General features: G+C 62.0%; 100 protein-coding genes, 5 tRNA genes and 1 pseudogene (1 of these 106 running past the window's edge). 20 read left to right on the top strand and 86 right to left on the bottom strand.

Going from position 1 to position 115,343, the window contains the following annotated elements:
* The 3 genes in view from uvrC to HMPREF3087_RS02790 are tightly spaced (at most 3 nt apart) and all read right to left on the bottom strand, a layout consistent with a single transcriptional unit that may run on beyond the window.
* Positions 1-841, bottom strand: partial view of an excinuclease ABC subunit UvrC gene (gene uvrC / locus HMPREF3087_RS02800; protein WP_070427971.1) — the beginning only. It extends 1,016 nt beyond the left edge of the window; 841 of the gene's 1,857 nt are visible here — the first part of the coding sequence; it begins with the start codon at positions 839-841; its stop codon lies beyond the left edge, outside the window.
* Entirely contained in the window at positions 834-3,731 is a 2,898-nt protein-coding gene (gene uvrA / locus HMPREF3087_RS02795) for an excinuclease ABC subunit UvrA (protein WP_070427970.1), read from the bottom strand. Before uvrA ends, uvrC begins: the two co-directional genes overlap by 8 nt.
* A gap of 3 nt (positions 3,732-3,734) precedes the next feature.
* Complete coding sequence (locus tag HMPREF3087_RS02790) at positions 3,735-6,263, bottom strand: DEAD/DEAH box helicase (protein WP_070427969.1); 2,529 nt, start codon at positions 6,261-6,263, stop codon at positions 3,735-3,737.
* Between the two features lie 52 nt (positions 6,264-6,315).
* On the opposite strand from HMPREF3087_RS02790, the gene HMPREF3087_RS02785 reads away from it, so the two are divergent.
* The gene (locus tag HMPREF3087_RS02785; RefSeq protein ID WP_061942957.1) at positions 6,316-6,609 is read left to right on the top strand and encodes a YciI family protein; all 294 of its coding nucleotides are present in this window, start codon (positions 6,316-6,318) and stop codon (positions 6,607-6,609) included.
* Between the two features lie 68 nt (positions 6,610-6,677).
* On the opposite strand, the gene HMPREF3087_RS02780 is transcribed toward HMPREF3087_RS02785, so the two are convergent.
* Together HMPREF3087_RS02780 and uvrB are read right to left on the bottom strand one after the other, a co-directional pair.
* Positions 6,678-7,664 (bottom strand): TerC/Alx family metal homeostasis membrane protein, encoded by a 987-nt coding sequence (locus HMPREF3087_RS02780; RefSeq protein WP_070427968.1) that lies wholly within the window; start codon positions 7,662-7,664, stop codon positions 6,678-6,680.
* Between the two features lie 180 nt (positions 7,665-7,844).
* Complete coding sequence (gene uvrB / locus HMPREF3087_RS02775) at positions 7,845-9,989, bottom strand: excinuclease ABC subunit UvrB (protein ID WP_062021240.1); 2,145 nt, start codon at positions 9,987-9,989, stop codon at positions 7,845-7,847.
* A gap of 92 nt (positions 9,990-10,081) precedes the next feature.
* On the opposite strand from uvrB, the gene HMPREF3087_RS02770 reads away from it, so the two are divergent.
* On the top strand, positions 10,082-10,510 hold the full coding sequence (locus HMPREF3087_RS02770) for an OsmC family peroxiredoxin (protein WP_019175080.1): 429 nt from the start codon (positions 10,082-10,084) through the stop codon (positions 10,508-10,510).
* Between the two features lie 127 nt (positions 10,511-10,637).
* Here the strand turns inward: HMPREF3087_RS02770 and coaE are convergent, their stop codons facing one another.
* The 3 genes from coaE to rpsA all read right to left on the bottom strand — a co-directional run bounded on the left by coaE (position 10,638) and on the right by rpsA (position 14,501).
* Positions 10,638-11,240: a dephospho-CoA kinase gene (gene coaE, locus HMPREF3087_RS02765; protein ID WP_070427967.1), complete on the bottom strand. Its 603-nt coding sequence runs from the start codon at positions 11,238-11,240 to the stop codon at positions 10,638-10,640.
* A complete protein-coding gene (locus HMPREF3087_RS02760; protein WP_141738852.1) occupies positions 11,234-12,961 on the bottom strand; it encodes a hypothetical protein in 1,728 nt (575 codons plus the stop codon). Before HMPREF3087_RS02760 ends, coaE begins: the two co-directional genes overlap by 7 nt.
* A 61-nt stretch (positions 12,962-13,022) precedes the next feature.
* Positions 13,023-14,501 carry a 30S ribosomal protein S1 gene (rpsA, locus tag HMPREF3087_RS02755; RefSeq protein ID WP_019175083.1) on the bottom strand — a complete coding sequence of 493 codons (1,479 nt, stop codon included), beginning with the start codon at positions 14,499-14,501 and terminating at the stop codon, positions 13,023-13,025.
* 189 nt (positions 14,502-14,690) lie between these two features.
* On the opposite strand from rpsA, the gene HMPREF3087_RS02750 reads away from it, so the two are divergent.
* Positions 14,691-15,527 carry a class I SAM-dependent methyltransferase gene (locus tag HMPREF3087_RS02750; RefSeq protein ID WP_070427965.1) on the top strand — a complete coding sequence of 279 codons (837 nt, stop codon included), beginning with the start codon at positions 14,691-14,693 and terminating at the stop codon, positions 15,525-15,527.
* A 56-nt stretch (positions 15,528-15,583) separates the two neighbouring features.
* Here the strand turns inward: HMPREF3087_RS02750 and polA are convergent, their stop codons facing one another.
* A complete protein-coding gene (polA, locus tag HMPREF3087_RS02745) occupies positions 15,584-18,211 on the bottom strand; it encodes a DNA polymerase I (RefSeq protein ID WP_070427964.1) in 2,628 nt (875 codons plus the stop codon).
* A gap of 75 nt (positions 18,212-18,286) precedes the next feature.
* On the opposite strand from polA, the gene HMPREF3087_RS02740 reads away from it, so the two are divergent.
* Positions 18,287-18,733, top strand: coding sequence for a PaaI family thioesterase (locus HMPREF3087_RS02740; RefSeq protein WP_070427963.1), 447 nt, complete (start codon positions 18,287-18,289; stop codon positions 18,731-18,733).
* 101 nt (positions 18,734-18,834) lie between these two features.
* On the opposite strand, the gene HMPREF3087_RS02735 is transcribed toward HMPREF3087_RS02740, so the two are convergent.
* Positions 18,835-19,440: an ANTAR domain-containing response regulator gene (locus HMPREF3087_RS02735; RefSeq protein ID WP_026022758.1), complete on the bottom strand. Its 606-nt coding sequence runs from the start codon at positions 19,438-19,440 to the stop codon at positions 18,835-18,837.
* Between the two features lie 119 nt (positions 19,441-19,559).
* Here HMPREF3087_RS02735 and HMPREF3087_RS02730 point away from each other — a divergent pair.
* Positions 19,560-19,641, top strand: a tRNA-Leu gene (locus HMPREF3087_RS02730).
* A gap of 135 nt (positions 19,642-19,776) precedes the next feature.
* On the opposite strand, the gene pyk is transcribed toward HMPREF3087_RS02730, so the two are convergent.
* The 46 genes from pyk to HMPREF3087_RS02500 form a co-directional block, all read right to left on the bottom strand.
* Entirely contained in the window at positions 19,777-21,282 is a 1,506-nt protein-coding gene (pyk, locus tag HMPREF3087_RS02725; protein ID WP_070427962.1) for a pyruvate kinase, read from the bottom strand.
* Positions 21,283-21,334: 52 nt separating this feature from the next.
* Positions 21,335-22,435, bottom strand: a complete 1,101-nt coding sequence (gene lgt / locus HMPREF3087_RS02720) for a prolipoprotein diacylglyceryl transferase (RefSeq protein ID WP_070427961.1) — start codon at positions 22,433-22,435, stop codon at positions 21,335-21,337.
* Positions 22,432-23,211, bottom strand: coding sequence for a tryptophan synthase subunit alpha (trpA, locus tag HMPREF3087_RS02715; RefSeq protein WP_070427960.1), 780 nt, complete (start codon positions 23,209-23,211; stop codon positions 22,432-22,434). The genes lgt and trpA overlap by 4 nt, the downstream gene beginning before the upstream one ends.
* The gene (trpB, locus tag HMPREF3087_RS02710) at positions 23,208-24,425 is read right to left on the bottom strand and encodes a tryptophan synthase subunit beta (protein ID WP_062021193.1); all 1,218 of its coding nucleotides are present in this window, start codon (positions 24,423-24,425) and stop codon (positions 23,208-23,210) included. Before trpB ends, trpA begins: the two co-directional genes overlap by 4 nt.
* A 94-nt stretch (positions 24,426-24,519) precedes the next feature.
* Entirely contained in the window at positions 24,520-25,302 is a 783-nt protein-coding gene (trpC, locus tag HMPREF3087_RS02705) for an indole-3-glycerol phosphate synthase TrpC (protein WP_061942994.1), read from the bottom strand.
* Entirely contained in the window at positions 25,299-25,589 is a 291-nt protein-coding gene (locus tag HMPREF3087_RS02700) for an HGxxPAAW family protein (protein ID WP_061942996.1), read from the bottom strand. The genes trpC and HMPREF3087_RS02700 overlap by 4 nt, the downstream gene beginning before the upstream one ends.
* Before the next feature lie 78 nt (positions 25,590-25,667).
* A complete protein-coding gene (locus HMPREF3087_RS02695; protein WP_061942998.1) occupies positions 25,668-26,183 on the bottom strand; it encodes a Trp biosynthesis-associated membrane protein in 516 nt (171 codons plus the stop codon).
* Entirely contained in the window at positions 26,180-27,718 is a 1,539-nt protein-coding gene (locus tag HMPREF3087_RS02690) for an anthranilate synthase component I (RefSeq protein ID WP_070427959.1), read from the bottom strand. Before HMPREF3087_RS02690 ends, HMPREF3087_RS02695 begins: the two co-directional genes overlap by 4 nt.
* Positions 27,699-28,046 carry a phosphoribosyl-AMP cyclohydrolase gene (gene hisI / locus HMPREF3087_RS02685; RefSeq protein ID WP_061943002.1) on the bottom strand — a complete coding sequence of 116 codons (348 nt, stop codon included), beginning with the start codon at positions 28,044-28,046 and terminating at the stop codon, positions 27,699-27,701. Before hisI ends, HMPREF3087_RS02690 begins: the two co-directional genes overlap by 20 nt.
* Positions 28,043-28,798, bottom strand: a complete 756-nt coding sequence (hisF, locus tag HMPREF3087_RS02680; RefSeq protein ID WP_061943004.1) for an imidazole glycerol phosphate synthase subunit HisF — start codon at positions 28,796-28,798, stop codon at positions 28,043-28,045. Before hisF ends, hisI begins: the two co-directional genes overlap by 4 nt.
* Positions 28,798-30,303 (bottom strand): carboxyl transferase domain-containing protein, encoded by a 1,506-nt coding sequence (locus HMPREF3087_RS02675; RefSeq protein WP_070427958.1) that lies wholly within the window; start codon positions 30,301-30,303, stop codon positions 28,798-28,800. Before HMPREF3087_RS02675 ends, hisF begins: the two co-directional genes overlap by 1 nt.
* Entirely contained in the window at positions 30,300-31,493 is a 1,194-nt protein-coding gene (locus HMPREF3087_RS02670; protein WP_070427957.1) for a CaiB/BaiF CoA transferase family protein, read from the bottom strand. Before HMPREF3087_RS02670 ends, HMPREF3087_RS02675 begins: the two co-directional genes overlap by 4 nt.
* A 51-nt stretch (positions 31,494-31,544) precedes the next feature.
* Positions 31,545-32,414 carry an ATP phosphoribosyltransferase gene (hisG, locus tag HMPREF3087_RS02665; protein ID WP_070427956.1) on the bottom strand — a complete coding sequence of 290 codons (870 nt, stop codon included), beginning with the start codon at positions 32,412-32,414 and terminating at the stop codon, positions 31,545-31,547.
* Positions 32,415-32,425: 11 nt separating this feature from the next.
* Entirely contained in the window at positions 32,426-32,689 is a 264-nt protein-coding gene (locus tag HMPREF3087_RS02660; RefSeq protein WP_019175105.1) for a phosphoribosyl-ATP diphosphatase, read from the bottom strand.
* An 88-nt stretch (positions 32,690-32,777) separates the two neighbouring features.
* Positions 32,778-33,449, bottom strand: coding sequence for a nicotinamide riboside transporter PnuC (gene pnuC, locus HMPREF3087_RS02655; protein ID WP_062021172.1), 672 nt, complete (start codon positions 33,447-33,449; stop codon positions 32,778-32,780).
* Positions 33,443-34,105 carry a ribulose-phosphate 3-epimerase gene (gene rpe, locus HMPREF3087_RS02650; protein ID WP_070423507.1) on the bottom strand — a complete coding sequence of 221 codons (663 nt, stop codon included), beginning with the start codon at positions 34,103-34,105 and terminating at the stop codon, positions 33,443-33,445. The genes pnuC and rpe overlap by 7 nt, the downstream gene beginning before the upstream one ends.
* Positions 34,106-34,115: 10 nt before the next feature.
* The gene (locus tag HMPREF3087_RS02645) at positions 34,116-35,525 is read right to left on the bottom strand and encodes an RsmB/NOP family class I SAM-dependent RNA methyltransferase (RefSeq protein ID WP_070427955.1); all 1,410 of its coding nucleotides are present in this window, start codon (positions 35,523-35,525) and stop codon (positions 34,116-34,118) included.
* Positions 35,522-36,436: a methionyl-tRNA formyltransferase gene (locus HMPREF3087_RS02640; RefSeq protein ID WP_070427954.1), complete on the bottom strand. Its 915-nt coding sequence runs from the start codon at positions 36,434-36,436 to the stop codon at positions 35,522-35,524. Before HMPREF3087_RS02640 ends, HMPREF3087_RS02645 begins: the two co-directional genes overlap by 4 nt.
* Before the next feature lie 27 nt (positions 36,437-36,463).
* Positions 36,464-38,569: a primosomal protein N' family DNA-binding protein gene (locus HMPREF3087_RS02635; RefSeq protein WP_083271995.1), complete on the bottom strand. Its 2,106-nt coding sequence runs from the start codon at positions 38,567-38,569 to the stop codon at positions 36,464-36,466.
* A 5-nt stretch (positions 38,570-38,574) separates the two neighbouring features.
* Positions 38,575-39,762 carry a methionine adenosyltransferase gene (gene metK / locus HMPREF3087_RS02630; RefSeq protein ID WP_061943020.1) on the bottom strand — a complete coding sequence of 396 codons (1,188 nt, stop codon included), beginning with the start codon at positions 39,760-39,762 and terminating at the stop codon, positions 38,575-38,577.
* Between the two features lie 9 nt (positions 39,763-39,771).
* Positions 39,772-41,013 carry a bifunctional phosphopantothenoylcysteine decarboxylase/phosphopantothenate--cysteine ligase CoaBC gene (gene coaBC / locus HMPREF3087_RS02625; protein WP_070427953.1) on the bottom strand — a complete coding sequence of 414 codons (1,242 nt, stop codon included), beginning with the start codon at positions 41,011-41,013 and terminating at the stop codon, positions 39,772-39,774.
* Positions 41,010-41,330: a DNA-directed RNA polymerase subunit omega gene (gene rpoZ, locus HMPREF3087_RS02620; RefSeq protein WP_082784754.1), complete on the bottom strand. Its 321-nt coding sequence runs from the start codon at positions 41,328-41,330 to the stop codon at positions 41,010-41,012. Before rpoZ ends, coaBC begins: the two co-directional genes overlap by 4 nt.
* 15 nt (positions 41,331-41,345) lie before the next feature.
* Entirely contained in the window at positions 41,346-41,918 is a 573-nt protein-coding gene (gene gmk, locus HMPREF3087_RS02615) for a guanylate kinase (protein ID WP_061943026.1), read from the bottom strand.
* Positions 41,911-42,222 carry an integration host factor, actinobacterial type gene (mihF, locus tag HMPREF3087_RS02610; protein ID WP_061943028.1) on the bottom strand — a complete coding sequence of 104 codons (312 nt, stop codon included), beginning with the start codon at positions 42,220-42,222 and terminating at the stop codon, positions 41,911-41,913. Before mihF ends, gmk begins: the two co-directional genes overlap by 8 nt.
* Positions 42,223-42,269: 47 nt before the next feature.
* Positions 42,270-43,106 (bottom strand): orotidine-5'-phosphate decarboxylase, encoded by an 837-nt coding sequence (pyrF, locus tag HMPREF3087_RS02605; protein ID WP_070427952.1) that lies wholly within the window; start codon positions 43,104-43,106, stop codon positions 42,270-42,272.
* Positions 43,103-46,375, bottom strand: a complete 3,273-nt coding sequence (gene carB / locus HMPREF3087_RS02600; RefSeq protein ID WP_070427951.1) for a carbamoyl-phosphate synthase large subunit — start codon at positions 46,373-46,375, stop codon at positions 43,103-43,105. The genes pyrF and carB overlap by 4 nt, the downstream gene beginning before the upstream one ends.
* Entirely contained in the window at positions 46,375-47,520 is a 1,146-nt protein-coding gene (carA, locus tag HMPREF3087_RS02595) for a glutamine-hydrolyzing carbamoyl-phosphate synthase small subunit (RefSeq protein ID WP_061943035.1), read from the bottom strand. Before carA ends, carB begins: the two co-directional genes overlap by 1 nt.
* Positions 47,517-47,999 carry a PH-like domain-containing protein gene (locus HMPREF3087_RS02590; protein ID WP_061943037.1) on the bottom strand — a complete coding sequence of 161 codons (483 nt, stop codon included), beginning with the start codon at positions 47,997-47,999 and terminating at the stop codon, positions 47,517-47,519. The genes carA and HMPREF3087_RS02590 overlap by 4 nt, the downstream gene beginning before the upstream one ends.
* Positions 47,987-49,291, bottom strand: a complete 1,305-nt coding sequence (locus tag HMPREF3087_RS02585) for a dihydroorotase (protein ID WP_070427950.1) — start codon at positions 49,289-49,291, stop codon at positions 47,987-47,989. Before HMPREF3087_RS02585 ends, HMPREF3087_RS02590 begins: the two co-directional genes overlap by 13 nt.
* Positions 49,288-50,268: an aspartate carbamoyltransferase catalytic subunit gene (locus tag HMPREF3087_RS02580; protein WP_070427949.1), complete on the bottom strand. Its 981-nt coding sequence runs from the start codon at positions 50,266-50,268 to the stop codon at positions 49,288-49,290. Before HMPREF3087_RS02580 ends, HMPREF3087_RS02585 begins: the two co-directional genes overlap by 4 nt.
* Positions 50,268-50,828: a bifunctional pyr operon transcriptional regulator/uracil phosphoribosyltransferase PyrR gene (gene pyrR, locus HMPREF3087_RS02575; protein WP_070427948.1), complete on the bottom strand. Its 561-nt coding sequence runs from the start codon at positions 50,826-50,828 to the stop codon at positions 50,268-50,270. The genes HMPREF3087_RS02580 and pyrR overlap by 1 nt, the downstream gene beginning before the upstream one ends.
* 70 nt (positions 50,829-50,898) lie before the next feature.
* Positions 50,899-51,378, bottom strand: coding sequence for a transcription antitermination factor NusB (gene nusB / locus HMPREF3087_RS02570; RefSeq protein ID WP_070427947.1), 480 nt, complete (start codon positions 51,376-51,378; stop codon positions 50,899-50,901).
* Positions 51,375-51,938: an elongation factor P gene (gene efp, locus HMPREF3087_RS02565; RefSeq protein ID WP_019175124.1), complete on the bottom strand. Its 564-nt coding sequence runs from the start codon at positions 51,936-51,938 to the stop codon at positions 51,375-51,377. The genes nusB and efp overlap by 4 nt, the downstream gene beginning before the upstream one ends.
* Positions 51,939-51,990: 52 nt before the next feature.
* On the bottom strand, positions 51,991-53,094 hold the full coding sequence (aroB, locus tag HMPREF3087_RS02560) for a 3-dehydroquinate synthase (protein WP_070427946.1): 1,104 nt from the start codon (positions 53,092-53,094) through the stop codon (positions 51,991-51,993).
* The gene (locus HMPREF3087_RS02555) at positions 53,091-53,723 is read right to left on the bottom strand and encodes a shikimate kinase (protein WP_061943049.1); all 633 of its coding nucleotides are present in this window, start codon (positions 53,721-53,723) and stop codon (positions 53,091-53,093) included. The genes aroB and HMPREF3087_RS02555 overlap by 4 nt, the downstream gene beginning before the upstream one ends.
* Positions 53,720-54,904, bottom strand: a complete 1,185-nt coding sequence (gene aroC / locus HMPREF3087_RS02550) for a chorismate synthase (RefSeq protein ID WP_070423519.1) — start codon at positions 54,902-54,904, stop codon at positions 53,720-53,722. Before aroC ends, HMPREF3087_RS02555 begins: the two co-directional genes overlap by 4 nt.
* 10 nt (positions 54,905-54,914) lie before the next feature.
* A complete protein-coding gene (locus HMPREF3087_RS02545; RefSeq protein ID WP_070423520.1) occupies positions 54,915-55,664 on the bottom strand; it encodes an A24 family peptidase in 750 nt (249 codons plus the stop codon).
* The gene (locus HMPREF3087_RS02540; RefSeq protein ID WP_070427945.1) at positions 55,661-56,506 is read right to left on the bottom strand and encodes a shikimate dehydrogenase family protein; all 846 of its coding nucleotides are present in this window, start codon (positions 56,504-56,506) and stop codon (positions 55,661-55,663) included. Before HMPREF3087_RS02540 ends, HMPREF3087_RS02545 begins: the two co-directional genes overlap by 4 nt.
* Positions 56,499-57,632: an endolytic transglycosylase MltG gene (mltG, locus tag HMPREF3087_RS02535; RefSeq protein ID WP_070427944.1), complete on the bottom strand. Its 1,134-nt coding sequence runs from the start codon at positions 57,630-57,632 to the stop codon at positions 56,499-56,501. The genes HMPREF3087_RS02540 and mltG overlap by 8 nt, the downstream gene beginning before the upstream one ends.
* Positions 57,629-58,105 (bottom strand): Holliday junction resolvase RuvX, encoded by a 477-nt coding sequence (ruvX, locus tag HMPREF3087_RS02530; RefSeq protein ID WP_070427943.1) that lies wholly within the window; start codon positions 58,103-58,105, stop codon positions 57,629-57,631. Before ruvX ends, mltG begins: the two co-directional genes overlap by 4 nt.
* Positions 58,102-60,759 carry an alanine--tRNA ligase gene (gene alaS, locus HMPREF3087_RS02525; protein WP_070427942.1) on the bottom strand — a complete coding sequence of 886 codons (2,658 nt, stop codon included), beginning with the start codon at positions 60,757-60,759 and terminating at the stop codon, positions 58,102-58,104. The genes ruvX and alaS overlap by 4 nt, the downstream gene beginning before the upstream one ends.
* Positions 60,760-60,882: 123 nt before the next feature.
* Entirely contained in the window at positions 60,883-61,506 is a 624-nt protein-coding gene (rpsD, locus tag HMPREF3087_RS02520) for a 30S ribosomal protein S4 (RefSeq protein WP_019175133.1), read from the bottom strand.
* A gap of 225 nt (positions 61,507-61,731) precedes the next feature.
* On the bottom strand, positions 61,732-63,156 hold the full coding sequence (locus tag HMPREF3087_RS02515; protein ID WP_070427941.1) for a replication-associated recombination protein A: 1,425 nt from the start codon (positions 63,154-63,156) through the stop codon (positions 61,732-61,734).
* A complete protein-coding gene (aspS, locus tag HMPREF3087_RS02510; protein WP_070427940.1) occupies positions 63,157-64,938 on the bottom strand; it encodes an aspartate--tRNA ligase in 1,782 nt (593 codons plus the stop codon).
* 64 nt (positions 64,939-65,002) lie between these two features.
* A complete protein-coding gene (gene hisS, locus HMPREF3087_RS02505; protein ID WP_070427939.1) occupies positions 65,003-66,346 on the bottom strand; it encodes a histidine--tRNA ligase in 1,344 nt (447 codons plus the stop codon).
* Between the two features lie 47 nt (positions 66,347-66,393).
* Complete coding sequence (locus HMPREF3087_RS02500) at positions 66,394-67,044, bottom strand: MBL fold metallo-hydrolase (RefSeq protein ID WP_070427938.1); 651 nt, start codon at positions 67,042-67,044, stop codon at positions 66,394-66,396.
* A 221-nt stretch (positions 67,045-67,265) separates the two neighbouring features.
* On the opposite strand from HMPREF3087_RS02500, the gene HMPREF3087_RS02495 reads away from it, so the two are divergent.
* Positions 67,266-68,612, top strand: a complete 1,347-nt coding sequence (locus HMPREF3087_RS02495) for a DUF349 domain-containing protein (protein ID WP_070427937.1) — start codon at positions 67,266-67,268, stop codon at positions 68,610-68,612.
* A 101-nt stretch (positions 68,613-68,713) separates the two neighbouring features.
* A complete protein-coding gene (locus HMPREF3087_RS02490) occupies positions 68,714-69,283 on the top strand; it encodes a hypothetical protein (protein WP_070427936.1) in 570 nt (189 codons plus the stop codon).
* Between the two features lie 38 nt (positions 69,284-69,321).
* Here HMPREF3087_RS02490 and HMPREF3087_RS02485 read toward each other — a convergent pair whose 3' ends face one another.
* The 25 genes from HMPREF3087_RS02485 to hrcA all read right to left on the bottom strand — a co-directional run bounded on the left by HMPREF3087_RS02485 (position 69,322) and on the right by hrcA (position 91,937).
* Positions 69,322-71,628, bottom strand: coding sequence for a RelA/SpoT family protein (locus tag HMPREF3087_RS02485; protein WP_062021095.1), 2,307 nt, complete (start codon positions 71,626-71,628; stop codon positions 69,322-69,324).
* An 89-nt stretch (positions 71,629-71,717) separates the two neighbouring features.
* The gene (gene secF / locus HMPREF3087_RS02480; protein ID WP_062021092.1) at positions 71,718-72,737 is read right to left on the bottom strand and encodes a protein translocase subunit SecF; all 1,020 of its coding nucleotides are present in this window, start codon (positions 72,735-72,737) and stop codon (positions 71,718-71,720) included.
* The gene (gene secD / locus HMPREF3087_RS02475; protein ID WP_070427935.1) at positions 72,737-74,659 is read right to left on the bottom strand and encodes a protein translocase subunit SecD; all 1,923 of its coding nucleotides are present in this window, start codon (positions 74,657-74,659) and stop codon (positions 72,737-72,739) included. Before secD ends, secF begins: the two co-directional genes overlap by 1 nt.
* A 20-nt stretch (positions 74,660-74,679) precedes the next feature.
* Positions 74,680-75,123 carry a preprotein translocase subunit YajC gene (gene yajC / locus HMPREF3087_RS02470; RefSeq protein WP_070427934.1) on the bottom strand — a complete coding sequence of 148 codons (444 nt, stop codon included), beginning with the start codon at positions 75,121-75,123 and terminating at the stop codon, positions 74,680-74,682.
* Between the two features lie 105 nt (positions 75,124-75,228).
* The gene (gene ruvB, locus HMPREF3087_RS02465; protein WP_070427933.1) at positions 75,229-76,299 is read right to left on the bottom strand and encodes a Holliday junction branch migration DNA helicase RuvB; all 1,071 of its coding nucleotides are present in this window, start codon (positions 76,297-76,299) and stop codon (positions 75,229-75,231) included.
* Positions 76,296-76,895: a Holliday junction branch migration protein RuvA gene (ruvA, locus tag HMPREF3087_RS02460; protein WP_070427932.1), complete on the bottom strand. Its 600-nt coding sequence runs from the start codon at positions 76,893-76,895 to the stop codon at positions 76,296-76,298. The genes ruvB and ruvA overlap by 4 nt, the downstream gene beginning before the upstream one ends.
* Before the next feature lie 52 nt (positions 76,896-76,947).
* Positions 76,948-77,550, bottom strand: coding sequence for a crossover junction endodeoxyribonuclease RuvC (gene ruvC / locus HMPREF3087_RS02455; protein WP_019175146.1), 603 nt, complete (start codon positions 77,548-77,550; stop codon positions 76,948-76,950).
* 1 nt (position 77,551) lies between these two features.
* The gene (locus HMPREF3087_RS02450; RefSeq protein ID WP_070427931.1) at positions 77,552-78,307 is read right to left on the bottom strand and encodes a YebC/PmpR family DNA-binding transcriptional regulator; all 756 of its coding nucleotides are present in this window, start codon (positions 78,305-78,307) and stop codon (positions 77,552-77,554) included.
* A 74-nt stretch (positions 78,308-78,381) separates the two neighbouring features.
* Positions 78,382-78,879, bottom strand: a complete 498-nt coding sequence (locus HMPREF3087_RS02445) for an NUDIX hydrolase (protein WP_070427930.1) — start codon at positions 78,877-78,879, stop codon at positions 78,382-78,384.
* Positions 78,876-79,490, bottom strand: a complete 615-nt coding sequence (gene pgsA, locus HMPREF3087_RS02440; protein ID WP_070428031.1) for a phosphatidylinositol phosphate synthase — start codon at positions 79,488-79,490, stop codon at positions 78,876-78,878. Before pgsA ends, HMPREF3087_RS02445 begins: the two co-directional genes overlap by 4 nt.
* Complete coding sequence (locus tag HMPREF3087_RS02435; protein ID WP_070427929.1) at positions 79,477-80,058, bottom strand: HIT family protein; 582 nt, start codon at positions 80,056-80,058, stop codon at positions 79,477-79,479. The genes pgsA and HMPREF3087_RS02435 overlap by 14 nt, the downstream gene beginning before the upstream one ends.
* Positions 80,058-82,010 carry a threonine--tRNA ligase gene (gene thrS, locus HMPREF3087_RS02430; RefSeq protein ID WP_370919314.1) on the bottom strand — a complete coding sequence of 651 codons (1,953 nt, stop codon included), beginning with the start codon at positions 82,008-82,010 and terminating at the stop codon, positions 80,058-80,060. Before thrS ends, HMPREF3087_RS02435 begins: the two co-directional genes overlap by 1 nt.
* A 249-nt stretch (positions 82,011-82,259) precedes the next feature.
* Complete coding sequence (locus HMPREF3087_RS02425) at positions 82,260-83,486, bottom strand: DUF4190 domain-containing protein (RefSeq protein WP_070427927.1); 1,227 nt, start codon at positions 83,484-83,486, stop codon at positions 82,260-82,262.
* A 199-nt stretch (positions 83,487-83,685) separates the two neighbouring features.
* A tRNA-Val gene (locus HMPREF3087_RS02420) sits at positions 83,686-83,757 on the bottom strand.
* Between the two features lie 34 nt (positions 83,758-83,791).
* Positions 83,792-83,863: transfer RNA gene (locus HMPREF3087_RS02415), tRNA-Val, on the bottom strand.
* Between the two features lie 12 nt (positions 83,864-83,875).
* Positions 83,876-83,946, bottom strand: a tRNA-Cys gene (locus HMPREF3087_RS02410).
* A 29-nt stretch (positions 83,947-83,975) separates the two neighbouring features.
* Positions 83,976-84,048 (bottom strand) — tRNA-Gly (locus HMPREF3087_RS02405).
* Between the two features lie 138 nt (positions 84,049-84,186).
* Complete coding sequence (gene zapE, locus HMPREF3087_RS02400) at positions 84,187-85,233, bottom strand: cell division protein ZapE (protein WP_070427926.1); 1,047 nt, start codon at positions 85,231-85,233, stop codon at positions 84,187-84,189.
* A gap of 56 nt (positions 85,234-85,289) precedes the next feature.
* Positions 85,290-86,225: a GTPase Era gene (era, locus tag HMPREF3087_RS02395; RefSeq protein WP_019175155.1), complete on the bottom strand. Its 936-nt coding sequence runs from the start codon at positions 86,223-86,225 to the stop codon at positions 85,290-85,292.
* On the bottom strand, positions 86,222-87,481 hold the full coding sequence (locus HMPREF3087_RS02390; protein ID WP_019175156.1) for a hemolysin family protein: 1,260 nt from the start codon (positions 87,479-87,481) through the stop codon (positions 86,222-86,224). Before HMPREF3087_RS02390 ends, era begins: the two co-directional genes overlap by 4 nt.
* The gene (ybeY, locus tag HMPREF3087_RS02385) at positions 87,482-87,958 is read right to left on the bottom strand and encodes an rRNA maturation RNase YbeY (protein WP_070427925.1); all 477 of its coding nucleotides are present in this window, start codon (positions 87,956-87,958) and stop codon (positions 87,482-87,484) included.
* 15 nt (positions 87,959-87,973) lie between these two features.
* Positions 87,974-88,924, bottom strand: coding sequence for a PhoH family protein (locus tag HMPREF3087_RS02380; RefSeq protein WP_040377231.1), 951 nt, complete (start codon positions 88,922-88,924; stop codon positions 87,974-87,976).
* A gap of 34 nt (positions 88,925-88,958) precedes the next feature.
* The gene (locus HMPREF3087_RS02375; RefSeq protein ID WP_070427924.1) at positions 88,959-89,732 is read right to left on the bottom strand and encodes a 16S rRNA (uracil(1498)-N(3))-methyltransferase; all 774 of its coding nucleotides are present in this window, start codon (positions 89,730-89,732) and stop codon (positions 88,959-88,961) included.
* Positions 89,729-90,835: a molecular chaperone DnaJ gene (dnaJ, locus tag HMPREF3087_RS02370; protein WP_070427923.1), complete on the bottom strand. Its 1,107-nt coding sequence runs from the start codon at positions 90,833-90,835 to the stop codon at positions 89,729-89,731. Before dnaJ ends, HMPREF3087_RS02375 begins: the two co-directional genes overlap by 4 nt.
* A gap of 97 nt (positions 90,836-90,932) precedes the next feature.
* Complete coding sequence (gene hrcA / locus HMPREF3087_RS02365) at positions 90,933-91,937, bottom strand: heat-inducible transcriptional repressor HrcA (RefSeq protein ID WP_070427922.1); 1,005 nt, start codon at positions 91,935-91,937, stop codon at positions 90,933-90,935.
* A gap of 198 nt (positions 91,938-92,135) precedes the next feature.
* Here hrcA and HMPREF3087_RS02360 point away from each other — a divergent pair, with 198 nt between their 5' ends.
* The 3 genes from HMPREF3087_RS02360 to HMPREF3087_RS02350 all read left to right on the top strand — a co-directional run bounded on the left by HMPREF3087_RS02360 (position 92,136) and on the right by HMPREF3087_RS02350 (position 96,442).
* Positions 92,136-92,984 carry a DUF3097 domain-containing protein gene (locus tag HMPREF3087_RS02360; RefSeq protein WP_070428030.1) on the top strand — a complete coding sequence of 283 codons (849 nt, stop codon included), beginning with the start codon at positions 92,136-92,138 and terminating at the stop codon, positions 92,982-92,984.
* A gap of 200 nt (positions 92,985-93,184) precedes the next feature.
* Positions 93,185-95,782, top strand: a complete 2,598-nt coding sequence (locus HMPREF3087_RS02355; RefSeq protein ID WP_070427921.1) for a hypothetical protein — start codon at positions 93,185-93,187, stop codon at positions 95,780-95,782.
* Between the two features lie 120 nt (positions 95,783-95,902).
* The gene (locus HMPREF3087_RS02350) at positions 95,903-96,442 is read left to right on the top strand and encodes a GNAT family N-acetyltransferase (protein WP_070427920.1); all 540 of its coding nucleotides are present in this window, start codon (positions 95,903-95,905) and stop codon (positions 96,440-96,442) included.
* 79 nt (positions 96,443-96,521) lie between these two features.
* Here the strand turns inward: HMPREF3087_RS02350 and HMPREF3087_RS02345 are convergent, their stop codons facing one another.
* Positions 96,522-100,316, bottom strand: a complete 3,795-nt coding sequence (locus tag HMPREF3087_RS02345; RefSeq protein WP_070427919.1) for a phosphodiester glycosidase family protein — start codon at positions 100,314-100,316, stop codon at positions 96,522-96,524.
* A gap of 299 nt (positions 100,317-100,615) precedes the next feature.
* On the opposite strand from HMPREF3087_RS02345, the gene HMPREF3087_RS02340 reads away from it, so the two are divergent.
* The 3 genes from HMPREF3087_RS02340 (at position 100,616) to HMPREF3087_RS02330 (ending at position 103,699) form a co-directional block, all read left to right on the top strand.
* Positions 100,616-101,095: a hypothetical protein gene (locus tag HMPREF3087_RS02340; RefSeq protein WP_070427918.1), complete on the top strand. Its 480-nt coding sequence runs from the start codon at positions 100,616-100,618 to the stop codon at positions 101,093-101,095.
* A 188-nt stretch (positions 101,096-101,283) separates the two neighbouring features.
* Positions 101,284-102,288, top strand: coding sequence for an isopenicillin N synthase family dioxygenase (locus HMPREF3087_RS02335; RefSeq protein WP_070427917.1), 1,005 nt, complete (start codon positions 101,284-101,286; stop codon positions 102,286-102,288).
* A gap of 139 nt (positions 102,289-102,427) precedes the next feature.
* Positions 102,428-103,699 carry an ATP-binding protein gene (locus HMPREF3087_RS02330; RefSeq protein ID WP_061943109.1) on the top strand — a complete coding sequence of 424 codons (1,272 nt, stop codon included), beginning with the start codon at positions 102,428-102,430 and terminating at the stop codon, positions 103,697-103,699.
* A gap of 22 nt (positions 103,700-103,721) precedes the next feature.
* Here HMPREF3087_RS02330 and HMPREF3087_RS02325 read toward each other — a convergent pair whose 3' ends face one another.
* Complete coding sequence (locus HMPREF3087_RS02325) at positions 103,722-104,249, bottom strand: GNAT family N-acetyltransferase (protein WP_070427916.1); 528 nt, start codon at positions 104,247-104,249, stop codon at positions 103,722-103,724.
* Between the two features lie 117 nt (positions 104,250-104,366).
* On the opposite strand from HMPREF3087_RS02325, the gene HMPREF3087_RS10470 reads away from it, so the two are divergent.
* Positions 104,367-104,645, top strand: coding sequence for a hypothetical protein (locus tag HMPREF3087_RS10470; RefSeq protein ID WP_070427915.1), 279 nt, complete (start codon positions 104,367-104,369; stop codon positions 104,643-104,645).
* Here HMPREF3087_RS10470 and HMPREF3087_RS10695 read toward each other — a convergent pair.
* Positions 104,642-105,283: pseudogene (locus HMPREF3087_RS10695) on the bottom strand (LysE family translocator). The gene HMPREF3087_RS10470 and the pseudogene HMPREF3087_RS10695 sit on opposite strands and share 4 nt — an antisense overlap.
* A gap of 263 nt (positions 105,284-105,546) precedes the next feature.
* Here HMPREF3087_RS10695 and HMPREF3087_RS02305 point away from each other — a divergent pair.
* Positions 105,547-107,172 carry an ABC-F family ATP-binding cassette domain-containing protein gene (locus HMPREF3087_RS02305; RefSeq protein ID WP_070427912.1) on the top strand — a complete coding sequence of 542 codons (1,626 nt, stop codon included), beginning with the start codon at positions 105,547-105,549 and terminating at the stop codon, positions 107,170-107,172.
* 239 nt (positions 107,173-107,411) lie between these two features.
* On the opposite strand, the gene HMPREF3087_RS02300 is transcribed toward HMPREF3087_RS02305, so the two are convergent.
* Complete coding sequence (locus HMPREF3087_RS02300) at positions 107,412-108,008, bottom strand: TetR family transcriptional regulator (RefSeq protein ID WP_256173018.1); 597 nt, start codon at positions 108,006-108,008, stop codon at positions 107,412-107,414.
* 59 nt (positions 108,009-108,067) lie between these two features.
* Here HMPREF3087_RS02300 and HMPREF3087_RS02295 point away from each other — a divergent pair, with 59 nt between their 5' ends.
* The 3 genes from HMPREF3087_RS02295 (at position 108,068) to erm (ending at position 112,776) form a co-directional block, all read left to right on the top strand.
* The gene (locus HMPREF3087_RS02295; RefSeq protein ID WP_070427911.1) at positions 108,068-109,147 is read left to right on the top strand and encodes a GNAT family N-acetyltransferase; all 1,080 of its coding nucleotides are present in this window, start codon (positions 108,068-108,070) and stop codon (positions 109,145-109,147) included.
* 922 nt (positions 109,148-110,069) lie between these two features.
* On the top strand, positions 110,070-110,687 hold the full coding sequence (locus HMPREF3087_RS10465) for a hypothetical protein (RefSeq protein WP_141738849.1): 618 nt from the start codon (positions 110,070-110,072) through the stop codon (positions 110,685-110,687).
* A gap of 1,234 nt (positions 110,688-111,921) precedes the next feature.
* Positions 111,922-112,776, top strand: a complete 855-nt coding sequence (gene erm, locus HMPREF3087_RS02285) for a 23S ribosomal RNA methyltransferase Erm (RefSeq protein WP_016456425.1) — start codon at positions 111,922-111,924, stop codon at positions 112,774-112,776.
* 70 nt (positions 112,777-112,846) lie between these two features.
* Here the strand turns inward: erm and HMPREF3087_RS10785 are convergent, their stop codons facing one another.
* On the bottom strand, positions 112,847-113,200 hold the full coding sequence (locus tag HMPREF3087_RS10785) for a type IIL restriction-modification enzyme MmeI (protein WP_016423158.1): 354 nt from the start codon (positions 113,198-113,200) through the stop codon (positions 112,847-112,849).
* Positions 113,201-113,691: 491 nt separating this feature from the next.
* Here HMPREF3087_RS10785 and HMPREF3087_RS02275 point away from each other — a divergent pair, with 491 nt between their 5' ends.
* Entirely contained in the window at positions 113,692-114,150 is a 459-nt protein-coding gene (locus HMPREF3087_RS02275; protein ID WP_141738848.1) for a DUF6414 family protein, read from the top strand.
* Positions 114,151-114,530: 380 nt separating this feature from the next.
* Positions 114,531-115,343: IS110 family transposase (locus HMPREF3087_RS02270; protein WP_070427908.1), on the top strand; the 813-nt coding region annotated here is incomplete at its 3' end.

Below are 115,343 nucleotides of genomic sequence, written 5' to 3'. Positions count from 1 at the left end.
TTCGGCCGCCGCGGACGTGGAACACCTGGACTGATGCTTCGAGTTCTTCGACCGTCAGTCCGAAGATGTCGGTGTCGACGTTCTGCGACAGCATGACGGAGGATTTGTCGACGATTTTTTCTAAAGCCTCGATTTCGTCACGCAGCTGCGCGGCTCTTTCGAAGTCGAGTTCGCCGGCGGCCTCTTTCATTGCCCGCTTGCGCGTCGAAATGATCTTCCCGGTGCTGCCGGACATGAACTCTGTAACACCGTCGACAAGCTCCCGATGCGCCTCTGGGGTAATCCGGTCAACACACGGAGCGGAGCACTTGTCGATGTAGCCCAACAGGCACGGTCTGCCCGAGCGCGCGGCACGGTCAAAAACTGTTTTTGCGCACGTGCGAACGGGGAATGCCTTCAGCAGCAGATCCAGCGATTCGCGGATCGCCCACACGGCAGTGAACGGGCCGAAGTACTTGACACCCTTGCGGCGTTTGCCGCGAGTGACGAAAACCCGCGGGTACCGGTCCTTCACAGTGACCGCCAGGTAAGGGTAAGACTTGTCGTCGCGGAACATTACGTTGAACCGCGGCTTGAATTCGTTGATCCACGTCCATTCCAGGCGCAGCGCCTCGACTTCGCTTTCCACGATCGTCCACTCAACGGACGAAGCCGTGTGGACCATAGTGAAAGTCCGCGGGTGCAGGCCCGCGGGATTGGCGAAATAGGAGTTCAGCCGATTGCGCAGATTCTTCGCCTTGCCGACGTAGATGATCCGCCGTTCGTCATCGCGAAATCGGTAGACCCCCGGAAGCGTGGGGATCTCACCCGGTTTCGGCCGATACTGACTCGGATCAGCCAATGCGGCTCGCGATCTCCGGCATGGCAGCCAGGTAGCGCCCGGTGTGGCTTGCCTCAACCTGAGCCACTTCCTCAGGTGTGCCGGCAGCGACAACCGTGCCGCCACCTCGGCCGCCTTCGGGGCCCATGTCGATGATGTAGTCGCTCGCGGCGATCACGTCGAGATTGTGCTCGATGACGATGACCGTGTTGCCCTTGTCGACCAGCCCCTGCAGCACCAGCAGCAGCTTGCGGATGTCCTCAAAGTGCAGGCCCGTGGTCGGTTCATCGAGCACATAGACGGCGCGACCGCGCGTGCGCTTCTGCAGTTCAGCTGCGAGCTTGACGCGCTGGGCCTCACCGCCGGACAGCGTGGTTGCCGGCTGGCCCAGGCGCACATAGCCCAAGCCCACCTTGACGAGCGTGTTGAGGTGACGCGAAATTGCCGGAACCGCTTCGAAGAATTCGGCCGCCTCTTCGATCGGCATGTCGAGTACCTCGGCAATCGACTTGCCCTTGAACTTCACTTCGAGCGTTTCGCGGTTGTACCGCGCTCCCCCGCACACTTCACAGGGCACGTAGACGTCCGGCAGGAAGTTCATTTCGATCTTGATGGTGCCGTCACCGGAGCAGTTCTCGCAGCGACCGCCCTTGACGTTGAAGGAGAAGCGGCCCGGCTGATAGCCGCGCATGCGTGCCGTCTCAGTCTCTGCGAACAGCCGGCGCACGTGGTCGAAAACACCCGTGTAGGTGGCCGGATTCGACCTGGGTGTGCGGCCAATGGGCGACTGGTCGACGTGGATGACCTTGTCGAGCTCTTCAACACCCGTCACCCGCTTATGCAGGCCGGGTACGCGCTTGGCGTTGTTGAGCTTGTTGGCCAGCTCGCTGTACAGGATGTCGTTGACCAGCGTCGACTTGCCGGAACCGGACACACCCGTGACGGCGGTGAGAACTGACAGCGGGAACTTGACCGAAATGTCCTTGAGGTTGTTCGCCCGAGCCCGCTCGACACCGAGCATCCGCTTGCGGTCGACCGGCCTGCGCACATCAGGCACGCCGATCTTCTTACGTCCGGCAAGGTAATCACCGGTTGCCGAACCGTCTGCCTCTGGCAGACCCTTAACGGGCCCGGAGTAGACAACCTGACCACCGTGTTCACCAGCGCCCGGGCCGATATCGACAATCCAGTCCGCCGCATCGATCGTCTCTTCGTCGTGTTCGACGACGATGAGGGTGTTGCCGAGGTCCCGCAGCTTGATGAGGGTGTCGATGAGCCGACGGTTGTCCCGCTGGTGCAGGCCGATGGACGGTTCGTCGAGAACGTACAGAACGCCGACCAGACCGGAGCCGATCTGCGTGGCAAGCCGGATCCGCTGTGCCTCACCGCCGGAGAGCGTCCCAGCGGCCCGGTCGAGTGACAGGTATTCCAGGCCAACGTCCAGCAAGAACTGCAGACGGGCCCGGATCTCCTTCATCACCTGGTCGGCAATACGTGCGTCACGTGCGCTCAGTTCGAGGCCGCCGAGGAACTCTGCCGCCTGGTCAATCGCCATCCGGCTGACATCCGCAATCGAGGTGCCCGCCACCGTGACGGCAAGCGCCTCCGGCTTCAGGCGGGTTCCGTCACAGGACGCGCAGGGGACTTCGCGCATGTACGCCTCGTAGCGGTCACGGGCAGTGTCTGATTCGGTTTCGCCGTGCTTGCGCAGGATGTAGTTGAAAACGCCCTCGAAGCCCGTCGAGTAGGTGCGCTCGCGGCCGAAGCGGTTGCGGTACTTGACGTGGACCTTGTAGTCCTTGCCCTTAAGAATCGCGGTGCGGACCTTCTTCGGCAGATCTTTCCACGGGGTCTTCAGATCGAAGCCGATTTCGTCGCCCAGGCCTTTGAGCAGGCGGTTGAAGTACTTCATGGTCGACTTGCCGTGCGACCACGCGGCGATCGCGCCCTCGGCGAGCGTCAGTTCGTCATCCGGGACGACGAGGTGCTCGTCAACCTGCAGGCGCACACCGATTCCGTCGCACACGGGGCAGGCGCCGAAGGGCGAGTTGAACGAAAAGGTGCGCGGCTCGATCGTATCGGTGGTCAGCGGGTGGTCGTTGGGGCACGACATGTGTTCGGAGAACGTGCGGATCTCGTCTGAGTCGACAAGCAGAACGTCGAGGCGACCGTCAGCTGTGCGCAGCGCTGTTTCGACCGAGTCCGTGAGCCGCTGGCGGATGCCGTCCTTGGCAATGAGGCGGTCGACGACCACCGAAATGTCGTGCTTGTACTGTTTCTTCAGCGTGGGCGGCTCACTCAGGCTGATCTGTTCCCCGTCTACCCAGGCGCGCGAAAAGCCCCGACTCTGCAGCTGTTGGAACAGCTCGGCGAACTCGCCCTTGCGCTGCCTGACTACCGGTGCCATGACGATGAACTTGGTGCGCTCCGGCAGGGTCAGCAGCTGATCAACGATCTGCTGGGGTGTTTGGCTGGAGATCTCCTCACCGCACTGCGGGCAGTGGGGAATGCCGATGCGCGCCCACAGAAGGCGCATGAAGTCATAGACCTCGGTGATGGTGCCGACTGTCGAACGCGGGTTGCGCGAGGTGGACTTCTGGTCGATCGACACCGCCGGGGAGAGCCCCTCGATCATGTCAACGTCGGGTTTGTCCATCTGGCCGAGGAACATGCGGGCATAAGACGACAGCGATTCGACATAGCGACGCTGACCCTCGGCGAAGATCGTGTCGAAGGCGAGTGAGGATTTGCCGGAGCCAGAAAGACCGGAGAACACAACGAGACTGTCCCGCGGCACCTCGACATCGATGTTTTTGAGGTTGTGTGCCCGGGCGCCCTGCACGATGATCGTGTCGAGGTGAGACACTCCCCCGCCGGCGGGCCGGTGAATCTGGGATTCGTATGCGGTCATGTATCAGCTCTCCATTTCTGAACGCGGGGCAACGTCGATGATCGTCACCGCGGGTTCTCCAAGATCATCCGAGGCATCAAGGTCAACTCGAGCGCGAATGGCCCAATCCCTGTCGCCTTCAGGGTCGTCGAGTATCTGGTCGACCATCCAGGTTCTGCCGTCACGGCGGATGTGCACGAAAGCAGCCGAACGCGCATCGGCGCCGACTCCGAGGTCACCGTACTCGTCGTAGAAGGCTTCGATTGCATCCTCCCACTGCCGGTGGTCCCATCCGTCCTCGCCGTCGAGCTCACCCAGGGCCCGGTAAGCGGCGCGCTCGGCCAGAAGCACACGGTGGAACAGGGCGTTGCGGACAAATATCGTGAAAGCGCGCTCATCGTCGGTGAGCTTACGGGCTGCGTGCTCCAGGGGAAGGGTATCGGTCTCTTCAGCACCGGCCCTGCGCAGAGCCTCCCATTCCTGCACGAGGGAGGAATCAACGCGCAGCACGAGATCACCCAGCCAGTCGATGATGTTCTGCAGCGGTTCCGTCACAAGGTCTTCCGGCACTGTCTGGACGAGCGCGCGATAGACATCCGTCAGATAGCGCAGCAGTCCGCCCTCAACGCGAGCCAGCTTGTAGTACATGACGAACTGCGAGAAGTTCATGGCCTGGCTGATCATGTCGGCCACAACGGCTTTTGGCTCAATGCCGATCTCGCGCAACCACGGAGCGTGCTCCGTGAACGCCTCATAGGCCTCATCCAGCACATCCCCGTTGGGGCGGGGCAACTCCATTTCGTCGATGATCGCCATGCGCTCGTCATAGGGCACACCCTCAGACTTGAGCGCCTGGATCTCTTCACCCTTGAGCCGATCCAGTTGTCCGCGCAGAACGTGGTACGGAACTTCTGTCGTCGCCTCGATGACGCTGAGGACGTTGTCCGCCCAGTCGTCTGCTTCGGGGTCAAAAAGCTCCAAGGCAGCCAAAGCGAAAGGTGACAGCGGCTGGTTGAGTGCGAACTGCGGACCGAAGTCCTCGGCGAGTTCAAAGCGCACCCTGCCGTCCTCTTCTGTGCGCACGAGGACGTCCGCATTGAGCAATGCGCGGCCGATGCGCAGCGCGCGCAGCTGCATGTCGAGTTTGCGCGACGGAGTTTCGTGAGTCGAGGCAATGAAGTCGCGCACGGTCTTCACGACATCTCCCCCGCGGGCGGCGAGGTTGATGACAGTCGAGTGCGTGATCTTCATGCGCGAGCGGAGCTCTTCGACTTCGCTGTCGCGCAGGTTCTCGAAAGTATCCTGTGACCAGCCCACGAAGCCCGCCGGCGGCTGCTTCTTAGCCGGTTTGCGCTTCTTATTGCTGTTGGCGGCCTTATCCGCCGCCTTCTTGTTTTCGATTTCGTGTTCGGGTGCCTGCGCGACCACAAAACCGACGGTGTCGAAGCCCGCACGGCCGGCGCGGCCGGCGATCTGCTGGAATTCGCGGACTGTGAGCCGGCGCATCTTCGAACCGTCGAACTTCGTCAGCGCTGTCAGCAGGACTGTTCGGATGGGCACGTTGATGCCGATGCCGAGCGTGTCCGTGCCCGAAATGACTTTGAGCAGCCCCTTGCCGGCGAGATGCTCAACAAGGCGTCGGTATTTGGGCAGCATGCCGGCGTGGTGGACGCCGATGCCGTGCAGCAGAAGCCGCTTGAGCGTCGTTCCGAAGCCCTTCTGAAAGCCGAAGCCGCGAATCTCATCGGCGATCGCCTCGCGCTCCTCGCGGGTGGCGAGATTGGCGCTCACAATCGACCCGGCCAGCTCTGCTGCCTGCCGCTGGGAAAACGACACAACGTAGACGGGAGCCTGATCGTGGCGGACGAGGGCGTGAAGGGTTTCCTGCAGCGGTTCTTCCGAGTAGCTGAATTCCAGCGGCACCGGTCTCTGCGCACCCGTCACATAGGACGTGGACCGTCCGGTGAGCTCCTCCATGCCCTTGGCGATAGCGGTAGTGTCGCCGAGGGTTGCGGACATGAGGACGAACTGCGACTGCGGCAGCGTCAGCAGCGGCACCTGCCACGCCCAGCCGCGCTGGGGATCGCCGAAGTAGTGGAATTCGTCCATGATGACGATTCCCACGTCCAGCATTGGGCCTTCACGCAGCGCCTGGTTGGCGAGGATCTCCGCCGTGGCGCAGATGACGGGAGCGTCCGCGTTGACCGAACTGTCACCGGTGACCATGCCGACGTTGTCGGCACCCAAGCGCTCGCTTAAGTCAAAGAACTTTTCCGATACGAGAGCCTTGATCGGAGCGGTGTAGTAGACCCGCACCCCGGTGCTGACACCCCAGTAGGCGGCGGCGAGGGCCACCATCGACTTTCCGGAGCCGGTGGGTGTTGCGACGATCGTGTTGTCGCCGGCGAGAACTGCGAGTATCGCTTCCTGCTGAGCGTCGTACAGGCTCAGGCCCAAACCGCTCACATAGTCTTCGAATGCTTCGTACACGGTGTCGGCAGAGGCGAATTCTTCCGGTATCTGCTCAAGTGCACTCACGAAGCGATTACCCATTCCTGAACTAGACTGACTGGAACTACCCATTATTCCCCATGAGAGGAACGCCATGGCTTTCTATGCGGTCACCTATCGCTACAGCGACGATGAACAGACGCGAATGGAGGTGCGTCCCACGCACCGGGAGTGGCTGGCCAAACTGGCTGATGCCGGCATGCTCATGGCGTCGGGTCCTCTCGCCAATGTTCAACAGCCGGGTGCCCTCCTGATATTCCAGGCTGACGACAAGGCCAATGTCGAAGACCTCCTGACGAACGATCCCTTCGCAGAAGCTCGGGTCATCACCGAGACCACGATCGACGAATGGGACATCGTCATCGGAGGCTTCGGTCAGGCACGCTGATCTGATCTTCAACGACAAGGGCGGACGCACATGCGTCCGCCCTTTTTGTGCTGTTCGGTCGGCTGACCTCAGCTGCCGAGGTGCTCGCTGCGGAAGTGCCGGTAGTCGCGCCGGCGCTTGACGAGGCTGGCGATGACGGCGACCGTCATCGATACGACGATGACGCCGAGTGAGACTGCCAGAGGGATTTCCGGAAGCTGGTGGGCGAAGGTTTCGCGGGCTGCCGTGTAGATGAGCTTGAAGCCGATGTAGCCGAGGATGACCGCGATACCGTATTTGAGGTACTGCAGTTTGTCGGCCATGTTCTCCAGCAGGAAGTACAGCTGGCGCAGACCCATGAGTGCGAACAGGTTTGCGGTGAAGATGATGAACGCCGAACGGGTGACCGCCATAATCGCAGGGATCGAGTCGAGTGCGAACATGACGTCCGTGGTGCCGATCGCGATGAACACCAGAAGCATCGGTGTGGCAAACCGCTTGCCGTCGATCTTCACGAAGATCTTGTTGTCGTGGTAATCGTCCGTGAACGGAAACCGCTTCTTCACCATGCGGACGAGCAGGTTGTCACCGCCGTCGTCGTCGTCCTTCTCCGTGGCCTGCTTCCACGCGGTCCACAGGAGGAACGCACCGAAGATGAAGAACACCCAGATGAACTTCTCGATGACCCACACGCCCGCGAGGATGAAGATGCCCCGGAAGACCAGCGAAAAGATGATGCCAACCATGAGGACTTCCTGCTGATACCGGGGCGGCACCTTGAAGGCAGACAGCACGATGATGAACACGAAGACGTTGTCGATTGACAGCGAATACTCCATGAGCCATCCGGCGAGAAACTCGCCGCTGGCCTGCTTATTGCCGAAGAGGTACAGCGCGCCCGCGAAGATCAGGGCGAGTGCGACGTAGAAGCCGACCCACAGGCCGGCTTCGCGGTTAGAAGGCCGGTGTGGGCGTTTGAGGATGAGCAGCAGGTCTGCCAGGAGAAGCACACAGAGTGCGCCGAGGACGATGAATTCAAAGGTCAGCGAAAGGCCGCTGGCTGATTCGTGGTGCACGAGAGTTCTTTCTTAGGGGTCGATGACGTCCGTGAAAGTCTTTCCTGCGCCGCTGCTGCGCGCTGCTGACCCGGAACCCGACCCGGCTGGCCGCCGGACGGTTTCGTGTTGACGAATCAGCACATGAGGATACTCCCCTTCACCAGCTATCCAGTCTAGAACACAGCGAGGACCGACTGCTCAGCTTTCGCGCTGGATCTGACGCAGATCACGTTTGAGCTCCTGCAGTTCGTCGCGCAGACGTGCCGCGAGTTCGAACTGGAGGTCGGCTGCCGCCTGGTTCATCTGTTCGGTCAGTTCAGCGATGAGCTCAGGCAGGTCGGTCGTCGGTGGGCGCACCGATGTCGGCTGCCCTGTCTCCTGACCGGCCGAACGGGCGCGCTGCTCATCGGTTTGGGCCGAGTTGTAGCCGCGTTTGCCCTTGCCGTAGTCGAAGTCGTTGAGAAGCTCCGCGGTGTCTTCGTTGTCGCGTTTGAGGCGCTCCGTGATGTCCGCGATCTTCTTGACCAGCGGCTTCGGATCGATTCCGTGCTCTTTGTTGAACGCGATCTGCTTTTCGCGGCGGCGCTCGGTTTCCTCAATGGCCTTCTGCATGGACTCCGTGCGGGTGTCTGCGTACATGTGCACTTCGCCGTTGACGTTTCGGGCAGCACGGCCGATTGTCTGAATGAGCGAGGTGGTGGATCGCAGGAAACCCTCCTTGTCCGCATCGAGGATCGACACGAGCGACACTTCGGGCAGGTCGAGACCCTCACGCAGCAGGTTGATGCCGACCAGCACATCGAAAACACCGGAGCGCAGTTCGCTCAGCAGCTCAACACGGCGGAGGGTGTCAACGTCCGAGTGGAGGTATTCAACCCGTACGTTGTGGTTGAGCAGATAGTCCGTCAGGTCTTCGGCCATCTTCTTCGTCAGCGTCGTCACGAGCACGCGCTCGTTGCGCTCCACCCGCAGGTTGATTTCATCCAGCAGGTCGTCAATCTGACCGCGCGTGGGTTTGACGATGACCTTCGGGTCCACCAGGCCAGTGGGGCGAATGATCTGTTCGACAACGCCGTTGGAGCGCTCAAGCTCATAGTCACCGGGTGTAGCCGACAGGTAGACGGTCTGGCCGATCCGATCCTGGAACTCCGAGAACCGCAGCGGCCTGTTGTCCAGGGCGCTCGGCAGCCGGAAGCCGTGCTCAACGAGTGTCCGCTTGCGCGACATGTCGCCTTCGTACATACCGCCGATCTGTGGGATTGTGACGTGCGATTCGTCGACCACCAGCAGGAAGTCCTCCGGGAAGTAGTCCAACAGACAGTTCGGCGCGGTGCCGGCCGCACGACCGTCAATGTGCCGCGAGTAGTTCTCAATCCCGGACGTGAAGCCCATCGACTGCATCATTTCGAGGTCGTAGGTGGTGCGCATCTTCAGCCGCTGGGCTTCCAGCAGCTTGTTCTGGCCCTCGAGTTCGGCCAGTCGCTCCTGCAGTTCCGCCTCGATATCTGCAATTGCCCGAGCCATGCGGTCTTCACCGGCCACATAGTGCGACGCCGGGAAGATGTGGATGACCTCTTCTTCGCGAATGATTTCGCCGGTCAGCGGGTGCAGGGTGTAGAGAGCTTCGATTTCGTCGCCGAAGAACTCAATGCGGATGGCGAGCTCTTCATACTGCGGGATGATTTCGACCGTGTCACCGCGCACGCGAAACGTACCGCGGGTGAATGCCACGTCGTTGCGGGTGTACTGCATTGTGACGAACTGTTTGAGCAGCGCATCACGGTCGACCTCTTCACCCACTTCGAGTGACACCATGCGGTCCACGTACTCTTCCGGGGTTCCCAGACCGTAAATGCAGGACACCGTTGACACGACGACGACATCCCTGCGGGTCAGCAGTGCGTTCGTTGCGGAGTGGCGCAGACGCTCAACCTCGTCATTGATCGACGAGTCCTTTTCGATGAATGTGTCCGTCTGCGGCACATAGGCTTCCGGCTGGTAGTAGTCGTAGTAGGACACAAAGTATTCAACTGCATTGTTCGGCAGCAGCTGCCGGAACTCATTGGCCAGCTGAGCGGCCAGGGTTTTGTTGTGCGCCATGATGAGCGTGGGCCGCTGCACTTCTTCGATCAGCCACGCTGTTGTCGCTGACTTACCCGTACCCGTAGCACCCATCAGCACGACGTCTTTTTCGCCCGCCCGCAGCCGCTCGGCCATTTCGGCAATCGCCGTGGGCTGATCGCCAGACGGCTTGTATTCGCTGACGACCTCGAACGGGGCCACCGAGCGGGTGACTTCCGGCCGGTGACCGATCTTGGGAACGGGAAGAGACTGCTGCGCCATGCTCCCAGGCTACTCTGCACGGCAGCACTCCACGAGCACCGGAGTGGCCAAAGCGCATAGAGTTGGAGTGAACCCCAATCTGAGGAGGCAAAATGAGCCGCGTAACAAAAGCACAGGCCACCTGGAAGGGCCACTTGGCTGACGGCGAAGGTTCCGCTTCGCTGGAAAGCTCAGGTTTAGGCCCGTTCACCGTCAACTGGACGAACCGAGCGGAGTCCCAGGTCGACAAGGTCACCAACCCCGAAGAGCTGATCGGTGCCGGCCTGGCATCGTGTTTCTCGATGGCGCTGGCCAACATCGTCGCAGAAGAGGGAGCCACTCCCGAACAGATCACGACGGGTGCTGACATCACCTTCGACCCGGTCAAGGGAATCCAGGAAATCCACCTCGTGACCGTGGGCCGTGCGGAAGGCATCGAACAGAAGACCTTCCAGACTCTTGCCGAGCGGGCCAAGAAGACCTGCCCAGCTGCAAAGGCTCTCTCAGGTGTGAAGATCACGCTCAGCGCCACAATGGCCTGATCTGCCCGCAGACATGAGAACAGCGCCGTCATTGACGGCGCTGTTTCCTTTTGTCCGTGTGGATCTGCTGGACAGCTGACTCACGAGGCGGAGCCTCCGAAGATCTGTCAGTTTCCAGAGGATGTGCTCAGGCTTTGCGCGCTGCCGGTTCGATCACGTTCTGGAAGGCGTCTGCGAAGCGCTCCTCGAATTCTTCGGGAGTGCCTGAATTGTCGAGTACGACATCCGCAATGGCCTGACGCTGGTCATCAGAGGCCTGGCGGAGGATCCGCTGACGGGCGTCAGCTTCGTCCATACCGCGAAGTTCAACCAGGCGCTGCAGGCGCACTTCCGCGGGGACATCGACAACAACAACCAGGTCGTAGTCGTCCTCCAGGCCGTTTTCGGCCAGCAGCGGAACATCGTGCACGACAATCGGCGCGTCGGCATGTTCGGCAAACAGCTCCCGTGTCCGCTGTGCAATAGCCGGGTGCATGATGTCGTTGAGAGCCCGGGTGGATTCGGCGTCGGCAAAGGCAAGGCGTGCCAGTTCCGCGCGGTCAAGTTCACCGTCCTTGAGAACCGATTCGCCGAAGCGCTCCCGCAGAGTTTCCAGAGCCGGCTGACCGGGCTCGACGATTTCGCGAGCGACGGCATCCGAATCGATAACGGGAATGCCGCGCGCGGTGAAAAGCGCCGCAGCAGTTGATTTGCCGGCTCCGATACCGCCGGTCAGACCGATTTTCAGCATCCTTGCTCCTTGCTCAGTTTGATCATCCACACCCCTCCGGTGTGCTGGGGTGATACACCAGCAGCGGCTCCGACAGCGTGGGCGATGTCCGGGGCCGGCTGCGGCAGGTAGAAGCCGTCATCTGCGATGAGGATGTAGTCCACTCCCCCGCGGCACAGTTCCCGAACTCCGTCCCTGAGCTCTTCAGCGCTCGGCACCGGAGAGTCACGGTGTTCTTCTAGCAGAGTATCGAGCGAATCGGCGGCAGCCGCGTAGGTGACGGGTGCGTCGTCGCGTCCGCCGATGAAATAACCCCCGGTTTCCCGGTAGTGCAAGCCGGACACCGCCTGCCAGAGCATCGCCTCGTCCGCCCGAGGGTAGGCCCAGGCCCGGGGTCTGGGAAGTGTTTTGACGAGTGCACCTGCGGGAATCGCATCCCGTACCTGATCGGTGTAGAACTCCGGGATGTGCAGATCGCGGGCGGGGACAGGAGCCGCAGAGGTCAGAACGAGGACTCCGCTCAGAGCAGTGCCGATAAGCGCGCGTGACGAAACTCGTCTGGCGCTGTTCAGCAAAAGCGCAGACAGGACAGAGCAGGCCAGGACCACGTGGACCATGAGCCGCATCGGGAGGATATTGCTGAGCACCGGGATCAGCTCTACCAGGCGGAACGGCCCGTAGGGCAGCAGCTGCTCACCGCCTAAGAAGATGGGCGAGCCCAGGGACAGCGCCCACATGCCGAAGCCAGTACACGCTGCGGTGCGGGCAGCTGGACTGCGCTTCCACAGGAGTACTACGGCAGCGAGGCACACAACGAGCCACAGGATGCTGAGGTAGCCGCCCAGTTCAGATGGGTCAATCGGTTCGACGCGGGGCAGTTCACGCCCGGTGCCTATCCACGTGTACGGGCCCGGCGTCATGACGTCCAGCACGTCTGTGTTCCAGACCCCGTGCGGCCGAATGGAATCACGCGGGCGGTTCGGCGCAAACCACATAGTGAACAGCAGCGGTGAGGCGATGACAAGGGCGATCCCTACTGCGATAGAACCGCGCAGAACAACCGCGACTAAGAACGGCCGAACGTGTGGCCACGCTGTCAGACACGCACCCGCAGAGAATACGAGAACCGCGAGGAAGGTGCCTGCCAGCAGCTCTGTCGAAATATAGAACTGCCAACCCAGAACAATGCCGAACGGGACAGTCCACCGGCGGTCGTGTGCGACAAGAACCATCATGAGCACGACTAAAGGTGGGAACACCGCCCATGCCAGGTTGAGGTGACCCGATGACTGCGCGATCGTGTAGGTCGAGAAACCGTAGAGAGCACCGCCGAAGAACGCCGGCACTAGACGGGTGAAACGGCGAATGAGCAGCGCTGCCGTCAGAGCAGACATCACCGGGGCGCACACGATCGCAAGGTTGTAGCTGACGACGGGCCCGAATACCCACGTCACCGGAACAAGCGGGAGGCCAATGCCGACCAAGGACGTGTTCCACGCTCCGTTGACTCCCACGGGAGCGTTCATCGCAGTGGTGTAAAGCAATGAACCGTTGCCGGTGGTCCTGCCGAACCATCCCGCGACGACATCGGCCGTATGTGCAATCCACCAGATGAAAAGCGAGGAATCGTCGTTGTCGGCAAACACCCTGCCATCGAAATCAGCCAAGAGCTCAGCGTAGACACAAGCGGACAGGCATAGGAGCGCCGCTGTGTAGATCAGCCAGGGAACAATCTTCTTCATGCCAAAAGAAGAGGCCGTGGCCACTCCGGAGGGAGCGGCCACGGCCTCACTTCAGAGAAGGTCAGCTGCCAGCGAGCTTTTCGCGCAGAGCGGCGAGAGCTTCGTCGGAAGCCAGGGTGCCTTCGTCTTCAGCGGATTCTTCCGTGCTGAACGAAGCGCCCGCACCGGCTGCGTCGTCGCCAGCCTGAGCGGCGGCTTCTGCATCGGCGGCGATTGCGCGAGCAACCTGCTTCTTGTGCTCTTCCCAGCGTTCCTGGGCGGCAGCGTACTGCTGCTCCCATTCTTCGCGCTGTGCTTCGTAGCCTTCCATCCATTCCTGGGTTTCGGGGTCGAAGCCTTCGGGGTACTTGTAGTTGCCGTCTTCGTCGTACTCCTGGAGCATGCCGTAGAGGGCCGGGTCGAGGAATTCCTCGGCGTCCGGGTCTACACCTTCGTTGGCCTGCTTGAGCGACAGCGAGATGCGGCGGCGGTCCAGGTCGATGTCGATGACCTTGACGTAGATGGTTTCGTCGACCGAAACGACCTGTTCGGGCAGGTCGATGTGGCGGACAGCGAGTTCGGAGATGTGCACGAGGCCCTCGATGCCGTCTTCGACGCGAACGAACGCACCGAACGGAACGAGCTTGGTGACCTTACCGGGCACGATCTGGCCGATGACGTGGGTGCGAGCGAAGTGCTGCCACGGGTCTTCCTGGGTTGCCTTGAGCGACAGGGAGACGCGTTCGCGGTCCATGTCGACGTCGAGAACCTCGACCGTGACTTCGTCGCCGACTGCGACGACCTCGGACGGGTGGTCGATGTGCTTCCAGGACAGTTCGGACACGTGGACGAGTCCGTCGACTCCGCCCAGGTCCACGAAGGCACCGAAGTTGACGATCGACGACACGACACCGGGGCGCACCTGGCCCTTCTGCAGGGTCTGCAGGAAGTCGTGGCGGACGGCCGACTGGGTTTCTTCCAGCCATGCGCGGCGCGACAGAACAACGTTGTTGCGGTTCTTGTCGAGCTCGATGATCTTGGCTTCGACTTCCTGGCCGATGTACGGCGTGAGGTCGCGCACGCGGCGCATTTCAACAAGCGAAGCGGGCAGGAAGCCGCGCAGTCCGATGTCGACGATGAGGCCGCCCTTGACAACCTCGATGACCGAACCGGTGACGACGCCGTCGTCTTCCTTGATCTTTTCGATGTCGCCCCAAGCGCGCTCGTACTGTGCGCGCTTCTTCGAGAGCATCAGGCGACCGTCTTTGTCTTCCTTCGTCAGCACGAGGGCTTCGATCGGATCCCCGACTTCGACAACCTCAGAGGGGTCGACGTCGTGCTTGATCGACAGTTCGCGCGAAAGGATGACACCTTCCGTCTTGTATCCGATGTCGACCAGGACTTCGTCGCGGTCGACCTTGACGACTGTGCCCTCAACGATGTCTCCGTCGTTGAAGTACTTGATGGTTTCGTCGACTGCCGCGAGGAAATCTTCCGCAGATCCGATGTCGTCGACAGCGATCTGCTTGGTGTTCGCCGCGTCCGGCGTGCTAGTGGTCATAAAGTTAGGGACTCCGATTTGGATTATCCGGTCCGGGCGGGCTGCTCGGTCCGGAGCTCGTGTTGGTATGGACAGATATTCTGTGTACGCGGGCGCGTTATCAGCGCAAGCATTACACAGTGAATAATCGTAACATCCATTGAGGCGGTTTAGAATAGACAGCCCGCTGTTCAATAGGAATGGAAGTGTATGAGCACGTCTGACGGCTACCCCAGCATCATCTCCGGCGGATACTTTCCGATCGACGAAGAGGCCTCTGTCAGGGCAAATCGCACCTATTGGGACAATTCGGCGGAAGACTATCTGGCCGAACACGGCTCATTCCTCTGCGCTAAAGAATTCATCTGGTGTCCAGAGGGGGTTAACGAAGACGACGTCAACCTGCTCGGCGATGTTGCGCGCCGGCAGGTGCTCGAAATCGGCTGTGGCGCGGGCCAGTGTTCGCGCTGGGTTGCCGAACAGGGCGGTATTGTCACCGGATGCGATGTTTCGTCCGGCATGCTGGAACAGGCTGCGCGTCTGTCCAGGGAGAACCCGCTGAGCGAATCCGCCACTCCGCCCACCTTCCTGCTGGCCGATGCTCGCCAGCTGCCCTTCCCTTCGGGTTCCTTTGACATCGCCTTTTCGTCTTACGGCGCTCTGCCCTTCGTGAAGGACGCTGAAAAGGTCCTGGCCGAAACTGCCCGGGTTCTTCGCCCCGGGGGCCGCTGGGTGTTCTCAGTAACCCACCCGCTGCGGTGGATCTTCCCGGATGTTCCGGGTGAAGACGGCCTGTGCGTCGAATACTCCTACTTCGACCGCACTCCCTACGTCGAACTCGACGAACAGGGCAACCCGGTCTACGCCGAGCACCACCGAACGCTGGGCGACTGGATTTCACTCATCCACGGTGCCGGTTTCGTCCTGGAAAAGCTCACCGAACCTGAATGGCCCCAAGACAACGACACTTCGTGGGGCGGCTGGTCTCCCCTGCGCGGCAAGCTGATGCCGGGCACCGCGATCTTCTCAACGCGACTGGCTGACTAACCACAGATGAGTGCGGCCCCGCCGCCGGGCGGGGCCACACTCATCTGTACGGTCTGTCAGTGAGCCGCTGACTGCCAGTCCGGACCGCGCCCCACATTGACGTCCAGGGGGACACTGAGCTCAGCCGCGCTGCTCATCGTGTCGACCACAATCTTCTCGACGCTGTCGAACTCACCCGCAGCGCACTCGACGATCACTTCATCGTGCACCTGCAGAAGAATGCGGGACTTGAGCTCCGCCTCGGCCAATGCGTCGGCAATCCTGCACATGGCGATCTTCATGATGTCTGCCGCGGTGCCCTGAATAGGGCTGTTGAGAGCTGCGCGTTCGGCCATTTCACGCTGCGGACGGCTATCCGACTGCAGGGCCGGCAGATAGCGGCGACGACCGTACATCGTCTGTGTGTAGCCCATCTTCCGCGCTTCTTCGACCGAACCGTCCAGGTATTCCTTCACCGCACCGAAACGCGAGAAATACTCGGCCATGAGCTCTGAGGCTTCGTTCGGGCTGATGCCCAGCTGATTCGACAGACCGTAGGCAGACAGACCGTAGACCAGGCCGTAGGACATGGCCTTGACCTTTTCGCGCTGCTGCCGGCTGACGTCCTCCACTGGAATCTGGAAGACCTGACCGGCGACGAATGAGTGAAGGTCCTCCCCGTCGCGGAACGCCTCAATGAGCGCTTCGTCCGCGGAAAGGTGCGCCATGATCCGCATTTCGATCTGCGAATAGTCAGCGCTCATCAGATCCGTGAAGCCGGCATCGGCGTCAGCCGTGAACACACCGCGGATGCGCCGTCCCGAGTCCGTGCGGACCGGAATGTTCTGCAGGTTCGGGTCTTTTGAGCTGAGCCTGCCCGTAGCCGTCATCGTCTGTAGGTAGGTGGTGTGAATCCGTCCGTCATCGGCGATTTCCTTCTTCAGACCGACCACCGTCTGTTTGAGCTTGGTGCGCTCACGGTGAGCCAGCAGGTGCTCCAAGAAGGGGTGCTGCGTCTTGCGGAACAGATCATTGAGAGCATCCGCATTCGTGGTGTAGCCCGTTTTCGTCTTCTTGGTCTTCGGCATGTCGAGTTCATCGAACAGCACGGTCTGCAGCTGTTTCGGCGAACCGAGATTGACGGTGTGGCCAATCGCGGAGTAGGCGTCTTCAGCGCTCTGGTCGGCTTCGCGCCCGAACTCGTCAATGAGGTTCTGCAGCTGCGCGGAATCGATGTTGATGCCGACTCGCTCCATCTGTGACAGCACTGCCTGTGTCGGCATTTCAATGTCGTCAAGGACTGCCAGCTGGCTGTACTCGTCAAGCTGCTCGCGCAGCAGAGGCGCCAGTCGCGAGGCGAGGTAGGCTCTCCTGCCCGCTGCCTCGTCATCCGTGTTCTCCAGAAGAGTGCCGGCGTTTTCGTCAGGCTGTGCGGCCGCGATTCCGGCACGGCTCTGGGCGAGTTCTTCGAGTTCGTAGCCGCGTGCATCCGGCATCAGCAGATAGGCGGCAAGCTCCGTGTCAGTCCACACGCGCACGCGCAGACCGTTGTCGGCAAGCGCTTTGATCTGCGGCTTAGCGTCGTGCATGGCGATCTGCGGATGCTCGGCAAGCAGGCTGGCGACCTGTTTTTCAGCTTCCGGGCCAAGCGCGGTCATATCGATAAGCCATGCGCTGTCACCGGCCGCAATGCCGAGAACGTCCGGTGTTTCGAGGTCAACGTCGATACCCAGGACTTCGCCCTCGGAGGCAGCGACAACAGATGCCACATCGTCAGTCTTCTGCGGTACGGGCACTTCGCTTCCCGCGGGCGCCTGGATCTCCGCACCGCCGAGGAACGGGCCGACCTCAGCTGACAGCTGGCGGAACTCGAGGGCGTCGAACAGTTCGCCGATCGCTTCGGCGCTGCCGCGGCCCAGTGCCGCATCACCCAGGTCCAGCGGAATGTCGAGGTCATCGACAAGCCGGTTGAGGCGATAGTTCCGTTCGACATCCCCTATGTGGTCGCGCAGGCTCTGCCCGACTTTGCCGCCGATGTCCTCCGCGTTGTCGATAATGGCGGGCAGATCACCGTACTTCGTCAGCCATTTCGCGGCGGTCTTTTCGCCGACTCCCGGAACACCGGGCAGGTTGTCGGCCTTTTCGCCCACGAGAGCAGCAAGGCCTCGGTAGTTGGCAGGGCTGACGCCGTATTTGTCTTCCACCGCCTGTGGTGTCATGTGCTGCAGATCAGTGAAGCCGCGCTTGGGATACATGATCGTGATGTTCTCATCGGCCAACTGGAAGGAATCTTTGTCACCCGAGGCGATGAGGGTGTCATAGCCCTCCCCCGCACCCCGGCGAGCAAGCGAGGCCAAGAGGTCATCCGCCTCGTACCCCTCCCGGGTGATGACCGGAACGCCGAAGGCGCCGAGCATGTCCTTGATGAGGTCCACCTGACCGTGGAAGTCCTCCGGCGTCTTGGCACGGCCGGCCTTGTACTCCGGGTACTCCTCAAGACGGAACGTCTGCCGGCCCAAATCGAAAGCCACGGCCACATGCGTGGGCTCAAGCGTGTTGACCGCCGTCAACAGCATCCTGGCGAAACCGAAAACAGCGTTCGTGGTCTGCCCGTCAGCCGTCGAGAAGTTCTCCGGCGGCAGAGCGTAGTACGCCCGGTAGGCAAGGGAATGGCCGTCAATCAGAAGAAGTCGCTTCGTGCTCACACCTCAACACTACCGGCAAAGCTGCGGCAAGGCGGGGCGGCTTCAATCGGCTACAGTGACCCCAGAAGGAGGAACATGAAGCAGATCACACCACTTGCAGAGGGATTGAGCGAAGAAGAATACGCGGCAATCCTCGCCGACTATCAGGAGTTTGACGACGACACCCTCATGGCCGCTATGAACATGTCGGTGGACGCCCTAGGCTACGACTTCTTGACGGGCAGCGTGCCGGTTGAGGGCAATAAGCAGCCCGCGGGCCTTTTCCACGGCGGCGCACACGTGGCGCTTGCAGAATCCCTGGCTTCGCTGCACTCTTTCATGCGCGCCGGGACGAACGTCGTCGGCGTTGACCTCAACGCCACCCACCTGAAAGCCGCTCGCAGCGGACGGGTTTGGGGACGCGCTGAAGTCATCCACGCTGGACGCACCATCATCAACCACGAGGTTCGCATGACGGACGACAACGGCAAGCTCCTGTCGATTGTGCGCATCACCAACCTGGTGCTCCAGCCCCAGGCCTGAGGCTAGAGCACCAGCTTTACACCAGGTCCGGCCGTTCACGGCCACCGCACGGCAAAGGCGGTCCTGTCCCAGCGTCGGTCAGGACCGCCTTCAGCGAAAGCTCAGTCTTTCGAATCGAGCTGGTTGAGAACAGTTTCGGCGACTTCGCGCATTGTCAGACGACGGTCCATTGACGTCTTCTGAATCCAGCGGAACGCTTCGGGTTCGGTCAGCCCCATATTGGAGATGAGCAGACCCTTGGCGCGTTCGACCAGCTTCCGCGTTTCGAAGCGGTCGGTCATATCCGCAATCTCAGATTCCAGTGCCTGGATCTCCTGGTAGCGCGACTGTGCGATTTCCAAGGCGGGAACCAGGTCGGCAGCCGTGAACGGCTTGACGACATAGGCCATGGCACCGGCATCGCGGGCGCGCTCAACGAGTTCCTTCTGCGAGAACGCAGTGAGCAGCACGACGGGGGCAATGCTGGCCCGAGCGATCTTCTCGGCTGCGGAAATGCCGTCGAGCTTCGGCATTTTGATGTCCATGACCACAAGGTCGGGACGGAGCTCTTCGGCAAGGCGGACGGCTGATTCGCCGTCGCCCGCTTCGCCTACGACGTCGTAGCCGACTTCCCGGAGCATTTCCACAATGTCGAGTCGGATAACGGATTCGTCTTCGGCGACGATGACTCGGCGTACGGGCTGAAGTTCTTGATCTGGGTTAGACACGCCTCCATCGTAGTCGCCTCAGCGCGCAAACGGTATGGCAGGCCGGGTCTGGGCGTGAAAGACCACGCCGGTGACACCTGTTTTGTGCATCTGAGCGCGTGCACTACGATTGCCCTGATGCCGGATTGGCGGAATTGGTAGACGCGGAGCACTCAAAATGCTCTATCGCAAGATGTGCGGGTTCGAGTCCCGCATCCGGTACGAAACAATCTCGGGACATCGTAGAAACGATGTCCCGAGATTTTCTGTTTGGGGCAGCCTGCGCGGCACCGCTGGTGAAGCACACGAGGCGGCCGGCAGGTTCTGCCGGTTACCTCACGAGGCGCCGGTCACCGGTCAGAAGTTCGGTTCGGTGATCTTTCCGTAGCCTGCTTCCGGGTGGCTGAAGATCTGGTTGTCATCCCGGTATGCCGGCGCCAGGCCCTTGATGGCGTCACCGAGTTTGTGCACGCGCAGGGCGTTGGTCGACCCGGGCAGTCCCGGGGGCGATCCGGCCACGATGACGCAGTAGTCGCCCTCTTCGGCCATTCCCTCGCCCAGCAGGATTTCATCGGTCTGCCGGGCCATCTGGTCGGTGTGGCTGACTTCGTTCACGAGGATCGTTTCAACACCCCAGGTGAGTGCCAGCTGGTGACGCACCTTGACGTCAGGCGTGAATGCAAGAAGTCGACGAGGCGCACGCAGCCGCGACATGCGGCGCACCGAGTCTCCCGTCTGCGTGAACACGCACATGTGGTCGATGTCGAGGTCGTGGGCGACCTGCACGGCAGCCGCGGTGATTGCACCGCCGCGGGTTTTCGGCTCACTGCCCAGTTCGGGAACAAGGTGCAGGCCCTGCTGTTCGGAAGATTCGATGATGCGGGCCATGGTGCGCACCGCATCGATCCAGTGCTGACCAACCGAGGTTTCACCGGAGAGCATGAGCGCATCCGCGCCGTCGAACACTGCGTTGGCGCAGTCGGAGGCTTCAGCGCGGGTGGGCCGTGGCTCTTCGATCATCGATTCGAGCATCTGGGTGGCCACAATGACAGGCTTGGCTTCGCGGCGGCACTTGGCGATGGCGCGCTTCTGCACGAGGGGAACCTGTTCCAGCGGAACTTCGACACCCAGATCGCCGCGGGCAACCATGAGCCCGTCAAAGGCATCGACGATTTCGTCGAGCTTTTCGACAGCCTGCGGCTTCTCCAGTTTCGCGATGACGGGAATGTGAATGCCCTCGTCATCCATGATCGAGCGAATGAGCTCAGCATCTGCGGCATCGCGCACAAAGGACAGCGCCACCCAGTCCACACCCATGCGCAGCCCGAAGCGGAGGTCGGCGATGTCCTTTTCGGTCATCGCCGGCACTGAGACTGCGACACCGGGTAGGTTGACGCCCTTGTGGTCGGACAGGTAGCCCGGAACTTCGACCTCAACCAGAATGTCGGTTTCGTCGACTTCGACTGCCCGCAGGCGTACGCGCCCGTCATCGACCAGCAGCGGGTCGCCGACGCTGACATCGCCGGGCAGACCCGGGTAGGTGGTTGAGATGCGCTCGACCGTTCCTTCGACGTCGTCGGTTGTGATCGTGAACTGCTGACCGCGTTCGAAGTAGTGCTTCTTGCCGTCAGCGAACGTGCCCAGCCGAATCTTGGGCCCCTGCAGGTCCATGAGGACCGCAACGGGACGGCCGGTGTCGTTGGCCGCTTCGCGCGCCCATCCGTACAGGCGCTTGTGATCAGCGTGGGTGCCGTGGGAGAAGTTGAAGCGAAGAACATCGACTCCGGCATCGATGATGGCACGGATGTCTTCGTAGGATTTCTGAGCAGGTCCGAGGGTTGCAACGATCTTGGCTAGCCGCATAGTTCCACCCTAGTCGAATGTTGTCCCCGGTGAGAGACCCGCCGCGGATCAATCAGCCGTCGTGCTTGCCGTCTTCGTGTTTGCTCACCTGCGGAACGATCGAGATCGTCGATGTCACCGCACCGAAATATCCGAATGACCGTCCTGACACCGGAAGTTCCGAAGTTTCGGGATCAGCGATCACGGGCAGCGCCTGTGTGACAGGACCGAAGCCGATCTCCTCTCCCCTGTCCGACTGCCGGGGCAGAGCGGAGGTTTCTGCCGAGGTGCCGCTTGCCTGAGTGCGTTCGTCACCCCGTGATCCGCTCAGTGTGATGTCCGGGTTGAACTTGGGGTACCGGATACGCGATACCGCTAGCAGGACAGCACCGAGGATGAACACCAGGATCGACGTCCACACGTTGAGCCGCAGACCAAGAATGTGCTCCGCCGTGTCGATGCGCAGCGCTTCGATCCACACCCGTCCCAGCGTGTAATAGCAGATGTATGAGAAGAACACCTGGCCGTGATCCAGCCGGAACCGTTTGCCCAGCCAGATGAGCAGCAGTGCCCCCAGGATGTTCCAGATTGATTCATACAGGAACGTTGGATGGAACAGCGTGCCTTCGGGAATCGAGGGGTCGGGCCAGTTGGGGTTGAGGCGGCCGTTGATCACCTGGTCGATGTGCAGACCCCACGGAAGTGTGGTCGGCGCGCCGAACAGCTCCTGATTGAACCAGTTGCCCCAGCGGCCGATCCCCTGCGCCAGCAGCAGACCGGGAGCGGCAGCGTCGAGAAAAGCGCCGAAGCGAATGTCGAGTTTGCGCGCCACGAAGTACGCCACCAGAACACCCAGGGCGACAGCACCCCAAATGCCGAGTCCGCCGTTCCAGATGTAGAAAGCCGCAACCGGGTTTCCTCCCTCCCCAAAGTACGGGGCGGGTGTCGAGAACACGTGGTAGAGCCGACCGCCGATGATGCCAGCGGGGATCGTCCACATGGCGATCGTCCACAGATCATCGGAATCTCCGCCTCGTGCTGTCCACCTGCGATTCGTCAGCCACAGGGCCACAAAGATGCCTGTGATGATGCACAGCGCGTAGGCGTGGATGGTCAGCGGGCCGAGCGAAAAGCCCTGCCAGGTCGGTGAGGGAATCGCCGCCTGGTACGTCACGAGCGAACCGTTCCTTCGCGCAGCTCTTCCGCGAGTCGGCCGACCGCGGCGGGACCGCCCTCGTCAAGAGCCCGCACCAGAGCGGAGCCGACAATGACACCATCGGCGTAGGCGGCGACTTCGCCCGCCTGTTCGCGGTTCGAGACTCCGAGCCCCACGCACACGTGCTCAGCACCAGCGTCGCGCACACGACCTACGAGGTCTTCCGCGTGCGAGTCCACCTGGTCGCGGGTGCCGGTGACACCCATTGTCGAGGCGGCATAGACGAAGCCGCGAGAACGCGAGCTGATGAGAGCGAGGCGCTCGGGCGTTGATGACGGTGCGGCCAGGAAGATCCTGTCGAGTTCGTGAGCGTCCGAGGCTGCATCCCACGCCGCGCAGTCGTCCGGCAGCAGGTCCGGCGTGATGATGCCGTGACCACCGGCGGACGCGAGGTCGCGGGCGTAGGCTTCGACGCCGTACTGGAGGATGAGGTTCCAGTAGCTCATGACAACGGGAACAGCTCCCGCGTTCGCGGCGGCTTCAACAGCGCGCAGCGAATCGGCAACGCGCACGCCGGCCTGCAGAGCAGCATCGGCCGCCCGCTGGATGACGGGACCGTCCATGCCGGGGTCGGTGTACGGGATGCCGACTTCGATGATGTCAGCGCCGCCGCGAGCCAGTTCTGCCATCGCGTCGAGGGAGCCGGGAACATCGGGGAAGCCGACGGGCAGGTAGCCCACGAGGGCGGCACGCCCGTCGTTCTTGGTCTGTGTGAGGACTTCAGCCGTGCTCATACCTGGACCGCTCCTTCGTCGATGTAGTCAAACCACCGGGCGGCGGTCGTCATGTCCTTGTCGCCGCGCCCGGACAGGCTCACGAGGATAACAGCGTCTTCTCCGAGCTCCCTGCCGACCTTCATGGCACCGGCAAGAGCGTGCGAGCTTTCGATAGCCGGGATGATTCCCTCGGTGCGGGCCAGCAGGCGGAAGGCCTCCATGGCCTCGTCGTCGACGATCGGACGGTACTCAGCCCGTCCGGAGTCATTGAGGTAGGAGTGTTCGGGGCCGACCGACGGGTAGTCCAGGCCTGCGGACACCGAGTGCGACGGCAGGGTCTGGCCGTCTTCGTCCTGCAGGATGTAGGTGGCCGAACCGTGGAGAACACCGGGGCGTCCGCCGGAGAATCGTGCAGCGTGACGGCCGGTGTCCACGCCGTCGCCGCCGGCTTCGAAACCGTACAGGCGGACGTTCTCATCGCCGATGAACGCCGCGAAGATTCCCATGGCGTTCGAACCGCCGCCCACGCAGGCGCACACAGCGTCGGGCAGACGGCCGGCCTTCTGCTGGATCTGTTCACGCGCTTCGTCCGACATGACGCGCTGGAAGCTGCGCACCATAGCGGGGAACGGGTGGGGTCCGGCGACCGTGCCGATCATGTAGTGCGTTGTCTCAACGTTCGCCACCCAGTCGCGCATGGCTTCGTTCATGGCGTCTTTCAGAGTGCGAGTGCCGGTGCGCACAGGAACGACCTCGGCGCCCAGCAGGCGCATGCGGGCCACGTTGAGCGACTGCCGCTGAGTGTCTTCTTCGCCCATGTACACGGTGCACTCAAGACCGAACAGAGCTGCGGCAGTCGCTGCTGCAACGCCGTGCTGGCCGGCACCGGTTTCGGCAATGACACGGGTCTTGCCCATGCGCACCGTGAGAAGAGCCTGCCCGAGCACGTTGTTGATCTTGTGCGAGCCCGTGTGGTTGAGGTCTTCGCGCTTGAGGAAGACGCGTGCTCCTCCGCAGTGTTCAGCAAAGCGCGGCGCTTCCGTCAGCAGACTGGGACGGCCCGTATATTCAAGCTGCAGTCGCGTGAGCTCTTCGGCGAATTCGGGGTCGACCATGGCTTTGCGCCACGCTTCCTCGATCTGGTCGAGGGCGGGCACGAGAGCTTCCGGGAAGAACCGGCCGCCGAACTCGCCGAAGTACGGGCCGGCTTCTGCTGCTGGGATTTCGGGCATGTCACTTCCGTTCTGTGTGGGCGGCTCGGGATGTTAGAGCACGAGGCGCCTGTGCGCGGGCGGCTTGCTGTGGGTGTGCGCTGCGATTGAGTCGCTAGGGCCGCTGTGCGCGGCCTGCGCGGGTGAACTCGGCAACCGCGGTCTGCGGGTCGCCGTGCTTCACGAGTGCTTCGCCGACGAGCACGAGGTCTGCGCCGGCCGCCGCGTAGAGTTCGACTTCGGCGCTTGTTGCGACACCGCTTTCAGCGACCAGGTGGGTGTGCCCCGTCGCTTCAGCCGCCAGGGGCGCAAAGCGCGCGGGATCAACCGACAGGTCTTTGAGGTTGCGGGTGTTCACACCGAGGATCTTCGCCCCGAGCTTCGCCGCACGCGCGATCTCTTCGCTGGTGTGAGCTTCGACGAGGACTGCCATGCCGAGTTCGTGGGCAAGCTCGTAGAGGCTGCGCATCTGCTCGTCGTCGAGAGCCGCGACGATCAGCAGGATGATGTCCGCCCCGTAGGCGCGGGCCTCGTACACCTGGTATTCGTCGACCATGAAGTCCTTGCGCAGCAGCGGGACGTCCACGCGGGCACGCACTGCTGCGAAGTCTTCGAGGCTGCCGCCGAAGCGTCGCTCCTCCGTGAGCACCGAAATTGCTGCCGCACCTCCGGCCTCGTAGGCGGCGGCGAGTTCAGCCGGGTCTGCGATGTCGGCCAGCGCGCCCTTGGAAGGTGACGAACGCTTGACTTCGCAGATCAGCCCGAACTGTTCGGGTGCGAAGGAGCGCGCAGGGGCTGCTGCCGCTGCGCGCTCTTTCATCTGCTCGAGGTCGACACGAGCGCGGCGCTGTTCGAGGTCTTCGCGGACCCCGTCAATGATCTCGCCGAGAACTGTCAACGCTGCAGGGTGTTGCGGTGAATCTTCGGGCCCAGGCCTGCCTTGACCAAGATGGGGCCGACGATTGCGCCGAGCACGACGATTCCGCAGCCGACGAAGAACAGCGTCCAGCCGCTGTTGTTGACGATCAGGGTGCCGATGCTGGCAACAGCAACGCCGACGAACACGAGGATGACGCCGATCCACGCACCGACAGAGTGCATGTGGCCGGGGTCCTGGATTGCCTCGTAGTCGATGCTCGACTTGTCGAGGTCAGAGGGTCCGTTGCGGTACTTGGTCTTAGACATTGTGCTCCTTCATTCTGCTGTCAGGATTCTCTCACGAAAGACTGAGTTGCTGGCAATCGGCTCGCCATGAGAGGCGAATCATCTGATGTCGTCGGGGTCTTCACCGCGCGAAAGTGCGTCCCAGGCGGCAGCCGGGTCGTCGTCGGGATCTGCTTCGCCCTCCACGATGTCAGCGCGTTCGAACTTCTGGCTGGTGCGCCACTGAGTACGTCCGAATCCGGCAAGACCAGCGGCAACGGCTGCCACAAGGCCGGCTGCAGCTGCGATCCACGCCCAGGGTGTGGCGTCTTGGCCCAGGGCGATGCCGAGGCCGGTGCCGAAGTAGCCGAACCCCAGGAGAACCATGAGGACGCCGGTGATTCTTCGGCCTGCGGTTCCGAGCATCGCCAGCAGCAGAGCCGTCACGGCAAACGCAGCCGCCTGTGCCGTGAGAACAGGCGAGCCTCCGCCGCCCGATGCTCCGGGGGCGGCGTCAGCAACACCTGCCGGGCCGGTGTTGACCGCACCCGTCATGGTCACGAGTTCACGTGTCGAGACGAACCACAGGATTCCCGCTGCCGCTAGGAGGAGCAGAACGGACCGTCCGCGGGTCATTTGCGCTCACCCGGCTCTTCGAGGTCATCTGCCGACACCGCTGCTCGCAGCGTCTGCGCGGCAGCAGCCGAATTGAGCACCGACGCCGCCTTGGTGCGGGTTTCCTGGTATTCGGATTCGGGCACGGAGTCTGCAACAACACCGGCACCGGCATAGACGGCCACAACACCGTCTTTGAGCACACCCGTGCGAATGGCAATCGCCATGTCGAGATCACCGGCAAACGACAGGTAGCCGACAACACCGCCGTACAGTCCGCGGCCGATTGGTTCGAGTTCGTCGATCAGCTGCAGGGCCCGCGGCTTCGGTGCGCCCGAAAGCGTACCCGCCGGGAACGCAGCGCGGATGACGTCCATGCCGTCGACGTCGTCGCGCAGAGTGCCCGTGACAGTAGATTCAATGTGCATGATGTGGCTGTAGCGGGCGACCTCCATGAACTCAGCGACGTCCACGGTTCCCGGTTGGCACACTTTCGCCAGGTCGTTGCGCGCCAGGTCAACCAACATGATGTGCTCGGAGCGCTCTTTCGCATCGCCGATGAGTTCTTCCGCAAGCCTACGGTCTTCGACCTCGGTCTTGCCGCGTGGCCGCGAACCGGCAATCGGGTGAGTGAGGACCTCGCGGTCTTTCACCGTCACGAGTGCTTCAGGAGACGAGCCGATGATACTGAAGGGCTCGCCTTCGGAGTTTTCCACCTCGAGCAGGTACATGTACGAGCTCGGATTGGTGCGCCGCAGGACACGGTAGATGTCGAGAGCCGAAGCCGAGGTGTCGCTTTCGAACCGCTGTCCCGGAACCACCTGAAACACGTCACCGCGGCGAATGTGCTCTTTTGCCGTTTCGACGGTCGCGAGGAAGTCTTCGTGCTCCGTGTGGGACCGCACCGTCGGTGCCGGCCAATCGAGCGTCGAAATGACGGGTTTACGCTGCTCATTGAGGTCGCGCAGCATGGCGTCGATCCGCTTGCGGCCGTTCTCATAGGCCTGTTCGATGCGCTCTGGTGATCCATCGGCGTTGAGCACGTTTGCGACCAGGGTGAGTTCAGCCGTGTAGTGGTCGAACACTACGACATCGCCGGGGATCGACAGGTGGATCTCCGGGATGTTCGACACAGCGTCGGGGCCAGCGCCGAGCTTCTCAAAGCGGCGAACCGCATCCCAGCCGATGTAGCCCACGAGCGACGACGTCATCGGGGGAAGATCCACCGGCGGAGGGCTCTTGAGCAGGCTGAGAACCTGCGAAACGCCCTCCAGCGGATCGCCGCCGGTCGGCGCACCCGCGGGCACTGTTCCCTGCCACGTGAGTTCTCCACCGCGCTGTGCGCTCAGCGTTGAGAGCGGGTTGCGACCCACAAAGGAGTATCGCTGCCAGGAACCCTGCGAAGCCGACTCCAACAGAAACGCTCCCGGACGACCGTGAGCAATGGCGCGGTAGATCGACATCGGAGTTTCCCCGTCGCCGAGAACCGTGGCCGTGACTGGAACAACCCGGTGGTGTTTGCCGAGTTCGCGGAACTCACTGAGCGGAGTGATCATCCATCCTCCTGTCGGAAAAGCACGACGGCGTGTTCGTGTGGCATGCCGGACCGGTCTGGCGCACCTCGTACAGGACGGTGTCACCGTCACAGTCGTGGCTGACCCGCATGACCTGCTGCGCGTGCCCGGAAGTTTCGCCCTTCACCCAGTACTCACCGCGTGAACGCGACCAGTACGTGGCCTTGCGCGTGTCGAGCGTGCGGCGCACCGCCTCGGCGTCAACCCAGGCGAGCATCAGCACCTCGCGAGTGTCGTACTCCTGGACGACAGCCGGCAGCAGGCCGTCAGCACCGTAGCGCAAGTCCTCGGGGCGAAGAATCTCAGTCATCGAACTTCGATGCCTTCAGAGCGCAGAGCGTCTTTCACATCGGCAATCGTGAACGTCCCATAGTGGAAGACGGAGGCAGCCAGCACAGCATCGGCGCCAGCGCGCACAGCCGGTGCGAAGTGCTCAAGTTTGCCGGCGCCGCCGGATGCGATGAGCGGAACCGTGATGTGCGGGCGAACGTCGCGGATCAGCTCGAGGTCGAATCCCTCCTTGGTGCCGTCAGCGTCCATGGAGTTCAGGAGGACCTCGCCGACGCCCCGTTCCTGAGCTTCACGCACCCATTCGAGAGCGTCCAGGCCGGTGCCCCTCTTGCCGCCGTGCGTGGTCACCTCATAGCCGGAGGCGGTATCTCCGCGACGCACATCGGCGGAGAGCACAAGGACCTGCGAACCGAAGCGGTCGACGATTTCGCCGATGACTTCGGGGCGGGCGATGGCGGCGGTGTTGATCGACGCTTTGTCGGCACCTGCGCGCAGCAGCCGGTCGACGTCGTCAGCGGTGCGGACTCCCCCGCCGACAGTCAGGGGGATGAAAACCTGCTCTGCGGTCTTCTTCACCACGTCGTACAGGGTTTCGCGGTTCCCACTGGAGGCGCCGATGTCGAGGAACGTCAGTTCGTCAGCCCCGCCGGCGCCGTAGCGCTCGGCGAGTTCAACGGGGTCGCCGACGTCTTTCAGCCCCTTGAAGTTCACGCCTTTGACGACGCGCCCGCCGTCAACGTCGAGACATGGGATGATTCGCACGGCGGGCATCAGATACCCAGCTTTCGGTAGCGGTCAATCCGCTGGTAGCGGCGGCGCGACGGGTGGACGCGCATGAGGTCGATGATTTCGTATTCCAGGGTCTGCGCCACACGTTCGGAGAATTCGCGCGGTTCTTGAGCGGCGTTCGGCTTTTCCGCAATGACCCGATCCACGATTCCGTGTTCGACGAGCTTTTCGCAGTGCACCTGCTGCGCCTGCGCCATTTCGGCGGCGCGGTCTTTCGTCCGATGCACGATTGCCGATGCGCCCTCTGGCGGCAGCGGCGACAGCCAGCCGTTTTCGGCACTGAGCACACGGTCGGCGGGAATGAGCGCGAGAGCTCCGCCTCCTGAGCCCTCACCGAGGATGACCGACACCGTCGGTGCCTTCAGCGCAATGAGGTCAGACAGGGAGCGGGCGATTTCACCGGCAAGACCGCCCTCTTCTGCGTCCTTGGAAAGGGCCGCACCCGGGGTGTCGATGACGGTTACCAACGGGATGTGCAGTTCGTCGGCCAGGCGCATACCGCGGCGGGCTTCGCGCAGGGCTGCAGGCCCCATCGGTTCGTACTTGCGCTGTCCGCGGCGGTCTTGGCCGAGCACAATGCACGGCGCAGAGCCGAACGTGGCCAGAGCAAGGATCATGCCGCGGTCTTTTTCACCCTGTCCCGTGCCGTTGAGCGGCAGCACATTGCGGGCCCCGTAGCGCAGCAGTTCGCGCACTCCTGGCCGCTTTTCATCGCGCGAGGCGGTGATGATGTCCCACGCGTTCGTGCCGCTTGGCATGGGGTTCGGCGAGGTGTCGGGATTGTCGACGGGTGCCGGCACCTCGAGTGCGCCCATGAGGACGTCGAGCGCCTTCGCTGCGGTCTCCCCCAGACGTTCGGGGCCCATGACGGCGTCGACGAGACCGCGACGGTGGAGGTTGTCTCCGGTCTGCACATTGGTTGGGAAGGGCTCGCCGTAGAGCTCTTCGTACACGCGCGGACCGAGGAAGCCCACGAGCGCGCCCGGTTCGGCAACGGAGAAGTGGCCGAGCGAACCCCACGAGGCGAACACACCGCCGGTGGTCGGGTGGCGCAGGTAGACGAGGATCGGCAGGCCGGCTTTGCGGTGGTCGTTGACGGCTGCCGTGATCTTGACCATCGACAGGAAGGCGACCGTGCCCTCCTGCATGCGGGTGCCGCCTGATGCTGGGCCGGCCAGCAGCGGCAGCCCTTCCGCGGTTGCGCGTTCAATGGCGGACGTCAGACGCTCTGCCGCGGCAATGCCGATCGAGCCGGCGAGGAAGCGGAACTCGCTGGCCACGATGGCAACACGACGTCCCCGCACTCGGCCTTCGCCCGTAAGAATCGCTTCGTCGGCACCAGACTTTTCGCGGGCTGCCGCAAGTTCTGCAGCGTACTCGTACGAGATTCCCGCCGCCGGTGTGATCGGTTCAGTGTCCCAAGATTCAAACGTGCCCTCATCAACGACGAGGTCGATGAGTTCGCGGGCTGAGTACCGCTTAGTCATGCTTCACCGTCCAACCAGGCGCGGATGGCCTCAGAGTCTGCGTTGAGAACAGGGGGTGCCTTGTGTTCGGAGAATGTCGTTTCTACTTCGCCTTCTTCACCGCCGTCGAAGAAGCGCAGAACCGGGCCGGCGAGGTCCATGTCGCCGACAACGGGGTGGTCCACCGTGATCTTGAGGCCCTGCGAGAGTGCCTGATCCCATTCGTAGACTTCGTCGAGCGTGCGGACAACACCGGCCGGAATGCCGGCTTCGCTGAGCTTGGCCAGCACTTCATCGGAATCGAGGTCGGCAAAAGCACCTTCGACAGCAGCAGTGACTGCTTCGCGGTTCTTCACGCGCGCGTCGTTGTCGGCCATGCCCTCAGCTTCGGGATCGAGGTCGAACGCGGTGCAGAACTTCTGCCACAGCGATTGGTTGCCCACCGACATCTGGACCGCACCGCCCTCGCCGCCCTTGCAGCGGAAGAGACCGTAGGGCGACAGCGCCGGGTGGTGGTTGCCGTTGGGTTTCGGTGTGACACCGCCGACGAGCTGCGAGGTGGCCTGGAAGGCGTGCACGCCGACAATGCCGGCGATGAGCGAGGTGCGAACGATCTTGCCCTTGCCGGTGCGTTCGCGTTCAAGGAGAGCCGCAAGAACACCGAGGGTTCCGTTGATGCCGCCCAGGAGGTCGGCAATCGGCACGCCGACCCGCTGGAAGTCGTCCGGGCCCGAACCCGTGACCGACATGAGCCCCGCCTCGCCCTGGGCGATCTGGTCGTAGCCGGCACGACCGCCCTCGGGACCGTCGTGGCCGAAGCCGGTGATGGACAGGATCACCAGGCGCGGGTTGAGCTCCAGGCAGCGCTGCGTGGAAAAGCCCAGGCGGTCCATAACGCCGGTGCGGAAGTTCTCGATGACCACGTCTGCGCGCTTGATGAGCTCTTCGAGAACGTGCTTGCCGTCCTCGCTCTTGAGATCCAGCGCGATGGATTCCTTGTTGCGGTTGCACGCCAGGAAGTACGTGGCCTGCTTCTGGTCTTCCGGCCCCACGTACTGCGGGCCCCAGCTGCGCGTGTCGTCACCGCTGGTGGGATTTTCTACTTTGATGACCCGCGCACCGAGGTCGCCGAAGATCTGGCCTGCGTGAGGGCCGGCGAGAGCGCGGGAGAGGTCTACGACGGTGTAGCCGTTGAGTGGTCCTTGCGACATGTCAGTCCTTCCTGGTGTGGCGGCCGCCGGCGTCGGTGCTGGCGGCCGGTGTCAGATGCGGCAGGCGTCGATGCGGCTGACGAGGATTGCCCGCGCGCCGACGCTGTAGAGCTTGTCCATGAGTGTGTGCTGGTCGGCTGAGGGCACCATGGCCCGGACGGCAAACCAGCCGCGATCGTGCAGGGTTGACACGGTCGGGCTTTCAAAGCCCGGGGTGATGGCGATCGCCGCTTCGAGGTTCTCTTCGGCAACGTCGTAGTCAATGAGCACGTAGTCGCGGGCGACGATGACGCTTTCCAGGCGGCGCAGCAGGATGTCAGTTCTGAGTTCGATCTGCTCGGGGTCTTCGGCTTCGCGCGGCGGGCCGTCACGGCCGATGAGAACGCCCTCCGAGCGCAGGATCGGCTCGCCGATTGTCTCCAGTCCCGCAGCGCGCAGGGTGGTTCCGGTTTCGACGACGTCCGCGATAGCGTCGGCAACGCCCAGCTGGATGGACACTTCAACAGCCCCGTCCAGCGGCACGATTGATGCGCTCATCCCACGCTGCTGAAGATCCTGCTGGACGAGTTCCGGGTAGGAGGTCGCAATGCTCGTGCCGCTGAGCTCACTCGGGTCGGCAAAAGCGCCGGCGGGACCGGCGTAGTGGAATCGTGAAGCTCCGAAGCCCAGGGACATGATCTCTTCGGCTTCCGCACCGGATTCGAGCAGAAGGTCGCGACCGGTGATCCCGATGTCGAGGATTCCCCGCCCGATGTACACCGCGATGTCGCGCGGGCGCAGGTAGAAGAACTCGATTTCGTTGACGTTGTCGGTGTGGGCCAGCGTCTTCGCGTTGGGCCGCAGCGAGTAGCCTGCGGCGCGGAGCATCTCCGTGGCTTTTTCTGACAGTGATCCCTTGTTGGGAACGGCGACTCTGAGCACAGGGGCCTTTCTTACAGGTACCGGTAGATGTCTTCGGGGGTCAGTCCGCGTGCGAGCATCATGACCTGCAGGTGGTAGATCGCCTGGGAGATCTCTTCGGCCAGTTCGCTGTCCGACTGGTATTCGGCAGCCATCCAGACCTCAGCGGCCTCTTCGACAATCTTCTTTCCGATCTGATGCACTCCGGCGTCAAGTTCGGCGACGGTCGACGACCCTTCCGGGCGGGTCTCCGCTTTGGTCTTCAATTCGGCAAAAAGCTCGTCAAAGGTCTTCACGGTGCCAGATTAGTACACGGCTCAGCCGCGATGTATCGCGGCTCACGTTGTGGGAATCTCAACTGATCACGCACGAGGTGCCGGCTGCTCAGGCTGTTTCCTCACCGTGGATCGTGGCGGCGGCTGAGGACGGTGAGGAAATCGTCTGGCGCGATCTCTTGGCCCAGTCGCGCATACCCATGAGAACCATGATGAGGAAGATGAAGTAGACGATTCCGGAGAACAGCAGGCCGCCCATGACGGCCAGCGGGATGCCCACAAGGTCAACCGCCAGCCACACGAACCAGAATTCGACGATCGCCTTGCCCTGGGCGTACATCGCAACGAGTGAGCCGATGAAGATATACGCGTCCGGGTAGGGGTTCCACGACCAGTCCCCCAGTTTCAGCACAGTGCCGAATACGGCGGTGCCCACAATGAGAGCAGCCAGCAGAACGGCGCGCTCTTTCCAGGTGGCCCAGCGAACCTCGATCGAGCCGGTTTCGCTCTTCGATTTCTGCCACGTGCTCCACCCCCACACGGCGGCGGCGATGATGACCACCTGTCGGCTGGCGTTGCCGCCCAGGTGGGCGGACAGGGATGCGCTCAGCAGCAGGATGGAGCCCAGAATCTGCACGGGCCACGACCACACACTGCGTTTGAGTGCGAGTCCCACCGTCAGCAGGGCGAAGATGTTGCCGATGAGGTCTGACCACGGGACCGGTTTGCCCGCCAGCCAGAAAGCCGGGGTGTTGAGGATTCCGAAGAGGTCGGTCAGCAAGCGTGTTCTCCTGCGAGTTCACGCAGTCGCGCGATCTGCGCGGCAGGATTGTCAGCTCCGTAGACAGCGGAGCCTGCCACAAAGACGTCAGCGCCGGCCTCTGCTGCGCGACCGATCGTGTCCTCGGAGATCCCCCCGTCCACTTGGACGGTCAGCTCGAGATTGGCAGCCGAGATCGCTTCGCGGATCCTGCGGACCTTCGGCAGGCACACGTCGAGGAACTTCTGTCCGCCGAAGCCAGGTTCGACGGTCATGATGAGCACCTGGTCGAATTCGCCGAGCAGGTCAATGAGCGGTTCGACGGGGGTCGCCGGTTTGACCGCAACGGAGGCCTTTGCACCCAGGCGGCGCAGTTCACGCGCTGTGCGAACCGGAGCGGCCGAGGCCTCCAGGTGGAAGGTCACTGACTCGCAGCCCATTTCGGCATAGACCGGTGCGTGCCGGTCGGCTTCAGAGATCATGAGGTGCATGTCCAGCGGAATGGGTGAAACGGCTTTGATTCGCTCAACAACGGGCGGGCCGAACGTGAGGTTGGGCACGAAGTGGTTGTCCATGACGTCGACGTGGGCCATGTCGGCGTCGGCGATTTTTGCCAGTTCGCGGTCGAACTGCGCGAAGTCACAGGACAGGATGCTGGGGTTGATGGAAATCGACACGAGTGTCCTCTCAGGCTGGGCGGCGGATGAGGCAGATGAACATGCCGTCGGTTTCGTGAACGTGGGACCACAGCTGAGCAGCGGCACCGTCACCCACGGCGGACGAGGCGAAGCTTTCGGCTGGCTGTCCCGTTACCCGGGCCAGGTGGTCGGGTGTGTTGAGAATCTGTACCGCTGGGGTGTCTGCTGCGAAGGCGCGGACCACGTCGAGGGTTTCGTGTTTGTGCGGTGAACACGTGGAGTAGGCGATGATGCCGCCGGGCGCACACGCCTGCCATGCGGCCCGAAGAAGGCCGTCCTGCAGCGGGCGCAGTGTGCGCACGTCCTCGGGACTGCGCCGCCAGCGCGCTTCAGGCCTGCGCCGCAGCGCACCCAAACCTGAGCAGGGAACGTCCACGAGCACCCGGGTGAAGTCACCGGGATACGCTTCGGCGAATTCGCGTCCGTCACCTTTGAACACTTCGACGGTGTCGGCAAAAGCGCGCGTGCTGTCGACCACGAGGTCAGCTCGGTGACCTGACGCATCGAGGGCTGTCACGGGCTCACCCCGCTCGGCCGCCGTGGCGGCCAGAATTGCGGTTTTGCCGCCGGGGCCGGCGCACATGTCGAGCCATTCGCCCTCGGGAGCTTCAGCCTCCAGCAGGGTGAGTGCTGTCAGCTGGGAGCCTTCGTCCTGCACCCGCGCACGTCCCGTTCGCACCGCCTCGAGATTCCCCGGGTCACCGCGGTCGAGAATCACACCCAGGGGTGACAGCTCGGTGGGAGTTCCGGGAAGTTCGCTGCGGTCCAGTCCCGGCAGTGCCGTGAGCACGACGGGAGCAGGATCGTTGTGGGACTGCAGCAGCAAATCGATTTCCGCCGAACTGCGCCCGTGAGCTTCGAGGGCCTCCCGCAGGGCGCTGACGATCCAGGCCGGGTGCGAGTACCGCAGGGACTTCGCCTGGTCTTCGGGCAGACCGGCTGTCACGAGTGCCAGCCAGTCGTCATAGCTGCGCTCACCAATCCGGCGCAGGACGGCGTTGACGATCCCGGATGCACGCGGCAGCGACTGCTTGATGACTGCTACCGTTTCGCCGACTGCCGCGTGGTCGGGAATGCGCATGGCCAGCAGCTGGTGCGCTCCCATCCGCATGGCATTAAGCACCGGGATTTCCAGGGTGTCGACTTTGCGGGACGCCGCTTCGGCGATGATCGCGTCGTAGAGACCGCGGGCGCGCAGCGTTCCGTAGGTCAGTTCGGTTGCCAGTGCCGCATCATCAGCGCGCAGGCGCGTGCGCGCAATCTTGCGCGGCAGCAGAAGGTTGGCATAGGCGTCGTCTTCATCAACCGCGACGAGCACCTCCCACGCGAGGATGCGGGCGAGGTTCGCTTTCTGCGGGTTGTTCCGGCCCCGACTGCGACGAGCGTCAGGCCGACTCATGCGCCCTCACCCAGGTCAAAGCTGACGCCGGGGTTGCCGCGCAGGAAGTCCGCGGCGGCCATGCGCTGCTTGCCGAACGGCTGGATTGTCTCGATGAATACCGGATGGCTTCCCGTGCCGATCAGCATTCCGCCATGAGCACTGGCGGTGTGTCCCGGTTCAAGCGAGCCCTCGGCTGGTGCGAGCGGGCCAAGCTTAGTGCGCTTGCCGTCGATTGTGCTCCACGGTCCCGGGGCCGGCGAGGTGCCGCGCGAGCGGGCAATGAGCTGTTCGGCTGACTGCTGGAAGTCCAGGTGCGCATCAGCGGCGGTGATCTTGGGTGCGAGTGTCCCCTCGGTCGGCTGCCGAGTGAACTGTGCTGTGCCGTTTTCTACCGCGGTGAGAGCATCCGCGAGAACAGCTGCGCCCTTGTCGGCGTAGTCGGCAAGGGCCGTTCCGGCGTCGACGTGGTCAAGCGGCAGTTCGAGTGCGCTGACGATGTCGCCGGTGTCCATCCCCTCATCAAGTCGGAACACGGTCACACCAGACGTGGTGTGCCCGTCGATGAGGGCGCGCTGGACAGGAGCGGCACCTCGATAATCGGGAAGAAGCGAGAAGTGGAGGTTGTACCAGCCCAGGCGGGCGGCCGCGAGTGACCGCGGTCCGGCCAGCGCCCCGTAGGCGACGACCGCAACGGCATCGACCTTAAGCTCTTCGATCTGTGTCACGACATCACCGACCAGGCGGCTGGCCTCAATGACGGGAAGATCGAGTTCCTGCGCTGCCGTCTTCACTGGACTGGGCGTCAGAACGCGCTTACGTCCGACCGGCGCATCGGGTCGGGTGAGCACAGCTGCCACGCTGTGCTGCGAGGCGACGGCGCGCAAGGAGGGAACGGCGGGTTCCGGAGTGCCGGCAAACAGGATTCTCACGCAGTTCAGTCTAGTGGGCGGCTGCTGTCACAGGGCGTCGGGATCGTCCATGCGGACGCGAATCTGCACGTCGCCGCGCATTGACCGGCTGGCGGTTTCGGCCGCCAAGTGTTCTGAGAGCGTGCTGCCAGTCGAAGCGGGAATGCCGAGAACCGCCGTGACGACGGATTCATCGACCTCGTCGCCGGGGCGGGTGAAGCGCGACCGGGGCGGGCCGTCGCGCAGTTCGTACAGCCGCGCGTCGAAGTCTTCACAGCAGCCTTCCGCAACGTCTTCGACCGCTTGGCGTGCACCCGTGACCTCGGCTGTTCGCCAAGCCGGCGGGAACCCCGCTTCCGTACGATCCGCGAGTTCTCCCGCGGCGTAGACTTCCGGATCCCAGCGGGTCAGGGTGCGGACGACGTCCGGGTCATCATCCAAGATGAGAACACGGCCGCCGGCACGGGAGGGGCGGACCATGGCTGCCGCCCGCATGCGCCTGGCAATTGCCCTGTCAGTTGCTCTGAGCACGGGGCCAGGCCACAGAGTGTCGAGCAGAACCGCAGCCGCATAGCCGCCGTCCACATAGGGTTCAGCACCCGTTGAGGCAACGACGATGTCCGCTGGATCATCCAGCCTGGAGAAGATCTTGCTGCCGCCGGAGCGCACAACCGTGAAGCCGGGAAACGCGCGCCCCAGCTGTGCGTGAATTCCGTCGAGTCCCGCACTGCGGAAGCTGAAGCGCCTACTTCGGCAGCTGCGGCACGCCAGCTGCTCGATGTGCCATCCGCACCGCGCACACGCAAAGGGGCCTTCCGGCCCGGCGGCGCTCAACGGCGCTTCGCACGACGGGCAGAGCGCAGGATTGCTGCACCCCGAGCAGGTCAGAAACGTCGAATAGCCGGTGCGCGGAACCTGCACGAGAACCGGGCCGACAGCGGCCTCGCTTTTCGCCCGGCCCAGGGCCCCCCGGATCACGCTGAACACAGCCTCGGGCAGCTGTGTCAAATCGCTGATGCTGCGCTCTGTCTGCGGGCGGAACACGACGGGGGCTGACTCGCGCCGCTCCTGGCGGGAGGTGCGCAGCTCCCCCACCCAGCCGGCGCCGATCAGAAACTGCACGTCGACCGTGCGCGTGCGGTCAAGAAACAGAAGAGCCGCACCCGTTCGGCGAACACGTTCCTGCAGAACGAAGCGGGCGTGCGCATACGGTGCTCGGCCGAAGAGATAGGAGTCATTGCCATCATCGAACATCAGAATGAGTCCGAGGCTCTGCATCGGGGCAAAAGCTGCAGCCTGCGTCCCCAACACCAAGCGCGACCGTCCGGTCAGCACACGAACCCACGCGGCCCATCGTGCTTCCGGTCCCTGGTCAGCACTGAGCACGGAGGTGAACTCGCCAAGAGCGCCCAGCTGGCGTTTGACTGCCTCGAGTTCCCGATAGTCGGGCACCAGCCACAGCACGGTCCGCCCCTCGGCGATGACCCGCGCGGCTGCCTCAAGCCCGAAGCGCACCCAGTCGACACCACCGGAATCTCCCGGCAGAACCGTGTAGGCGCCCCTAGGTCCAGCTTCGGGCTCTGACCGTTCAGATGAGTCCGCGTTCTCAGCCCACGACTTCAGGGCCGCGAGGTAATCGGCTTCGGCGGCTGGGACAAGGTCGGCCGCTGGGGCCTCAAGCACAGCGCGGGCAGCCTCAGCTGCCCCGTCGGGATCACCGGGTGCAGACTTCAGAACGTTCTTTTCACCGCGAGCGTGGCGTGCGGGTACACCCAGCCTGGCAACATCCGCCGTCGTCCCGGCAAAGCGCGCAGCAACAGCCTGACAGAGGCCGTACAGTTCCTCACCCAGCACGGGAAGCGGCGAAACGACAGAGGCAAGGGGTGCGAGTTCACCATCGACATCGGTCGTGTCCGTGCGCTCGACGATAAAACCGGAAAGCTTCCGCCCTGAAAAGCGAACCCGGACGCGAGCTCCGATGACCGCATCATCAGCCTGCTCCTGCGTTACGGCGTAGTCGAACAGACGATCCAGGTGCGGAAGCGGGGACTCCAGCAGGACGCGCGCCACGGGACGGTCCTCAGCAGGCTGTGCACCGCCGCGGATCCTCAGGCGAGGCTCCTCAGCGTCTGCGAACAGCTGAGCGTCGTCCACGGTTCTCAGCTGAAATAGGACTTCAGCGCATCGGCGCGGTCAGTGTTCTCCCACGTGAAATCAGAGTCTTCGCGGCCGAAGTGGCCGTAGGTCGAAGTCTTACGGTAAATGGGACGGTTGAGGTCGAGCTCGGCGATGATCGCCGCGGGGCGAAGGTCAAAGACCTCGCGCACCGCTCCGGCCAGCTTCACCGGATCGACTTCGCTGGTGCCGAAGGTTTCGACGTAAAGGCCGACGGGGCTGGCAGCGCCAATCGCATAGGCCACCTGGACTTCTGCACGCTCAGCAAGACCCGCGGCGACGATGTTCTTGGCCACCCAGCGAGTTGCGTAGGCGCCCGAACGGTCAACCTTCGACGGGTCCTTGCCGGAGAAAGCGCCGCCGCCGTGACGGGCAAAACCGCCGTAGGTGTCGACGATGATCTTCCGGCCGGTCAAACCGGCATCGCCCATCGGTCCGCCCGTGATGAACGGACCCGCGGGGTTGATGAAGTAGTTGGTTCGCGAGGTGTCAAGCCCGGACTCTTCCAACACCGGGTCGACCACGTGGGCGCGGATGTCTTGGGCGAGCTCAGCGTGGGTCACGGTCTCGTCGTGCTGCGTGGAAAGCACAACAGCTTCGACCGTCACAGCCTTGTCCCCGTCATAGCCCACCGTCACTTGCGACTTACCGTCAGGGCGCAGGTACGGCAGGGTCCCTGACTTGCGAACTGCGGTGAGCCGTTCAGTCAGCCTGTGCGACCAGTAGATCGGCGTGGGCATGAGGGTCGCAGTCGAATTGTCCGCATACCCGAACATGAGGCCCTGATCGCCAGCACCCAGGGAGCTGTAAAGATCGGTCGTACCAGAGCGGGCCTCCAGCGAACGGGTCACGCCCTCGGAGATGTCGTTCGACTGAGCGCCGATCGACAGCGAAACGCCGCAGGTGTGGCCGTCGAAGCCCTTGGCCGAAGAGTCGTAGCCGATGTCGGTGATGACATCGCGCACCAGCTGGGCGATATCGGCATAGCCGGAGGTCGTCACCTCGCCGGCGACGTGCACAAGACCGGTCGTGACCATCGTTTCGACAGCAACGCGGGCGCGACGATCCTGTTCGAGGAGGGCGTCAAGCACGGCATCGCTGATCTGATCGCAGATCTTGTCCGGGTGGCCCTCGGTTACGGATTCAGAGGTGAATTGACGAAGTTCAGACACGCTTCAATCCTATTCGACCGCGTGTTTCGCGATCGTTTCCATGACAGAAACCGACACATCGGCTTTTTCTCCGGTGAATTCGCCGAGCCCCACGACGCCCGTACCCGTCAGGGCGAGCACTTCGACGTGCGTGGTGTCGTGGCCGAAGGTCTTGCCGTCGGACACGTCGTTGAATACGAGGATGTCGCAGCCCTTGCGCACGATCTTCTGCCTGGCCAGTTCCGCAGCGGGGGTCTCGGGACTTCCCGTTTCAGCGGCGAATCCGACGATCGTCTGGCCCTCACGGCGGTCGGCAACAAGACCGGCGAGGATGTCGGGGTTCTGCACAAGCTCGATTGTCAGTCCGGCGTCGCCGTCCTTCTTCATTTTGTGGCCGGCTGCCTGAGCTGGACGGTAGTCAGAAACAGCGGCAGCCATGATGACGATGTCAGCTTCTGCTGCCTGTTCAAGGCACACGCTTTCCAACTGGGCGGTGGTTTCGACTTCGCGAATGTCAATGCCCGACGGCAGGGTCTCAAGAATCGCAGAATCGACATTCGCCGCAGCCAGAACAACCTCGGCTCCAAAACGGTGAGCGGCCGCAGCAAGAGCCGCACCCTGTTTACCCGATGAGCGGTTGCCGAGGAAGCGAACCGGATCAAGCGGTTCGCGCGTGCCGCCGGCGCTGATGAACACCCGGCGGCCGGCAAGCAGTCCACTGTCAGAGCTGTGTGTACGAGGCGATGCCTCACGGTGAACCGACAGAGCGAAGTCCACGATGTCCTGCGGTTCGGGCAGACGTCCCGGCCCGGAATCAGCACCGGTCAGACGACCCGATGCGGGTTCGAGGACGTGCACACCACGTGCCCGCAGAACCGCGACGTTGTCGACGGTGGCCGGGTTGAACCACATCTCGGTGTGCATGGCGGGAGCAACCACGACAGGCGCCGTCGTGGTCAGCACCGTGGCAGTCAGAAGATCATCGGCCATGCCAGCGCGAATGCGCGCCAGGCTGTCCGCCGTTGCCGGGGCGATCAGCACGAGGTCGGCCTGCTGGCCGATGAGCACGTGTTCGACCTCTTCGACGCGGGTGAAGACGTCAGTCTGCACCGGCTGACCAGAAAGCGCTTCCCACGTGGGTGCGCCGACAAAGCGCAGAGCGCTTTCGGTGGGAACAACGCGGACGCTGTGTCCCGCTTCTTTCAGAAGTCTGACTACGTGAGCCGCTTTGTACGCGGCAATGCCCCCGGTGACGCCGAGAACGATGTTCACAGTGCGTCGGGGTCCAAGCTGAAGTCGAACTCTTCTGCGAGAGCTTCTTCCTGAGCGAGTTCTTCTGCAGTGGCCTCACGGCTGACGAGCTTGCCTTCGTTGATTTCGCGCAGGGCAATCGACAGCGGCTTTTCGCCGGCTTCCGGAGTCACGAGCGGACCGACGTTTTCCAGCAGTCCGTCCTGCAGCTGTGCGTAGTACGAGTTGATCTGGCGGGCGCGGCGTGCGGCCTCGATGACGAGTTCGTACTTCGACGGCGTAACATTGAGCAGATCGTCGATCGGCGGGTTGGTGATGCCTTCGGGGTTAGCAGTCAAGAAATTTCTCCACATTCACCTAGGGGTGTCTGATGACAGTCCCATCAAGTCTACTAGTTCGGCAGCCGCTGCTGAAACATCGGTGTTGACGATCACGTGGTCGAATTCGTCCTGCGCCGCCAGTTCAGTGCGCGCGGTCTCAAGGCGACGGGCAATCTGTTCGGGCGTTTCGGTGCCGCGGCCGGTGAGCCGGCGGACGAGTTCGTCCCAGCTGGGCGGTGCCATGAACACGAAACGCGCGTTCGGTGCGTGCTCACGCACTTGGCGCGCCCCGTCGAGGTCGATTTCCAAAAGCGGCGCCAGGCCATCGGCCAGAGCCTGCTCGACAGGGTCCGACGGCGTTCCGTAGCGGTGATGACCGTGCACGACGGCGTACTCGAGCATCTTGCCCGCTTCTATGAGCTCGTCGAATTCGGCGTCCGTCACAAATCGATAGTGCTCACCGTCGACTTCGCCGGGGCGAGGATCGCGTGTGGTTGCGGACACCGACAGCCACAGGCGGTCGGCGCTGTTCTTGGCGTGCTGGACGACGGTGCCCTTGCCGACCGCGGATGGGCCGGTGAGCACGGTCAGAACTGGTTCACTCAAATTTCTCCAATAGCGCGGCCCGCTGGTGCACGCCCAAGCCTCTGATACGACGTGACATGGCGATGCCGACTTCTTCCATAATGGCCTCTGCACGTCTGTCCCCTACCTTGGGGATTGCGCGCAGGAGGTCATACACCTTCATTTTCTGCAGCGCCTCGCTGTCACCCGCTTCCGCGAGCACCTGGGCGAGCGTCTTCTTGCCTGATTTCAGATCTGCTTTGACTTCCGCCCGTTCGACACGAGCGTCAAAGGCCTTGCGCAGGGCAGCTGATCGCTGCTCCTCAGTCAATGGCGTCAGTACCAATGTGTCCCCCTCCTCAAGATCCGTTTATAGATCGGGACACTCGCAGTCTATCGGCCTTTTGGCCTCAAAGCTTCGATAACCGTGGTTATTTCATCCGCAATGTCGGCACTGTCCGGACCGCGACGCGAAAGGGACCGCGAGGCATTGACGATCACCCTCCCGTCGCTGTAGGCATCCCCGAACACCGCCTCGAGGTCGGCAACCCCGGCCCCCTGCGAACCGAAACCCGGCGACAGCACGGGCCCCGAAAAGCTCGGCAGATCAATTCCAAGATCAGCCGCGGCAGTGCCGATGGTCGCACCCACCACCAGGCCGATCAGAGGCACATCGAGCTGACCGTTGACCTCCTCAGCGTGCCGGACCACCTCGGCGGCTACTGCCCTACCCTCCTGGGTTCGGGCGTGCTGCACTTCCCTGCCTTCCAGATTGGAAGTCAGGGCGAGAACAAACAGGCCTTTGCCGTGTTCTGCCGCAAGCTCCATGGCCGGCCGCAATGACCCAACCCCCAGGTAGGGCGACACGGTCAGCGCGTCAGCTGCCAGCGGTCGTGCAGGGTTGAGGTAGGCGTCGGCGTAGCCGGCCATAGTCGAACCGATGTCGCCGCGTTTGGCGTCGAGGATCGACATGACGCCGGCTTCACGAGCCTGCGCCAACAGATCTTCGAGAACCGCGATCCCGGCTGAGCCGTGCCGTTCAAAGAAAGCTGACTGGGGCTTGATGAACTTCGCCCGCTCTGTGGCCGCGCTCAGCACGTTCTGTGCGAAAGTGCCGAGCGCGTCCGGGGTGTCCGGCAGACCCCACTGCGCGATCTGCTCGGGATGAGGATCAATTCCCACGCACAGGGGGCTTGCCTGTGCGGCGTCGTGCCAGTTCCTGAACGTCATGCCCAGTCCTGGAGCGAACGGACTTCGGCAGTTCCCCGACGGCGTACGTCGATGGCGCCGACAGCCGATGAGAAAGCGGCCGTCGTGGTCATGATCGGCACGTTCGCGGCAATGGCCGCCGCGCGGATCTCGTAGCCGTCGGAGCGCTCCTGGCGGCCAGACGGAACATTGACCACGAGGTCGATTTCCCGCCGGTCGATCTTCTGCAGAATCGTGTCCTCGCCGTCAGCGGCTTCGTAGTGCTTGGCAATCCGCGTGCTGGGCACTCCGTGGCGGGCCAGAACATCTGCCGTGCCGGCGGTGGCGACGATTTCAAAGCCCATGTCGGCAAGGGTCTTGACCGGCAGGACGATCGAGCGCTTGTCGCGGTCGGCAATCGACACGAACACGCGGCCCTCTGTGGGCAACGCGGTCGAGGCGCCCAGCTGAGCTTTCGCGAATGCTTCCGGGAAGTTCGGGGCAATGCCCATGACTTCGCCGGTCGAACGCATTTCCGGGCCGAGGATCGAGTCGACGACTTTGCCCTCCGGGGTGCGGAAACGGCGGAACGGAAGAACAACTTCCTTCACCGTGACCGGGTGGTCCAACGGCAGGTGCGAACCGTCGGACTCTTCGGCGAGGATCGTGCCGCGCAGCTGGCTGACGGTGCTGCCGACGGCAATGAGGGCCGCGGCCTTGGCCAGCTGGCGGTGGGTTGCCTTCGACACGAACGGCACGGTGCGTGAAGCACGCGGGTTGGCCTCGATGACGTACAGAATGTCAGCTGCAACCGCGAACTGGATGTTGAGCAGGCCGCGCACACCCGTGCCGCGGGCAATCGCAAGCGTTGCTTCGCGAACGCGCTGCAGAACGCTCTCACCCAGGCTGATCGAAGGCAGAACAGACGTCGAGTCACCGGAGTGCACACCGGCCTCTTCGATGTGCTCGGAAATTCCGCCGATGTAGAGCTCTTCGCCGTCGTACAGGGCGTCGACGTCGATTTCCACGGCATCGTCGAGGAACTTGTCAACAAGCACCGGCCGGTCGGACGACACCTCTGTTGCGGTCTCCATGTAGGAGCGCAGCTGCTCGGAGTCGTACACGATCTGCATGCCGCGACCGCCCAGCACATAGGAGGGGCGCACGAGCACCGGGTAGCCGATCTCCTCGGCAATGTCGACAGCCTCATCAAAGGTGACGGCGGTGCCGTGCTTGGGTGCCACGAGGTTGGCTTCGGCCATGATCCGGCCGAACTCACCGCGGTCCTCCGCCAAGTCGATCGCTTCGGGCTGGGTGCCGAGAATCGGCACGCCCGCATCCTTGAGAGCGGTTGCCAGACCCAGCGGGGTCTGCCCGCCCAGGGTGCAGATGACACCGGTAACCGGACCGGCCTGCGCTTCGGCGTGGTACACCTCGAGAACGTCCTCAAGCGTCAGCGGCTCGAAGTACAGACGGTCGGCGGTGTCATAGTCCGTCGACACGGTTTCCGGGTTGCAGTTGACCATGACGGTTTCGTATCCGGCAGATTCGAGCGCCATAGCCGCGTGCACACAGGAGTAGTCGAATTCGATGCCCTGGCCGATGCGGTTGGGACCGGAGCCCAAGATGATGACGGCTTCGCGTTCCCGCGGTGCGACTTCGCTCGTCGCGTCGTAGCTCGAGTAGTAATACGGGGTCTTCGCTTCGAATTCCCCGGCGCACGTGTCGACCGACTTGTAGACCGGGCGAACGCCCAGCGCATGGCGAACCCCCATGACAACAGCCGGGTCGAGGTTGCGCAGCTGCGCTATCTGCCGGTCCGAAAACCCGTGCTTCTTGGCGATCGTCAGGACCTCCGGAGTCAGGTCCTCGGCTTCGCGAACGAAGTCGGCAACTTCGTTGATGAGCGCAATCTGGTCGAGGAACCAGCGGTCGATCTTCGTGTGTTCGAAGACGTCGTCAATGCTCATACCCGACATGAGGGCGCGCTGAACCGTGTAGATGCGGTCCTCGGTTGCGTGCGCGAGCTTTGCTTCGACATCAGTGCGCACACTGCTGTCTTCGAGGTTGAACGGAACATCGAAGGAGAACTCGGAGTTCTTCTTCTCGAGGCTGCGCAGCGCCTTCTGCAGCGCGGTCGTGAAGTTGCGGCCGAGCGCCATGACTTCGCCGACGGCCTTCATGGTGGTCGTCAGGGTCGGGTCAGCGGCCGGGAACTTCTCAAAGGCAAAGCGCGGAATCTTCGCCACCACGTAGTCCAGGGCGGGTTCGAACGCCGCCGGGGTTGTTGCCGTGATGTCGTTCGGGATTTCGTCGAGCGTGTAGCCCACGGCGAGCTTCGCCGCGATCTTGGCGATCGGGAAGCCAGTCGCCTTCGAGGCCAGTGCCGAGGAACGCGACACGCGGGGGTTCATTTCGATGACGACGATGCGGCCGGTATCAGGATGGATGGCGAACTGGATGTTGCAGCCGCCGGTTTCCACGCCGACACCCCGGATGATCGCAATGCCGATGTCGCGCAGCTTCTGATACTCGACGTCCGTCAGGGTCAGCGACGGGGCCACCGTGATGGCATCGCCGGTGTGCACGCCGACGGGGTCGAAGTTCTCGATTGCGCACACGACGATGACGTTGTCGTTCTTGTCGCGGATGAGTTCGAGTTCGAACTCCTTCCACCCGAGAATGCTCTCTTCGAGCAGCACCTCGTTTGTCAGCGAGTCGTGCAGGCCGTCACCGGCGATCCGGCGCAGGTCCTCTTCGCAGTAGGCCATGCCCGAGCCCAAGCCGCCCATTGTGAACGACGGACGCACCACGAGCGGGTAGCCGAGCTTTTCAGCGCCGTCGAGGACTTCGTCCATTGTGTTCGCAATGTAGGAGCGGGCGACTTCGGCGCCGCACTGTTCGACGACGTCTTTGAACTGCTGGCGGTCTTCACCGCGCTGGATCGCATCGACGTCAGCGCCGATGAGCTCAACACCGTGCTTGGCAAGAACTCCCGATTCGTGCAGGTTGATGGCCGCATTGAGCGCCGTCTGCCCGCCGAGAGTCGGCAGAAGCGCGTCCGGCTTTTCTTTTTCGATGATCTTCTCGATCACATCGGGGTCGATCGGCTCGACATAGGTGGCGTCGGCCAGCTCGGGGTCGGTCATGATGGTCGCCGGGTTGGAGTTCACGAGCACAACCCGCAGACCTTCGCGGCGCAGAATGCGGCACGCCTGGGTTCCCGAGTAGTCGAATTCGCAGGCCTGGCCGATGACGATCGGACCCGAGCCGATGACCATGACGGTCTTGATGTCTGTACGCAGCGGCATCAGTTCTCCTTGGCGTTGTCAGCCAGCAGCTGGACGAAAGTGTCGAATAGGGTGCGCGAATCATGTGGTCCCGCCGCTGATTCCGGGTGGAACTGCACCGAGAACGCGGGGATGTCGAGGCACTTGAGCCCCTCGACAACCTTGTCGTTCATGCCGATGTGCGAAACCTGCACCCTGCCGTACTCGGAGTTCGGTGCCGTGACCGGCTCGCCCAGCGGCGCATCGACCGCGAAGCCGTGATTCTGCGTGGTGATTTCGACACGGCCCGACGCGACGTCGAGAACCGGCTGGTTCGATCCGCGGTGGCCGAAGGGAAGTTTGTAGGTGTCAAAGCCCAGGGCGCGGCCCAGCAGCTGGTTGCCGAAGCAGATGCCGAAGAACGGGATGCGCTCTTTCAGCACGTGCTGCAGCACTGCGATCGGCTGCTTCATGGCAGAGGGGTCGCCCGGACCATTGGAGAAGAACACGCCGTCGGGGGAAAGCTCGGTGAGTTCCTCAACCGTCGTGTTTGCCGGCACCACGGTCACTTCGAGGCCGCGCTGGGCCAGCTGCTCCAGCGTTGTCTTCTTCACGCCGAGATCGTAGGCCACAACCGAGAAGCGCTTCTCGGTTTGAGCGGGAATCGTGTAGGGGGCATCACAGGTGACTTCCGAGGCGAGGTCCGCGCCCTCCATCTGCGGGGCCTGGCGGACGATCTCAAGCAGCTCATCCACTGGCTTCTGAGCGTCATCACCGGAGAAAATGCCCATCCGCATGGCGCCCTTGTCCCGCAGGTGCAGGGTCAGCGCACGAGTGTCGACGTCGCAGATTCCGACCAGCCCGATGGACTTCAGGTGTTCTTCGTAGTCACCTTCTGCGCGCCAGTTCGATGTGATCCGGGAAGGGTCGCGGACGACGACGCCGGCTGCCCAGCAGCGGCGTGATTCGCTGTCTTCGCTGTTGACCCCGGTGTTGCCGATGTGGGGGAACGCGTGAATCACGATCTGCCGGTGGTACGAAGGGTCGGTCAGGGTCTCCTGGTAGCCGGTCATAGCGGTGGTGAAGACCGCCTCGCCGACCGTTGTGCCCAGGGCCCCGAAACCGGCTCCCGTGTAGTGCGTGCCGTCTTCCAGAACGAGCTGGGCGGGCTGTGTGCGCAGGCTCATCGTCTCCTACCTTTGAGTGTGTCGATTTCCGCGGCGATGGTCTTCTTGGCACTGTGTGCTCGGGGGCGGAAGCCCGTGTCGACTTCGTGGTCTCCGAGGTTCCAGCGGATGATGATGATTCCGTCTTTTTCGGTGAACTTGCCGATCATGCCGGAGCCGAAGAAAACATCCACGATGTCTTCGGCGGGGATCCGGAACGCGTCGCGCCCGTCGAGGCTGAACACGACCCCGTCGTCTTGGACGTCGAGTCCGGCACCTGTTCGCACACCGAGACCGTGGACGTTGATCCTCTCGAGGTGCTGGCCGGCCGGCGTTGTCGCAATGTAGTAGCCGTCGTAGCCGCTGTCCGTCGGTGCGGCCGGCTGCGGGGCGGGAATGTCGGCCTGGCGTTTCTGTCGAGCTTTCCATCCCCAGCGCATGAGCACGAGGATCCCCACTGCGATGGCGGCGAGGACGAGCACCGGGATCAGCCGATCCACGAGCCCTCCCGAAGTTCGTGCTTGCGAACGATGTCGCCGTTTTCAACGATGTGGGTGCCGTACAGGATGGTGTGCACGACCCGCGTGCTGATCTCGAGCCCGCGGAAGGGGTTGTTGCGGCCCTTGGTCGCGTGGGTGTCGGGTTCGACGACACCGGGGGCATTCGGGTCGACCAGAATGATGTTCGCACCCGTTCCGACTTCCAATGAGCCGTGCTCGGTGTGCCCGGCAATCGATGCCGGGTTGGTGCTCATGACGCGTGCGATGTCTGCCCAGCCGAAATCGTAGTCGCGCATAGCTTCGACCACGATCGGCAGAGCCGATTCCATGCCGACCATGCCCATGGCCGCAGCTGACCATTCGCAGCACTTGTGTTCTGCGGGGTGCGGTGCGTGGTCGGTGGCCACAATGTCGATTGTGCCGTCGGCCAGGCCGTCGCGGACCGCTTCGACGTCACGGCGGGTGCGCAGCGGCGGGTTGACCTTGTACACCGGATCGAAGGATTCGACGAGTTCGTCGGTGAGCATGAGGTGGTGCGGGGTGACCTCGGCAGTGACCCGGACGCCGCGCGATTTCGCCCAGCGCACCAGTTCAACCGAACCGGCTGTTGACAGGTGGCACACGTGCAGTCGCGAACCCACGTGTTCGGCCAGCAGGATGTCCCGGGCGATGATCGATTCTTCGGCAACGGCCGGCCAGCCGGGCAGACCGAGCTTGGCCGATACGGTGCCCTCGTTCATCTGCGCTCCCTCGGTCAGCCGAGGGTCCTGCGCGTGCTGGGCGATGATGCCGTCAAAGGTCTTGACGTATTCGAGAGCTCTGCGCATAAGGAGCGGATCGTGCACGCACATGCCGTCATCGGAGAAGATGCGCACCTGTGCTGCGCTGCCGGCCATGGCGCCCAGCTCTGCCAGCTGAGTGCCCTCCTGGCCGACGGTGACCGCACCGATCGGAGCCACCTCGGTCAGCCCCACCTCGCGGCCCAGGCGCCACACCTGCTCAACGACACCCGCGGTGTCAGCCACAGGCTGTGTGTTGGCCATGGCGTTGACGGCGGTGAAGCCGCCGCGGGCGGCTGAGGCCGAACCGGTGGCAACTGTCTCAGCGTCTTCTTTGCCGGGTTCGCGCAGGTGGACGTGCATGTCGACAAGACCGGGCAGGGCCACAAGCCCCGTCGCGTCGATCGTGGTGTCGGGGCTGTCGACGGATTCGACGATCCGGCCGTCGCGAACGGCAATCGAACCTGTGCTGCCGTCGGGCAGCTGGGCGTTGGTGATGAGCAGAGATGTCATTGCATGTCCTCCGAAGTGCGACCGGTCAGAAGGCGATAGAGGGCCGCCATGCGCACGTAGACGCCGTTTTCCACCTGTCCGAGGACGGCGGCGCGGGGCGAATCGGCGGCGGCCGCACAGATTTCAAAACCGCGGTTCATGGGCCCGGGGTGCAGAATCGCGGCTGTTTCGGGCAGACGGCGGTAGCGGTCCTCCGTGAGCCCCCACAGGCGCGTGTATTCGCGCGGTCCGGGGAAGAACGCCTGGTGCATGCGCTCACGCTGCACGCGCAGCATCATGACGGCGTCGAAGGAGAACTCTTCGAGCGCGGCATCGAAGTCATAGCGGATTTCACACGGCCAGCTTTCTGCGCCCCACGGCAGCAGGGTGGGCGGGGCGATGAGGACGACAGACGCGCCGAGGGTTTCCAGCAGGTGCACATTGGACCGTGCCACGCGGGAGTGCAGAACATCGCCGACGATGGCGACCCGCATGCCGGAAAGATCCTTGCCGAAGCTCGCTTCAGCCGGACCGGAAACCGGTTCGTCCGACAGGATGCGGCGCAGCGTGAAAGCGTCGAGCAGCGCCTGCGTGGGATGTTCGTGCATGCCGTCACCGGCGTTGAGGATGTGTGCGTCAGTCCATTCGCTGCCGGCCAGGAAGTGCGGTGTGCCAGAACCGGGGTGGCGGATGACGATTGCATCGATGCCCATGGCCCCGAGCGTCTGCACCGTGTCCTGCAGGCTTTCTCCCTTAGAGACCGACGAACCCTTGGCCGAGAAGTTGATGACGTCCGCGCTCAGCCTCTTGGCTGCTGCCTCAAAGGAAATGCGCGTGCGGGTGGAGTCTTCGAAGAACAGGTTGACGACGGTGCGCCCGCGCAGCGCGGGCAGCTTCTTGACCGCCTGACCGCCGGAGACGGTCATGGCTTCAGCAATGTCGAGCAGATCAACAGCGTCAGCCTTCTCCAGGTCCGAGGTGCCAAGCAGGTGACGCATCACTCCTCACCTCCCACCGGGGAGGTGATGACGACCCGGTCATCCGCATCGTCCGTTTCGGACAGCGAGACCGTAACCCGCTCCTCGGCGGAGGTGGGCAGGTTCTTGCCCACAAAGTCAGCGCGAATCGGCAGCTGGCGGTGACCGCGGTCAACGAGGACAGCAAGGCGCACCGCCTGCGGGCGGCCATAGTCGTGCAGAGCGTCGAGTGCAGCCCGCACCGTACGTCCCGAGTACAGAACGTCATCGACCAGTACGACAGTGCGGCCGTCAATGCCGCTTTCAGGCAGCTGCGTGGGCAGAGCCGGGCGGAGCTTGCCCGTGTTGAGATCGTCCCGGTGCATCGTCGCGTCGATGCTGCCGACAATCTTGTCAGCACTCACATCCGGTTCAATGGCGCAAATGCGCTGCGCCAAACGCTGAGCCAGCGGCACCCCGCGCGTGGGAATGCCCAAGAGCAGAAGCCCTTCGGCACCCTTGTTGGATTCGAGAATTTCGTGGGCAATGCGTGTCAGCGCGCGCGAGATCTCACTCGCGTCGAAAACTTCGGCTGTGCGCATCGGTCCCCCTTCCCCGCCTCACTGGACGGTCATTAAAGGAGTGATTTCCATCAGCATAGCCGAACCCGGATCAGTCCTGTTCGTCTGAGCCTTCGTCGGACTGTGCTGAGTCCGGCTGCGGTTGTGACGCAGCCTGGTCTGAAGTGCCGCGGTCCTTCTTCCCCTGCTTGCTCACACGGTCTAGGAGCGCGTTTATGAAGGCCGGCGAATCGTCGGTCGAATAGGCCGCGGCGAGGCTGACGGTTTCGTCGATCGCAATGGGATCGTCGAGTTCGTCGTTGTAGAGAACTTCCCACAGGCCCATGCGCAACAGGGCCACGTCGACCTTCGGCAGCTGGTCGACGTTCCATTCCGAATACTCACGCAGTGTGGCGTCGATGTCGTCGCGGTGTTCAACAACACCGCGCACGATTTCGACCGCGTACTCCTTCATGGGGTATTCGGGGTCGCCGGAGCGCAGCTGGATGAGTTCGTTTTCATCCAGCTTGCGCTCCCCGGCTTCAAAAAGAAGTTCAAGCGCCCTGCGGCGGGCGCGGCTGCGGGCGCTCAATCGCGAACGCGCCCGAGGTACTCACCGGAGCGGGTGTCCACACGCACCGGGGTGCCCTCTTCGAGGAACAGCGGAACCTGGATTTCGTATCCGGTTTCCAGGGTTGCCGGCTTGGTTCCGCCGGAAGAGCGGTCGCCCTGCAGGCCGGGTTCGGTGTGTGCAATCGTCAGTTCTACGATCGGCGGGAGTTCAACGTAGAGCGGGTTGCCTTCGTGGAAGGCAATCTGCAGGGACTGGTTTTCCAGCATGAAGTTCGCTGCGTCGCCAACGAGGTCGGGGCCGATGGACACCTGCTCGTAGTCCTTTTCGTCCATGAAGACGTAGTCGGTGCCGTCGTTGTACAGGTACTGCATGTCGCGACGGTCGACCGTGGCGGTTTCCACCTTGGTGCCCGCGTTGAACGTGCGGTCGACGATCTTTCCTGACAGAACGTTCTTGATCTTGGAGCGAACGAAAGCCGGGCCCTTGCCGGGTTTGACGTGCAGGAACTCCAGCACCTGCCACAGTTCGTTGTCGAGAACCAGCACCATGCCGTTCTTCAGATCATTCGTCGTTGCCACGTTTCTCCTTCATTGAATGAATGGGCGAAAACCCCGTCGATTGTATCAGTGCTCAGCTCAGTCGCGTGATGGGCGAATCAGTTCCGATGGCCGTGTATGCGCTGAACGGCAGCGAGGTGTCGGCTGCCTCAAGCACTGCTGGACGGCCGATGTCCTCCAGGACGATGAACCGCAGAAGTGAACCGCGGGCCTTTTTGTCCCGCCGCATGGTATCGAGCAGCTGCGGCCATTTGTCACCGCGGTAGCCGGTGGGCAGACCCAGGTGCTCAAGAATGCCGCGCAGGCGGTTGACGTTTTCCTCCGACAGGTTCTTGGTGAGCACCGACAGCTCCGCGGCGAACATCATGCCGACGGCAACCGCTGCCCCGTGGCGCCACTGGTAGCGCTCCAGTCGCTCGATCGCGTGGCCCAGGGTGTGCCCGAAGTTGAGGAATTCGCGTTTACCCGATTCCTGGAAGTCTTCGCTCACAATAGCCGCCTTGACCGCGATGGAGCGCCGGATGACCTCGAACAGCTCCGGCGATTCGGGGTCGGTAAGTGAATCCTTGGGCGTCTTTTCGATGATGTCGAGGATTTCCGGATCGGCAATGAAACCGCACTTGACACTTTCGGCAAGACCCGTGAACAGTTCGTTCGGCGGCAGAGTGCCCAGCGTTTCCAGATCGCACAGAACACCCGCTGGCGCGTGGAAGGCGCCGACGAGGTTCTTGCCCTCTTCCGTATTGATGCCGGTTTTGCCTCCCACTGCGGCATCAACCATGCCGAGCACCGTCGTGGGGATGTTGATGTAGCGGATGCCGCGCAGCCACGTGGCGGCGACAAAGCCGCCCAGGTCGGTCACTGCTCCCCCGCCGACGTTGACGATGACGTCAGTGCGGGTGAAGTCGGACTGGCCGAGGATCTTCCAGCAGAATTCGGCTACACGGCTGTGCTTAGCCTCTTCAGCATCCGGGATTTCTGCCGCGAGAGCCTCGTAGCCTGCCGCCTGGAGATCGTCGCGAACGTGGTCACCGGTTGTCCGCAGTGCCCGCGGGTAGATGATGAGCACTTTCTGCGCGCGACCGCCGATGAGCTCCGGCAGTCGGTGCATGAGCTTGTGTCCGATAACAACGTCGTAGTCTCCCCCGGCGCTGACCGGCACGACTGCGTCTGTCACTGCAACTCCTGTTCCTGGCTGCTTTCACGGAATTTTTCGTATTCTTCGGCCCGCTGCAGGCCGGTGATGATCCCGATGATTCTGTTGACTGCCGTTGACGGCGGACCGTCATCGGCCTGGATGACGGCTGTTGCGGCTTCTTCGTACAGGCTGCGCCGTTCGTCGAACACCCGCTGCCAGCGGGCACCGGGATCATCGCTGTCATCGAGCAGCGGTCGTCTGGAACCGCCGAGGCGCTGCACGGCTGTCGTGCTGTCGATCTCAATGGCGATCGTCTTGATCGCAGGATGCTTGAGCTGAGCTCGCGTACCCGGGTTGAGCACCGCACCGCCGCCGAGCGATACGACTCCCGGCCGTTCCAGCAGGCGCCGCAGCTCACGGCGCACAACGGCGCGCTCGTATTCCCTGAAGCGGTCCTCACCGCGCTCGGCGAAGATCTGCGGGATCGGCCCGTAGAGTTCGGCAATCCGGTGGTCGGTGTCGACAAAGGGAATGTCGAGCCGCTCGGCGATCAGCCGCCCAATGGTTGATTTTCCCGCCGCGGGTGGGCCGACCATGACAATGCGCGCTCCGGCCGCCGGGACGGGGTCGACGGGCGGGGCCGGTCGTGGCAGCGGCCGTTCGGTCATGTCGTCGGGAAGTTCAGTTGGGCCACGTAGGCGTCGAGGTTGCGCTTGGTTTCTTCAAGCGAGTCCCCACCGAATTTCTCGGTGACGCTTTCGGCGATGACGAGAGCCACCATCGCTTCGGCGACAACGCCCGCGGCTGGAACAGCGCAGACATCCGAACGCTGGTGGTGGGCTTTTGCGGCTTCCCTCTTCTGCACGTCGATTGTGCCCAGGGCGCGCGGCACGGTGGCGATCGGCTTCATAGCTGCACGCACAACGAGCGGTTCGCCCGTCGTCATACCGCCTTCCGTTCCGCCGGCTCGGTTGCTTGCACGCACGGCGCTGTCTCCGTCGAGGCCGATTTCGTCATGTGCCTGGGATCCGCGGCGACGCGCGGTTTCGAACCCGTCGCCGACTTCAACGCCCTTGATGGCCTGAATGCCCATGAGGGCTCCCGCAAGGCGAGAGTCAATGCGACGGTCCCAGTGCACGTGGGAACCCAGACCGACTGGCAGTCCGTAGGCAACGACCTCGACGACGCCGCCAAGAGTATCGCCGGACTTCTTGGCGTCGTCGACCTCTGCGACCATGCGAGCCGACAGTTCCTGATCAAAGCACCGCATGGGGTCCGCATCGAGTGCCTCGACATCGGCAGCCGTGGGGCGGGCCGCAACGCGGGAGCCTTCGACAGGCCCAATCGACACGGTGTGCGAGACCAGCGTGATGCCGAGTTCTGACAGGAATGACTGTGCGACGGCACCCAGGGCAACGCGCATCGCGGTTTCACGCGCAGATGCCCGTTCGAGGATCGGACGGGCCTCGTCGAAGCGGTACTTCTCCATGCCGACCAGATCAGCGTGGCCGGGACGAGGACGAGTGAGAGCCTGAGCCCGGGCCTGGCCTTCGAGTGCGGCCGGGTCTACCGGGTCGGGGCTCATGACCTTTTCCCACTTGGGCCATTCGGTGTTGCCGACCTCAATTGCGATCGGCGATCCCAGGGTGCGTCCGTGGACAACGCCGCCGAGCACGCGAACGGCATCTGCTTCGAACTTCATTCGCGCCCCGCGCCCGTAGCCCAGGCGGCGTCTGGCCAGGGCGGCCGAAATCATCTCGGACGTCACGGGGACGTGGGAGGGCAGGCCTTCGATAATGCCCGTCAGAGCTTCGCCGTGGGATTCGCCGGCGGTCAACCATCTCAACATTCTTCAGAGTCTACAAAGCCAGCGGCGTGAGCAGAACGGCAGTCCACGTGCCGATAAGCAGATGTGGTCCGAAAGCGATGTGGGTAACCTTGGCGCGTTTAATGAACTTGGTGTTGATCCAGTACACGAGAGCGGATGCGTTGGCGACTGCCAAGACCACTATGAGGCCCCACAGGCTGACCATCCCAACGGCGAGTCCGATGAGCGCGCCGAGTTTCACATCGCCTAAGCCGATAGTGTCCCAGCGGCCCACGTAGGCCACGAGGTTGAGAACACCGAAGACCGCCACGACAATCGCTGCGCCGATCAGGCCCCGGATGCCGGCAGTCTGCGCGGCTTTGACGGTTTCGAAGTACCCCACCACCAGGCCGACGGCGGTCACGAGGAACATGGCTGCGCCCAGCGGAAGCACGAGTCTGTCCGGCAGGCGGTGGATTCTGCTGTCGATCCAGAACAGCCAGCCGGTGGCTCCGGCAAGAAGCGACAGCGCGGAGACGGGAAACAGGGTTCCCAGTTCATCGCCGAAGACAACCGGGGTGATGAAGGCGGCCAACCAAGCCAGAACGAAGGCGATAGCCGTGAACACGACCGCAAGGAAGCGCGGCGGTTTGTGCGGCCAAGTGCCTTGGCCGATCAGCAGGCGCAGTCCCGCTTCGTCGTGAATGATGTCGGCGAAGCGGAAGCGGATGACAAGACTCGTTCCGACGCTGAGAGCTGAGCTTATGAGCAGCGCCAAGCCGAGCGTCAGCGTGTCATTCACAGTGTTTGTGCCTCCTGAGTCATCGTTTCTTCCAAAGCGGTGAGTGTCTGTGCGTCGAATGGACCTGCCAGCTGTCCTTGGGCGATGCCGAACAGCTCAATCTGGCGAATGGCCTGGTGGATGAGCATGCGCTGCCCGGACACCGCTGTTCCGCCGCGCTCGGCTGCGGCCCTGGCAAGCGAAAAGCCGCCGGGGGCATAGCCGGCCTCAAAGACAGTCGTCTGGCAGTTCTCCGGCAGCTCCAGGGAGTCTTCGGTCAGAACCCCCGAGGGCAGGGTCGACAGGACTGTCGAGCAGCTGGCGAGGGGGAGCTCCCCTATTGCCTGTGTGTGCGACTGCGCGCCGAGGTACTGGGCGAAATCGGCCAGGGCCTGGGCTTTGTGCGCAGACCGGGCGTACACATCGACCCGTTCAGCGCCCAGGTGCACAGCGGCGAGCACCGCGGACTTCGCTGTCGCTCCGCTGCCGACAACAGCGCACGCGGACACGTCCGCGCGCACTTCACGCAGAGCCTGTTCAATGCCGTACACATCGGTGTTGAAGACCCCTGGCACCGGACCGCCTACCCACGTGTTTCCCCCGCCGGTCAGCCCGGCGGTGTCATCAACGGCCCATCCGTGCTGCCCGGCCAAGCGAACCAGCTCGGTTTTGAGCGGCATGGTCACAGAAAACCCAGCCCAGCCTGAGTGAGCATCGAGAAAAGAGGCGAGATCCGCCTCGGCGACTTCAAACCGCCCGTACTCCCAGTCCCAGCCCAAGGTGCGGTATGCCGCAGCGTGCAGAGCCGGCGACAGTGAGTGGGCTATCGGCGAACCGAGGACGGCAAGCTGTGTGTCAGCCATTCTTTTCGCGGTGCTCCCTGAGCCACTTCTGGTATTCCTTAACGTTCTTTTCGTGCTCCGAAAAGGTCTCGGCGAACTTCACTACACCCTTATCCGGGTCAGTTGCCACGAAGTACTCCCATTTGCCCTCGGCCGGGTTCTTTGCCGCGGCGAAGGCACCGTCGGACGGCGAGTTCACCGGTCCGGGCGGCAGGCCCTTGTGCTTGTACGTGTTGTATGGACTGTCGGATTTGCGCTGCTCGGCCGTAGTCGACAGATCCTGTCGGGCTCCGAAGATATAGGCCACGGTCGCATCAGACTGCAGGTAGCCGTGGGTTTCGGAGTCCTTGGACAGACGGTTGATGAACACTCGAGCAACCTTGGCGCGCACCTCGGGATCACCGGTCGCTTCGATCTCCACGAGGCTGGCCAGAGTCATGAAGTAGTTGGCGTCGTCATTGCTGATGGCCTGCTCGTTGAGCATATTCTTCGTGCCGTCGACCATCGACTGCACAAGCTTTTCCGGCGTCGTATCAGCGTGGATTTCATATGTCGCCGGGTGCAGATAACCCTCGAGACTCGGCGCATCGACATCGAGCCCGTAGTCCTTCGGCTTTTTGTCATCAAGGGCCGCGTTGATTTCGTCCTCGGAGAATTCGTGCTCGGCAAGCTTCTTTTTGAGCACCTTGATCGTGTTGCCCTCGGCCAAAGTCAGCTTGTTCGCCGCCTCAGCAGCTTCCAGAACATCAGCTGCCGCCTTCGAGCTCATCTCGCGGCGCATAGTGAACGTGCCCGCCTGAATGACGATCTCGCGTTCCTCAATCTGCTTGAGGAACGGACCGGCTGCCTTGATGACGCCCTCATCGACCAGCTGATTGGCAACCTGACGAGCAGATGAGCCCGGAGCGATCGAGATTTTGACCTCGTCCTTGCCCTCACCCTCGTAGTCACCTCTGCTCAGCAGCGCATCGCCCAGAGAGTTCTTCGTTGTGAGCACTCCGACGACCGCGCCTCCGCCCAGCAGAAGCACAGCGATCACGAGGATCGCAACCAGGCGGCGCCTGCGGAACTTCTTGCGGCGTTCCCGTGCTCTGCGTTCAGCACGGGTCATCGTGTCCGTGCCGAACTCGTCCACGAGGCTGTTCATGCGGGCTCCTCCCCGACGCCGACAGATTCCGTCAGCGGCCCATTGGAGCGCTCGTATTCGAGGGCGCTCTGCAGGATGATGACGGCTGCCTGCGCGTCCACGATTTCGCGACGCTGCTTGGAGTTCCGTCCCGCTTCGGCAAGCTGCGCGTGCGCCTGCGAAGTCGAGAACCGCTCGTCCATGAGTTTGATGGGCATGCCCACGGCACGGGACAGCTGTTCTGTGAAAGCCAGAGCTTTTTTCGCGGATGCCCGCTGCCGGCCGTCGAGCGATGTGGGTTTGCCGCTGATGATTTCGATCGGCTCGTATTCTTCGATGAGCTGTGCGAACTGCTTCAGCACGGCTTCGTCGCCTTCGCGCCGATAGAGCGTCCCGACAGGGCTGGCGAGGATGCCGTCGGGATCGCACGCGGCAACGCCCACGCGGACCGTGCCGACATCAACCGCCAGCCGTTGTCCTCGTCGAAACGTCACCCGCGCTCCTGAAGTTCACGACGGACAGCCGCGATCGCCTCGTCGATCTTGGAGGCGTCTTGACCGCCGCCCTGGGCGAGGTCGGGCTTTCCTCCGCCACCGCCACCGAGCACGCCGGTTGCGGTCTTGACGAGGTCACCGGCCTTGAAGCCGAGCTCCTGTGCTGCGGGGCTGACCGCCACGACAACCGTGGGGCGTCCGCCAGCAGCGCCGAATGCGGCAACGACGGAGGCAGTGTCGCCCAAGCGCTGCTTGACGTCCTGTGCAAAGGTGCGCACGTCACCGCCGCCGGCTTCGCCGAGGTTGACACCGACAAAGCGCACATCTCCCACGGTCTGCGCATCCTGCGCAGCCTGGCCCGCACCGGCCAGCACCTTGTCGCGTTCGAGCTGCGCAATGGTCTTCTCGGCTTCCTTGATGCGCCCAAGCAGACCGCCAACACGGTCGAAGACTTCCGGACCGGGCACCTTGAGCAGGTCAGACAGCGCCTGAACGATGGCGCGTTCCTTCGACAGCGAGCGAATCGCGTCAAGGCCGACACTGGCTTCCACACGGCGCGTGCCGGAGCCGACCGAGCTTTCGGAGTACAGCGAAATCGGGCCGATCTCAGCTGTCGACTTCACGTGCGTACCACCGCAGAGTTCGCGCGACCACAGACCGCCGATGTCGACCACACGGACGATCTCGGGATACTTTTCGCCGAACAGGGCGGTCGCACCGGACTTCTTGGCGTCCTCGTAGGACATGTACTCATAGCCGACTTCGAAGTTGTTGCGCACTGCCAGGTTTGCGGCTTCTTCGACTTCAGCCCGCATCTGCGCGGTCATGGCCTCCGGATAGGAGTAGTCGAAGCGCAGGTAGCCGGGCTGGTTGAGCGAACCGGCCTGCGTTGCGGTTTCACCCAGGACTTCGCGCAGAGCGGCATGAATCATGTGGGTTGCCGAGTGAGCCTGCTGAGCCTGGTAGCGGTGTTCGGAGTCGACCTGCGCTGACAGGCTGGCGCCCGCTTCGAGTTCGCCCTCGAGGATCTCGATGCGGTGTGCGGCAAGACCGGCAACCGGGTTCTGCACATCGTGGACCCGCGCCTTGAAGCCGTCGCCCACGAAGATGCCGATGTCGGACGTCTGACCACCGGATTCGGCATAGAACGGCGTGAGGTCGAGAACGGCATCGACGGTTTCGCCAGCGCGTGCCACGGGAACGGAGGCACCGTCTGCAACCAGGCCGCGCACAGTGGAGTCAGCCACGAGCGCGTCATAGCCGACGAACTCGCTGGGACCGCCTTCGCGCAGAGCGGCAAAGGCGCTCAGGTCGGTCTGCAGTCCGCCCTTCTTGGCCTTTGCATCGGCCTTTGCGCGGGTGCGCTGTTCCTTCATAAGCGCTTCAAAGCCTTCGCGGTCGACCTTCACACCGGCTTCTTCGGCCATTTCCATAGTCAGGTCAATTGGGAAGCCGTGCGTGTCGTGCAGTGCAAAGGCGACATCACCGGACAGTGTTCCGCCGCAGCTGATCTCTGCAACAGAGTTCTCCAGCAGCTGGGTGCCGGATTCCAGTGTGCGCAGGAACGCCCGCTCTTCTGCGTAGGCAACCTGCGAGATGCGCTTGAAGTCCTTTTCAAGTTCGGGGTAGGACTCCTTCATGGCATCGCGCGACACCGGCAGGAGTGAGGGCAGGACCTCGTCCTTCACACCCAGCAGGCGCATAGCGCGAATAGAGCGGCGCAGCAGACGGCGGAGAATGTACCCGCGGCCTTCGTTGCCGGGACGCACACCGTCGCCGATGATGACGAGCGCGGAACGCACGTGGTCGGCCACGACGCGCAGGCGGACATCGTCTTCTTCGTCATCGCCGTAGGAAATGCCTGCCATGTCCGCGGCAGCCTTGATGACTGGGAAGACTTCGTCGACTTCGTACATGTTCTCGACGCCCTGCTTAAGGAAAGCAACGCGCTCAAGGCCCATGCCGGTGTCGATGTTCTTTGCGGGAAGTTCGCCCTTGATGTCGAAATCGGTCTTCGAGCGAACCTCGGAGAGCTCGAATTCCATGAACACGAGGTTCCAGATTTCGATGTAGCGGTCTTCGTCGGCTTCCGGGCCGCCTTCCACACCGTAGTCGGTGCCGCGGTCGAAGTAGATTTCCGAGCAGTAGCCGCCGGGCCCGGGCTGGCCGGTGTGCCAGAAATTGTCTTCGTTTCCGCGGGACTGAATGCGCTCACGCGGAATGTCGGTTTCTTCCAGCCACAGTTCGATCGAGGCTTCGTCTTCGCGGTGGACGGTGACCCACAGGCGTTCGGGGTCAAAGCCCAGACCGCCCTTGTCTTCGGGGGTGCTGAGCAGTTCCCACGCGAACTGGATGGCTTCGCGCTTGAAGTAGTCGCCGAAGCTGAAATTGCCGTTCATCTGGAAGAACGTGCCGTGGCGGGTGGTTTTGCCGACCTCTTCGATGTCTGCGGTGCGCACGCACTTCTGCACGCTCGTGGCGCGCGGGTAGGGGGCGGGGACGTCGCCGGAAAGGTACGGAATGAACTGCACCATGCCCGCGATGTTGAACAGGATCGACGGGTCGTTGCTGATCACCGAGGCCGAGGGAACGACGGTGTGCCCTTTCGACTCGAAGAACTCGAGCCACCGGCGCTTGATCTCAGCAGTTTTCATTCCGGGCCTTTCCGTTTGGGTGTTGGCAGCCTGCCAGGCAGGACGCGTGCTTTGTCGAGTCTAGTGCACCTACAAACAACAAGTGCCCGGGCCGACACGGCCCGGGCACTTGAATAAAGCAGATCAGCGCGAGTAGTACTCGACGACCATCTGGACGTCACAGGTGACGGGGACTTCTTCGCGCTTGGGGCGGCGGGCCAGGGTGGCCTGCAGTGCCTCAAGGTTCACGGTCAGGTAACCGGGAACGGTCGGAAGAACGTCGCGGTGTGCACCGGCTGCGGCAACCTGGAACGGGTCCATGCCGACCGAACGTTCGCGCACGCGGATCATCTGACCCGGCTTGACGCGGTAGGACGGACGGTCGACCAGCTGATTGTCCACCATGATGTGGCGGTGGACGACGAACTGGCGTGCCTGAGCGATGGTGCGGGCGAAGCCAGCGCGCAGGACGAGGGCGTCCAGGCGCATTTCGAGCAGCTCGACCAGGGTTTCACCGGTCAGACCGGGGGTGCGGGCTGCTTCCTTGAACAGGTTGAGCATCTGAGCTTCGCGGATGCCGTACTGAGCGCGGAGGCGCTGCTTTTCCTTCAGACGGACCGAGTAGTCGCTGTCGTTGCGGCGACGTGCACGGCCGTGCTCACCGGGAGCGTAGGGACGGCGTTCGAAGTACTTTTCAGCCTTCGGGGTCAGCGGGATGCCGAGAGCGCGCGACAGGCGGACCTGTCGGCGTGAACGTGACGGAGCCATGTTCACCTTTCATTTTCAGAGTATTGTGCTTCGGCCGACTTGCCTCGGTCGGATCAGAAGCTGTTGTTTCCCCCTGTGGGAAAGAGGTGATCATCGCGAGGTCGAATGATCACGACCGCCTATTCATATGAGGCACAACAGCGGTCCAGTTTAGTTCATTGACAGCCCGGGGCACAATGCGGGCTGGCGTGTCGTCGCCCACGCTCCCCTGACGAGGTGCCGCTGTCAGTCTTCCTGTTTGCCTTCTGTCTGTGTCGGCTCGCCTTTTTCGGCACTGTCTGTGCGCTGTGGTCTGCCGGTGCGCAGCGCTTCGAGGGCGGCCAGACGGTCTTCCATTGTGCGTTCGGCTCCGTTGGCGGTGGGCCGGTAGTAGCGCTTGCCGCGCAGCGGTTCGGGCATGTACTCCTGGGGTGAAACGGAGTACGGGTAGTCGTGTGAGTAGCGGTAGTCGACTCCGTGGCCGAGTGTTTTTGCTCCGGGATAGTGGGCATCGCGCAGCGGTTTGGGGACTTCGCCGAAGCTTCCCTTTTTGATGTCGGCCAGAGCTTCCCCGATTGCCTTGTAGGACGCGTTCGATTTCGGCGCGCAGGCCAGATATACAACTGCCTGGGCCATGGGGATCCGCCCTTCGGGCATCCCGATCCGTTCGACCGCGGTCTGCGCAGAGACTGCAACGGTCAGCGCCTGCGGGTCGGCCATGCCGATGTCCTCCGAAGCCGAAATCACGATGCGGCGGCAGATGAACCGAGGGTCCTCCCCCGCTGAGATCATGCGCGCAAGGTAGTGCAGCGCTGCATCCGGGTCAGAACCGCGAATCGACTTGATGAACGCGGACACGACGTCGTAGTGCTGATCCCCCGCCCTGTCATAGCGAACCCGGGCTTCGTTGGCGGCTTCGAGCACCTCGGCTTCCGTGATGACAGGAGTCCCGCCCTCGGTGCGGGCCTCAGCGATGCCGGCTGCCGCCTCGAGAACGGTCAGAGACTTCCGCGCGTCCCCGGATGCGGTCTGCACTATGTGCTCAAGCGCTTCTTCCTCAAGTTCATAGCCGCCGGCCAGACCTCGCGGTGAGTGCAGGGCGCGCTCAAGAAGGGAACGAATATCGTCTTCACTCAGAGGTTCGAGCTGCAGCACGAGTGAGCGCGACACGAGCGGGGCGATAACAGAAAAGGACGGATTTTCCGTTGTTGCGGCAACCAGCACAACGAGCCGGTTTTCCACTGCCGGCAGCAGTGCGTCCTGCTGGGCTTTTGTGAACCGGTGGATCTCATCGAGGAACAGAACCGTTGTGCGTCCGTAGAGGTCACGGTCATTGCGGGCAGTCTCGATGACCTGGCGGACGTCTTTCACGGTTGCCGAAATCGCCGACAGTTCGACAAAGGAGCGGTCGGGAGCGTGCGAGACAACGTGAGCGATCGTGGTTTTGCCGACCCCGGGCGGGCCGAACAAGATGACCGAGCTGGGGCCGGCTTTCGAACCGGCCTGCGAGGTGGCCAGCTGCTGCAGCGGCGATCCGGGATACGTGAGGTGCTTCTGTCCCGCTATTTCGTCCATTGTGCGCGGGCGCATGCGCACCGCCAGCGGGTCAAGAGCAGAAGCGGAGCCCGAACCGGCGTTCGGTTCGGGCTCCGCGGAGAACAGGTCAGCCAATCAGGCGTCCTTTGATTCCTTCGGCTTGGCGTCAACGCCGGCATCCTTGCGCTGCTGCGCGGTGATGGGCGCTGGAGCAGCCGTCAGCGGGTCGTAGCCCGCGCCGGTCTTCGGGAAGGCGATGACGTCGCGAATCGAATCGGTGCCGGCCAGCAGGGCCACGATGCGGTCCCAACCGAAGGCGATGCCACCGTGCGGGGGTGCGCCGTAGCTGAAAGCCTCGAGCAGGAAGCCGAACTTCTCCTGGGCTTCTTCTTCGTCCAGGCCCATGACCTTGAACACGCGCTCCTGGATGTCGCGGCGGTGGATGCGGATAGAACCGCCGCCGATTTCGTTGCCGTTGCACACGATGTCGTAGGCGTTGGTCAGCGCAGATGCGGGGTCCTGGTCAAAGGTGTCCAGGTGATCCGGCTTCGGTGCCGTGAAGGCGTGGTGGACTGCGGTCCAGCGTCCGCTGCCGACAGCGACATCGCCGGCGGCTTCGGCCTCTTCAGCCGATTCGAACATAGGTGCGTCGACAATCCAGACGAAGGCCCAGTCGCCGTCCTTGATCAGGCCGGTGCGCTCAGCGATTTCTCCGCGGGCGGCACCCAGCAGGGCACGCGATGCGTTCTTTTCGCCGGCTGCGAAGAAAATCGCGTCACCGTTGGATGCGCCAACGGCCTCCTGCAGGCCTGCGCGTTCAGCATCCGACAGGTTCTTCGCGACAGGACCGCCGAGTTCGCCGTCTTCGCCGATGAGCACATAGGCAAGACCCTTGGCACCGTGCTGCTTGGCCCACTCCTGCCACGCATCCAGCTGGCGACGCGCCAGCGAAGCACCGCCCGGGTAGACGACAGCACCGACGTAGGGAGCCTGGAAAACGCGGAACGGCGTGTCCTTGAAGAACTCCGTCAGTTCCGTCAGTTCGAGACCGAAGCGCAGGTCCGGTTTGTCCGAACCGTAGCGGGCCATGGCCTCGTGGTAGGTCATGTGCGGAATCGATGCGGGCAGTTTCACGTCAATGAGAGCCCACACTTCGCGCAGGATGTCTTCGGCAATTGCGATGACGTCTTCCTGTTCGACGAAGGAAGCTTCGATGTCGAGTTGGGTGAATTCCGGCTGGCGGTCAGCGCGGAAGTCTTCGTCGCGGTAGCAGCGGGCAATCTGGTAGTACTTCTCGATGCCGCCCACCTGGAGCAGCTGCTTGAACAGCTGCGGGGACTGCGGCAGTGCGTACCAGGAGCCGGGCTTAAGGCGAGCGGGCACGAGGAAGTCGCGCGCACCTTCCGGGGTGGAGCGGGTGAGCGTGGGGGTTTCCACTTCGATGAATCCGTGGTCGTCGAGCACGCGGCGGGCTGCGCGGTTTGCGTTGGAGCGCAGACGCATGCGCTGTGCCTGTTCCGAACGGCGCAGGTCGAGGTAGCGGTAGCGCAGGCGGGTTTCTTCACCCACCTGGCCGGAGTCCTCTGCGTGGTCGGACACCTGGAACGGGAGGGCTTCAGCCAGGCTGAGCAGTTCGACCTGGGTGTCTACCACTTCGATGTCACCGGTGGGAAGCTGCGGGTTGGCGTTGCCTTCCGGGCGGGCTTCGACGGTTCCGGTCACCTTGATGACGGATTCGCTGCGCAGGCGGTCGGCGACGTCTTCGCGGACGACGACCTGCACAATGCCCGAGGCGTCGCGGAGGTCGATGAATGCAACCCCGCCGTGGTCACGGCGACGGTCGACCCATCCGGTGAGGGTGACGATCTGGCCCTTGTCGGTCAGACGCAGGGATCCTGCTTCGCGGGTTCTCAGCACTGCGCGGTCTCCTTGGAGGTTGTTTCGAGGGTGTCTGTGTTCAGTTTAGCCATCGCGGCGGGGTTCATTCGGCGTCGACGCGGAGCACGCGGGGCCAGATGTCCTCTTCCGGCGGTGCCCACAGGTCCGGGTCGGCTGAAACCTGTTCGCCGGTCCGAATGTCTTTGACTTCGCTGCCGGTTTCGGCCGTTGGAAACCACACGAAGGGAATGCCCCGGCGTTCTGCAAACCGGATCTGCTTGCCGAACTTGTCCGCGGATGGGGAAACGTCGACGGGAATGCCCCGCCGGCGCAGCGCCGTGGCGATCTGATCAGCTTCTGGCCGCTGGTCTTCTGCCGTCACGGCGACAAGCACTGCGGTCGGCACACCGCGGGTGGCTGTAAGCGCCCGGTTGACTCCGACAAGGCGTGACATGAGGCGGGAGACCCCGAGCGACATGCCCACGCCGGGGTAGACCTTCTTATCGGTTTTGGCCAGTGCGTCGTAGCGGCCGCCGGAGGCAACCGAGCCCAGGGATTCGTGGCCTTTGAGGAAGGTTTCGTACACGGTTCCGGTGTAGTAGTCGAGGCCGCGGGCGATCTTCAGCTGGGCTTTGACTGCGCCCGGGTGCAGACGGTTGGCCGAATCGAGAAGCGCGACGAGAGTCGCGATTCCTTCGTTAAGCAGCGGGTGCTCAACACCGAGGGCGACGACGTCTTCGGCAAATGCCGAAGTTCCCGATTCGATTTCTGCCAGGCGCAGGCACTGCTTGGCCTGTGTCTGGTCGGCGCCGGCAGTTTCGATCAGCAGCTCTTCGACCTTTTCCGGGCCGATTTTGTCGAGCTTGTCGATGGCGCGCAGAACCGAGGTGACGTCATCCAGCCCCAGTCCGCGGGCAAAGCCCTCGAGGAGTTTGCGGTTGTTGGCAACAATGCCGGCCTCGGGCACACCGAGTTCACGCAGAGCGTCGAACGCCTGCACCATGACCAGCGGGATTTCGACTTCGAAGTGGTCGGCGAGGACCTCATCGCCGATGACGTCGATGTCCGCCTGAATGAATTCGCGGAAGCGACCGTCCTGCGGGCGCTCACCGCGCCACACCGGCTGAATCGAGTAGCGCTTGAACGGGAAGTTCAGGTGACCGGCGTTCTCCAGCACGTAGCGTGCGGTCGGCACGGTCAGGTCGAAGTGCAGGCCCAGCGGGTTGCGCTCTTTGCCCTCCGAGTGAAGCCTCCCGAGGGTGAAGATCTCTTTGTCGATCTCACCGTCTTTGGCGAGGATCGAAAGCGGTTCGACAGCGCGCACGTTGACCGCAGCGAAGCCGTTGAGTTCAAAGGTGTGCTTGAGCAGATCGAGGACGCGCTCCTCGATGATCCGGTCCTGCGGAAGCCATTCGGGGAAACCCGACAGCTTTGCGGCTTTGGACATGACAGTGCTCCTTGAAAAATCCGTAGTTCGGAAACGATAGGCCGGACTCAGCCGACAAGAAAGGGGTTGGTGGCGACTTCGTGGGAAAGTTCTGTGCCGGGGCCGTGGCCCGGGTACACGGGCGCTGCCGCGAATGTCCGCAGTGCAGCCAGGGACTCCTGCATGGCGGCGTGGTCTCCCCCAGGTAGGTCCGTCCGGCCGATGGAACCGGCAAACAGGACATCACCGCTGAAGTACACCCTGTCGGAACCGTCTGTGACGGAGAAGACCGTTGAGCCCTCCGTATGACCGGGAAGATGATGAGCAGAGATCTGCAGGCAGGCAAGATCCCACTCATGGCCGTCAGCAAAGGATTCGGGCTTCGGTGGTGCCCACCCCTGCAGAACATCGGCGAGCATGGGCTGGAACTGTGCCGACATGGTCGCGGCGGGGTCATCGAGCCGGTAGACATCGGCTTCGTGCAGCCACACGGGAACGTCCCAGTGCTGTATGTAGTCGGGCAGACCCAGCACGTGGTCGACGTGACCGTGGGTCAGCAGAACAGCGACGGGAGTCAGGCCGTGTTGCTGCAGTCCAGCGGCAAGAGCATCCGTGTTGCCGTATCCGGCGTCGACGAGCACGCAGTCGCTGCCGCTGTCCGCAGCCACCGCGTAGCAGTTGACGCCCAGAAAAGGGGCTTCTGAATTGAGGATGCGCATAGGCGACAGTCTAATGACAACTGAAGACAGGCCGCACAGCGGGTCCGACACCAGTGCTGGAGCTCGTATGAAAGCGCCTGCCGGGGTGACCGGGCAGAGCAAATCCCTGTCCGAGCAGCCGAACAGTCCACAACAACCGCACAGAAAAGCCGAAGAATCGCTATGCTGGCAGTGTTTCGCGCCCGCGGGCGCCGTATTGCAGACAAAACCGAAGGCAGACGATGACCGACTCACCCGCTCCCAAGCCGCGCCCCGTCCCCAAGCCGGCTCCTCGCCCAGCCGCCGCAGCAGCACCCGCTCAGCCCAGCTCAGAGGCGCTTATTGCGGCCATGAACTGTGGACGCGCAGACGACGAAGGCAATGTGTATCTGACCACCTCGAAAGGCGAGGTTGTTGTCGGCCAATACCCGTCGGCCTCGAAAGAGCAGGCGCTTGAGTTCTACGCGCGCCGCTTCCTCGAGCACGCATCGGCCGTTGACCTGCTGGAGGAGCGCCTGGCCGCCGGCACAAAGGCCGATGACATCATCCGCTCGGTCGAAAAAGCGCGGACCGACCTTGACGAAGCTCGTGTGGTCGGCGATGTCGAAGGCCTGAAGGAGCGCCTCGACAAGCTCGAAAAGCGTGCGAAGGAAGCCGCGAAAGAGCAGGCTGCAGACCACGAAAAGGCGCGTGAAGAAGGCGTGCAGAAGCGCATGACGGTCATTGAGCGGGCAGAAGAGCTCATCGCCCAGGCTCCCGGCAGCATCCACTGGAAGAACACCTCGGCGAAGATGAACGAGCTCTTCGACGAATGGAAGGACATCCAGAAGAGCTTCCCCCGCATTCCCCGCGCCCAGGACACCGAACTGTGGGAGCGATTCAAAAAGGCCCGCGGATCCTTTGAAAAGATGCGCCGCGAGTTCTTCGCCGAACTCGACAAGCGCAGCGCCGAAGGCAAGAAGATCAAAGAGAAGATCGTCGAAGAAGCCGAACAGCTTGCCGATTCGACCGCATGGCGCGAAACCAGCAGCCGCTTCCGCGAACTCATGAGCCGGTGGAAGGCCTCGCCGCGCGCTCAGCGGGGGGACGACGACAAACTGTGGGAGCGCTTCCGCTCCGCACAGGACAAATTCTTCGGAGCTCGCAGCGCCGACCAGGCCGAACGCGACGAAGAGTACCGAGGCAACCTCGAAGTCAAGGAAGAGCTGCTGGCCCAGGCCAAGGCGCTTCTGCCGATTGAGGACCACAAGAAGGCCAAACAGCAGCTGCGCACCATCCAGGACAAGTGGGAAGAAGCCGGTCCGGTCCCCCGTGCTGACATCAGCCGCATGGAAAACGGACTGCGCGAAGTCGAACGCGCAATCGAAGACGCCGAACAGGCCGAATGGAAGCGCACCGACCCCGACAAGCAGGACCGTGCCTCCGGCATGCTCGCACAGCTGGAACAGCAGACTGCCCAGCTGAAGGAAAAAGCAGACAAGGCCGAAGCTGACGGTGATTCAGCAGCGGCAGCCAAGCTGCGTGACGAGCTCGCAACCAAGGAACAGTGGCTCGAACAGCTGCGCCGCACAGCCGCTGATTTCAGCTGACATCCGCTGACCGTACGTTCAGCCGAAGCAGGCCCCCGAAAGTTATCCACAGCTTTCGGGGGCCTCTTGTTTCACCGGGATCCACCGCGGAAAGTGGATGCATGGACACGATCATTCGCACAGGAAAGCCACTGAGCGCACTCCAGCTGTATGCGCTCAGACGCGACGGCCTGCTGGTACAGCTGACGGAGACCTCTTGGATACGCGCGGGTGCGGTGCTGACGCCCAAGCTGCGCGCAGCCGCTCTCGGCGCCCCGCCGATTCACGGGACGGCCTTCTCCCACGCGGCTGCGCACTGGGTGTGGTGGGGCAGCGCACAGGCTCCCGCACTGCTGGACGTCACAACTTTGGTCAGACGCCGTGTGCGTCGCGTACCCGAAGGCACCGCTGTGTGGGAACGGAGCTTAGGCGGTGATGAGTACCGGGAGTTTGGCGACTGCCGTGTGACGGAACCGCTCAAAACGCTGTTCGACATAGTCGTCGACTGCATTCTGCCAATCGAGGATTTCACACAGCGTAAACGAGCCGCTCGTTCGGTGCTCGCCCCTACGGCCCCGCAGCAGCGCAGAGCTTTGGCGGCGCTGGCGGAAGAGTCCTTTCGCCGTCCCGGGGTTGTCGAAATCCGCAGGCTGCTGCGTTCAGTTGACCCCGCCTCGCACGCGGGTCTGTGACCCGAACAGGCTCTGGCGGAAGGCGGTTTTCCCGGCGGCTAGCCGGTGATGCGGTAGACGTCGAAAACGCCGTCGACCTTGCGCACGGCGTTGAGAACCGTTTCGAGGTGGCCCGAGTCCCCCATTTCGAAGACGAAGCGCGACTGTGCAACGCGTGCCTTCGACGTGGCGATCGTGGCGGACAGGATGTTGACGTGGTTGTCGGTGAGCACCTTGGTGATGTCGGACAGCAGACCCGCCCGGTCAAGCGCTTCGACCTGGATCTGCACCAGGTAGACGCCGCGAGCATCGTCAACCCACTCGACGTCGATGATGCGTTCGGGCGAGGCTTTCAGCTGAGCGACGTTGCGGCAGTCCGTCCTGTGCACCGATACTCCGTCACCGCGGGTCACCCAGCCGATGATGTCGTCACCGGGAACGGGAGTGCAGCAGCGAGCCAGCTTGATGAGGATGTCGTCGACACCCTTGACCCGCACACCCGAGGTCGAGGAATGGTGTCCGCGGGAACGCCCGGAGGCGTTCGAGGGCGGGACGGGTGAGGTCTCTTCAACGTCTTCGGTATCGTTTTCGACTTCCCGAGCCAGCAGATCAACCACGTGAGCAGCAGAGATCGTGCCGTTGCCGATAGCCGCGTAGAGGGCGGAAACATCGTCAAAGTGCTGCCCCGTGGTGACGGCTTCGAGCGCTTCGCCGCTCATGAGTCTTTCGGCAGACAGGTGGTGTCGGCGCATGGCCCGGGCCAGCTGTTCGCGGCCGGTTTCAATTGCCTCTTCCCGGCGTTCCTTGGAGAACCACTGGCGGATCTTGTTGCGTGCACGCGCCGAAGCGACGAAGGTCAGCCAATCGCGGCTGGGGCCTGCGTTTTCGTCCTTCGAGGTGAGGATCTCAACAACGTCGCCGTTCTTCAGCGCGGTGTCCAGCGGCAGCAGTCGTCCGTTGACGCGGGCGCCGATTGTCTTGTGCCCCACCTCGGTGTGGACGGTGTAGGCGAAGTCGACCGGTGTCGCACCGGACGGCAGCGAAATGATGTCGCCCTTCGGAGTGAAGGCGTAGACGTCCTGCGCATTGACCTGGTAGCGCAGGCTGTCGAGGAATTCATCAGGGTCCTGGACGTCCTTCTGCCAGTCCATCAGCTGACGCAGCCACGCCACCTGGTCGACTTCACCGCCGTCGCCGACTTTCGCAGTCCGGGCTCCGGCGGCTCCGAGAGTCGCTGCAGTGCCGCCCCGGTTCTTGTACTTCCAGTGGGCTGCAACACCGAATTCGGCCCTGCGGTGCATTTCGCGGGTGCGGATCTGAATTTCAACAGGCTTGCCGTACGGACCGATCACAGTCGTGTGCAGGCTTTGGTACATGTTGAACTTCGGCATCGCGATGTAGTCCTTGAAGCGGCCGGCAACCGGACTCCAGTGCGAGTGGACAAGGCCGAGGACCGCGTAGCATTCGCGGACGGTCTCCACCAGGACGCGGACACCCACAAGGTCGTAGATGTCTTCGAAGTCGTGGCCGCGGACGACCATCTTCTGGTAGATCGAGTAGTAGTGCTTGGGCCTGCCGGTGATGTCGGCGTCAATGTGCGCTTCAGCAAGTTCCGCGCCGAGTTCCTTCGCTACGATGCCCAAGTATTTGTCGCGTTCGGGAGTGCGTTCGGCCACCAGGCGCACAACCTCGGAATACACCTTGGGGTAGAGCACCTGGAAGGACAGGTCCTCAAGCTCCCACTTGATGGTGTTCATACCCAGGCGGTGAGCCAAGGGTGCGTAGATGTCAAGGGTTTCACGCGCCTTGCGCGATGAGGATTCAGGGGAAACGTACTTCCACGTGCGCGCGTTGTGCAGTCGGTCGGCAAGTTTGATGACGAGCACCCGGATATCGCGCGACATGGCGATGACCATTTTGCGCACCGTTTCGGCCTGGGTGGCCTGCCCGTACTCGATCTTGTCGAGCTTCGTGACGCCGTCGACCATGACGGCGATTTCGTCGCCGAATTCTTCGCGCACATAGTCAAGCGAATAGTCGGTGTCTTCCACGACATCGTGCAGCAGCGCTGCAGCGAGCGTAATGGGCGGCATACCGATCTCTGCAAGGATCGTCGCCACTGCTACGGGGTGCGTGATGTAGGGGTCGCCGCTTCGGCGCATCTGCCCCTTGTGGGCTTTGTCAGCCAAACGGTACGCCCGGAGGATCACATCCGTGTCGAGCTTCGGATGGTTTTCTTTGACGATCTGCAGCAGCGGGGCCAGGACTTTCGGCGTCTGTGGGCTGTTCTGCGCGCGCGCCGTCCAAAAAGCAAAGCGACGGCTGAGTCCGCGTCGACCGGAACCTGAGTGTGGCTGTTGAGTCATCTTCCCCTCTGAAACGCCGAAGGTGCTTCCCCATTGTACGCGTGGGGAAGCACCTTCGGGATCAGAACACGGACCGTGCCGTCACGGGGTCACGATGCGACCGGCTCCTTTTCGGCGGAAGGCTTCGCGGTCTCGCGGACCAGACGCTCCTGCTCGCGCACCTTTTCCTCTGTGCCGCGCAGAACTGCGTACAGGGGCGAAGCGACGAACAGCGTGGAGACCGTGGCGACGATCGTTCCGACGAACAGCGACAGCGCGATGTCGGTGAGAGTTCCCGCGCCCAGCAGGAACACGCCGATGAACAGAATCGCACCGATCGGCAGGGCGCCGATGGCTGTCGTGTTGATCGAACGGACGGTCGTCTGGTTAACACCGAGCTCTACCAGCGACGAGAACGTCTGTTTGCGGTTGTCCTCAAAGCCCTTTGTGGTCTCGCGGATCTTGTCGAACACCACCACGGTGTCGTACAGCGAAAACGAAAGAACCGTGAGGAAGCCGATGATCGCCTCGGGCGTGATCTCAAAGCCGGTTGCCGCGTAGATGCCCGTGGTGAGCACCATGACGAAGAACAGACCGACGATCGCTGCCAGCGACATTTTGAACGTGCGGAAGTACAGCGCCATGATGATGAGCGCCAGACCCACGTAGATGACCAGTGCGAGCGTCATCTTCTTGGTGATGTTCTGTCCCCACAGCGGGCCCACGAAGTTCGATGTCACGTTCTCCGCGCTGACTTCGAAGGACTCAATGAGCGAATCGCGCACTTTCTGCATTTCATCGTCATTGAGCTGACGCGTCTCGATTTTGAGCGAGTCGTTCGAGGTCGGCACAGTGCGCGGTTCAGCACCGGGCACGGCGTCGGTCACGGCCTTGTTGGCCTGCGCTTCGGCTGACGAGTCAACGTGGTCGACCTGGAATTCCGAACCGCCGGTGAAGGCAATCCCGAGGTTGAACGGCTCCGCACCCGCCATGCCGCGGACAACGGGCACCATGAGCGACAGGACGGTGAGCAGCGCGGCAAGTCCCAGCCACAGCTTGCGCTTGCGCACAAACGGGATCGAAACTTCGCCCGAATGCAGCTTGTTGCCGAAATCAAAAAACTTCTTCATCAGTCTTCCCCTGCTTCTTCGGCGGCGGCTGCTGCTTTGCGTGCGGCAAGCGATGACGATGTGTCGCGTTCCCTGCGCTTGCGCGCACTTTCGCGCCTCTCGGCTTCCTCAGCGGAGCGGCCGGTGGTCTTCTGCTTCGCCTTTTCGAGGTCAAGCCCCATGGCGCCGCGGTAGGCGGCAGGCTTGACACCCAACTGACGGGGGTCCATACCGGACATCGGGTGGCCTTCGCCGAAGAACTTCGTGCGGGCCAGCAACTGCAGCATCGGGTGGGTGAAGAACACGACGATGACGACATCGACGATCACAGTCAGACCAAGGGTGAAGGCGAAGCCTCGCACCGAGCCGACAGCAAGGATGTACAGGATGACAGCCGCCAGCATGTTGACTGCCTTTGAGGCGTAGATCGTCTGGCGTGCGCGCACCCAGCCGACTTCCACCGCGGACGTCAGACGACGGCCGTCGCGAATTTCGTCTCGGATGCGCTCGAAGTACACGATGAACGAGTCGGCCGTCATGCCGATGCCGATGATGATTCCGGCCAGACCTGCCAGCGACAGACGGTACCCGTACCGCCAGGACGCAAACAGCAGCAGGAGGTAGGTGAGAATACCCGCCGCCACGAGGCTGGCGATCGTCACGGTTGACAGCGCACGGTACTGCAGCACCGAGTACAGAACCACGAGCAGCAGGCCGATAGCACCGGCGATGAGGCCCTTCTGCAGGTAGTCAGCACCGAGGGTGGGCGAAATCTGCTCTTCGGACTGCACCTGGAAGGAGATCGGCAAAGCACCGTTCTTCAGCTGGTTGGACAGCGTCTGCGCTTCTTCTTCGGAGAAGCTGCCGGTGATCTGCGCGCGGCCGTCGGTCACGGCTGACTGCGAGGCCGGGGCGGACAGCACGAGTCCGTCAAGTTCGATTGCGAACTGGTTGTACGGCTGCTGCTGGCCGGTGATGGTCTGCGTGATTTCGCCGAACACCTTGCGGCCGACCTCATCGAATTCCATCGTCACGGCCAGACGGTTGGTCTGCTGGCCCGATGACGAGGTTTCAAAACCGTAGGAGGCGTCCTTGACGTGCTCACCGGAAAGCTCAACCGGGCCGAGCACGAACTTCGCCGAACCGTCCTGCGCACATTCGACGACGACTTCATCTGCCGGCGTCTGCTTTCCGCCCGTGCGGTTGGCGGGGTCGGTGCAGTCGAGTTCGGTGAATTCCTTCATGACCTTCTGCGACTGCCAGCTGGTGTCGGTCATCGGGTCGAAGCGGGGGTGCTTATCCGCATCTTCTTTGCCGTCCTTGGGCGCGGCAGGGGTTTCACCTTCAGCTGGCTTCTTTGCGTCTTCGCCGTCGGCGGGAGCAGAAGCAGTTCCGCCTCCCTGGGGAGCGTCGCCGTCTTCCTGTTCGCCCTCCTGGTCACCGATGAGGTCCTCGATCCGCTTCTTGTCTTCGTCAGACAGGCCCTCGGACTTCTTCTTGTTTGCGTCCTCTTGTTCCTTCTGCTGCTCTTCCTGTGCTGCAGCGGATTCGGGCGGGCCGACGAAGGCCACACGGCGGAAGGACAGCTGAGCCGAGGAGCGGACCAGGTTGCGGGTCTTCTCGTCGGGGTTGCCGGGCAGGTTCACAACGATGTTGCGGTCGCCCTGCGTGGAGATCTCAGCTTCCGACACACCCGTGGAGTCGACGCGCTGACGGATGATCTCAACAGCCTGTTCCAGCTGTTCCTTGGTGATCTGCTGATCTTCGATCTGGGGTTCCAGGATGATCGAGGTGCCGCCTTCGAGGTCGAGGGCGAGCTTCGGGGCCCAGGTTGCCGAGGAGAACACAACTCCCAGGGCTACAAGACCAGCAAGCAGTGCGGAGAAGATTCCCAGCACTGCGAAGCTGCGTCCCGGGCGAGCTTTTTTATCTGAAGCGGACACGGTCTGCTTTCTGGTTGGTGTTACTTAGCGTCGTCAGAGTCGTCGACGTCGTCGCCCTTGGCGCGCTTGGCTTCGTTGTGGGCGTCGAGTTCGGCGTCGGTGATGCTGGGTTCGGAGTTGTTCAGCGGGGTTTCGTCGGCATCGTCACGCTGGATGGGACCCTGGTTGGTGCTGGGCTCGGCCGATGCAGCCGGTGCGGCTGGTTCATCGACTTCGATCTGGCCGATGGCCTGACGGTGGACGATGAGCTGGGTTCCGGGACCGGATTCGATCGTCACCTGGTTGGTTTCTTCGTCAACCGAGACGACGGTGCCGAAGATGCCCGCACCGGTCATAACGCGCGCTCCAGGCACAAGGCCGCGCGAGATCTGCTCCTGGCGGGCTTTCTGCTTGCGGCGGGAGCTGACCATCATGAAGATGAGCAGCGCGCCGAGGGCGAGCATGATGAGGAGATTGGGGTTCACCGGAAACCTCTTTCGCGTGTGGGGTCAGAACAAACCTCGGACATTCTACCGTTGTCGTCAATCACTGCGAAAACCGTCGGCGAGTGTGACCGGCGGCAGACCCGGTCAGAACATCTGGGAAAGAGCGCCTTCAGGCGGTGTCAAACCGATGTGCTCCCAGCCTTCCGCGGTTGCGATCCGGCCCCGGGGCGTGCGAGAAAGCAGTCCTTCGCGTACGAGGAAGGGTTCGGCGACCTCTTCAACCGTTTCGGACTCTTCGCCGACGGAAACCGCAAGCGTCTGCAGACCCACCGGTCCCCCGCCGAAACGACGGCACAGGGTGTCGAGCACTGCGCGGTCCAGCCGGTCGAGTCCTCGACTGTCGACTTCGTAGACTTCCAGCGCGGCCTGGGCCGCGTGGCGGTCGATGATTCCGCTGCCGCGCACCTGCGCCCAGTCGCGTACGCGGCGCAGCAGGCGGTTGGCAATGCGCGGTGTGCCGCGGGATCGGCCGGCGATTTCGGCCAGACCGTCAGAATCAGCTTCTATGCCGAGCATCCGCGCTGATCTGCGCAGCACGATCAGCAGGTCTTCTGGCGAATAGAAGTCGAGGTGCCCCGTAAATCCGAACCTGTCGCGCAGGGGTGCTGGAAGCAGACCGCTGCGCGTGGTTGCACCCACCATGGTGAAGGGCGGCAGGTCAAGGGGAATCGCTGTGGCGCCGGGGCCTTTGCCCACGATGACGTCGACTCGGAAATCCTCCATGGCCACGTAGAGCATTTCCTCTGCGGCGCGGGCCATGCGGTGGACTTCGTCAATGAAGAGGACTTCGCCCTCTTCCAGGGAAGACAGAATCGCAGCGAGATCTCCCGCGTGCTGGACGGCCGGACCCGAGGTGATGCGGATCTGCGAGTTCATTTCGTGGGCGATGATCATCGCCAAGGTCGTTTTGCCCAGTCCCGGAGGGCCGGACAACAGCACGTGGTCGGGTGCCTTGCCCCGGGCTCGCGCGGCATCGAGTACGAGCGAGAGCTGTTCGCGAACCTGCGGCTGGCCTGTGAAGTCATCCAGGCCTTTCGGGCGCAGAGCCGCTTCGGCAGCGCGTTCATCCGAACCCGCACCAGCACTCATAAGCCGTTCAAGTTCAGCTGGTGTCGGTTCGTCTGCACCGAAGTCGATTTCGTAGCTGTCGCTCATCGTTTCTTCCCGAGTTCGCGCAGGCTGGCCTTGAGCAGACTGCTGACCTCGCTGTTGGCGTCATCTTCAGCCGCAGCTTCCACAACCGGCTGTACGTTGGCTTCTTTCCAGCCCAGGCCGATGAGTGCCTGCACGACTTCGGCGATGATTCCCTTTTTGCCCGCAGCCTGGGGAGCAGTTTCTGCCCCCGTGGGCGCGGCTGTGATCTTTCCGGACAGTTCCAGCACCAAGCGACCCGCAACCTTGGGCCCAACGCCGGGAACCCGAGTGAGCGCCTTGGTGTCTCCGTTTTCTACAGCGGCGGCAAGTTCGCCCGGGGTGAGCACTGCCAGGACCGCCATCGCGAGCTTGGGTCCAACGCCCGAAGCTGACTGCAGGGCGACAAAGGTGTCCCGTTCATCGCGGGAAGAAAAGCCGAACAGGGTGAGTGCGTCTTCGCGAACCACCAGCTCCGTGTGGATCCCGACGTCCTGCCCGTGTCGAACACTGCTCAGAAGCGACGGGCTGACAAAGACCTTGCGGCCGATGCCGTGGGTCAGAATGACAATGGAGTCAGCGTGGATCGACTCAACGCTCCCCTGGATAAAGCTGATCAAAGAAAACCCTCAGATTTTTAGAACAGGCGTACGAAAACAGTATGCCACTTCATCAGCGTGATTTTGCGGTCCGAATCGCCGCGGCCCACTGTTCCTGCGCCTTTGTCATGCCGGAACCCTGCAGACCTTGAGCGCGGCGGGCCAAAACGTCCTTCGTCGAACCGGGAGTCGACTGGGCCCCCACTGCACCGCGCCACAGGTGGCATATGGCAACTGCCAGGGCGTCTGCCGCATCAGCGGGTTTGGGAGGTTCGTCAAGGCGCAGGATGCGGGTGACCATGTTTGTCACCTGCTTCTTGTCGGCCCGACCGTTGCCGGAGACGGCCTTCTTGATTTCCGACGGCGTGTGCATGGCCACGGGGATTCCGCGCCTGGCCGCAAGACCCATCGTCAGCCCTGAGGCCTGCGCGGTGCCCATGATCGTCGAAACATCCGAACGCGCGAATGGGCGTTCGATGGCAACGACGTCCGGTCGGCAGTCGTCGAGGAAACGGTCGAATGCATCCGCAATGAGGCCCAGACGGACGTCTGATGCCCCGTAGGCATCAGTGCGGATGACGTCGACGGCTACAAGCGACGGCCGTGAGGCGCGACCGGAATCGATCACCCCGATACCGCATCGGGTCAGCCCCGGGTCGACGCCGAGAACACGCATGTCAGTCTTCGGCCAGAGCAGCCGCTACTTCGTCCGAGATGTCTGCGTTGTCGTAGATGTTCTGCACGTCGTCAAGGTCTTCAATCGCGTCAACGAGCGTGGCGAGCTTGCGCGCATCTTCAACCGAGAGCGGAACTTCAACGTTCGGCACGAAGGCCAGGTCGGCGCTGTCGTAGTCAATGCCGGCTTCCTGCAGGGCAGTGCGGACGGGCACGAGGTCGGTGGCCTCCGAAATGACTTCCCAAGTTTCGCCCTGGTCCTTGACCTCTTCGGCACCTGCGTCCATGGTGGCCTCGAGAATCGCCATGTCGTCAGCAGCGGACTGCTTGACCACGACGACGCCCTTGCGTGCGAAGTTGAACGCAACCGAACCGGGATCGGCCAGGTTGCCGTTGTTGCGGCTGACTGCCACGCGGACCTCAGAAGCCGCGCGGTTCTTGTTGTCGGTCAGACATTCGATGAGCAGGCCAACACCGCCGGGGCCGTAGGCTTCGTAGGTGATGGGGAAATACTCCACACCGTCGCCGTCAAGACCGCCGCCGCGCTTGACTGCGCGATCGATGTTATCGGCGGGTACAGAATTCTTCTTGGCCTTCTGGATGGCATCGAAGAGGGTGGGGTTACCTTCAACATCGGGGCCGCCGGCACGGGCGGCTACTTCGATGTTCTTGACCAACTTCGCGAAGAGTTTGCCGCGCTTTGCGTCGATAGCGGCCTTTTTGTGTTTGGTTGTCGCCCATTTTGAGTGACCTGCCACGAATTCTCTCCTCGCGTTCGATTGATGTCCGGCCTACATTGTAAGACCACTGACGGACTTACGCGTCCAGCCGTCTACTCCACGCCGCTGGGAACGCCCAGGGCGAGCGGCGACACGGGCTCGGCACCCGTGCTGACAAGGTCGATGAGGAGGGGCAGCTCAGGAGGGTAGATCACCTCGGAAGAGCTCTCGACTTCCTCTTTGGACCACCAGCGCGAACCGGTGATAGCGGCTTTCTCTTTGTCACTCCACATGGCCTCGTCAAGATCGATGTCTTCCGTGCAGCGCATGCCGAAATACACCTCGTCCTGCACCAGGACACCGGTGGAGAACTGGATGGAGACCCGGCGCGTGGCCAGCGGGCCCAGAAGCTCGGAGGGGTCGCACTCAATACCGGTCTCTTCGGCAAGTTCACGCGCTGCGGTCTGCTTCGAGGTCTCCCCCAGTTCGGCTCCGCCGCCGACGGTGAACCAGTAGCGTCGCGTATCATCGCCCAGGTCGCGGCACTGGAGCATGAAGACTTGGTCTTCGGCATTGAGAAGCACCACGCGGGCAGCCGAGCGAACCTTCATAGCGCGTCCTCCGATTTAACGCTCAGGAACACTGAGCGCATTCTCTGAAAAACAGTCACAAGGGCACCGGCGGCAACCAGTGCAAGAGCAATAGTGAGCAGACTATACGGCGCACCGAGGCCGACACAACCAGCGGCCACCAGCACCACGACCAAACGCTCCGTGCGCTCCATCAGACCACCCGAACCGTCCCCGCCGACAGCTTCACCTCGGGCGCGGGTGTAGGACACGGTGAAGGCGAAGACCAGGGCAAACAGAGCCAGCCCACCCGTGACCGGCCGGTCGGTGAGAAAAGCGGCGGCGGCAAGACTGCCGAACACCGCACCGTCGGCAACCCGATCGAGTGTCGAGTCCAGAAAAGCTCCCCACCTGCTGGTGGTGCCGCGTAGGCGGGCGAGCGTCCCATCGAGCATGTCGAACAGGACGAAGATCGTCACAGCAAGCGTGCCCCAGAAGTAGTGCTGGAGCGGGTACAGGACAGCGGCTGATAGGACGGTGCCGACGGTGCCGATGACCGTGATCGCGTTCGGTGTCAGCCCCAGCCTGCCCAGCACGGCCGCAACGGGACGCGTACAGACCTCGGCCGCACCGCGGAGCTTAGAGGTCAGCATCGCCGTCGTGCGGTTCCTGTCGGTTCCATTCTTCGCTGTAGAGCTTCTGCACCTGCCCGTGGACCAGCGGCAGAGCCTTGGTTTCGGCGATGATCGGGAAGAAGTTCGCGTCCCCTCCCCACCGGGGCACAATGTGCTGGTGCAGGTGAGCGGCAATTCCCGCTCCCGCGACGGCTCCCTGGTTCATGCCCAAGTTGAAGCCGTGAGGCGAAGACACCGCCCGAATGACACGCATCATCTTCTGCGACATCTGGGCGATTTCAACGGTCTCCTCGGCCGTCAGGTCGGTGTAGTCGGCCACGTGGCGGTACGGGCAGACGAGCACGTGGCCCGGGTTGTACGGGTACAGGTTGAGGATGACGAATGCGTGCTCGCCGCGGGCAACGATGAGCCCGTCTTCGTCGCTGCGCTCAGGTGCCGAGCAGAACGGGCAGGACTGTTCGGTGGAGTCGGCGGGCTTGTCCTCCCCGCCGACATACACGAAGCGATGGGGTGTCCACAGTCGCTGCAGTCCGTCGGGTTCGCCGGGAAACCCGGCGGCTGCTTCCGGTTCGGGGATTCCCGCCATCAGACCTGTGCCCGTTCCTCAATCGCCTTGACGATCCGTTCGACGGCTTCGTCGATCGGCACGCCGTTGTCCTGGCTGCCGTCGCGGAAGCGGAAGGATACAGCGCCTGCGTCACGGTCTTCGCCGCCTGCGATGAGCGTGTAGGGCACCTTGGACTTCGATGCGTTGCGGATCTTCTTGGGGAAGCGGTCGTCGGAGGTGTCGACCTCCACGCGCACTCCCCTGGCCTTGAGCTTCTGGGCGATGTCGTGGCAGTAGTCGTCGAACTCGTCGGCCACCGGAACCAGCGTGGCCTGGACCGGTGAGAGCCACACGGGGAACGCACCGGCGTAGTGCTCGGTGAGCACACCGATGAAACGCTCAATCGAGCCGAACTTGGCCGAGTGGATCATGACGGGGCGACGGCGGGTGCCGTCCGAAGCGCTGTATTCAAGGTCGAAGCGCTCCGGCTGGTTGAAGTCCATCTGCACCGTCGACATCTGCCAGGTGCGGCCGATGGCATCGCGCGCCTGCACCGAGATCTTCGGACCGTAGAAGGCTGCACCACCCGGGTCCGGTACGAGCTCAAGGCCCGTGGCTTCGGCAACTTCGCGCAGGGTGTTCGTGGCGATTTCCCACTGTTCGTCGGAGCCGATGAACTTGTCCTTCTTAGCACCGTCGACTTCGCGGGTGGACAGTTCGAGGTAGAAGTCGTCCAGGCCGAAATCACGCAGCAGCGACAGCATGAAGTCCAGCAGGTGCTTGATTTCCGCTGCCGCATCTTCTTCTGCCACGTAGGAGTGCGAATCGTCCTGTGCGAAGCCGCGCACGCGCGTCAGGCCGTGGATAACACCGGACGGTTCGTCGCGGTACACGGTGCCGAATTCAAACAGTCGCAGCGGGAGGTCTCGGTAGGAACGGCCACGGGAACGGTAGATGAGGTTGTGCATCGGGCAGTTCATTGCCTTCAGCCGGTAGTCCGTGCCCTCGTGGGTGACGGTGCCGTCTTCGTCGACGTGCTTGTCGACGGTGAAGGGCGGGAACATGTTCTCGCCGTAGTACGGCAGGTGGCCCGAGGTGTAGTACAGGGTCTCCTTGGAGATGTGCGGGGTGCCCACGTACTCAAAGCCCTCTTCAATGTGGCGCTGGCGGACGTAGTCCTCCATGACGCGTTTGATGACGCCGCCCTTGGGGTGGAATACGGGAAGGCCCGAACCGAGTTCGTCGGGGAAGGAGAACAGGTCGAGTTCCGCACCGAGCTTGCGGTGGTCACGGCGCTCGGCCTCTGCGATGCGCTCCTGGTAGGCGCGCAGTTCGTCCTTCGATGGCCACGCGGTTCCGTAGACGCGCTGCAGGCTGGCGTTGGCTTGGTCTCCGCGCCAGTACGCGGCGGAGGATTTGGTGACGGCAAAGCCGTTGCCGATGAGCTTGGTAGACGGCAGGTGGGGTCCTCGGCAGAGGTCTTCCCACACGATGTCGCCCTTGCGGTTGCGGTTTTCGTAGATGGTCAGCTGGTCGCCGCCGACTTCGACGCTGGCGCCTTCGGCACCCTTGCCCTTGTCTTCGACGAGCTCGAGTTTGAAGGGCTCGTCGGCCAGGCGGGTGCGAGCTTCGTCGTCGCTGACTTCGGTGCGGTGGAAGGTCTGGCCTTCTTTCACGATCCGCTGGCAGCGCTTCTCAATGGCTTTGAGGTCCTGCGGTGTGAACGGCTCTTCAACCTGGAAGTCGTAGTAGAAGCCGTCAGTGATGTAGGGGCCGATGCCGAGCTTGGTTCCCGGAAACAGTTCCTGTACGGCCTGTGCGACAACGTGCGCCGTGGAGTGGCGAAGAATGTTGAGGCCCTCTTCACTGCTGATGCTGATGGGCTCGACGACATCGCCGGGCTGCAGCTCGCGGTGAAGGTCGCAGGAAGCGCCGTTGATCCAGACGGCCACTGTCGTCGGATCGGATGCAAAGAGCTCTGTGCTCGTCATCCCTTCGGTGTAGGGAATCTCTTCTCCGGCGACGGTCAGCGTGTCAGACACGGCTTCTCCTTTTACGTGGTCGTTTCAGCGTTTCTACTGTACCCGCTGGCAGGTGTGGTCGTACGTCCGATTCAGCAGTCAGGAACTGCTGGCTCTTACGGGAACGAGCCCGGATCTGGTGACCAGCCAACTTAAAGACTGTGCGGGGTGGGAACCGCCTGTTCCCACCCCGCATTCACCAGCCTGTTTCAAGCAGGGTCACTTGATCTTGAATTCCTCTTCGTCACTCCAGTCCTTGTTCATGATCGAAATCGAGATCTCGGCGTCTCCAGCGCGATCGTATTCGATTGCCTGCGCCGTAAGGAACTCGTGTTCTTTACCGGCTTTGATGGGTTTGGCGCCCAGGTCGAGGGTCGGGACGTCAAGATTCCTGTCGCCGATCTTGCCGTGCACATTCTTAGAACAGTCCTGACCGTTGGCAATGCAGTTGATTCGAGCGGAGCCAATCTGAGCGTCCTTGTCACTCGTGTTCTTCAGGAAGTACTTGATGACAAGAACCTCACGGCCGGCAAATGCGCTGGGAATCGAGTACTCATCAGGTTTGCCGCTTGTAATGTACGCACGGACCTCAATGCCTTCGTACGTTCCGATCAACGTGGCTTTGTCAGATCCGGCGTTGATGTCGCCTCCTTCAGCAGCACCGTCGCCCGCAGCTTCGCCCTTGTCGCCGGATTCGCCCGGGTCACCGTCGCCTTCTGGTTCTGCCGGGGCTTCAGTGCCGCTGCCGGGATCGGCCGGAGCGGGCGCCTTACTGGCAGCACCAACGCCCAGAACGAAGACGATCACGGCGATCACAGTGACGATCAAGCCAACCACGGTCGTGAAGAAGCCCAGGATAAGACCGGTCAGGCCAACGCCCTTGTTGTTGGCCTGACCGTTTTTGACGGCCTTGAGGCTCATAAAGCCCGTAATGATCGCAACGATTCCGGCGAGCCAGATGAAAAAACCAACGATGCCGGAAACCAGTGAAATAACGCCCAGACTGTTCTTTTCAGTGCTCGATGGACCACCCGGGCCCCCGGGACCGCCTGCCCCGTAGAGGTCACTGCCGCCGTACGCCTGCGGGTCTTGCTGGTAGTCGGCGTAGCCGCCCTGGCTGCCAACAGGCTGCTGAGCGTCCTGGCCATAGTTGCTGCCGAAGTCAGCCTGCGAGTACTGGCTCCCGTAATCACCCTGGCTGCCGACAGGCTGCTGGTAATCGGCGTAGCCGCCCTGGCTGCCGACAGGCTGCTGACCATCCTGGCCATAGTTGCTGCCAAAGTCAGCCTGTGAGTATTGGCTCCCGTAGTCACCCTGGCCGTAGTTTCCCTGGCCATAATTGCCCTGACCGTAGCTTCCGGAGCTGTTTCCCGAAGGGTCGTAATTGTTGCCGTAGGGGCTGTTCTGCGGGTTCGAGCCGTTATGCCCGGAGGGGTTCTCGCTCATGCGGTTTCCTTTTGTTTTTGTTCGTTCAGGTGCAATCGAGCATGATCTTCACTGATCATTCGAACTTCCCAAAGCATAACGCCGATACTGGCAGAAATTTCCAGGAGAACTTCATTTCACGTTCACCGGGGATCTCCAGATACAGCAGACCACAGCCGCAAGACACAAAAAAGCCGGGGGCTTAAACCCCGGCTGTCTGTGCGCGATACTGGGATCGAACCAGTGACCTCTTCCGTGTGAAGGAAGCGCGCTACCGCTGCGCCAATCGCGCCTAAAAAGGCTATTCAGTTATGGAGCGAACTCCGTGCGCGATACTGGGATCGAACCAGTGACCTCTTCCGTGTGAAGGAAGCGCGCTACCGCTGCGCCAATCGCGCCAGCCCTGTTCGAGGTGGCGACGGGATTCGAACCCGTGTATACGGCTTTGCAGGCCGCTGCCTCGCCTCTCGGCCACGCCACCAGAGGCGACCGCCATATCTGGCGAACCAGAGCGGATGACGGGACTCGAACCCGCGACCCTCACCTTGGCAAGGTGATGCTCTACCAACTGAGCCACATCCGCGTGGTGCACTTTGAAGGTTTTCCTTCGTGCCGTGCAACAGGACTAAACATTACACACCCTTTTGCAGAAAACCAAATCGGCAGACAGTGACCCTCGTCACCATCTGCCGATAGGTGTCTGCAAAGCCCGTAAATCCGCTCAGCTTCCGCTCTCATCAGCGCCGTCGACAGACTTCGACGACAGCGCCGTCATGCGCGAAAGGCAGCGCATGTACTTCTTCCGGTATCCCCCGCCGAGCATTTCGTCAGAGAAGATCTTGTCCAGGCGGATACCGGAGTTGACTATCCCGATGTCAGCGTCGTACAGGCGGTCGACGAGAGCCACAAAGCGCAGCGCGACACCTTCGTTGCTGATCGGTTCGACCTGCCTCCACGAAGCAAACTGCACACCATCAATGAGCCTGCGGTACTTCGAGGGGTGGATTCGCTGCAGGTGCTCAACGAGTTCGGGGAACTCATCAGTCGCAAGCACTCGCCCATCACTCAGAACCTTCTCCTCGGCACTTGCGAGCTCTTCAGCACCCAAAGGCTCCGGAGGCTCAGTGATTTCACGGTGGCGGTAGTCATCACCGTCGATTCGCAGCACGTCGAACTGATCAGACAGCGCCTGAATTTCGCGCAGAAAGTCCTGTGCGGCAAAGCGCCCCTGCCCCAGTGCACCGGGAAGAGTGTTGGAGGTGGCGACGATCTTCGTGCCGGCATCAGTCAGTTCGCGCATCAGACGCGACATCATGACGGTGTCGCCGGGATCATCGAGTTCGAACTCGTCAATGCAGACGAGCTTCATCTTCTCGAGTTCCGCCTTGGCAGTGGGAAAGCCCAGTGCGCCGATGAGGTTGGTGTATTCGACGAAGGTGCCGAAAGCGGCTGGCTTATCAGAGGCGTGCCACGCTGAGGCCAGCAGGTGGGTTTTGCCGACACCGTAGCCGCCGTCTAGGTAGATGCCCTTCTCAGCTGACTTGTCGCCCTTGCCGAAGAGCTTCTTGAAAAGCCCTCCTCCACCTCGTCCGGCCTGCGCAAAAGCCTGCAGGCTGTCTCGCGCCTGCGACTGGGACGGCTGGGCCGGGTCCGGTTGGTAGCTGTCGAAGGACACCCCTTCGAACTGCGGAGGCGGTACGAAGTCGGCGAGAAGTTCGTCGCGGTTGACGCGGGGGTCACGGTCGGTGAGATGAACGGCTTGAGTCACGCCGGCAAGTGTAGCCGGATGCGCCGGACGGCACCGACGTCAGCCCGCAGCGACGCCTATTCGAATTCGAAGCCCAGGCGACCCAGAGCCCGCGGATCACGCTGCCAGTCCTTCGCGACCTTCACGTGCAGGTCCAGGTAGACAGGAGTGCCGAGGATTCCCTCAATGTGCTTGCGCGCCTTGCGACCGACTTCTTTCAGGCGAGATCCGCCTCGGCCGATGATGATGGCCTTCTGACTTTGCCGCTCCACGTACATGTTGACGTAGACCTCCATGAGGGGACGGTCTTCCGGCCGGTCTTCACGAGGGCGGATCTCTTCGACCTGCACCGCCAGGGAGTGCGGCAGTTCGTCGCGAATGTCTTCGAGTGCGGCCTCGCGAACGAACTCCGCAATGAGGACTCGTTCGGGTTCATCCGTGATGTCCCCATCCGGGTACAGCGGCGGGCTCAAAGGCAGGTGCTTGGCGAGAACCTCGTCGACCGTGTCGACCTGGAAGTCATCAACAGCGGACACCGGAACGATGTCCGCGAAGTCCATGAGCTCACCGGCCGCGGTGAGAGCCTCAACAAGGCCAGCACGGTCGACCTTGTCGGCTTTCGTCACAATGCAGACGACCGGTGTGGAGCCCCGTGAATCAGCCAGCTGTTCGGCGATGTAGCGGTCACCGGGGCCGATCTTTTCATCCGCGGGGATGCACAGCGCAATGACGTCAACGCTGCGCAGAGTGTCGGCTACAAGGTCGTTCAGGCGCGAACCCAGCAGGGTGCGCGGACGGTGCAGACCGGGGGTGTCGACAAGAACCAGCTGGTGGTCATCCCGGTGGACGATCCCGCGGATCGTGTGACGCGTGGTCTGCGGCTTCGACGATGTGATGGCGATCTTCGTGCCGACCAGCGCATTCGTCAGCGTCGACTTTCCAGCGTTGGGGCGGCCGACGAAGCAGGCAAAACCAGCGCGGAAGTCGTCGGGAACTTCGCGGAACAGACTCATTCTTCCTCCCGGGTGATGATGACGTGGCTGATGCGGTGGCGGCGACCCTGGCCCGGCTCGGCAACCAGCCGCAGCCCGTTGATGACAGCTTCAGAGCCGGCAATCGGCACCTCGCCCAGTTCGCTTGCCAGCAGACCGCCGACGGTGGTGACGTCTTCCTCGTCGATCCGCACGTCAAAGTATTCTGCAACGTCCTCGATGTCGGTGCGGGTAGCAACGCGCGCTCCCCCGCCTTCGAGCGGAACGATGTCGTCTTCATCGCGGTCGTACTCATCCGCGATTTCCCCGACGATCTCTTCGACGATGTCTTCAATCGTGATCAGACCGGCGGTGCCGCCGTACTCGTCGACGATGATGACCATGTGAGTCGCTTCGACCTGCATGAAGCGCAGGAGCGAGTCCACCGTTTTGGTGTCCGGCACGAAAGTCACGGGGCGGGCGATGTCGAGGGCCGGCTGGTCGCGATCCTCAGGGTGGGTGTGCAGGCGCCGGGCGACGTCCTTGAGGAACACGATGCCGCGGACGTCGTCAAGATCTTTGCCCACAACCGGGATGCGCGAAAAGCCCGAGCGCAGGAACACCGTCATGGCGTGTTCAAGGGTGCTCTCGGAACGCAGGTACACGAGGTCGGGCCTGGGCACCATGACTTTGTACGCCCGGGTGTCGCCTAAGTTGAAGACGCTTTCGATCATGTCGCGTTCGTCGTCTTCGATGATGTTGCCGGCGCTGGCCCGATCCACGAGGTCGCGCAGCTGCTCCTCTGTCACGAACGGGCCATCGCGGAACACCTTTGCCGGGGTGAGCATGTTGCCCAGCCATACGAGCACGCGGGCCACCGGGCCGAGCGCTTGGCGCAGGCCGGAGACCAGCGGAGCCGAAGCAAGCACAACCGTGAGGTTTTTGCGTCGCCCGATTGTCCTGGGCGAAACGCCTGCGATGACGAACACGGCGACAGCTGATGTCAGGGCGGTGACAATGAGCGCTGTGGGCATGCTGTCGATAAAGCCTGTGAAGGCCAGCAGGGTGAACACGACGGCGGCAGTTTCAAACAGCTGCCGCACAAAGGTCAGCACGTTGATGTGCGTGGGCAGGTCTTTCAGGATCCGCTCAGCCTTCGGGGCTGTGCGCTTGCCGTCCTCGACTGCTTCTTCGACTTCGTGATGGCTGACTGTGGAAAACGCGGCGTCAGCAGCTGCCAGCACCGCTGCCAGGGTGAGGCTCAGCAGTGCCAGCAGGAAGTTCAGGGCTATTTCCACTTAGGACTCCGTGGGGATCGGCAGCCGCGTTCGCTCAGGTTCTGTGCGGGCAAACCAGGCGCGAAGAACATCGGCCTGCTTGCCGAACATCTCCTGCTTTTCTTCAGCCGTTCCATGGTCGTAGCCGGCCAGGTGGAGAACACCGTGGACGGTGAGCAGCTGGATTTCGTCAGCTTGGCTGTGGCCGTTGGCTTCTGCCTGCTGCTGTGCGACGTCAGGGCAGATGACGATGTCACCGAGCATGCCGGCCTGAGCGCCGGGCTGCAGTTCGTCCATGGGGAAGGACATGACGTCGGTGGGGCCTGCAAGGTCCATCCACTGCACGTGCAGCTGGCTCATCTGTTCGGTGTCGATGAACTGGATGGACAGTTCAACATCCGGGTGGATCTGCAGATGTTCCAACGCGAGTGCAGCTACGCCGCGCACCGCTTCAAGGTCGACGTCCGCGGGTGTTTCGTTGTGGATTTCTATGCTCATGGTCGGTGCTGTTTTCTACGCCCATTCTTCGTAGGCTTGGACGATCTTCGTCACGAGTGAGTGTCGAACGACGTCTTTCGCGGTCAGCCGGTGGAATTTGATGTCGTCGACATTGCCGAGGATCGACTGAACCACGTTGAGTCCAGAGTTCGTTCCGCCGGGCAGGTCGATCTGGCTGGTGTCGCCGGTGACCACCATGCGGGAATTGAAGCCCAGGCGGGTCAGGAACATCTTCATCTGTTCAGGCGTGGTGTTCTGCGCTTCGTCGAGGATGATGAAGGCGTCGTTGAGTGTGCGGCCGCGCATGTAGGCCAGTGGGGCCACTTCGATGATTCCCTGGTCCAGCAGCGATGAGATGCGCTCGGCTTCGATCATGTCGTGCAGCGCGTCATACAGCGGCCGCACGTACGGGTCGATCTTTTCGTCAAGAGTGCCGGGCAGGAAGCCGAGCTTCTCCCCCGCTTCGACCGCTGGGCGGGCCAGGATGATGCGGGAGACCTCCTGGTTCTGCAGGGCGCGCACAGCCATGGCGATCGCCAGGTACGTTTTGCCGGTACCGGCCGGGCCGATCCCGAACGTGATGGTGTTCTCGCGGATCGAGGTGACGTATTCGTGCTGGCCGAAAGTCTTCGGCCGCACGGTCTTGCCGCGGGTGGAGAGAATGTTGTCGGTCATGACCTTCGCCGAGTCCTGGCCCTCGTCGAGCATTCCCGCCACGCGGGACACGGCTTCGGGGTCGAGGCGGCCGCCGCTGGCGATGATTTTGCGCATGTGGCCGAACACTTCGGTCACGCGAGCCACACTCGTGGGGTCGCCGGTCAGCTGGATGGTGCGCTGGCGGACATGGATTTTGACGTCGGGGAACAGCTTTTCGACTGTCCGCAGGTTCTGATCCTGCGGTCCGTACAGTGCGATGAGGTCGACGGATTCGGGAACGGACAGTGCGGTGCTCTGGTCAGTGTCCAGGAGAGCTTCCTTTCCTCAGTTCTCTTCTACCAGCCTAGCTGTTTTCGGACGGGTCCCAGCGTCCCAGTTCCTGCTGAGCCAATGCGAGTGCGATTGGGCCTGCCGAAGATGCCCGCAGAACCGTGGGGCCGAGCACCGCGGTGACGGCTCCGGCCTCTTCCATCTGCTGTTGTTCTGCATCCGTGATACCGCCCTCGGGGCCGACGACCACGTAGATTTCCCGTGCTTCTCGCTGGCCGAGCTCACTGCGCAGGATCTGCACGAAAGGCCGGGTTCCGGCTTCGTGCAGAACAATCACGAGCGCGCCTTCGCGCGCTTTCTGGACGGCGAACGAGGTGGAGCTCAGCTGCTCGAGCTGTGGAAAGTTCACGCGCCGGGACTGGAGGGCTGCCGCCTGGATGAGGTTGGCCCATTTGCCGTGCGCTTTAGCGGCCTTCACGCCTTTCCACTGCACGATTGAGCGCTGCGCCTGCCACGGAACAACCACGTCGACGCCGACTTCGACCGCGGTTTCCACTGCCGCTAGGTCTCGGTCGCCCTTGGCCAAAGCCTGGATCAGACCAAGCCGAGGGGTCTGCGGATGCTCATGCTCCACCTCGTCAACCCTGAGGACAGCGGCTTCTTTAGAAGCCGACTCGAGAACCCCGCGCACCCGCAGACCAGCCCCGTCGGTGAGTTCGAGGGCTTCGCCGGCTTTCATCCGCCTCACGATCACGGCGTGACGGTGTGCCTGGCCGGTAAGCGTCAGGCTCTGGCCGGGGCGGACGTCCCCCAGCGGGGCGTCGGTGTAGAAGACGGGAAGAGTCACGACCTGTGTGCGAACCTTTCGCGGAAGCGGCTGAAGGCGCTCTTGTTCTTCTTCTGCAGACCGTGGTCGGCCGAGTCTTCGCCGCGCATTTCTGAGAGCTGCTGCAGGAGCTTCTTCTGTTCGCCGCTGAGTTTGGTGGGCGTCTGCACGACGACCGTCACCAGCAGGTCGCCGCGGCTTTCACGGCGCAGGCGGCCCGCACCGAGCCCGGCCAGTGTTTCCACGGTGCCGGTCTGAGTGCCCGGTTCGATTGTCAGTTCACGCGGACCGTCGAAGGTTTCGAGTGTCACGGTGCTGCCGAGAGCCGCTGTAGTCATGGGCACGGACAGTTCGGCGCGCAGGTTGTCGCCGTCACGAGTGAAGACGTCATGTTCGCGGACGGTGATTTCGATGTGGAGGTCACCAGCCGGGCCGCCGCCGGGGCCGACCTCACCGTGGCCGGACAGGAGGATGCGGGTGCCGTCGTGCACACCGGCGGGAATCTTGACGGCGAGGGTCTTCTCTTCGCGCACGCGGCCTTCACCGCCACAGCTGTTGCAGGGGTCTTTGATGACATCGCCGTAGCCGGAGCAGTTACCGCACACCTGCTGGGTGCGCATGTCACCCAGGATGGTCCGCTGAACAGCCGAAATGGTGCCGGTCCCGTGACACAGTCCGCAGGTTTCGGGTTTGGTGCCTTCACGGGCACCGCCGCCGTGGCAGGTTTCGCACGTGACGGCCGTCTGCACGCGAATGTCTTCTTTGCCGCCGAAGACAGCGGTTTCAAGGTCGATCGTGAGTTCTACGAGAGCGTCACGACCGGGGCGCACGCGCTGGTTCGGCGGGCCGGCCTGGCGTGGTCCTCCCCCGCCGAAGAACGTGTCGAACAGGTCGGAGAAGCCGCCGAAGCCGCCTGCGCCTCCGGTGGAGCCGCCCATGTCGTACTGGCGTCGCTTATCCGGGTCGGACAGTGTTTCGTAGGCCACGGAGACTTTTTTGAATTCGTCTTCGTGACCGGGGTTGACGTCCGGGTGGTACTTGCGGGCGAGCTTCCTGTAGGCCTTTTTGATGTCGTCTGCGGAAGCGTCGCGTTCAACGCCAAGTGTTTCGTAGTGATCGCTCACTGCTTCTTCTTTCGTTCGGATGCGTCTGTGAAAAGTGCGGGGTTCAGTGGTGTGCTTGCGGTCTTCGGAAGGGCGGTCAGCTGGTCAGAGCGTGCAGTCAGTCCGACAGGATGGTTGACACGTATTTCGCTACAGCTCTGACGGCGGCCATTGTTGTTGGGTAGTCCATGCGGGTGGGGCCAAGAACTGCCAGTGAGGCGGTTGTGTCTTCTGTTCCGTAGCCGGTTGCAATAAGGGATGCTCCGGCCAGGGCTTCGAAGCGGTTCTCACTGCCGATCTGCACGGCAATTCCGTCGGCCTGCATATCCGCCAGCAGCTTGAGCAGAACAACCTGCTCTTCGATTGCTTCAAGTAGAGGACCCATGTGGGTGCCGAACTCACTGCCTGCTCGGGCGAGGTTGGCGGCGCCTGCCATGATCAGCCGGTCCTGCCGTTTGCTGCGGGCAAGTTCCACCAGCCGTTCGGCGATTGCGGTTGCAGTCTGAGCAAGTGCCGCAGGCACCGCGAGTCCGCTGAGGGTGTCTTCAACAGCGTCGAGCCGCGTGTCTTCCAGCTCCTCGTTGAAGGCACGCCTCATGCCCCGGACATCGTCTTCGTCAACCGGGTCGAGCACTTCGACCATGCGCTGTTCGACTTCACCGGTGTCGGTGATGAGGATGACGAGGATCCGCTCGGGGCTCAGCTGCACCAGTTCGATGCGCCGGATGGTGGTCTGTGCGCGCACCGGGTATTGGATGAGGGCCACCTGGTGTGTCAGCCGCGACAGCAGGCGGACTGTCTGCGCGAGGGTGTCGTCAATGCTCTGTGTGCTGGACAGGATCTGGGAAATGGCCCGCTTTTCTGCACTGGAGAGCGGTTTGACGTCGTCGATGCGGTCAACGAAAGCTCGGTAGCCCGCATCGGTCGGGATGCGGCCGGCCGATGTGTGGGGCTGTGCGATGAGGCCTTCTTGTTCGAGTGCCGCCATGTCGTTGCGGATGGTGGCTGAGGAAACACCGAGTTTGTGACGTTCGACAAGGGCTTTCGAGCCGACCGGTTCGTTGGTGGCCACATAGTCTTCGACGATGGCCCGCAGAACTCTGCTGCGCCGCTCGTCGTTCATCCCGCATCGCTCCTATCTGCACCGAACCGGACGGCGTTTGTCAGCCGACCCTCTTGGCACTCTCAGTCTTAGAGTGCCAATTCTAGTGATGCGCGCACATCTATACAAACCCCCTACCTCTGCGGATGTCGGCCCTGCGAGCAAAACCACGCACGACAATGCGACCGGCAGAGCTGACGCGCGGTTATCGTGGTCTTCATGTCTGACCGCTACGGACGCGATGTCCTCTCTTCTGGCCGCACCCACCAACGACCCAAGACCCAGCAGGTTGAGGTCAAACGCGGAATGGTCGTTGAAGAGGTTCAGACCGGCTACGTCGGGGCGATCGTCAAGCTTGAGAAGACCAACGGCGGATTCCTCATCCACCTCGAAGACCGGCACGGTCGCACGCAGGCGTTCCCCCTGGGCTTCGGCTACCTTCTGGAGGGCAAGCCCGTGGAGCTCGTGCGCCCGCGGCCAACCGCACAGAAACAGCCCGGGCGCACCGCCTCGGGAAGCCGTGCCGTGCAGACCAAGGCGCGAGTCGCCCGGGGCAGCCGTATCTGGGTTGAGGGAAAGCACGATGCGGAGCTGGTCGAGAAGATCTGGGGTGACGACCTGCGGGTCGAGGGGGTTGTTGTGGAACCCCTGGGCGGCCTGGATGACCTCATGGAGGCGCTCGTCGAGTTCCAGCCGGATGCCGAGCACCGGGTGGGGGTTCTTGCCGACCACCTGATCGAAGGCACAAAGGAAACGCGGATTGTCAGCGAAGTCGCCAGGCAGCCGTGGGCTGAGCACGTGCGAGTCACGGGGCATCCGTACGTCGATATTTGGCAGGCCGTGAAGCCGTCTGTTGTTGGGATTGCCGAATGGCCGCAGGTGCCGCGCGGAGAAGATTGGAAGCTGGGTGTTCTGCGCCGGATCGGCTGGCCGCACGCCGACCACACCGACACGGCGCGAGCCTGGCAGCGGATTCTCGGTTCAGTGAGGTCCATTGGGGATGTCGACTGGACGCTGTCGGGCCGAGTCGAAGAGCTCATTGACTTCGTGACCGTAGGCAGGCACTGATGGCACCAGTAATCTGCACGTGAGATACACCTAGTCATTTTTTCGAAATAAGTACCTATATTCATGCGAATCTGGTAAAGTCCTGAGTTGCTCTTCAGAAATCCCTGCGCACAGGTCTTTGGGAGGGCATTGTCTGTTTGAACATCGCCATCTGCTGCACTCAGCGGGTGGCGATGCGAGCATCTCGGAAGGGAACCACCGTGGCCATTGTTCGACGTCTTGCGACTGCTGTCACTGCCGGTGCACTCATTGGCGGTATGACCTTCGGCGGCATTGCAGTTGCCGCCCCAGCTGATACTGCGCCCGCCGCAGGTACGCAGAAGTCCGATATTGATCAGCTCGAGGAAGACCTGGCTAAGGCCAAGGACGCGCTGGCGAAAGCGGAAGAAGAACTCGCCGCGCAGGACCCGGACGCTCCAGCTGCTCTAGAGGCTGCACAGAAGGACGTTGACGCAGCTCAGGCTGACGCTGACGCCGCGCAGAAGGCTCTTGACAACGCGAAGAAGACCAACGAAGCGGCGAAGTCGGCGCAGGACAAGGCCCAGAAGGACCTTGACAACAAGCAGGCCGCAGCCGACAAGGCCGCAAAGGAGCGCGATGCCGCGCAGAAGGCCTACGACGATGCCGTCGAAGAAGCCGCGAGCGACGAAGAAATCGCCAAGCTGAAAGCCGATGTCGAGAAAAAGCAGGAAGCTCTCGACTCGGCTAAGGACAAGGCAAAGACCGCTGCGAATGCTCTCAACGAGGCAAAGAAGGATGCTTCGGAAGCAAAAACCGCTGCTGACGCAGCACAGAAGAAAGCTGACGACGCCAAAAAAGCCGCTGACGACGCAGCAGGCGAGAAGACAGCGGCTGAAAAGAAGCGCGACGAAGCGCAGACGGCTGTAGATAAGGCCCAGCAGGCTCTGAACACAGCGAAAGAAAAGCGTGACGCCGCGTGCGCCGCTGTTGAAGACACTCCTGCTGTCAAGGAAGCGCAGCAGAAGCTCGACAATGCCCGGAAGAACCAGACTGCACAGCAGACTGCGCTGGACAACGCTGAGAAGAACGCCGAGCAGGTCCTTAAAGATGAACAGCAGGGCACCGCGGGCTTCTTCCGCTGGCTCGGCGATGAAAAGAACGACGCCGATGCCAAACGCGCCTTTGACCTTCTGACCACCGGGAAGTACACGGATTCGAAGGGGAATACGAAGGACATCAGCCAAAAGACGGACGAACACGGCGATTTCTTCGCCAAAACCGAGCTCAACAAAGACGGCGATGCCACGACGCTGAAGAACTTCAAGGCAACGCTGAAACACATCGACAGGGGCAATGAGCTGCGCCGCAGTGACGATATCTTCCCCAATCGAACAGATCTCAAGGTCAACTCGCTTCTGATGGCCGCCTCGCAGATTCAGACCAATGCGTCGAATGACGTAATTGCCCACCGTCCATACATTGCCGGCTTCGAGAACCTCTCATGGGGTTACTCCGACCCCTACAAAGGTTGGTACGACAAAGAAAAAGCACAGTACAAGGAAGAACCGTACGGCCCTAAGAGCCGCACAGAAGAAGATGACCGCGAAACTGGCCACTACGAAGCCCTGCTAAAAGAGGATTTCGTTCTGACCGGTTTTGCTGTCGTCGACAAAAAAGGAACTAAATACGGCATTGCACATGGCCAGGTTTTCGACCAGAAGAACCGCTGGTACACCGACAGCAGCGCTCCTTCATACACAACTGAGGAATACAGCGCGCTGATCTCCGAGTACGAAAAGTACCTCGATGAGGGCAAAAAGGAAGTCGACGAGGCCCAGAAGGCGCTGAACGAAGCTAAGGCTGAAGTCACAGCGGCTGAGCAGGCTCTCAAGGATGCACAGGCTTCTGCTTCCAAGGAATGCGAGACTGCAGAGGCTGAACAGAAGAAGGCCCAGGGCGCTCTGACCGCCGCTCAGAAGGATCTCGATTCTGAAAAGGCGAATGCTGAAGCAGCTGCGAAGGCTGCTGAGGATGCCAAGGCTAAGAGCGACGAAGCGAAGAAGGAAGCCGAGGAAGCTCAGAAAGCCAAGGCTGACAAGGACGCAGCCGTTGATACGGCCCAGGCTGACGCTGACACGGCCGATGCCGCTGTGACGACAGCGCAGTCTGAACTTGACGCCGCACAGAAGAAGCTCGCTGATGCCACTCCAAAGCTCGACGACCTGAAAAAAGCCGCCGATGACGCACAGGACAAGGCTGACAAGGCAGACGCGGCGGTTGCTGCCGCCGAAACTGCTCTTGCCGAAGCTGACGGTAAGGCCAAGGGCGCAGCCCAGGCTGTTGAAGACGCAGAAAAGGCTGTCGAGGATGCGAAGAAGGCTCTCGCAGCCGCTGAAGCTGCCCGTGATGGCCTCGCCGCTCCTGCCAAGGCCTACGAAGATGCTCTGGCCGAGGCGAACAAGGCCAAGGACGCTGTCCGTGATGCCCAAAAGGCTCTGGACGCTGCCACGGCACCGAGCGAAGACGAGCCGGAAGCCCCCGGTGACAAGGGCAACGACGGCGACGGTGACAACGAGGACAGCCAGCCTTCAGAAGGCGGTGACACCGACGGCGGTGGCAAGGATGGCGACAAGGGCGGCCAGTCCGGTCCCGGCGGTTCGTCGACTGGCACCTCGAACGGTTCAGGCACCAGCGGTACTCCTGTCGACACGGCCAAGAGCAAGGGCAAACAGTCCATGCCCGTTACGGGCGCGACAGCTGTTCCGCTCGCACTCATGGGTGCAGCTCTCGTCGCGGCAGGTGCCGTTATGGTGCGCGTGCGCCGCACGAAGGGCTGATCCTAGGCTGAACCCGCAACGATGATGGGGCCGTCACCTACAGGGTGGCGGCCCCTTGTCTTTGCGGCGAACCGCAGGTATTCAATTGACTTCTGCAGGCGCGCCCCGCACTCTAGACCGATGGCGCACAGCGAAAACCCTTTCCTCAATTCCAGTGAACTGGCTGACGGCACTGTGACTCTCCGCCCGTACCGGCTGGATGACGCAGACGACCTTGTGGCCACCTGCGCCGACCCCGCCGTGCTCGAATGGACGCAGGTCCCCCAGCACTACACCCGTGACATGGCGCTCGACTGGTGCGCGAACCCACCGGAACCTTCGTGGGTCATCACCTCCCCGACAGCAGAACACCCTGGCCGATACTCGGGCCAGATTGATGTGCGGGTCCATACTGCCCATTACGTGTCGTTGGGCTACATGTCTGCCCCGTGGGCACGCGGACAGGGACTCATGACAGCTGCTGTGCGGATCGTGACAGATTTCGCCTTTGCGCGCGGCGCACAGCGGGTTGAAATCTGCGTCCACCCCGACAATGCAGCGTCACGCAAGGTTGCTGAGAAAGCGGGGTTCACATTCGAGGGCATCCGCCGCAACGGCGAAGTGCTGCGCGGTGATATTCGCGACCTCGCGGTGTATTCCGCTGTCCCAGGCAACGACTGAACGCAACCGCACAATGCAGCAGGGCAGCCACCGTCAGAGGTGACTGCCCTGCCATTATGGGCGCCTATCGGCACACACGTCAGTGCTTAGCTTTGCGCCTGGTTCCCATCAGCAGCACACTGCCCGTGCCGATGCCCACCAGGGCAAGCGCCACCAGCGCGGCCGCTTCGGTTCCCGTACGCGGAAGCGCACCAGACTGCGAACCTGAACCAGCTGACGCACCCTCTGCCGAGGTGCCGCTGCCGGAACCGCTGTCTTCTGCGGTGTCGCTGCCGGTCGAGTCTTCCGAGGTGCCGCCGCCAGCCTGGCCGTCGCCGGCTTCTCCACCTTCCGAACCGTCTGAGTCAGAGCCGCCCGGCTCTGATTCACCCGGTTCTTCACCTTCACCAGGTTCTTCACCGTCACCTTCGTCAGGGTTCTCCGGCGTTTCCGGCTCCGGCTGTTCGTTATCAGCTGCAGGAACTGTCACCTTCTGGGTCGCAGTACGGCCATTGACGGTCACGCTCAGCTTTGCCGTTCCAGGGCGAAGCGCTGTGATCTCGCCGGTGGACGGATTGAATCGAATGACAGCGTCCTGAGCTGCCGCTCGCTCGAACTGCTGGCTGCCATCGACGACTTGCACGCCGTCGCCGCCCCACTGAGCGGTAACAGGCCACGCCACCGGAACGGTACGGCCGTCCTGCGTAAACGATGCGGTAGCCGAGCTGCTCTCACCAAGCGGAACAACACCGGCGGCCTCGAGCGACACCTCGTCAACCCAGGGCCGGGTTTCAGCGGCCAGCCAGTTCACGCGGTCCTGAGGTGACGGGTTCTTTCCGACCTTGCCCTTCGCCGGGTCGATGCCGAGCATCGTCCAGCCGGTGAAGCCGCCCGTTTCCGGTGTTCCCGCCGGGTTCTTACCCGAGTTTCCGTTGATCAGATAGGTGACACCCTCAACGGCCGAACCGTGGAAAGCACCGACGTGACCGTTGATGACCGCGGCCGACTTACCTGAAGAGCGTTTGAAATCAGCCATGAGCTTCTCAAAAGCACGAGCTTCACGCTGATCCGACAGCTGACTGCTCTTGGTGGGCAGCGGGTCGTTCGGCGGGTGGTGGAAGAACACCGTGACACCCGTCAGCTTGTCATCAGCCTCGACTTCGTCCAGCTGCTTTTCAAGCTTCTCAATCTGGTCGATTCCACCGCTGCGCAGCGAACCGCCCGCGGTGTTGAGCGTGATCACCCGGGTGCCATTGACGTCGCGTGTGGTCGTGGCCGGGCCGATCTCCGTTTCGAACACACCGATGTCTTTGCTGCCCATGATTTCGTGGTTGCCGGGCACGTAGATGTACGGAATGTTCTTATCCCACTCTTCGTCGAGGATCTTCTTCGCCAAGTCGAAGTCCTCCTTCGACCCTTCGTCCACGAAGTCACCGTCGATGATGAGCAGGTCAGGCTTAGCTTCGCGGATTTCACGCAAAGTGCGGCGGGCACCTTCAACTGCTGCGGAATCCGGCTGCTTGGCGATGAACTGTGCATCGCTCATCACGGCGATCCGCTGAGGGCGGTCTGCCGTGGTCCCGTGGGCAAGCAGTGCCGGGTCGTGGATTGCGGAGTCCTTTTCGCCTTCCGCAGTCGGCACTGTTGTCACCTGGAGGTTGGAGACCGCGATGTCACCCTTGTACTGGGCTTCCGGCCGGGTTTCCATGATGCGGATGCGATCAACTGTCAGAGGCTGCGCCAGGCCGTTCGGGACGGCGAACCTGACCTTCTGCCAGCCTTCTTCTTCGAGGTGGTCCCCGTCGAGGTTGGCAACTGTGCCATTGGCGTCGGTCACCTGCAGACGGGGCCACGCGCCTGTGCCATCACTTTTCACGTCGAGGCTGAAGCCGATGGCTGTGCCGTCGACGGGTTCGGTTTCCTTCGAGCCCAGGTAGAAGCCGCGGGTGGCTGCCGAGGTGGTGAAGTCGTACTTCATGCCGATGGCAGGCTTCCCGTCCTGGCCTTCTGCTTTGGCGATCTCGCCGGACGCGCGTGCATTCGCGGTTTCGAAGTTCTCGGGGTCCGAGAAGTCCCACACGGCAGTGTCCTTGGTTCCGTAGGCGACTGTCACAGTGGTGCTGAGGTCGCCGACGGTGAAGGTGATCTTGCCCGTGGGTGTTTCGCCTGTCGCCTTAACGGTCCAGGTGCCCAGTCCGTCGTCTTCGACTTCTACTCCCCCGGTGGTGCTGACCTTGACGTCGGAGGTTTCGATGCGCGCCCGCTGGCCGTCAGCGTCAAGACCGGTGAGGGTGATCTTCGCGCTGGCGTCTGCATCGGGCAGGCTGAGTGACTTCTCCGAGGCGCGCAGGGCGATGGCTTTGCCGAGCACCCGCAGCTTCGTTTCGTCGCTATTGTCGCCCGCGCTGTAGGTGACCGTGCCGGTTCCGCGTTCTTCACCGGTAATGCGGGCTGTGTTCTTATCAGTCGACGCGACCTTCAGCGGCGCGTCTGCGCTGAACTTTCCTGCGGCCTCAGCCGGGGACAGATTGGAGGCCAGTCCTGTGCCCTTCACGGTGCGGGTGAGCCCTGGGAACACAGCGTCCTCGCCTTTCAGGCCGAGGCTCAGCTGAACGTCCGAGGTGTCGTCGGACTTTGCGGAGGAGTAGAAGACGAGGGCGTTGGGCACCTCGCGCACCCGTCCGTCCGAGGGGGTGTTCCAGATCTTCGGACCGTCATCACCCGCAACGCGGGCGGACATGGCGGACGATCCACCGCCGTCGAGGTTGAGCGCGTTGTGCGCACCCATGTCACGCAGCAGCTCACCGATTTCGGTGAGGTTCATACCGCGTGACTTGTTTGAGCGGCCGTCGAGGACCATGACGTACAGTTCGGTTCCGTCCTTGCTGATGCCGACGGCGGTGCGCGGGTGGGTGCCCGTTGCCAGGCTGTCGGTCATCTTCGGCACTGTGCCGTTGGTGAGAATCTGGTGTGAACCGGCGATGCCGAGGTCGACGTCTTCAGACGGTCCCACTTCGATTTCAACCTTGTCGCCCTCTTCCAGCTGGGCGATGGTCTCTGCTCCTGCTTCACGGCCGATGAGCACCTGGGTGCCATCGGCCACGCGGCGCTTGCCGAAGCTGTCGACAATGTCGGTGGTTTCCGTGACGGTGCCGTCTTCGATAACGGCCGCGGCGATCTTCTTAGCCTTCTTGTCCGGCGCTCCCACCGGGCGGTCGAGGGTGTAGTCACCCCACGCCGAGGTGTAGATGCCGATTCCGTCCGCTGCCAGCTGCGGGGTGTTCATGCCGGCGAGTTCGTGCTTTTTGCCTTCGGGCAGTGTTGCGGTGCCCGTTGCGGAAAGCTGCTGGACTGCTGCACGGCTCTGGGCGATCGTCAGGGACGGCTGAGGCTTCGAATTTCCTGCGCGTAGGCCGTCGCTGCTGACCGATGTGTAGATCGGGGCGTCAGAGTGGTTGATGTCGAAGAACGTGCCGTTGACTGCTGCAACAGCTTCTTTTCCACGCGGACCCTGGTGCATCACATCGTCCAGCGGTGCGCGTCCCGTTACCGTCCCGGTGTCGCGCAGGTCAGTTGAAAGTGTCGACTCGCTGAGATCAGCGGTGAGAACGCTGCCTTCGTTCCAGCCGGGCTGTTCGAGGCGGGAGAAAGTGGTCAGGTCCAGGCCGGGAGCAACCGGCTGGGTTTCCGAGGTCCGCAGTACGCCGCCCTTGGACAGCTGTTCGTCGGTGACCTCTGCGGCAGCAGGTGCGGCCTGCCATGTTTCGAGTGCGGTCAGCCCCGGTGTGAGAAGCGCAAAGACCGCAAGCAGCGCAAAAATGCGAGCGCGGATCGTTTGGTGCTTCAGAGAGCCGAGATGGGCAGTGTCTGTGTGCTCAGCAGCTGGAGAGCGCATCAAAGCCTTCCTGGGAAAACAATGTGTGGGTGCTCTGAAACCGTAAAAGGGCGAAGCGTCACTCAGATCACTCGCAGATGAATATCGCGTAACCACTCGCAGACCGCCTGACCTGCGACGATGATGTTGGGAGAATCCAGGCGAGCACCCGGCAAACCGGGCTCGGAAAGGGTGCCGGCGGCACCTCGTGAGTGACATCCTGGTGAACTCCCCATGAAGGACGGCGGGAAGTGCGAGCAACGGGCGGTTCAAAGGCGTGACCGGTGTAAAACTGGCTGTCTACCGACAGAGAGGTCACGATGTTCTCCTTTTTCAAGAAGAAGCACAGCGAGCCGGCGGCGGCTCCGCTTGACGATTCCCCTGACGCGACCCCGGCACCCGCAGTGGATTTTGATTTCACAGCGCAGGCGCCCGATGGGTGGGAGCTGCTCATCGATGGAGAGAACCCCGCTGCGATCGGGTCTTTCGAGCAGGTCCGTTCAGCACTAGCGGGACTGGAGGAATGGGGATTCGCCGTCGTGCAGAAGTCCGGTGACCCAGCGCTGAGCGCGCAAGCGCTGTACAAGGGTGAGCGCTGCTATCAGGCCGAAGTGCTCACTGGCAATGAGCCGCTCATCTACGGGCTTCCCACCAAGAAGGGCCGCAACAGTGAGGAGGCCGGGCTCGATGATGCCGCCGCGGTTCTGTGCACCTTCATCCGCGATGACGGAGCGCTCCCCCAGATTCCACACCTCGTGACTTCTCACCCCGAGCCGGGGGTTTCCTTCGGCGGGTTCTGAGCGCAGGCTCCGAGGTTGAAGGCTGGAGCCGGTCTGGCATTTCAGTCATCGTCTGTCACAGAACGTCAAAGAAACCACCCCAAGATGACGGAATCTTTCCGGCCGTGACGGTGGAGCCCCGTGGGCGCCTCGTGCGTGCCTAGCGTCAGCATTGTTCAGCAAGTCCAGCGAAGAATGCCGAGGCACCCATGACCACGAAACAGCTGCCCATCCTTGACCTCAGCCTGGCCGACGACCCAGCAACCGCCGAGCAGTTCCGCGAAGAGCTGCGCCGGGTGACACACGAGATCGGATTCTTCTACCTGACCGGCCACGGAATTCCCGCTGAGGATTTCGCACAGATTCTCGAAGTCTCGCAGAAGTTCTTCGACCTGCCGGAAGAAGTGAAGCTGGCAATTGAGAACACTCACTCCAAGCACTTCCGCGGCTACACCCGCACCGGCGGCGAGCACACTCAAGGTGTTGTCGACTGGCGCGAACAGATCGACATCGGCGCTGACCGACCCGCGATTGCCGAACCGGAACACGATTACGACAACCTGCGCGGACCCAACCAGTACCCGGATTCCCTGCCAGAGCTTAAGACCATCACCGACAGCTGGTTTAAGCAGCTCACAGAAGTCGGAGACAAACTGCTGAGCGAATGGGCGCTGAGCTTGGGGCAGCCGGCTGACCACTTCGCACCCGCATTTGCGAATGAACCCGAATCGTTCATCAAAATCATCCGCTACCCGGCAGCCGAGGATGACTCGGTCACGCAGGGCGTGGGCGAACACCGCGACTCCGGAACACTCACGCTGCTGTACCCACAGCCGGGAACTTCGGGACTGCAGGTGCTGACAGCCGACGGGTGGATCGATGCTGACCCGATTGAGAACACCTTCATCGTCAACATCGGCAAACTGCTGGAAGTCGCAACCGACGGCTACCTCAAAGCCACTCTCCACCGTGTGCTGCCGACTAAGCCCGGTGAAGACAGGATCTCGGTGCCGTTCTTCTACAACCCAGCACTGAGCGCGCAGCTGCCGGCAGTGACTCTTCCGCCGGGGCTTGCCTCGAAGGCGCGCGGGGTTTCGGTCGACGAACTCGATGTCCTGCACACCGTCTACGGCGACAATGCCTTCGCTTCCCGCCTGCGCAGCCACCCGAATGTGACTGAGAAGCACTACCCGCACCTCGTCGGAGCGCAGTGAGGGGCACGGTGAAGTGTCTGTTCAGGCGGAAGATCGATAAGTTGGCGGCTAACAGGCCGATAATCTGCCTGGTAACGAGGCGATAAGTTGGCGGTTATCTCCTCGATAAATCGGCGGTTAGCCTGCTATTGTTCAGACTATGGCCATCGACTACCCGACTGACAGCCCCTCGTATCTCCCGCGCTACATCGACCTTGAATTGGACGAGCTGACGGGGGCATCTGCCATCGCCATCGACGGACCAAAAGCAGTGGGCAAGTCCGAGACGGCCACAAGGCGAGCGAATCGAACATACTTCCTCGACCGTGACAGCGAACGGGAGCTCCTTCGGGCTGACATGGACGCCCTATTGGTTGCCGAAGACACACTGTGCATCGATGAATGGCAGCACTTGCCTCAAGTTTGGGATGCGGTGAGGAGGAATGTAGACAAGCAGGTAACCACGCGCTACCTGCTGACCGGAAGCGCCACACCCAAGCAGGGCGTCGATACACACTCAGGCGCCGGACGTGTGATCAGCCTACGGATGCGACCACTCGCCCTGTCTGAGCGCGCTGACACCTCACCAACGGTCAAAATCGCTGAGCTCTTCACAGGCACAGCCACAATCTCCGGCCACACAGACTATTCGCTGACAGACTATGCTGAAGCACTGTCCGCTACCGGACTGCCGGGCGTCTGCCGACAGCCAGCCCGGCTTCGTCGCCAGCTCATCGACGCCTATGTTCAGCGCGTTATCGACCGCGACGTTCCAGAGCAGGGACTCCTGGTGCGCAAACCAGAATCGCTGCGTGCATGGTGGGCGGCATACGCAGCGGCATCCTCAACCACCACTTCGTACACCAAAATTCTGAATGCCGCCTCTCCGGGTGACGCTGCCAAAATCTCCAAAGATTCGGCTCTGGGTTACCGCGACATCCTCAGCAAACTGTGGCTGTTGGATCCGGTACCGGCATGGTTCCCCAACCCCTCCCCATTCAAAAAGCTCACTGCTGCCCCGAAGCATCAGATATTTGATCCCGGCATTGCGGCTGCTCTGCTCGGTCTTACGCCCAACATCCTTACCTCCGGCGAGCCCGGCTCGTGGGAGCTGTTTGGCCAGCTCTTCGAATCGCTGGTCACTCTCACTGTTCGCGCGGCTGGACAGGCTTCCGAGGCGAAGGTCTCACATCTGCGCACACAAGGCGGAGCACAGGAGATCGACCTGATTCTTGAACGGTACGACGGCAGGGTCGTTGCCTTCGAAGTGAAGTTGAAGCCAACACCCACGGACAGGGACGTTCGCCACCTGCATTGGTTGGGCGATCACATCGGTCCGCGCTTGGCGGACAAGGTCGTGGTCACAACGGGCACAGATGCTTACCGAAGACCGGACGGTGTGGCCGTTGTCCCACTCGCACTGCTGTGTTGAAGGCACAGGTTCACAGCCGTCATTATTCAATCCGCATAGGGATGCTGTCGTATTTAGGGCGCGGGTCAGCTGTCAGCCTCCCGTAGGTGTCAACGTCGATCCGCTGGCCGTCAATGAGGAACTTCGCCCGCTCGGTGCCCTCTTTGATGAAGCCGGCGGATCGCGCCACGTGTCCTGATGCCGGGTTGTTCACCCGGTGACCGAGTTCAAGCCGTTCCAAGCCTTCATGGTCGAGTGCCCAATCTGCCACTGTGGCGGCTGCCCTGCTTGTCCAGCCTCGGCCGCGGGCTCGTGCGGTCATCCAGTACCAGAACCAGCCAGAACGGTTTTCGTCGTCAACGGTCACGCAGACCAAACCGACAAGAGAATCTCTGTCGCAAACTGCCCATGGGCGGTGAGGCGAGGAAGCCTCACACAGTTTGCCGACATAGCGTTCGGCTTCCGCGAGGGTCGTCACATCGCCTTGCCGGGCCATATCCGGGGCGGACAAGAATGCGTCCAAAACAGCGGTCACATCGGAAGTGCGCAGTCGGCGGAGAGTCGGTGTCAACGCGAGTTTCCTTTCGCGGCTTGGTTCCGGGTGCTGATTGCTTCGTGCGTTTTGCGCCGCATCAAAGCCATAACTGGAATCTATCGCGTTTTGGACACCTGTGATACAACGTGATCCATGAAGCTCCGCAGACGCCGCACAACCTACCTCGAGGTCGAGGGTCATCGCTTTCGCGTGGTCGCTACCCCGCGGACACAGCACGTGGATTGGCTGACCTGCCCGAGCGAGGAGTTCCCCAGCGGGTACTCATCGGGAGCATACGTCGCGGCGAACAGCAGATTCACCTATTGGATTGAAACGCTGAAGCTGATGTTGTTCGGACCGCTGCCAACTGATGCGCAGTTGCGCGAAGAGATCGCGGACTGGCTTTCGTTCACGCTGTCCGAAGACGATTAACCGCGATTCCCCGCAAGAGCCGTGCGAACGCCGAGGAGAATCAGAATTGCTCCGCCCGCAGTGTCAATCCGCCGTTTCCAATCGGCCATGTTGAACTTGTCGGAAATCGTGCTGAGTCCTGTAGACCAAAGCCCAAGCCAGGCGGCCATCACACAGACGTGCACAGCAGCGAGAATGAGCATTGAGAACACTCCCACCAGCTGCGCCGGAACAAATTGCGGCGCCAGCGTTAAGTACACGGTTGCGGCCTTCACATTGAGCACGTTCGCCAAATATGCCTGCCCCACCTAGCGGGCGACGGACTTAGAGGAACTGCGCGATCGCTCAATCGATGCCGAATCGCTCCTGCGGCGTCCACGCCACAAAAGCAACACACCAAGGCCGACCAGATAGATCGCTCCAACTAGCCGCAGCACCTGGTACACCTCTGCTGAGCGCATTACGACCGCCGCTAGCCCAAGGCCCGCAAGAAGCCCGTGAGTGAAGATACCCAGTCCAGTCCCCACGATGACGGCCCATGCACCCCGCCTATCGCCAACCAGGCCACGTGAGCTCACCAGAGTGAAGCTGGCGCCGGGAGTGACGACAAGTGGAGTCACTGCGATACCGAAGCCAATGAGCGCAGCAAACGAAAGCATCAAGTCATTGTGCCATCGCCGCGTAGAACAAGTCGCCAGGTCCGCAGGCTGAACAGCGCCACGAGTCGGCAACCTGCTTCTTTGAAATCTTGGTGTGCCCTTGGTACGTTGAATCTGCTATCCGGCGGCTTCGCCCCGCTGTCAACACCAGCGCAACTCAGCTATGCGCCTTCTGCTCAGGAGTACGTTCAACGAATGGTTCTGTGATCTTCACTCAGCAACGCTGAGACGCCGTCCGCGTTTTCCGCTCACTGGAGATCACTATGCCTTCTATCGTCCTTGATAACGTTTCCTTTTCCTACTCAAGCAAACCCCTGCTCTCGCAGATCAATCTGACTGTCGGCCCAGGCGAACGTGCCTGCCTCGTAGGTCCGAACGGTTCAGGAAAATCCACCCTGCTCGCTATTGTTCAAGAGAATCTTCTTCCCGATTCAGGACGCGTCGGGGTTCCCGCATCCACGCCATCCGCCTCGATTCAGTCCTGTTTTGAGGACCTCGAGCAGACTGTTTCCGCAAGCATGAAAACCGCACTTTCACCTCTGCGGAACCTCATATCCGAATTCGAGTCCGTCACCGAGCAGCTTGAAGCCGACAGCTCCGGCTCAGCTACCGCCCGCTACGACCGTTTGCTGAGCGAACTCGAACGCCGTGATGCGTGGTCGATCGATGCTCGTCTGAATAAAGCACTCAGCGGGCTCGGGCTCAGCATCGCAGCCGAAAACGCAGAGTCCCTGCGCCTTAGACAACTCTCCCCTGGTCAACGCACACGGCTGCAGCTAGCCGCGCTGCTTGTGCTCCGGCCGCCGGCTCTTGTCCTGGATGAACCGACCAACCACTTAGACGACGGTGCCGTCGAGTTCCTCACCGAAGTGCTTCTGGACTGGAGCGGACCGGTGCTCCTCGCCAGCCACGACCGGGCTTTCATCGAGGCTGTTGCCACAGTGCTCTACGACTTAGACACTGTGGTGTGGAACGAGCTATCGCATGCGGACGGCACCACTGAACCAGGCGGTCTGCACAAAAACTCCGGGAACTACACGGAGTATCTCCAAGCGAAAGACAAAGCCCACCGCGCACACCGTGCACTTCACGCTGCTCAACAGGAAGAGAAACGCAGTATTGAGGAACACCGCCAGGGCAGTCAAAAGATCGCCCGCGGCGGTGTGCGTCTTGCAACTGCTCAAGGAAAAGAGAAGAAGTTCTTCGCCGACCGGGCTGCCGCAACAGCGGTCCGCCGCACCCGAAACGACGATCGCCGTTTAGAACACCTAGCAGAACACGAAGTGCGCAAACCTCGGCTGTACGAACTTTCGTTTCCCGCGCGCGCAGGTAATGAACCGGCAGGATCGGCAATCGCAGCCCGCGATGCAGCTATAACCGGCAGGCTTTCGCCAACGACTTTCGATCTGTCCTACGGAGAACATCTGCTGCTCACCGGCCCTAACGGATCAGGCAAAAGCACACTGATCAGCTGGATCGCTGATGGCAAGCCGCCCGCGGACACACCGGCATCAGGATCGATCACCAGAGACGACGACATTGCGCTGGTGCCCCAGAGGCTGCCAAAATGCGGCGACCCCGGCTTCACTGACGACATCTGGCACAGCGGAGTGGGTCCCACCGGACGAAGAATCCTCCACCCGTCCACGTGGACAACACCCATTTCCCACCTGTCCGACGGCAATCAGCGCCGGGCTCAACTCGCAGTCGCCCTGGCAGACCAGCCTGTGGTCCTCCTCATTGATGAACCGACAAACTACCTTGACCTCAGCACTCTCGAAGCCCTCGAAAAGGCTCTGGCAAGCTGGACGGGCACGCTTGTCATCACTACCCACGACCGCTGGCTGATCAACCACTGGCAGGGCAGGCGACTCCACCTGGAAGCATAAGCCACCCGGCCCAACTGCCGTCGACAACGAATAATCACGAGGTGCCGCCGGGCTTTCATAAACGACCTGGCTCATGCATGTTGTACCGGTCGACTCATTCATTGCTCCTGCAGGGAAGGAAAAATCCCCCAAGTGCGCTTCCATGGAGAGGCGTGGGGGATGTAGTGCTCTCAGGCTAACAGGCGCTGAGCACGGAGCTCCGGCGCGAACGCTTCCCGACCCCAAGGCTAAAGGCCACCCTAAGAAAGAAGCGCCTTAATGCCCTCAGCCAAGATCTCTTGCGGACTGATGTGATGCGCCGTGTGGAGACGCGCATAAGTGGGAGCTTGCCCAGGGTCGATGACGACACGCTTTTCATCAGGCGCCATCGGAGCAGTCAGGGCTGAGCCGATCACCAGGTTGGACAATCGGTAGGCAGTCCCGAGCGGGTCCGGGATTCCCGCCTGCTCGAGCAGAACGCACATCCGTTCGGAGAGAGTCAGATATGCGGGACCTCTTGGCGCGCGCATGCCGATGACCTGCCCGGCCCAGCGGTGGGTCGTGAGGTGCACGAAAAAAGCCTGCATGAGGTCAGGCAGGTCAGCGCTGTGGATCGCCTCAGACATCAAGGGATCATCTGCCAGCGCTGCGTCGAGGGCGAGGTCAAACAGATCGTCGACCGAATCGACACGTGAGTACAGGCTCGCTGGCGCGACACCCACCTTCTGCGCCACAGACCTTAACGTGAGGGCTCTCAACCCTCCTTCGTCCAGCAGTTTGGCCGACACCCTCGCAACCTCCATTATGTCCACGGCACGAAGGCGCTGAACAGGTTTGCGATGCTCCCAGTAACTCACTCGACCAGCCTAACCAAACAATATTCTATTAGCTATCCGTACTATGTTAGGTTTAGTCCATGCTTGATGTCACCACCCTTCCGATTGTCTTGGGGAACACTTGTTTACGCACCTTGTCCGAACTGGACGCAGACGCATTTGCGACAGGCACCAAGGATGAAGCTGTGCGGCGCTTCGGCCACCTTCCGGAGCCCGACTACACTCCCGAGTCCGTGCGACGCATGATCGGCGAAGAGGTAGCAGCGGGGCTAGCGTCAGGCAAGTTGGCAGTCCTTGCGCTCGCGGATACCGAGACGAACCGGTTTGTGGGCTCCATGGTGCTCTTCGATGCCAACTCGGAGACAGCCGAGGTCGGGTTCTGGATTCATCCCGACGCACGCGGAAAAGAGCATGCCCGTCGAGGATTGGAGCTGGCGTCGCGTTTCGCACGCAACAGTGGACTCCAGACTCTGACGGCGCGCACACTTCCGGAGAACAAGGCCTCCCAGCAATGCTTGGCCAATGCAGGGTTCCGTGAGGCGGAGCGAGGTGTCGGAATCACGCCCGTCAGCCAGCACGAGGAGTTGTTCCATTACCGACGCATTCTCACACCTACCGCTCAGTGGCCGTTGGTGACGGAACGACTCCGGCTCCGTCTGCATGATGCTGACGATGCCGTTTGGCTTTACAAGCTGTACTCTCAACCCGGCGTTGCCCGCTACCTGTTGGACGAGCCATGGACCAAGGAAGTCACGCGCGACAAGCTCGCCGAGCGACTAGAGAAGACCGACATCGATGGCGAGACTGGTGCGCTGGCTCTTGTCATCGAGCATGGCGGCGTCCCGATTGGGGATGTGGCTCTCTGGCTCACCGATCACGAACACCGTCAATGCGAGATCGGGTGGGTTCTCGACCCAACACACGGTGGGCAAGGTTTTGCCAGCGAAGCAGTCCGGGCAGTACTCAGCCTCGGGTTTGATCTCTACAAACTCCACCGCATCGCCGCGCAGATGGATGCCCGCAACAGTGCCTCCGCGGCACTGGCTCGCCGCGTCGGGCTACGGCTCGAAGCACATCACGTCCAGGACTGGTTCAGCAAAGGCGAATGGACGGACACCCTCATCTACGCGAAACTCTCTTCCGAGAACGCGCGCCAATGATCGGGAGTCTGACTTCCATGCTCCCTGTATGCGTCGGTAGAAGCGAGCGTGTGCAGACGTGCTAAGTGGGTGGCTGTTGTCCGCTGGTACAGCGCGAGACGAGGCTTTCCATTGACCAGCGTGTAGGTGCAGCTCATAATAGCCTCAAATGGATTCTCGTCACCGCGGGCGGCTTTGGCTTTGTAGACAATGACAGCTGCACTGTTTCCAGCCGCGATCATTCACGCATCTGCGATCTCGCACCCGTCCCGACCAAGCCCGTCGTTGAGTGAAGCCACGACAGCCTCACGGTCCATGACGAAGCCGTTGAACAAGACCATGCGGCCATCATCGGTAATCAACTCGCCGTAGCAGGCAGCCTCTGTGCGGTTGCACAGGGGTTCCCACCCTTCTCGCTCAAGGTGCAACAGCGTATCCAACGTCGCTATGCCCATGGTAATGACCTGCCCAAACACCGCCTGCCCAACGGCAGTTCAGGGCGCTCACGCACCCCGGACGTCTGAGCCTCCGGCGTCTCCCGAGGGTAATTCATCAACTCGGAACAGGCGCACAAGGTCGCACGCCTCGACACGACAGGCGCCGTCCACGTGCTTTAGGGCTCCCCCATACCCTCAACCATCAGTGAGCTTTGCTGGGACCACGACGCTTCGAGGTGCGCGTGGGCTTCAACCAAGTCCGCTGGCGTAAAAACTGTAGACCAGTGGGACACGTTCCTTACGTGTGGGATCTTGGCCGTCCATTTGTGCAGCTCGGTGCTCGACGCGCTTCAGTATGAACCAGAGATCCGAAAGTCATAATTTTCGAGCGAATCGTTGTTTAAGATTCGTGAATCCTGCCAGGGGGCAGTGATTGTCATTAAACTGTGACCATTGACATCGCGCGTCCTCATGACCTGTAAATGTCGCGGCCGGAAACTTGAAGCATGGATGCTTCGATACTCGCCTGGATAACTGCAATAGGCTCAGTCGTTACGGCGCTGGGAACAGCTGCACTATCGTTTGTGGCTCATAAAACGTTAACGAACGCTGGAAGGCAGCTGGAGCATCTCAAGGAGGACTCGGCGCGTCGAACTCGACCATACGTCTTTCTGGAGATCGTTCCTGGACTTCAAGGACACGGAGCGTGGGATCTCCGAATCAAGAATATGGGTGCCTCTGTAGCGCACGACGTTCACGTATCCGTTGGTGAGCTTCAGCCCTTGAGCGCTGACGATAGGGTTGTTGGTCCGCTCAAGAAATTTCTGGATCGATCAGTCATACTGCCGCCCTCTGCTGGCATGAGAGTCGTATGGCGCAGAGATGATCGCTCCAGAACGTTGCTGGAAGGTGCGCCTTCTTCTGCTGAAGCCGTTGTTACCTATAAAGGGCCGGACGGCAAAAAATACTCGGAAGCTTACACCCTCAATACCGAAGGATGGGGTGAAGCGATGCCTTCGCCGCAAGAAGGTAGTAGGCGAAACTCCGGATCTGACAAAGAGATCGCAAACATTGCTTACGCACTTCGAACCCTGAACGTGCATATGGGAGAGCTAAGGAGATAGTTTTCTAAGGCTCGGAAGGACGGTTTCTGTGAACTACAAGTCGAACGAAAGCTCGGTAACGCCTACAATCGCGATATATCAGAACTCGGAGCACGTTGCCGGATTACTCCAACAGCTGTTCGCCGCACCGGTTGTTACTGATCTAATCACTGAAAGTGGACGAGAAGACAATAGTACTTCTGCAACAAGGGGAGACGGAGGTACTGCGGCGAAAGGCGGCTTGAAGGCGCCTGGCGTCGGGCATGTAGAACTAAAAGTTGGTGGGAATGTCGCCGCTAGCGATCTTGCAGGGTCGGTCGTAAATAACAAAAGTGTTCAGAATTTCAAGTACTCGCAAGCCTACTATCTATCGCAAGTGCGTAATGAGCTGATCTCTAGGAAACTGCTGAAATCAGTAGAAGACGCCAGTGACGCTCGACAGTTGAAAAGTGGCGACTTCGCGGTATTTCGACCCAAACCTTTTAAGAGAGAGACACAGACACGCATTGCAGGCACATGTCTACGACACAGAGCGTCCTCGTTGAGGGCACGCTGCAGGGGTTGCAGCTATGTGACACGGGACACAATCGCAATCAAGGTGTCTCTTCTTATTTAGATTTTCTTCAAAAAGTGGAAAAATTACGAAACGAAAACCATTTACGCTGCTCAACGTATGTTTTTGTGTTTCGTAGTTTTGTTCTTTTCGTTTACGAGATTACGAAATGACCCGCAAATACCTACGTGACCTGCGGTGATGTGTTTCGTATTTTTCTGCGTAATTTCACGTCGCCCGAAGCAGACACCCTGCCGTGTGCTTGCTGCAGGGCTGCGGCCGTCCCTCCATGTGGAGCGTCAGTGTCGATGCTGTAACTTAAACGTACATACATTTGTGGCGCTCTCGTTACGTGTCTGTGCATTGCCGAGCTCTTTACTGTTGTGTGTGGGCGCGCAGCCGTAGTGTCCGTGCCACTCCGAGTAGGGCGCGTCGTACCCCAAACCCATGTTCAATTAAATTCCAATCCAGAGAGGTCTTGCACTGTTGCGGTGCGGTTGTCTTCTTTCTCACCGTATTGGACCCTGCGAAATTAATTGGATACGATAGGCCCATGTTGATTTCAGGTTCCGTTTTCATGCGGCCGCTCACCAGCCGCTAAGGCGGTTTTCTCCCTCCCGCAGGTTAGAAACCGCTCCGGTCCTTTAGCCGGGCGGCCATTTGCCATGCCCGGCTCCGTTTCAACTCCACGGAGCACACCTGATGTCTACATACGGATACGGCCGTCACGAACATGGCCAAAATTTTCTCACAGACCACAAGATCATCAACTCCATCGTCGATCTTGTAAAACAAACCTCCGGCCCCATCATTGAGATCGGGCCAGGAAGCGGTGCCCTCACTCACCCGATATCCCACTTGGGGAGGGCAATAACGGCAGTTGAGGTAGACGCAAAACTAGCTGCCAAACTCACAAAAAAGACCGCCTCGGCGTCGGTCGAAGTGGTCCATGATGATTTCCTCAACTTCCCGTTACCCGCCACTCCCTGCGTCATTGTGGGAAACATTCCCTTTCACCTCACCACTGCCATTCTTCGAAAGTTGTTGCATGCGCCGGCATGGACTGCCGCTGTACTCCTCATGCAGTGGGAAGTCGCTCGCCGCCGGGCCGGGGTAGGTGCAAGCACGATGATGACAGCTCAGTGGTCCCCATGGTTCACGTTTCACCTTGGTTCCCGAGTACCAAGGTCTGCTTTCCGGCCACAGCCAAACGTTGACGGGGGGATCTTAGTGATCCGCCGGGTGGGTGACCCGAAGATCCCGATAGAGCAACGCAAAGCCTTTCAGGCGATGGTGCACACCGTTTTCACCGCCCGGGGACGCGGGATAGGGGAAATTCTCCGAAGGGCAGGGTTGTTTTCATCACGTTCAGAGACACAATCATGGTTGCGCTCGCGAGGAATCGACCCCGCAACCCTACCTCCCAGATTGCACACCAGCGACTGGATCGATCTCTTCCAGGTGACTGGTTCCTCTTCACCGCGCCATCGGCCCATTTCACAATCGGGAAGTAGTCAACGCCCTCCTCAACGGAAAAATCGAGGCCGGCGGCGGTAATCCCCCCACCACCAAAACCGAAATCCACCAGTAGTAGTGAACGACCCATGTTCGTCTACCGTGAGCCGCGTTATGGCAGTGACGTGTTCTCGTCGGGCACAGTCATAGTTCCCGGCGTTGCCAGCGACAGGGTTCTACACCCAGCAGCGGGACCGATCAAAATCACCCGCACGGGGAACGACCCTGCTGGTGGTTTCGATTTTGATGAAAGCGAGGAGACATAGCCCCTCGCCAACTCCCCGTAGCTGGCGAACAGTAGCTCCTGGCGCTGGCGCTCGTTGGTGAGTTTGCGTGCCACATCGAAAGCCTTATCGACTTCCCGGTCCAAGTTGTTGTGAGCCTTGAGCAGAATTGGGTCCATCGATAACGGGTTGTAGTGCTCCGCGAGTGACCGCTGGGGGTGCCGCTCGCGTGCCCGCAGCACCAACTGTCCAGCGTCGATGATTCGCTGCTGCGCCTTCTCATCTAGTTCACACAGAGCTGGTCCGCAGTTGTAGCTCCCGATGTACTCCGAAAAACGGAAAAAATAAATAGTGGGGATACATCAACCTTCCACTTTCCATTCTTCCGGCTCAGAGTATTGAGGGGTCTGGGACCGGGTCCGTAAACCCTTTATGTTTTTCGCGCACAGCGGTTTTTAGCGACGCACCCTATAGGTTTTCCGCAGAACCTATATGTGTTTCTGTGCACCCCCATATGTTGTCTGTTTCTAGCGGTATTTCGTTGTACTTTGCGCATCGAATAGTTATTTATCGACGACACTCCGTCGAATTCAAGTCTTCCTTCCAACCAAACCAGTTGCACGCGCTCTTGGACATCGTTACACCGAGCCTTGTCGCAGCTATCGTAGAGCATCAGGTTAGAGCGGACGCGATCAAGTTATATGATGCATACTCCAGCTTCGAGGAGCGGAAAATGTTTGCCGAGAAGAGTGCAGCCAAAGCTGAGATTCGTGCAAGTTTGGCGCGAACGATAGCTGAAGCTGTGCGTGTAGATTTCCGCGCCGAGAAGACGAGGGAGTTTTACGGCGATATTTCAGACGTTACAGCTATTACTATCTGCGACAGCGCCTATTTTGCTGTAGATGACGAGGATAGGATTCTAGATGGCGAATTTTCGGTTCTGGGCAAAGTAACGTCCTCAGTTCAGGAGAACGTGCCTGTTCTGCATCGAAATAAGCTTCTCCAAAGGGTCTCTCCGGATGTAGTCGACGAAGTTTTTTCTTTCCTTCGGGACAATGTGTCTACTCAAGTAGACAGATTTCAGGCCGGGGACGGAAGTCCCATGAAGCTCAGGAACGCGATAGACCTTGCTCTCCCCTCTCGTATCAGCGGCCCATCTTTCAAGGTCGTTCCAATAGCAATCTATGTATGAGGTCCGTACGAACTTTAGCTACACGGGTTTTTCATGCGCCCCTGCGAGATCGTTGCAGTTCAGAGCTAGATTGTCATAAAGGACCTGGCTCGTTCACGGTGTACCGGTCGACTCATTCATTTCTCCTGCGGGATAAAAATCCCCCCCCGTTACATTCATTCATAGGTCCTCACCAGAGGATCTGGTCGCTGGTCCTGGTATGGCTTTCTTGCCCTGTCACTGATGATCCGGGGGGTGTTGCCGCCAGGAGTCCAGGACGCGCGTTGACTGCTGATAGGGACGTGGCCTGACTCTTGTCGAGGTCTCTTCGTAACGTGGGTGCCAGCATCGGGTGTCGTGACATCAGCGACCCGGGTAACGCAGGACGAGGGGGACCTGTCATGACAACCGAATACGCAATCACACTGGGCCTCGATGTCGGGAAGTCCGCCCATCATGGATGCGCGCTCACACCCGACGGGCAACGTGTGTATGACCACGAGCTGCCCCAGGACGAAACCACCTTGCGGAAGGTCTTGACCGACCTGCAACAGCACGGTCGGGTGCTTGTCGTGGTCGACCAGCCGAACACGATCGGGGCACTGCCAATCGCTGTCGCCCGTGATCTCGGCACAGACGTCGCTTATCTCCCGGGGTTAGCGATGCGCAAGGCCGCGGATCTGTATCCGGGACGGTCGAAGACCGACGCCAGGGACGCGTTCATCATCGCTGATACCGCCCGGATAATGCCACACACGCTACGAGCCGTGGACCGCAATTCCGAGGTTTTGTCGGCACTGAAGGTGCTCTCCGGGTTCGACGAAGACCTCGCTCGTGAATCAACGCGCGCGATCAACCGACTACGGTCCCTATTAGTCCAGATCTACCCATCACTGGAACGTGTCTTCCCCGGTGCCGTTCTCACTCGGGCAATCGTATTGGATCTGCTGATCCGCTACCACGGTCCCGCCGGACTCAAAGCTGCCGGCAAAGCCGGAGTGAAACGGTGGGCACGTCACCACAGCCGCAAAGACCCGGGCCCGCTCATCGACCAGATATTCACCGCACTGTCCGAGCAAACCGTCACAGTGCCCGGTGCCGATGCTGTTGAGCTCGTTATCCCCAGAGTCGCAGCTCAGATCAAAGAGCTCAAACATCAACGGGACATCGTCGCCGAAGAAGTAGAGAAGCTGGTCGACGACTTCCCTCTTTCC

The sequence above is a fragment of the Brevibacterium sp. HMSC22B09 genome, from assembly GCF_001806795.1.
Lineage (GTDB): Bacteria > Actinomycetota > Actinomycetes > Actinomycetales > Brevibacteriaceae > Brevibacterium > Brevibacterium ravenspurgense.
This window is presented reverse-complemented; position numbering and strand designations above follow the sequence as displayed.

Bases quoted from the DNA above. Each gene is read 5' to 3' on its own strand.
- uvrA (WP_070427970.1), bottom strand. From the start codon at position 3,731: ATGACCGCATACGAATCCCAGATTCACCGGCCCGCCGGCGGGGGAGTG.
- HMPREF3087_RS02790 (WP_070427969.1), bottom strand. From the start codon at position 6,263: ATGGGTAATCGCTTCGTGAGTGCACTTGAGCAGATACCGGAAGAATTC.
- HMPREF3087_RS02785 (WP_061942957.1), top strand. From the start codon at position 6,316: ATGGCTTTCTATGCGGTCACCTATCGCTACAGCGACGATGAACAGACG.
- uvrB (WP_062021240.1), bottom strand. From the start codon at position 9,989: ATGGCGCAGCAGTCTCTTCCCGTTCCCAAGATCGGTCACCGGCCGGAA.
- HMPREF3087_RS02770 (WP_019175080.1), top strand. From the start codon at position 10,082: ATGAGCCGCGTAACAAAAGCACAGGCCACCTGGAAGGGCCACTTGGCT.
- coaE (WP_070427967.1), bottom strand. From the start codon at position 11,240: ATGCTGAAAATCGGTCTGACCGGCGGTATCGGAGCCGGCAAATCAACT.
- HMPREF3087_RS02760 (WP_141738852.1), bottom strand. From the start codon at position 12,961: ATGAAGAAGATTGTTCCCTGGCTGATCTACACAGCGGCGCTCCTATGC.
- rpsA (WP_019175083.1), bottom strand. From the start codon at position 14,501: ATGACCACTAGCACGCCGGACGCGGCGAACACCAAGCAGATCGCTGTC.
- HMPREF3087_RS02750 (WP_070427965.1), top strand. From the start codon at position 14,691: ATGAGCACGTCTGACGGCTACCCCAGCATCATCTCCGGCGGATACTTT.
- HMPREF3087_RS02740 (WP_070427963.1), top strand. From the start codon at position 18,287: ATGAAGCAGATCACACCACTTGCAGAGGGATTGAGCGAAGAAGAATAC.
- pyk (WP_070427962.1), bottom strand. From the start codon at position 21,282: ATGCGGCTAGCCAAGATCGTTGCAACCCTCGGACCTGCTCAGAAATCC.
- trpA (WP_070427960.1), bottom strand. From the start codon at position 23,211: ATGAGCACGGCTGAAGTCCTCACACAGACCAAGAACGACGGGCGTGCC.
- trpB (WP_062021193.1), bottom strand. From the start codon at position 24,425: ATGCCCGAAATCCCAGCAGCAGAAGCCGGCCCGTACTTCGGCGAGTTC.
- HMPREF3087_RS02700 (WP_061942996.1), bottom strand. From the start codon at position 25,589: ATGTCTAAGACCAAGTACCGCAACGGACCCTCTGACCTCGACAAGTCG.
- HMPREF3087_RS02695 (WP_061942998.1), bottom strand. From the start codon at position 26,183: ATGACCCGCGGACGGTCCGTTCTGCTCCTCCTAGCGGCAGCGGGAATC.
- HMPREF3087_RS02690 (WP_070427959.1), bottom strand. From the start codon at position 27,718: ATGATCACTCCGCTCAGTGAGTTCCGCGAACTCGGCAAACACCACCGG.
- hisI (WP_061943002.1), bottom strand. From the start codon at position 28,046: ATGACTGAGATTCTTCGCCCCGAGGACTTGCGCTACGGTGCTGACGGC.
- hisF (WP_061943004.1), bottom strand. From the start codon at position 28,798: ATGCCCGCCGTGCGAATCATCCCATGTCTCGACGTTGACGGCGGGCGC.
- HMPREF3087_RS02675 (WP_070427958.1), bottom strand. From the start codon at position 30,303: ATGACTAAGCGGTACTCAGCCCGCGAACTCATCGACCTCGTCGTTGAT.
- HMPREF3087_RS02670 (WP_070427957.1), bottom strand. From the start codon at position 31,493: ATGTCGCAAGGACCACTCAACGGCTACACCGTCGTAGACCTCTCCCGC.
- HMPREF3087_RS02645 (WP_070427955.1), bottom strand. From the start codon at position 35,525: ATGAGTCGGCCTGACGCTCGTCGCAGTCGGGGCCGGAACAACCCGCAG.
- pyrF (WP_070427952.1), bottom strand. From the start codon at position 43,106: ATGACGTTCAGGAACTGGCACGACGCCGCACAGGCAAGCCCCCTGTGC.
- carB (WP_070427951.1), bottom strand. From the start codon at position 46,375: ATGCCGCTGCGTACAGACATCAAGACCGTCATGGTCATCGGCTCGGGT.
- carA (WP_061943035.1), bottom strand. From the start codon at position 47,520: ATGAGCCTGCGCACACAGCCCGCCCAGCTCGTTCTGGAAGACGGCACG.
- HMPREF3087_RS02585 (WP_070427950.1), bottom strand. From the start codon at position 49,291: ATGACATCTCTGCTCATCACCAACGCCCAGCTGCCCGACGGCAGCACA.
- HMPREF3087_RS02580 (WP_070427949.1), bottom strand. From the start codon at position 50,268: ATGCGTCACCTGCTTGGCACCTCGGACCTGGAGAAGGCTGACGCTGTT.
- pyrR (WP_070427948.1), bottom strand. From the start codon at position 50,828: ATGCGCACAGCCGAAGTTTTCGACGCGAGTGAGATCTCGCGCGCGCTG.
- HMPREF3087_RS02555 (WP_061943049.1), bottom strand. From the start codon at position 53,723: ATGACCGAACGGCCGCTGCCACGACCGGCCCCGCCCGTCGACCCCGTC.
- aroC (WP_070423519.1), bottom strand. From the start codon at position 54,904: ATGTTGAGATGGTTGACCGCCGGCGAATCCCACGGCGAAGCTCTGACG.
- HMPREF3087_RS02540 (WP_070427945.1), bottom strand. From the start codon at position 56,506: ATGGCTGACACACAGCTTGCCGTCCTCGGTTCGCCGATAGCCCACTCA.
- mltG (WP_070427944.1), bottom strand. From the start codon at position 57,632: ATGAACAGCCTCGTGGACGAGTTCGGCACGGACACGATGACCCGTGCT.
- alaS (WP_070427942.1), bottom strand. From the start codon at position 60,759: ATGAAAACTGCTGAGATCAAGCGCCGGTGGCTCGAGTTCTTCGAGTCG.
- rpsD (WP_019175133.1), bottom strand. From the start codon at position 61,506: ATGGCTCCGTCACGTTCACGCCGACAGGTCCGCCTGTCGCGCGCTCTC.
- hisS (WP_070427939.1), bottom strand. From the start codon at position 66,346: ATGTCCAAAGCCGCAAAGCTGTCGGGTTTCCCCGAATGGCTTCCGCAG.
- HMPREF3087_RS02500 (WP_070427938.1), bottom strand. From the start codon at position 67,044: ATGCGCATCCTCAATTCAGAAGCCCCTTTTCTGGGCGTCAACTGCTAC.
- HMPREF3087_RS02495 (WP_070427937.1), top strand. From the start codon at position 67,266: ATGACCGACTCACCCGCTCCCAAGCCGCGCCCCGTCCCCAAGCCGGCT.
- HMPREF3087_RS02490 (WP_070427936.1), top strand. From the start codon at position 68,714: ATGGACACGATCATTCGCACAGGAAAGCCACTGAGCGCACTCCAGCTG.
- HMPREF3087_RS02485 (WP_062021095.1), bottom strand. From the start codon at position 71,628: ATGACTCAACAGCCACACTCAGGTTCCGGTCGACGCGGACTCAGCCGT.
- secF (WP_062021092.1), bottom strand. From the start codon at position 72,737: ATGAAGAAGTTTTTTGATTTCGGCAACAAGCTGCATTCGGGCGAAGTT.
- ruvB (WP_070427933.1), bottom strand. From the start codon at position 76,299: ATGAGCGACAGCTACGAAATCGACTTCGGTGCAGACGAACCGACACCA.
- ruvC (WP_019175146.1), bottom strand. From the start codon at position 77,550: ATGCGTGTTCTCGGCGTCGACCCGGGGCTGACCCGATGCGGTATCGGG.
- HMPREF3087_RS02445 (WP_070427930.1), bottom strand. From the start codon at position 78,879: ATGAAGGTTCGCTCGGCTGCCCGCGTGGTGCTTCTCAATGCCGAAGAC.
- pgsA (WP_070428031.1), bottom strand. From the start codon at position 79,490: ATGCTGACCTCTAAGCTCCGCGGTGCGGCCGAGGTCTGTACGCGTCCC.
- HMPREF3087_RS02435 (WP_070427929.1), bottom strand. From the start codon at position 80,058: ATGGCGGGAATCCCCGAACCGGAAGCAGCCGCCGGGTTTCCCGGCGAA.
- thrS (WP_370919314.1), bottom strand. From the start codon at position 82,010: ATGACGAGCACAGAGCTCTTTGCATCCGATCCGACGACAGTGGCCGTC.
- HMPREF3087_RS02425 (WP_070427927.1), bottom strand. From the start codon at position 83,486: ATGAGCGAGAACCCCTCCGGGCATAACGGCTCGAACCCGCAGAACAGC.
- era (WP_019175155.1), bottom strand. From the start codon at position 86,225: ATGAGTCTGTTCCGCGAAGTTCCCGACGACTTCCGCGCTGGTTTTGCC.
- ybeY (WP_070427925.1), bottom strand. From the start codon at position 87,958: ATGAGCATAGAAATCCACAACGAAACACCCGCGGACGTCGACCTTGAA.
- hrcA (WP_070427922.1), bottom strand. From the start codon at position 91,937: ATGAACGACGAGCGGCGCAGCAGAGTTCTGCGGGCCATCGTCGAAGAC.
- HMPREF3087_RS02360 (WP_070428030.1), top strand. From the start codon at position 92,136: ATGTCTGACCGCTACGGACGCGATGTCCTCTCTTCTGGCCGCACCCAC.
- HMPREF3087_RS02350 (WP_070427920.1), top strand. From the start codon at position 95,903: ATGGCGCACAGCGAAAACCCTTTCCTCAATTCCAGTGAACTGGCTGAC.
- HMPREF3087_RS02345 (WP_070427919.1), bottom strand. From the start codon at position 100,316: ATGCGCTCTCCAGCTGCTGAGCACACAGACACTGCCCATCTCGGCTCT.
- HMPREF3087_RS02340 (WP_070427918.1), top strand. From the start codon at position 100,616: ATGTTCTCCTTTTTCAAGAAGAAGCACAGCGAGCCGGCGGCGGCTCCG.
- HMPREF3087_RS02335 (WP_070427917.1), top strand. From the start codon at position 101,284: ATGACCACGAAACAGCTGCCCATCCTTGACCTCAGCCTGGCCGACGAC.
- HMPREF3087_RS02330 (WP_061943109.1), top strand. From the start codon at position 102,428: ATGGCCATCGACTACCCGACTGACAGCCCCTCGTATCTCCCGCGCTAC.
- HMPREF3087_RS10470 (WP_070427915.1), top strand. From the start codon at position 104,367: ATGAAGCTCCGCAGACGCCGCACAACCTACCTCGAGGTCGAGGGTCAT.
- HMPREF3087_RS02305 (WP_070427912.1), top strand. From the start codon at position 105,547: ATGCCTTCTATCGTCCTTGATAACGTTTCCTTTTCCTACTCAAGCAAA.
- HMPREF3087_RS02295 (WP_070427911.1), top strand. From the start codon at position 108,068: ATGCTTGATGTCACCACCCTTCCGATTGTCTTGGGGAACACTTGTTTA.
- HMPREF3087_RS10465 (WP_141738849.1), top strand. From the start codon at position 110,070: ATGGATGCTTCGATACTCGCCTGGATAACTGCAATAGGCTCAGTCGTT.
- erm (WP_016456425.1), top strand. From the start codon at position 111,922: ATGTCTACATACGGATACGGCCGTCACGAACATGGCCAAAATTTTCTC.
- HMPREF3087_RS02275 (WP_141738848.1), top strand. From the start codon at position 113,692: ATGTTTGCCGAGAAGAGTGCAGCCAAAGCTGAGATTCGTGCAAGTTTG.